General features: G+C 72.0%; 90 protein-coding genes (1 of these 90 only partly in view). 48 read left to right on the top strand and 42 right to left on the bottom strand.

The window, feature by feature from the left end; translation table 11 throughout:
- The first annotated feature begins 33 nt into the window (after positions 1-33).
- Positions 34-426: a DUF2267 domain-containing protein gene (locus ACN269_RS06300; RefSeq protein ID WP_421471501.1), complete on the top strand. Its 393-nt coding sequence runs from the start codon at positions 34-36 to the stop codon at positions 424-426.
- A gap of 69 nt (positions 427-495) precedes the next feature.
- Here the strand turns inward: ACN269_RS06300 and ACN269_RS06295 are convergent, their stop codons facing one another.
- The 5 genes from ACN269_RS06295 to ACN269_RS06275 are packed head-to-tail and all read right to left on the bottom strand — an operon-like array spanning position 496 to position 2,594.
- Positions 496-693, bottom strand: a complete 198-nt coding sequence (locus ACN269_RS06295; RefSeq protein WP_421471500.1) for a DUF4926 domain-containing protein — start codon at positions 691-693, stop codon at positions 496-498.
- A gap of 1 nt (position 694) precedes the next feature.
- Complete coding sequence (locus ACN269_RS06290; protein WP_421476212.1) at positions 695-1,105, bottom strand: DUF6883 domain-containing protein; 411 nt, start codon at positions 1,103-1,105, stop codon at positions 695-697.
- Entirely contained in the window at positions 1,041-1,856 is an 816-nt protein-coding gene (locus tag ACN269_RS06285; protein WP_421471499.1) for a WXG100 family type VII secretion target, read from the bottom strand. Before ACN269_RS06285 ends, ACN269_RS06290 begins: the two co-directional genes overlap by 65 nt.
- Positions 1,853-2,221, bottom strand: coding sequence for a type VII secretion target (locus ACN269_RS06280; RefSeq protein ID WP_421471498.1), 369 nt, complete (start codon positions 2,219-2,221; stop codon positions 1,853-1,855). The genes ACN269_RS06285 and ACN269_RS06280 overlap by 4 nt, the downstream gene beginning before the upstream one ends.
- Entirely contained in the window at positions 2,208-2,594 is a 387-nt protein-coding gene (locus ACN269_RS06275; RefSeq protein WP_421471497.1) for a YbaB/EbfC family DNA-binding protein, read from the bottom strand. The genes ACN269_RS06280 and ACN269_RS06275 overlap by 14 nt, the downstream gene beginning before the upstream one ends.
- A gap of 168 nt (positions 2,595-2,762) precedes the next feature.
- On the opposite strand from ACN269_RS06275, the gene nhaA reads away from it, so the two are divergent.
- From nhaA to ACN269_RS06250, 5 genes are all read left to right on the top strand, one after another.
- On the top strand, positions 2,763-4,697 hold the full coding sequence (gene nhaA, locus ACN269_RS06270) for a Na+/H+ antiporter NhaA (protein ID WP_421471496.1): 1,935 nt from the start codon (positions 2,763-2,765) through the stop codon (positions 4,695-4,697).
- A gap of 63 nt (positions 4,698-4,760) precedes the next feature.
- Positions 4,761-5,747 carry a LuxR C-terminal-related transcriptional regulator gene (locus tag ACN269_RS06265; protein WP_421471495.1) on the top strand — a complete coding sequence of 329 codons (987 nt, stop codon included), beginning with the start codon at positions 4,761-4,763 and terminating at the stop codon, positions 5,745-5,747.
- 111 nt (positions 5,748-5,858) lie between these two features.
- Positions 5,859-7,634 (top strand): alpha/beta hydrolase, encoded by a 1,776-nt coding sequence (locus tag ACN269_RS06260; RefSeq protein ID WP_421471494.1) that lies wholly within the window; start codon positions 5,859-5,861, stop codon positions 7,632-7,634.
- A 148-nt stretch (positions 7,635-7,782) separates the two neighbouring features.
- Positions 7,783-11,814, top strand: coding sequence for a discoidin domain-containing protein (locus ACN269_RS06255; RefSeq protein ID WP_421471493.1), 4,032 nt, complete (start codon positions 7,783-7,785; stop codon positions 11,812-11,814).
- Positions 11,815-11,875: 61 nt separating this feature from the next.
- Positions 11,876-13,666, top strand: a complete 1,791-nt coding sequence (locus ACN269_RS06250; protein ID WP_421471492.1) for a gamma-glutamyltransferase family protein — start codon at positions 11,876-11,878, stop codon at positions 13,664-13,666.
- Positions 13,667-13,676: 10 nt separating this feature from the next.
- Here ACN269_RS06250 and ACN269_RS06245 read toward each other — a convergent pair whose 3' ends face one another.
- Genes ACN269_RS06245 through ACN269_RS06230 form a run of 4 tightly spaced genes read right to left on the bottom strand, consistent with a single transcriptional unit; the run spans position 13,677 to position 16,898 of the window.
- Positions 13,677-14,303 carry a response regulator transcription factor gene (locus ACN269_RS06245; protein WP_421471491.1) on the bottom strand — a complete coding sequence of 209 codons (627 nt, stop codon included), beginning with the start codon at positions 14,301-14,303 and terminating at the stop codon, positions 13,677-13,679.
- Complete coding sequence (locus ACN269_RS06240; protein WP_421471490.1) at positions 14,300-15,523, bottom strand: sensor histidine kinase; 1,224 nt, start codon at positions 15,521-15,523, stop codon at positions 14,300-14,302. Before ACN269_RS06240 ends, ACN269_RS06245 begins: the two co-directional genes overlap by 4 nt.
- A gap of 5 nt (positions 15,524-15,528) precedes the next feature.
- Positions 15,529-15,978: an ABA4-like family protein gene (locus ACN269_RS06235; RefSeq protein ID WP_421471489.1), complete on the bottom strand. Its 450-nt coding sequence runs from the start codon at positions 15,976-15,978 to the stop codon at positions 15,529-15,531.
- The gene (locus ACN269_RS06230) at positions 15,975-16,898 is read right to left on the bottom strand and encodes a hypothetical protein (protein WP_421471488.1); all 924 of its coding nucleotides are present in this window, start codon (positions 16,896-16,898) and stop codon (positions 15,975-15,977) included. Before ACN269_RS06230 ends, ACN269_RS06235 begins: the two co-directional genes overlap by 4 nt.
- A gap of 163 nt (positions 16,899-17,061) precedes the next feature.
- On the opposite strand from ACN269_RS06230, the gene ACN269_RS06225 reads away from it, so the two are divergent.
- The gene (locus ACN269_RS06225) at positions 17,062-17,811 is read left to right on the top strand and encodes a glyoxalase (RefSeq protein ID WP_421471487.1); all 750 of its coding nucleotides are present in this window, start codon (positions 17,062-17,064) and stop codon (positions 17,809-17,811) included.
- Between the two features lie 15 nt (positions 17,812-17,826).
- Here ACN269_RS06225 and ACN269_RS06220 read toward each other — a convergent pair whose 3' ends face one another.
- Positions 17,827-19,074, bottom strand: coding sequence for an MFS transporter (locus tag ACN269_RS06220; RefSeq protein WP_421471486.1), 1,248 nt, complete (start codon positions 19,072-19,074; stop codon positions 17,827-17,829).
- Positions 19,075-19,156: 82 nt separating this feature from the next.
- Between ACN269_RS06220 and ACN269_RS06215 the strand changes: the two genes are divergently transcribed.
- Complete coding sequence (locus ACN269_RS06215) at positions 19,157-20,041, top strand: LysR family transcriptional regulator (RefSeq protein ID WP_421471485.1); 885 nt, start codon at positions 19,157-19,159, stop codon at positions 20,039-20,041.
- A gap of 38 nt (positions 20,042-20,079) precedes the next feature.
- Here ACN269_RS06215 and ACN269_RS06210 read toward each other — a convergent pair whose 3' ends face one another.
- The 4 genes from ACN269_RS06210 to ACN269_RS06195 all read right to left on the bottom strand — a co-directional run bounded on the left by ACN269_RS06210 (position 20,080) and on the right by ACN269_RS06195 (position 24,825).
- On the bottom strand, positions 20,080-21,609 hold the full coding sequence (locus ACN269_RS06210; RefSeq protein WP_421471484.1) for a TROVE domain-containing protein: 1,530 nt from the start codon (positions 21,607-21,609) through the stop codon (positions 20,080-20,082).
- A 688-nt stretch (positions 21,610-22,297) separates the two neighbouring features.
- Complete coding sequence (locus tag ACN269_RS06205; protein WP_421471483.1) at positions 22,298-23,020, bottom strand: permease-like cell division protein FtsX; 723 nt, start codon at positions 23,018-23,020, stop codon at positions 22,298-22,300.
- A 123-nt stretch (positions 23,021-23,143) separates the two neighbouring features.
- On the bottom strand, positions 23,144-23,557 hold the full coding sequence (locus ACN269_RS06200; RefSeq protein WP_421471482.1) for an NUDIX hydrolase: 414 nt from the start codon (positions 23,555-23,557) through the stop codon (positions 23,144-23,146).
- Positions 23,558-23,628: 71 nt separating this feature from the next.
- A complete protein-coding gene (locus ACN269_RS06195; protein ID WP_421471481.1) occupies positions 23,629-24,825 on the bottom strand; it encodes a low temperature requirement protein A in 1,197 nt (398 codons plus the stop codon).
- A gap of 59 nt (positions 24,826-24,884) precedes the next feature.
- Between ACN269_RS06195 and ACN269_RS06190 the strand changes: the two genes are divergently transcribed.
- The 4 genes from ACN269_RS06190 (at position 24,885) to nrfD (ending at position 31,207) form a co-directional block, all read left to right on the top strand.
- Entirely contained in the window at positions 24,885-25,676 is a 792-nt protein-coding gene (locus tag ACN269_RS06190; protein WP_421471480.1) for a PrsW family intramembrane metalloprotease, read from the top strand.
- A 147-nt stretch (positions 25,677-25,823) separates the two neighbouring features.
- Positions 25,824-29,099, top strand: a complete 3,276-nt coding sequence (gene fdh, locus ACN269_RS06185; RefSeq protein ID WP_421471479.1) for a formate dehydrogenase — start codon at positions 25,824-25,826, stop codon at positions 29,097-29,099.
- 3 nt (positions 29,100-29,102) lie between these two features.
- A complete protein-coding gene (locus ACN269_RS06180; protein ID WP_421471478.1) occupies positions 29,103-30,146 on the top strand; it encodes a 4Fe-4S dicluster domain-containing protein in 1,044 nt (347 codons plus the stop codon).
- On the top strand, positions 30,143-31,207 hold the full coding sequence (nrfD, locus tag ACN269_RS06175; RefSeq protein ID WP_421471477.1) for an NrfD/PsrC family molybdoenzyme membrane anchor subunit: 1,065 nt from the start codon (positions 30,143-30,145) through the stop codon (positions 31,205-31,207). The genes ACN269_RS06180 and nrfD overlap by 4 nt, the downstream gene beginning before the upstream one ends.
- Before the next feature lie 12 nt (positions 31,208-31,219).
- Here the strand turns inward: nrfD and ACN269_RS06170 are convergent, their stop codons facing one another.
- Together ACN269_RS06170 and ACN269_RS06165 are read right to left on the bottom strand one after the other, a co-directional pair.
- Positions 31,220-32,776 (bottom strand): OFA family MFS transporter, encoded by a 1,557-nt coding sequence (locus tag ACN269_RS06170; protein WP_421471476.1) that lies wholly within the window; start codon positions 32,774-32,776, stop codon positions 31,220-31,222.
- A 180-nt stretch (positions 32,777-32,956) separates the two neighbouring features.
- Complete coding sequence (locus ACN269_RS06165) at positions 32,957-33,511, bottom strand: winged helix-turn-helix domain-containing protein (RefSeq protein ID WP_421471475.1); 555 nt, start codon at positions 33,509-33,511, stop codon at positions 32,957-32,959.
- A 330-nt stretch (positions 33,512-33,841) separates the two neighbouring features.
- Between ACN269_RS06165 and ACN269_RS06160 the strand changes: the two genes are divergently transcribed.
- Positions 33,842-38,206, top strand: a complete 4,365-nt coding sequence (locus ACN269_RS06160; RefSeq protein ID WP_421471474.1) for a S8 family serine peptidase — start codon at positions 33,842-33,844, stop codon at positions 38,204-38,206.
- 69 nt (positions 38,207-38,275) lie between these two features.
- On the opposite strand, the gene ACN269_RS06155 is transcribed toward ACN269_RS06160, so the two are convergent.
- Entirely contained in the window at positions 38,276-38,779 is a 504-nt protein-coding gene (locus ACN269_RS06155) for a winged helix-turn-helix domain-containing protein (protein ID WP_421471473.1), read from the bottom strand.
- A gap of 287 nt (positions 38,780-39,066) precedes the next feature.
- On the opposite strand from ACN269_RS06155, the gene ACN269_RS06150 reads away from it, so the two are divergent.
- From ACN269_RS06150 to ACN269_RS06135, 4 genes are read left to right on the top strand one after another with little or no spacing between them, the layout of a single operon-like run.
- The gene (locus tag ACN269_RS06150; protein WP_421471472.1) at positions 39,067-40,071 is read left to right on the top strand and encodes a phosphatase PAP2 family protein; all 1,005 of its coding nucleotides are present in this window, start codon (positions 39,067-39,069) and stop codon (positions 40,069-40,071) included.
- A 16-nt stretch (positions 40,072-40,087) separates the two neighbouring features.
- Positions 40,088-40,783, top strand: coding sequence for a response regulator (locus ACN269_RS06145; protein WP_421471471.1), 696 nt, complete (start codon positions 40,088-40,090; stop codon positions 40,781-40,783).
- The gene (locus tag ACN269_RS06140; RefSeq protein ID WP_421471470.1) at positions 40,780-42,237 is read left to right on the top strand and encodes an ATP-binding protein; all 1,458 of its coding nucleotides are present in this window, start codon (positions 40,780-40,782) and stop codon (positions 42,235-42,237) included. Before ACN269_RS06145 ends, ACN269_RS06140 begins: the two co-directional genes overlap by 4 nt.
- Complete coding sequence (locus tag ACN269_RS06135) at positions 42,234-42,725, top strand: hypothetical protein (protein WP_421471469.1); 492 nt, start codon at positions 42,234-42,236, stop codon at positions 42,723-42,725. Before ACN269_RS06140 ends, ACN269_RS06135 begins: the two co-directional genes overlap by 4 nt.
- A 15-nt stretch (positions 42,726-42,740) precedes the next feature.
- Here ACN269_RS06135 and ACN269_RS06130 read toward each other — a convergent pair whose 3' ends face one another.
- The 4 genes from ACN269_RS06130 to ACN269_RS06115 all read right to left on the bottom strand — a co-directional run bounded on the left by ACN269_RS06130 (position 42,741) and on the right by ACN269_RS06115 (position 48,394).
- Positions 42,741-43,748: a D-alanine--D-alanine ligase family protein gene (locus ACN269_RS06130; RefSeq protein ID WP_421471468.1), complete on the bottom strand. Its 1,008-nt coding sequence runs from the start codon at positions 43,746-43,748 to the stop codon at positions 42,741-42,743.
- Complete coding sequence (alr, locus tag ACN269_RS06125) at positions 43,745-44,884, bottom strand: alanine racemase (protein WP_421471467.1); 1,140 nt, start codon at positions 44,882-44,884, stop codon at positions 43,745-43,747. The genes ACN269_RS06130 and alr overlap by 4 nt, the downstream gene beginning before the upstream one ends.
- Positions 44,881-46,014, bottom strand: coding sequence for an acyltransferase family protein (locus tag ACN269_RS06120; RefSeq protein ID WP_421471466.1), 1,134 nt, complete (start codon positions 46,012-46,014; stop codon positions 44,881-44,883). The genes alr and ACN269_RS06120 overlap by 4 nt, the downstream gene beginning before the upstream one ends.
- A gap of 118 nt (positions 46,015-46,132) precedes the next feature.
- Positions 46,133-48,394, bottom strand: coding sequence for a catalase (locus tag ACN269_RS06115; protein ID WP_421471465.1), 2,262 nt, complete (start codon positions 48,392-48,394; stop codon positions 46,133-46,135).
- Between the two features lie 171 nt (positions 48,395-48,565).
- On the opposite strand from ACN269_RS06115, the gene ACN269_RS06110 reads away from it, so the two are divergent.
- The 9 genes from ACN269_RS06110 (at position 48,566) to ACN269_RS06070 (ending at position 58,731) form a co-directional block, all read left to right on the top strand.
- Positions 48,566-49,456 (top strand): alpha/beta hydrolase family protein, encoded by an 891-nt coding sequence (locus tag ACN269_RS06110; RefSeq protein WP_421471464.1) that lies wholly within the window; start codon positions 48,566-48,568, stop codon positions 49,454-49,456.
- Between the two features lie 135 nt (positions 49,457-49,591).
- Complete coding sequence (locus tag ACN269_RS06105; RefSeq protein WP_421471463.1) at positions 49,592-50,377, top strand: ABC transporter ATP-binding protein; 786 nt, start codon at positions 49,592-49,594, stop codon at positions 50,375-50,377.
- The gene (locus ACN269_RS06100; protein ID WP_421471462.1) at positions 50,374-51,096 is read left to right on the top strand and encodes an ABC transporter ATP-binding protein; all 723 of its coding nucleotides are present in this window, start codon (positions 50,374-50,376) and stop codon (positions 51,094-51,096) included. Before ACN269_RS06105 ends, ACN269_RS06100 begins: the two co-directional genes overlap by 4 nt.
- A gap of 32 nt (positions 51,097-51,128) precedes the next feature.
- A complete protein-coding gene (locus ACN269_RS06095) occupies positions 51,129-52,007 on the top strand; it encodes a branched-chain amino acid ABC transporter permease (RefSeq protein ID WP_421471461.1) in 879 nt (292 codons plus the stop codon).
- On the top strand, positions 52,004-53,116 hold the full coding sequence (locus tag ACN269_RS06090; protein ID WP_421471460.1) for a branched-chain amino acid ABC transporter permease: 1,113 nt from the start codon (positions 52,004-52,006) through the stop codon (positions 53,114-53,116). The genes ACN269_RS06095 and ACN269_RS06090 overlap by 4 nt, the downstream gene beginning before the upstream one ends.
- 84 nt (positions 53,117-53,200) lie before the next feature.
- A complete protein-coding gene (locus ACN269_RS06085) occupies positions 53,201-54,487 on the top strand; it encodes an ABC transporter substrate-binding protein (protein WP_421471459.1) in 1,287 nt (428 codons plus the stop codon).
- 250 nt (positions 54,488-54,737) lie between these two features.
- On the top strand, positions 54,738-55,349 hold the full coding sequence (locus ACN269_RS06080; RefSeq protein ID WP_421471458.1) for a TetR/AcrR family transcriptional regulator: 612 nt from the start codon (positions 54,738-54,740) through the stop codon (positions 55,347-55,349).
- A gap of 51 nt (positions 55,350-55,400) precedes the next feature.
- Complete coding sequence (locus ACN269_RS06075) at positions 55,401-58,187, top strand: AAA family ATPase (protein ID WP_421471457.1); 2,787 nt, start codon at positions 55,401-55,403, stop codon at positions 58,185-58,187.
- Positions 58,188-58,266: 79 nt separating this feature from the next.
- Positions 58,267-58,731, top strand: a complete 465-nt coding sequence (locus ACN269_RS06070) for a MaoC family dehydratase (protein WP_421471456.1) — start codon at positions 58,267-58,269, stop codon at positions 58,729-58,731.
- Between the two features lie 235 nt (positions 58,732-58,966).
- Here ACN269_RS06070 and ACN269_RS06065 read toward each other — a convergent pair whose 3' ends face one another.
- The 4 genes from ACN269_RS06065 to ACN269_RS06050 form a co-directional block, all read right to left on the bottom strand.
- On the bottom strand, positions 58,967-59,734 hold the full coding sequence (locus tag ACN269_RS06065) for a hypothetical protein (protein ID WP_421471455.1): 768 nt from the start codon (positions 59,732-59,734) through the stop codon (positions 58,967-58,969).
- Between the two features lie 121 nt (positions 59,735-59,855).
- Positions 59,856-61,043, bottom strand: coding sequence for a cellulose binding domain-containing protein (locus tag ACN269_RS06060; protein WP_421471454.1), 1,188 nt, complete (start codon positions 61,041-61,043; stop codon positions 59,856-59,858).
- 127 nt (positions 61,044-61,170) lie between these two features.
- Entirely contained in the window at positions 61,171-62,160 is a 990-nt protein-coding gene (locus ACN269_RS06055; RefSeq protein WP_421471453.1) for an acetylxylan esterase, read from the bottom strand.
- Positions 62,161-62,176: 16 nt separating this feature from the next.
- Positions 62,177-63,217: a LacI family DNA-binding transcriptional regulator gene (locus tag ACN269_RS06050; RefSeq protein ID WP_357134652.1), complete on the bottom strand. Its 1,041-nt coding sequence runs from the start codon at positions 63,215-63,217 to the stop codon at positions 62,177-62,179.
- Between the two features lie 246 nt (positions 63,218-63,463).
- On the opposite strand from ACN269_RS06050, the gene ACN269_RS06045 reads away from it, so the two are divergent.
- From ACN269_RS06045 to ACN269_RS06020, 6 genes are all read left to right on the top strand, one after another.
- Complete coding sequence (locus ACN269_RS06045) at positions 63,464-65,845, top strand: glycoside hydrolase family 3 N-terminal domain-containing protein (protein ID WP_421471452.1); 2,382 nt, start codon at positions 63,464-63,466, stop codon at positions 65,843-65,845.
- Positions 65,846-65,854: 9 nt separating this feature from the next.
- Entirely contained in the window at positions 65,855-66,847 is a 993-nt protein-coding gene (locus ACN269_RS06040) for an ABC transporter permease (protein ID WP_421471451.1), read from the top strand.
- Positions 66,844-67,782, top strand: a complete 939-nt coding sequence (locus ACN269_RS06035) for a carbohydrate ABC transporter permease (RefSeq protein WP_421471450.1) — start codon at positions 66,844-66,846, stop codon at positions 67,780-67,782. The genes ACN269_RS06040 and ACN269_RS06035 overlap by 4 nt, the downstream gene beginning before the upstream one ends.
- 45 nt (positions 67,783-67,827) lie before the next feature.
- Complete coding sequence (locus ACN269_RS06030) at positions 67,828-69,468, top strand: extracellular solute-binding protein (RefSeq protein ID WP_421471449.1); 1,641 nt, start codon at positions 67,828-67,830, stop codon at positions 69,466-69,468.
- Positions 69,469-69,563: 95 nt separating this feature from the next.
- Positions 69,564-70,253 (top strand): hypothetical protein, encoded by a 690-nt coding sequence (locus ACN269_RS06025; protein ID WP_421471448.1) that lies wholly within the window; start codon positions 69,564-69,566, stop codon positions 70,251-70,253.
- Positions 70,250-72,388 (top strand): alpha-glucuronidase, encoded by a 2,139-nt coding sequence (locus ACN269_RS06020; protein WP_421471447.1) that lies wholly within the window; start codon positions 70,250-70,252, stop codon positions 72,386-72,388. Before ACN269_RS06025 ends, ACN269_RS06020 begins: the two co-directional genes overlap by 4 nt.
- A 9-nt stretch (positions 72,389-72,397) precedes the next feature.
- Here ACN269_RS06020 and manD read toward each other — a convergent pair whose 3' ends face one another.
- On the bottom strand, positions 72,398-73,606 hold the full coding sequence (manD, locus tag ACN269_RS06015) for a D-mannonate dehydratase ManD (protein ID WP_421471446.1): 1,209 nt from the start codon (positions 73,604-73,606) through the stop codon (positions 72,398-72,400).
- A 308-nt stretch (positions 73,607-73,914) separates the two neighbouring features.
- On the opposite strand from manD, the gene ACN269_RS06010 reads away from it, so the two are divergent.
- Positions 73,915-75,285 carry a PHB depolymerase family esterase gene (locus ACN269_RS06010; protein ID WP_421471445.1) on the top strand — a complete coding sequence of 457 codons (1,371 nt, stop codon included), beginning with the start codon at positions 73,915-73,917 and terminating at the stop codon, positions 75,283-75,285.
- Between the two features lie 29 nt (positions 75,286-75,314).
- Positions 75,315-76,724: an endo-1,4-beta-xylanase gene (locus ACN269_RS06005; protein WP_421471444.1), complete on the top strand. Its 1,410-nt coding sequence runs from the start codon at positions 75,315-75,317 to the stop codon at positions 76,722-76,724.
- A gap of 172 nt (positions 76,725-76,896) precedes the next feature.
- Here ACN269_RS06005 and sthA read toward each other — a convergent pair whose 3' ends face one another.
- The 4 genes from sthA to ACN269_RS05985 form a co-directional block, all read right to left on the bottom strand.
- On the bottom strand, positions 76,897-78,300 hold the full coding sequence (gene sthA / locus ACN269_RS06000; protein WP_421471442.1) for a Si-specific NAD(P)(+) transhydrogenase: 1,404 nt from the start codon (positions 78,298-78,300) through the stop codon (positions 76,897-76,899).
- Positions 78,301-78,353: 53 nt separating this feature from the next.
- A complete protein-coding gene (locus ACN269_RS05995; RefSeq protein WP_421471441.1) occupies positions 78,354-79,376 on the bottom strand; it encodes a fibronectin type III domain-containing protein in 1,023 nt (340 codons plus the stop codon).
- Between the two features lie 89 nt (positions 79,377-79,465).
- A complete protein-coding gene (locus ACN269_RS05990) occupies positions 79,466-80,104 on the bottom strand; it encodes a response regulator (RefSeq protein ID WP_421471440.1) in 639 nt (212 codons plus the stop codon).
- Entirely contained in the window at positions 80,101-81,303 is a 1,203-nt protein-coding gene (locus ACN269_RS05985) for a sensor histidine kinase (RefSeq protein WP_421471439.1), read from the bottom strand. Before ACN269_RS05985 ends, ACN269_RS05990 begins: the two co-directional genes overlap by 4 nt.
- A gap of 148 nt (positions 81,304-81,451) precedes the next feature.
- On the opposite strand from ACN269_RS05985, the gene ACN269_RS05980 reads away from it, so the two are divergent.
- Positions 81,452-82,210 carry an ABC transporter ATP-binding protein gene (locus tag ACN269_RS05980; RefSeq protein WP_421471438.1) on the top strand — a complete coding sequence of 253 codons (759 nt, stop codon included), beginning with the start codon at positions 81,452-81,454 and terminating at the stop codon, positions 82,208-82,210.
- On the top strand, positions 82,207-84,741 hold the full coding sequence (locus tag ACN269_RS05975) for an FtsX-like permease family protein (RefSeq protein WP_421471437.1): 2,535 nt from the start codon (positions 82,207-82,209) through the stop codon (positions 84,739-84,741). The genes ACN269_RS05980 and ACN269_RS05975 overlap by 4 nt, the downstream gene beginning before the upstream one ends.
- A 68-nt stretch (positions 84,742-84,809) precedes the next feature.
- Here the strand turns inward: ACN269_RS05975 and ACN269_RS05970 are convergent, their stop codons facing one another.
- Positions 84,810-86,414 (bottom strand): ricin-type beta-trefoil lectin domain protein, encoded by a 1,605-nt coding sequence (locus ACN269_RS05970; protein WP_421471436.1) that lies wholly within the window; start codon positions 86,412-86,414, stop codon positions 84,810-84,812.
- Positions 86,415-86,526: 112 nt separating this feature from the next.
- Positions 86,527-87,360, bottom strand: coding sequence for a helix-turn-helix transcriptional regulator (locus tag ACN269_RS05965; RefSeq protein WP_421471435.1), 834 nt, complete (start codon positions 87,358-87,360; stop codon positions 86,527-86,529).
- A gap of 311 nt (positions 87,361-87,671) precedes the next feature.
- On the opposite strand from ACN269_RS05965, the gene ACN269_RS05960 reads away from it, so the two are divergent.
- Positions 87,672-89,270 carry a DHA2 family efflux MFS transporter permease subunit gene (locus tag ACN269_RS05960; RefSeq protein WP_421471434.1) on the top strand — a complete coding sequence of 533 codons (1,599 nt, stop codon included), beginning with the start codon at positions 87,672-87,674 and terminating at the stop codon, positions 89,268-89,270.
- 57 nt (positions 89,271-89,327) lie between these two features.
- Here the strand turns inward: ACN269_RS05960 and ACN269_RS05955 are convergent, their stop codons facing one another.
- The 3 genes from ACN269_RS05955 to ACN269_RS05945 form a co-directional block, all read right to left on the bottom strand.
- Positions 89,328-89,780: a DUF5709 domain-containing protein gene (locus ACN269_RS05955; RefSeq protein WP_421471433.1), complete on the bottom strand. Its 453-nt coding sequence runs from the start codon at positions 89,778-89,780 to the stop codon at positions 89,328-89,330.
- Between the two features lie 111 nt (positions 89,781-89,891).
- Positions 89,892-90,776, bottom strand: a complete 885-nt coding sequence (locus ACN269_RS05950) for an alpha/beta fold hydrolase (RefSeq protein ID WP_421471432.1) — start codon at positions 90,774-90,776, stop codon at positions 89,892-89,894.
- 113 nt (positions 90,777-90,889) lie between these two features.
- Positions 90,890-91,816, bottom strand: a complete 927-nt coding sequence (locus ACN269_RS05945; protein ID WP_421471431.1) for an RNA polymerase sigma factor — start codon at positions 91,814-91,816, stop codon at positions 90,890-90,892.
- Between the two features lie 131 nt (positions 91,817-91,947).
- Here ACN269_RS05945 and ACN269_RS05940 point away from each other — a divergent pair, with 131 nt between their 5' ends.
- On the top strand, positions 91,948-92,691 hold the full coding sequence (locus ACN269_RS05940) for a YqjF family protein (protein WP_421471430.1): 744 nt from the start codon (positions 91,948-91,950) through the stop codon (positions 92,689-92,691).
- A gap of 19 nt (positions 92,692-92,710) precedes the next feature.
- Here the strand turns inward: ACN269_RS05940 and ACN269_RS05935 are convergent, their stop codons facing one another.
- A complete protein-coding gene (locus ACN269_RS05935; protein WP_421471429.1) occupies positions 92,711-93,688 on the bottom strand; it encodes an aldo/keto reductase in 978 nt (325 codons plus the stop codon).
- A gap of 73 nt (positions 93,689-93,761) precedes the next feature.
- Here ACN269_RS05935 and ACN269_RS05930 point away from each other — a divergent pair, with 73 nt between their 5' ends.
- From ACN269_RS05930 to ACN269_RS05900, 7 genes are all read left to right on the top strand, one after another.
- Positions 93,762-94,670: a hypothetical protein gene (locus tag ACN269_RS05930; protein WP_421471428.1), complete on the top strand. Its 909-nt coding sequence runs from the start codon at positions 93,762-93,764 to the stop codon at positions 94,668-94,670.
- Between the two features lie 96 nt (positions 94,671-94,766).
- A complete protein-coding gene (locus ACN269_RS05925; RefSeq protein WP_421471427.1) occupies positions 94,767-96,137 on the top strand; it encodes a cellulase family glycosylhydrolase in 1,371 nt (456 codons plus the stop codon).
- 248 nt (positions 96,138-96,385) lie between these two features.
- A complete protein-coding gene (locus ACN269_RS05920) occupies positions 96,386-99,055 on the top strand; it encodes a glutamate--cysteine ligase (RefSeq protein WP_421471426.1) in 2,670 nt (889 codons plus the stop codon).
- 98 nt (positions 99,056-99,153) lie between these two features.
- Positions 99,154-100,932: an N-acetylglutaminylglutamine amidotransferase gene (locus ACN269_RS05915; protein ID WP_421471425.1), complete on the top strand. Its 1,779-nt coding sequence runs from the start codon at positions 99,154-99,156 to the stop codon at positions 100,930-100,932.
- Positions 100,933-102,768 carry a S9 family peptidase gene (locus tag ACN269_RS05910; RefSeq protein WP_421471424.1) on the top strand — a complete coding sequence of 612 codons (1,836 nt, stop codon included), beginning with the start codon at positions 100,933-100,935 and terminating at the stop codon, positions 102,766-102,768.
- Between the two features lie 17 nt (positions 102,769-102,785).
- On the top strand, positions 102,786-103,376 hold the full coding sequence (locus ACN269_RS05905; RefSeq protein WP_421471423.1) for a hypothetical protein: 591 nt from the start codon (positions 102,786-102,788) through the stop codon (positions 103,374-103,376).
- A gap of 73 nt (positions 103,377-103,449) precedes the next feature.
- Positions 103,450-104,004 carry a dihydrofolate reductase family protein gene (locus ACN269_RS05900; protein WP_421471422.1) on the top strand — a complete coding sequence of 185 codons (555 nt, stop codon included), beginning with the start codon at positions 103,450-103,452 and terminating at the stop codon, positions 104,002-104,004.
- A gap of 9 nt (positions 104,005-104,013) precedes the next feature.
- Here the strand turns inward: ACN269_RS05900 and ACN269_RS05895 are convergent, their stop codons facing one another.
- Positions 104,014-107,055, bottom strand: coding sequence for a BTAD domain-containing putative transcriptional regulator (locus ACN269_RS05895; protein ID WP_421471421.1), 3,042 nt, complete (start codon positions 107,053-107,055; stop codon positions 104,014-104,016).
- Between the two features lie 101 nt (positions 107,056-107,156).
- Here ACN269_RS05895 and ACN269_RS05890 point away from each other — a divergent pair, with 101 nt between their 5' ends.
- Together ACN269_RS05890 and ACN269_RS05885 are read left to right on the top strand one after the other, a co-directional pair.
- Positions 107,157-107,954 (top strand): alpha/beta fold hydrolase, encoded by a 798-nt coding sequence (locus ACN269_RS05890; protein ID WP_421471420.1) that lies wholly within the window; start codon positions 107,157-107,159, stop codon positions 107,952-107,954.
- Between the two features lie 76 nt (positions 107,955-108,030).
- Positions 108,031-108,702 carry a maleylpyruvate isomerase N-terminal domain-containing protein gene (locus ACN269_RS05885; protein ID WP_421471419.1) on the top strand — a complete coding sequence of 224 codons (672 nt, stop codon included), beginning with the start codon at positions 108,031-108,033 and terminating at the stop codon, positions 108,700-108,702.
- 104 nt (positions 108,703-108,806) lie between these two features.
- On the opposite strand, the gene ACN269_RS05880 is transcribed toward ACN269_RS05885, so the two are convergent.
- Positions 108,807-109,259, bottom strand: a complete 453-nt coding sequence (locus tag ACN269_RS05880; RefSeq protein ID WP_421471418.1) for a hypothetical protein — start codon at positions 109,257-109,259, stop codon at positions 108,807-108,809.
- Between the two features lie 156 nt (positions 109,260-109,415).
- Between ACN269_RS05880 and ACN269_RS05875 the strand changes: the two genes are divergently transcribed.
- Positions 109,416-111,269, top strand: coding sequence for an adenylyl cyclase (locus ACN269_RS05875; RefSeq protein ID WP_421471417.1), 1,854 nt, complete (start codon positions 109,416-109,418; stop codon positions 111,267-111,269).
- 98 nt (positions 111,270-111,367) lie between these two features.
- On the opposite strand, the gene ACN269_RS05870 is transcribed toward ACN269_RS05875, so the two are convergent.
- The 4 genes from ACN269_RS05870 to ACN269_RS05855 form a co-directional block, all read right to left on the bottom strand.
- A complete protein-coding gene (locus ACN269_RS05870) occupies positions 111,368-112,840 on the bottom strand; it encodes an acyltransferase family protein (protein ID WP_421471416.1) in 1,473 nt (490 codons plus the stop codon).
- A gap of 127 nt (positions 112,841-112,967) precedes the next feature.
- On the bottom strand, positions 112,968-114,128 hold the full coding sequence (wecB, locus tag ACN269_RS05865) for a non-hydrolyzing UDP-N-acetylglucosamine 2-epimerase (RefSeq protein WP_421471415.1): 1,161 nt from the start codon (positions 114,126-114,128) through the stop codon (positions 112,968-112,970).
- A gap of 6 nt (positions 114,129-114,134) precedes the next feature.
- The gene (locus tag ACN269_RS05860; RefSeq protein WP_421471414.1) at positions 114,135-114,998 is read right to left on the bottom strand and encodes a choice-of-anchor P family protein; all 864 of its coding nucleotides are present in this window, start codon (positions 114,996-114,998) and stop codon (positions 114,135-114,137) included.
- Between the two features lie 6 nt (positions 114,999-115,004).
- Positions 115,005-115,343, bottom strand: the 3' end of a protein-coding gene (locus ACN269_RS05855; protein WP_421471413.1) for a glycosyltransferase family 2 protein. It continues 1,200 nt past the right edge of the window; only the last 339 of its 1,539 coding nucleotides appear in the window; the start codon falls outside the window, past its right edge; it ends in the stop codon at positions 115,005-115,007.

Below are 115,343 nucleotides of genomic sequence, written 5' to 3'. Positions count from 1 at the left end.
CGACGCACCCCAACTGATCCAGAGGAGGAACTGGTGGACCACGCCGAATTTCTCGAAGCGGTGGGGAAGCGGGCGCGAATGCCGGCGGCGGAGGCGGCGACCGTCGTCGGGGCCACGCTGACGACCTTGGCGGAGGGGATCAGTGGCGGCGAGGCGCGGCACCTGGCCAGCCAGGTCCCCGAGGAGTTGCGGGGCTACCTGCACAAGGACGTGGACTTCGCCGAACGGATCGACCTCGTGGAGTTCCTCAACGAGGTAGGGGTCCGCGCGGGAACGGATGACGAGCGGACCGCAGAGGGCGCCCGCGCCGTCTTGACGACCCTGCGCGAGACGGTGGGCGCGGAAGACCTCGAGAAGCTGGAATCCGAGCTGCCGAAGGACTTCCGGCGGCTGCTCCGTCCGGTGGACCGCAGCGTCGGGGCCTGAACCGAACCACTTCCTGGCCCGATCCGCGTACGGTGCGCGGGCAGAGTTTCGATTCGCCAGGCTGATCGTCTACTCGCCTCGGTGAACCAGTTGGTCGGCTCGGAGCGTGACCATGGCGACGGTACGGCCGTCGGCATCGGCGAACTCGACTTCGTACGCAGCCGGGGGACCGCCGAAGATGTGAACGACTGTTCCCACTGACCCGGCAGGCAGTTCTTCCTCCGGAATGGGCTCTCGGAGCTCAACCACGTCGTACAGCTCCAACATGTCATCCTTCCTTTGGCGGGAACGAGATGGTCACCATCCGAGGTGCAGATGCCCCGTTCTCCAGTATCCAGGCCGTGCGAACGGTGATCGTGCCATCCGGCCCGGTCAGAGGAAGGTCCACCGACCACCGCTGGCCGAAATCGTCCGCCTTGCCGGGCAGCGGCTTGCTGGCGAGTATGCCTTCGCGGATCTGCTGAATGATCACGTCGGCGTCGTCCGGACCGAGGCCGGTGGCCGAGTTGATGACGCGATACTTGTTCTTGCCGACCGGGTGCTCCGGGTTCATGGCGTAGGCGGTGATCTTCCGTGAGTCGATCTCGGCCTTACTGAAGTCCGGTCGGCTGGGGTCACCCGGTAACTTTGTCGGCCCGGGACTGTCGGGCCTCTGCGAGCCGGGCGACTGCCTGTGCAGCCGCCCCAGCGCCCGCTTGAGCTTGTCGATGAGGTCGCCGAGTCGGCGTACCTCCGGGATCAGCCGTCGCAGGCTGGCCAGCAGTGCGCGAAGCAACCGTGCGATCCGCGCCCCCCCACGACGCGACCAGCGTCGTGACCTGCTCCACGACCAGCGGCGTCGCCAGTCCGCCGGTGATGACGAGTTCGCCCGCGTACGTGATGAGGCGGGACACGCAGGTGGCGATGGCGTCGCGGACCAGGAGCCGGACGGCCGCCACCAGGCCGGCGGCGCCTTCGGTGACGGCGGCCATGGTGTCGGCGCCCTGGGCGAGGCCGGTGATGGCCTGGTGTTGTTCGGCGGCCCAGGCGCGGTAGGCGGGGCCGGCGCTGCCGCCCCAGCCGGCGACGTCGTCGCGGGCGGCGCGGGTCAGCTCGGCTGCCTCTTCGCGGAGCGAGGTGGCGACGTTGCGCCAGGTCTGGGCGTGTGCGGTGATCTGCGCCGGGTCGCCGGCGAGCCAGTCGAGCGCCTCGCTGAGCGGCTTGACGTGTTCGATGAGCCAGGCGATCCCGTATTGCAGCAGGGCGCCGACCGGGTCGGAGACGAAGGCGAGGGCGTCGAGGCCGGCACTGACCACGCCGAGGCTGCCGTCGATCCAGCTGCCGCTGCGGACGCCCTGGGCGATGAGTTCGATGTCCTCGCAGATCCACACGCCCGCCCAGGCGCTGGGCGGGGTGTCCGCTGCGGCGGCGACGAGCGGGTTGGACGTCACGGACGCTCATGCACCCCGTCGAGCGGGTGCTGCCGCACCCCGTCGAGCGGGCGCTGCCGCACCCCGTCGAGGAGGCGCGTGGCGTGGGCGTCGGAGTGTCGGTAGCGGTCGGCGCTGGTCCGCACCTTTGCGGCGGTGTCCCGCACCGAGCCCGCGGCGGCGTCGATGCCGTCGACAAGGGTCCGCTGGAGGCCGTCGAGCAACATCGGCATCATCGCGCAGAGCTGACCGTACGCGTCGGTGCCCAACCGGACGTGCTGACCCGCCTGTTGGGCGGTGTCGAGGCTGCCGGCGCAGCGGTCGAGGCGTGCGGCGTGGGCGGTCAGGTCGTCCGGGTCGACCTGGATGCCGTCACCGCCCGGCACCGCTCGACCCCTGCTCGTGGCTCAGCCGGCTGGTGTAGGAGTCGATGATGGCTCGGGCGCTGGCGTCGTCGCCGAGAGAGTCGGCGACCTGCCGCAGCAGGTCGGCGCGGGCGGCCTTCGTGGTGTGCACGATCTGCTGGGCGGTGCGTGCCGCGGGTTGCTGCCGGGTGCGCTCGTCGAGCCACAGGTCGATCAGCAGGCCGGCCGAGTCGACGGTGACCCGGACCGTCCGGTCGGGGGTGTGGGCGGTGCCGGTCAGCTCCTGCACCCGCCCCGACAGCGCCTTGGCCCGTTCCGCCCGTTCGGCGAGCGACGACTCCCACTCGTCGAGCCGGCGCCCCGCCGCGTCGAGCGCGGCGTCGTCCGCCCACATGCCGACCCTCCCCAGGGGACCACCGCCGGCCGCCGCCAGCGAGATCATCGATACGTTACCAACCGGTGGCGTTCCGTGCATGCCCTGTCCGCCGGGCCGGCCAGGAGAGACGTTCGCCTCGTGCCAAATCCGCGCCGGGAGATGGTCCGGCCGAGGAAGATGGCCTCCGTGACGAGCAACAATCCGCTCCGGGGCTGGTCCGCCCGTACGGCCTGGCAGGGGCGGGTCAACGCCCCGCTGCGCGCGTTCCTGCGCACCGAGACGGGCGGCGCGCGGGTGGTGCTCCTCGCCGCCGTGGTCGCGCTGGTCTGGGCCAACCTGCACCCGTCGTCGTACGAGTCGGTGTGGCGGACCACCCTGTCGGTCCAGCTCGGCGACTGGCCCGTCTCGCACGATGTGCGCACCTGGGTCAACAGCGGCCTCATGACGTTCTTCTTCCTGGTCGCCGGGCTGGAGCTGCGCCGCGAGTTCGACATCGGTGAGCTGCGTGAGCGGCGGCGGCTGGCGTTGCCGATGCTGGCCGGGTTCGGCGGCATGCTGCTGCCGATCGGGATCTACCTGGCGATCAACGCCGGGCGGTCCACGGCGGTGGGCTGGGGTGCGGTGATGGCCACGGACACGGCTCTCGCGCTCGGGGCGCTGGCCGTCTTCGGTCCGCGTTTCTCGGACCGGCTGCGGGCCTTCCTGCTGACGGTCGCGGTCGTCGACGACCTGGTTGCGATCGCGGTGCTGGCGATCGCCTACCCGGCGCATTTCTCGCCGACCGCACTGCTCGTCGCGGCCGTGATTTTCGCCGTCGTGGTGCTCGTCCGGGCGTGGGGTCTTCGACACGGCTGGTTCTACGCGCTGCTCGGCGTGGCGGCCTGGGTCGCGGTGTCCGAGTCCGGCGTCGACCCGGTGGTGGTGGGCCTGCTGATGGGGTTGCTGACCTACGCGTACGACCCGGGCCGCAGCGACCTGCAATGGGCGAGCGACCAGTTCCGCCTCTTCCGGGAGCAGCCCACCCCGCAGCTCGCCCGGATGGCACAGGCCGGGCTCACCGCCGCGCTGTCCCCGAACGAACGACTACAGAGCCTCTACCACCCGTGGGCGAGCTACGTGATCGTGCCGCTGTTCGCGCTGGCGAACGCCGGGATCGTCATCGACGGCGAGCTGCTCAGTCGGGCCGTGACGTCGCCGGTCACGCTCGGCGTGGTGGCGGCGTACGTCGTCGGTAAGCCGGTCGGCATCGTGCTCACCTCGTGGCTGGTGACCCGGCTCAGCGGTGAACGGTTCCGGCCGCCGGTCGGCTGGATCGCCGTCGTCGGGGTCGGCACGGTCTCCGGTATCGGGTTCACCGTCGCGCTCCTGATCGCCAGCCACGCCCTGCACGGCCCGGCGCTGGACGAGGCGAAGCTCGGCATCCTCGTCGCGACGGTCGGCGCGTCCGTCCTCACCTGGCTGCTGTTCCGCATCGTCGCGCGGCTGTCGCCGACCCGGCGTGCGCGCGCGCTGCTCGGCATGGCCATGGGGATCGTCGACCTGAAACTTCCGGTGGATCCGGAGCGCGACCACCTGCGCGGCTCGCTCGACGCGCCGGTGACGGTGGTGGAGTACGGCGACTTCGAGTGCCCCTACTGTGGGCAGGCCGAGCCGGTGGTCCGGGAACTGCTGGCCGACTTCGCCAACGTCCGGTACGTCTGGCGGCACCTGCCCCTCACCGACGTCCACCCGCACGCGCAGCTCGCCGCCGAGGCCGCTGAGGCGGCGGGCGAACAGGGCGCGTTCTGGCAGATGCACGACCTGCTGTTGGCGCACCAGGACGCGCTCAACCCCACCGACCTGCTGCGCTACGCCGAGCAGCTCGGTCTGGACCTCGAGGTGTTCCGGGAGCACATGGTCAAGCGGATGGGCGTCGACCGGATCGCCGAGGACGTGGAGTCGGCGGACCTCAGCGGCGTCACCGGCACACCGACCTTCTTCGTCAACGGCCAGCGCCACCACGGGGCGTACGACATCGCCGCGCTCAAGGCGGCGGTGAAGACGGCGTTCACGAGCGCGCGGCTGCAACCCGAGTACCACCGTCGCGAGTCCGGCCAGGGCGGGGACGCGCCTTCGAACTGATCACTATCCATGCGCTCCGACCTGCGTGAATCGTCGACGTCGACGCGCTCTACGATCGCCGGCATGCGGATCGGTCCCCCCGCCGTGACGCCCGCCCTCGACGTGGAATCGCTCCCGCTCACGGCGGACGCCGTGGACGTCTACCAGGATCTTCTGCGGGTCGCGCCGGTGGCGCAGCGGGAGTTCCTGTCCACCGCGTCGCCACGGGCGACCCGTGCGCTCGCCGGCCTGCTGAGCAGCGGTGCCGTGCACCGCGACGCCGCCGGTGTGCTGCACGTCCGGCCACCGCGTACCGCCCTGGAGAACTGGGCCGCGCTGCGGGAGATGGAGGCCGCCCGGGCGCGTGCCGCCGCCGAGACGCTCTCCGGGCTCTACACCGCCGTGCACGGTGCCGGCGCGGCGTTCGTCGAGGTCGTCGAGGGCAAGGACGCCGTCCGCGAGCTGTTCCGCCAGTTGCAGGCGGGCGCCCGCGCCGAGGTGCGCGGTCTGGAACGCGGGCCGTACCTGCGCGACACCACCCGCGTTCCGGAGGAGGTGCAGTACGACGCGCTGCGGCGCGGGCGGCGCTACCGCTGCGTGTACGAGGGCGAGTTGCTGCACGACGAGGCGATGCTGGGCGCGGTGCGGGCCGCCGTCGCCGCCGGTGAGCAGGCGCGCGTCTTTCCCGAGCTGCCCCTGAAGATGATGCTCGCCGACGCCGAGCATGGTCTGGTGGTCCTGCCCCGGGCCAGCGGTGACGAGGCCGACGCGCTGCTGGTGCACCGTTCCCGGTTGTTGGAGGGGTTGTCCGAGCTGTTCGAGGTGTTCTGGCGGCTCGGTGCGCCGATCCACGCCACCGCCGACACCGCCGAGCCGGACGCCGAGCCGACGGTGGCCACGCAGCGGCTGCTCGCGTTGCTCACCGCGGGCCTGACCGACGAGGCGATCGCCCGTGACCTGGGCGTCAGCAACCGTACGGTGCACCGGCGGGTCAGCCGCCTCCAGGAGTTGCTGGGCGCGCGCAGCCGGTTCCAACTCGGCGTGCAGGCCACCCGGCGCGGCTGGTTGTAACTGGCCGGATCCTGCCATGGCGGGTCTTCGTCACGGCGGGACGGCTGCGGCGAAACACTCCTGGGCCAGGGTGAAGCCGTTCGATCAACCGCTGTACGAGAGGACGGGACGATGCCCCATCCCACGACCGGGTCGCGCCACCCACGCCGCGTGCGCCGGCCGGCCGCCCTGCTCGCCGTGACGCTGGTCGCGGCCGCCCTGACTGCCGGCACCCCGGCCAGTGCGGCCACGGCCGCCGAGCCGGACACCGCCGCCCTGGCCGCGCCGCTGGCCACCCAGCGGCTCACCTGGGAGCCGTGCGGGCTGGCCGAGGTCAGCCCCGAGGACGAGGCGAAGCTCGGCCTGTCCTGCGCGACGGTCACCGTGCCGCGCGACTGGCACAACCCGCGCGACGGCAAGACGATCCAGGTCCGGATCAGTCGCACCGCCGCGTCCGGCAGCGACCGCGCGGGCATCCTGCTGGTCAACCCGGGTGGCCCCGGCGGCAGTGGTCTGTCGCTCGCGCCGTACGTGGCGCGGTCCGCGCCCGCCCTCGCCGAGCGGTACGACGTGATCGGCTTCGACCCGCGCGGGGTGGGGCAGAGCACCCCGCTGCTCTGCACGGTGACGTACCGCGACACCGACAACACCAACGACCTGATCACCCAGGCCAACGTGCGCGGGTGCCGCAGCACCGAGCTGACGAAGTACATCACCACCGAGCAGACCACGTACGACATGGACTTCATCCGGGTGCTGTTGGGCGAGCGCAGGCTCAACTACCTCGGCTACTCGTACGGCACGTGGCTGGGCACCTGGTACGCGGCGACGTTCGGCAGCCGGACCGGCCGGATGGTGCTCGACTCGGTGGCGGCGGTCGGCTCGCCGACGCTGCAGGAGACCTGGGACCTGCAACCGTTCACCCGGGACCGGGCGTTCCAGGAGCAGTTGTTGCCGTACATGGCCCGACACGACGACCTGTACGGCCGGGGCAGCGACCCGATGAAGATCCGGGAGATGTTCGAGCGGGCCGGCGGCACCCGGGTCGGCATGGGACCGTTCATGTTCGGCTGGTTCATCCTCGGCGCGCTCTACGACACGCAGAACTACCCGACGGCCGCGGCGGCGGTGAACACGGTCATCCAGTACTACGAGGAGTGGAACGGCTGGACGCCTGAGCAGATCCTCAGCGCCGCGACCGCGAAGCTGCTCGCCGCGCCGGGCATCACGGCCGACGACCGGGCGTACATCGAGCAGTCCCGGGTCGCCGCCCAGGCGGCGCTGAAGACCCAGCGCGACCGGTCCCTGCTGGCCCAGGGCACGGACGAGTACACGTACGACATCGACTACGTCTTCGAGGTGATCCGCTGCCAGGATGGGCAGTGGAACGACAGCGTGGCGCACTGGAACGCGTTCAGCCGCCGCCTCACCCGGGACGCGCCGCTGGTCGCCCCCTACCTGCAGAACCCGCCGGCCTGCGCGTACTGGCCGACCAGCAACCGGATGCCGAAGTTCGACCGCAAGACGTTCCCGAAGGTGCTGATGCTCCAGGACGAACTCGACGTGGCGACCGCGTACGAGGGTGCGCTGGCGGCGTCGAAGAAGCTCCCGGGCGCGTCGATGATCAGCGTCGACAACGAGGGCAGCCACGGTGTCTTCCCGTACTACACCCCGTGCGTGGACGACCCGGTCTACGCCTACCTGCTGGACGGCCGGCTGCCCGCCGAGACGTACACGGGCTGCCAGGCGGTGCCGCTGCCGGGCGAGAGCGCGGTGTTCGAGGTGGGCGGCAAGCTCACCGGTAAGGGCACGGTGAAGACCCGTCTGATCACCGACGACATGCGGGCCGCGAACCGCATGCTCAAGCGGATGCTGCGCACCGAGCCGGGACCGTCGTACCCGGAGTGACGCCGCACGGGGAGCGGGCGGCGACCCGCCGCCCGCTCCCGAGTGGATAGGACGCGGCCTCTTGACTACCGGGCGACATCGGGCCACCATCTGACAACGTTGTCAACCACCCCCGAGCACCTGACAACGTTGCCACCCTGGAGGCGCAATGTCCGAGCCATCGACCGTATCGCGGCGTACCTTCCTCTCCGCCGGAGCGACGCTGCTGGCGTCGGTCGGGGTGACCGCCGTCCTGCCGGACGCGGTGGCCGACGCCGCGCCGCCGGCCGGCGTCCCGTCGACCAGCACCGACCTGGCCAGGTACCGCCCGGTGGCGGTCTCCTCGACCGACTACGCGCCGACGCCCGCCTCGTTCGCCGTGGACGGCCTGCCCCAGGTCGGCGTCCGGGGCAGCGGGTGGCGGGCCGCGAACGGTGATCCCCAGTGGATCTCGGTGGACCTCCAGGCGCAGTGCCGCGTCGAGGCCGTCACCCTGGTCTTCGAGGCGACCCTCGCCGACGGCCCGTTCGACGGCAACTACACCGACACCGACGGCGACGAGATCCTCTCCAGCGCCGCGACGGCGTACCGCATCGAGGTCTCCACCGACGGCCGCGACTGGCGGTCCGTGTACGAGACCACCGACGGCCAGGGCGGCGTGCAGGCGATCAAGCTCCCGCAACCGGTCACCGCGCGCTGGGTCCGGATGACGGTCACCGGGCGGTCGAACAGCAACCCGGTCGGGCTGAACGGCTTGCAGGTCTACGGCGTCGCCCTGTCACCCCGCCCCAAGGCCAAGGGCTGGACGAGCTGGGCGGGGGGCAACACGGGTCGTGCCCCCGAGCTGACCGTGGCCCCGGACGGCACGGTGGCGCTGGAATCCGGCTGGTCGCTGACCATGGACGACTTCGCGGGCACCACCGACGGCGCCGAGCTGTCCCGCGCGGGCGTCGATGTCAGCTCCTGGCTGCCGGCCACCGTGCCCGGCACCGTGCTGGGCACCCTGGTCGAGCAGGGCCACCTGCCGGACCCGGTCGCCGGCTTCAACAATCTGCGCATCCCCGAGGCGTTGTCGCGGCACACCTGGTGGTACCGGCGGGCGCTGCGGCTGCCGCGTGGCCTGGACACCTCCGCCGGCCGCCGGATCTGGCTGGAGTTCGACGGCATCAACCACGAGGCCACCGTCTGGGTGAACGGCGTCCAGGTCGGCAGCGTCAAGCACCCGTTCGCGCGGGCCGCCTTCGACATCACCGACGCTCTCGCGGGTCACCGCGACCACGTCCTGGCCGTGCGGGTCACCCCGATGCCGCACGTCGGCACCCCCGGCGACAAGGGACCCGACGGCCGTACCTTCCTCCAGTCGGCCCACCACTACCTCGACGCGCCGACCTACCTGGCGGTGTCCGGCTGGGACTGGATGCCCGCCGTCCGGGACCGCGTCACCGGCCTGTGGGACCACGTCCGGCTGCGCAGCACCGGCGCCGTGGTCGTCGGTGACCCGCACGTCGAGACCACCCTGCCGCAACTGCCCGACACCGGCACGGCCGAGGTCACCATCCGGGTGCCCGTGCGCAACGCCACGGCCACCGCGACCACCGTCACCGTCCGCGCGGAGTTCGACAGGGTACGCGTCGAGTCCACCGTGACCGTCCCCGCCCACGCCTCCACGACGGTCACCTTCGCGCCGGAGCGCTTCGGGGCGTTGCGCCTCGCCAAGCCGCGCCTCTGGTGGCCCAACGGCTACGGCGAGCCGCACCTGTACGACCTGACGCTCACCGCCACCGTCAAGCGCGTGGTCAGCGACCGGCGTGAGCTGCGCTTCGGCATCCGCCAGTTCGGCTACGACTGGCACCAGCCCGTCGTGATCTCGCCGCCCGGCCAGCCGCCGCTGGACTTCGTCGACGGGGCCGCCACGCAGACCGTCACGTTCGACCGGCAGCACGCCCGGCACGTGCGTATCCAGGCGGGCCAGCGGGCCACCGGATGGGGCATCTCGATGTACGCCCTGTCGGTGGCCGACGGCTCGGGTCCGGACCTCGCGCTGGGCCGCGACGCGACCGCCTCGTCGTCGGAGAACGACACCAACGTGCCCGCCCGGGCGGTGGACGGTGACGTGTCGACCCGCTGGGCCTCGCAGGCCGAGGACGACCAGTGGATCCAGGTCGACCTCGGCGCGGCCGTCGACTTCGACCGGGTCACCATCGTCTGGGAGCAGGCGTACGCCCTGGACTACCGGGTCCAGGTCTCCGCCGACGGCAAGGAGTGGACGGACGTCACGTCGGTCAGCAACGACACGCCGCTGGGCAGCCGCGCCACCCAGGTCGAGACGTTCCCCAGCCGGACCGCCCGCCACCTGCGCGTCCAGACCGGCGCGCGGGCGACGTCCTGGGGCGTGTCCATGTGGACGCTGTCGGTGCAGCGCCAGGCCGAGCCGGACGTCGACCTGGCCCTGGGCCGGACGGCCACCGCGTCGTCGTCCGACGGCGACTCCACCGGGCCGGGCCGGGCCGTCGACGGCAACCCGCGTACCCGGTGGTCCTCGGCGTTCGAGGACAACCAGTGGATCGCCGTCGACCTGGGCGCCCCGGTCGCCTTCGACCAGGTGACGATCGTCTGGGAGCAGGCGTACGCCCGCGACTTCGTTCTCCAGGTCTCCGACGACGGCAAGGAATGGACCGACGTCAAGGCGGTCAGCAACAAGATCACCGAGCTGAAGATCAGCGTCAACGGGGTGCCGGTGTTCGCCCGGGGCGGCAACTGGGGCTGGGACGAGTTGCTGCGCCGGGTGCTGCCGGACCGGCTGGCCGACACGGTCGAGATGCACCGCGACATGAACTTCACGATGATCCGCAACTGGCTGGGCAGCAGCAACCGCGAGGAGCTGTACCGGGCCTGCGACGAGCAGGGCATCCTGGTGTGGAACGACTTCTGGCAGGCCGGCGGCTTCCTGCCCAACCCGCCCGGCTACGTCGACATCGCCGCCGACACGATCCGGCGGTTCCGCCACCACCCGAGCATCGTCGTCTGGTGCGGCGCGAACGAGGGCGACCCGCCGCCGATCGTCGACGCCGGCCTCAAGCAGGCCGTCGCCACCGAGCATCCGGAGATCCTCTACATCCCCAACTCCGCCAGCGGCATCGTGAGCGGACGCGGGCCGTACGGCTGGGTCGACCCGACCACCTACACCGACGCGACGATCTACGAGGCCGACTCGTTCGGCTTCCACACCGAGATCGGCATGCCCGTGGTGTCGGTGGCCGAGAGCATGCGCAACCTGGTCGGCGACGCCCCGGAGTGGCCGATCGGCGAGGTGTGGAACTACCACGACTGGTCGACCATCGGTAACCAGCGCGTCGGCACGTACCAGGAGGCGATCGACGCGCGGCTCGGCGCGTCCGGCTCGCTCGACGAGTTCGCCGCCCGCGCGCAGTTCGTCAACTACGAGAGCCACCGGGCCATGTTCGAGGCGTGGAACGCCAACCTGTGGCGGGACGCCACCGGCCTGCTGCTCTGGATGTCGCACCCGGCGTGGCACAGCACGGTCTGGCAGACGTACGACTACGACCTCGACGTCAACGGCGCGTACTACGGGGCCCGCAAGGGGTGCGAGCCGGTGCACGTCCAGGCCGACCCGGGCACCTGGCAGACGCGGGTGGTCAACCACACGGCGGCGGCGCTCACCGGCGTGACGGTCACCGCCCGCCGGTACGACCTCAACGGCCGGTCGCTGGGCGCCGCCCAACGTCAGCGGGTCGACGTGGCGCGCTCGGCCACCACGCCCGTGTTCACCGTCGCCGCGCCGGACGGCGGTGGCCTGCACCTGGTCCGGTTGGAGTTGCGCGACGGCCGGGACCGGCTGCTCGCCGAGAACACCTACTGGCGCTACGACCGGCCCGAGCAGATGCGGGCGCTCACCACCCTGGCCGGCGCCCGCCTGTCGACGTCTACGAGCGGCGTACGCGTCGTGGACGGCCGGAACACCGTCACCACGACGGTCCGCAACCAGGGCCGTACGGTCGCCGCCATGGTCCGGCTCGCCGTCCGCGACGAGCACGGGAAGCGGATCCTGCCGGCCCGCTACGACGACAACTACCTCTGGCTGCTGCCCGGGGAGACGCGTGCGGTGCGGATCTCCTGGCCGGCCCGGCCGGGCCTGCCCCGCAAGGCCACCGTGACCGCCGAGGCGTACAACGCGGCCTAGCATTGCCCGCTGGGAGGCGGCCGCCGAGGGCCGCCTCCCAGGCCCCCAGTGAGGTGTTGTCATGTCGTTCACCACCCGACCGACCCTGCAGGGCACCTTCGGCATGGTGTCCTCGACGCACTGGCTCGCCAGCCAGTCGGCGATGGGCGTGCTCGAACGCGGCGGCAACGCCTTCGACGCCGCGGTGGCCGCCGGATTCGTCCTGCACGTCGTGGAACCCCACCTGAACGGCCCGGGGGGTGAGGTGCCGGCGATCGTGGCGACCGCCCGGGACCCGCGCCCGATGGTGTTGTGCGGGCAGGGCCCCGCACCGGCCGGCGCGACGATCGCCCACTTCCGGTCCCTGGGCCTGGACCTCGTTCCGGGCGCCGGCCCGCTCGCGGCGGCCGTGCCCGGCGCGGTGGACGCGTGGCTCCTGCTGCTGCGCGACCACGGCACCCGCACCCTCGCCGAGGTGCTGGAACCGGCGATCGGCTACGCCGCCGCCGGCCACCCCCTGGTGGGCGCGGTCGGTGCGACGGTGACGGCCGTGCGGTCGCTGTTCGAGCAGCACTGGCCCACGTCCGCCCAGCTCTGGCTGCGCGGCGGCCGGCCGCCGGTCGCGGGGGAGCGGTTCACCAATCCGGCGTACGCGCGCACGCTGCGCCGACTCGTCGAGGCGGGGCAGGCGGCCGGCGGCGACCGGGAGGCGCAGATCGAGGCGGCCCGCCGCGCCTGGGGTACGGGCTTCGTGGCCGAGGCGATCGACGCGTTCAGCCGTCGGCCGTTCCGCGACTCCAGCGGCCGGGCACACGCCGGACTGGTCACCGGCGACGACCTGGCGGCGTACTCGGCGACCTGGGAAGCGCCCACCACTATCGACTGGCAAGGCTGGACGGTGGCCAAGACCGGGTTCTGGGGCCAGGGTCCGGTGCTGCTCCAGACCCTCGCCGTGCTCGACGCGCTCGACGACGACGGGGCGTACGACACGGCGCGCGCCGCCGGCATCCACGCCCAGGCCGAGGCGCTGACGCTCGCGTTCGCCGACCGGGAGGCGTGGTACGGCGACAGCGCCGACGTGCCCACCACGGCACTGCTCGACCCGGCGTACGTGCGGGAGCGGGCGGCCCTGATCGGCGACCGCGCGTCGCGGGAGCTGCGCCCGGGGAGTCCCGGGGGTGCGCAGCCGCGCCTCCCGGACCACGTCCGGTCCCGGGTGACCCACCGGGTCGACGTGCCGGACCCGACAACGGGCGAGCCGACGGTACGGTCCGACGGGGTGACCCGGGGCGACACCTGCCACGTCGACGTCGTCGACAGGTGGGGCAACATGATCTCCGCGACGCCGAGCGGTGGCTGGTTGCAGAGTTCGCCCACCATCTCCGAGCTGGGGTTCCCGCTGGGCAGCCGGTTGCAGATGTGCTGGTTGCAGGAGGGACTGCCCGCGTCGCTCGTCCCGGGCCGCCGGCCCCGCACCACGCTCAGCCCGACCATGGTGCTGCGCGACGGGCAGCCCGTCCTGGCCTGCGGCACGCCCGGCGGCGACCAGCAGGACCAGTGGCAGCTCCCGTTCCTGCTGCGGCACCTCGTCGGCGGCCAGCACCTCCAGCAGGCCATCGACGCGCCCGCCTGGCACAGCCTCGGCGTGCCGTCGTCGTTCTATCCCCGCGAGTCCGAACCCGGCGTGCTGCTGGTGGAGGACCGGCTCGACGCCGCCGTGGTGACGGCCCTGCGGGCGTACGGGCACGAGGTGCGGCTCGCCGACGCGTGGAGCCTCGGTCGGCTGTGCGCCGTAAGCCGCGACCCGGCCACCGGAGTGCTCGCCGCCGGGGCGAACCCGCGGGGCATGCAGGGCTACGCCTGCGGCCGGTAGCGGCCGCCGGTCAGCCGCCGCGCGCGAACAGCGCGAGGCGTACCCGGTTCGGGCTGTCGGTCTTGGTCATCAGGCTGGTGATGTGGGTCTTGACGGTGGTCACGCCGATGTGCAGCCGCTCGGCGATCTCGGTGTTGGACAGGCCCTCGGCGACCAGGGTGAGCACGTCCTGCTCGCGGGCGGTCAGCCCGTCGAGCTGCCGGGGCGGCGTGACGCGGGTGTGCACCGCGCGCTGGACGAGCCGGCGCAGCACCTCCGGGCTGAACGGGCTGTCGCCCACGGCGGCCCGCCGGATGCCGTCCAGCAGTTCGACCGGGGGCGCGTCCTTGAGCAGGAAGCCGCACGCGCCGGCGCTCAGGGCGGGGTAGAGGTGGTCGTCGTCGCCGAACGTGGTCAGCACCAGCACCCGGGTGGCCGGACGGTCGGCGAGGATGCGACCGGTGGCGGTGATCCCGTCGACGCCGGGCATGCGCAGGTCCATGACGACGACGTCGGGGACGAGCCGCGCCGCGAGGGTGACCGCCTCGCGGCCGTTGTCGGCCTCGCCGACGACCTCGATGTCGGTCTGGGCGTCACACAGCATGCGCAGGCCCGCGCGGATGAGGTGCTGGTCGTCGACGAGCAGGACCCGGATCACGCCGACCCTCCGGTGCTCGCCGGGGCCGCGCGGGGCGCGGGCAGGGTGTTCGGCAGGACCGTCCGCACCCGCCAGCCCGTGCCGGCGGGGCCCGCCTCCAGGTGTCCGCCGAGGACCTCGACGCGTTCGGTCATCCCGGTGACGCCGTGGCCACCGCCGGCCGGCACCGGCGTCGACGCGCGGTCGCCGTCGACACCACCCCCGTCGTCGGTGACCTCCCAGTGCACGGCCCCGTCGCGGACCGCCACGACCAGGTGTGCCCGCGCGGACGTCCCCGCGTGACGTGCCACGTTGGTCAGCGCCTCCTGGGTGAGCCGCAGCACCGCCAATCCCCGTACCGCGTCGAGCGTGCCGATCGCCGCGTCGACGTCGGCCTCCACGCTGATGCCGGCCTGGCGGGCCCGGTCGACGGCCGCGCCGAGCGCCGACGGGAGCGCCGCGGGCTCGATCGCGGTCAGCGAGGCGTCACCGCGTACCCCGTCGGGGTCGCGCAGCACCGCGACCAGCCGGCGCAGCTCCGACAGGGCCGCGCTGCCCGTGCCGTGCACGTCGTCGAACACCTCGCCCACCCGGGGGTCGAGGTCGGTCAGGACGTGCCGGGCCACCCCGACCCGCAGCACCATCGACGCCACGTGGTGGGCGACGACGTCGTGCAGTTCGCGGGCGATGGCCGCGCGCTCGTCGGCGCGCGCCGCGCGGCCCTCCGACTCGCGGCGTCGCTGCTCGGCCAGCGCCCGCTCCAACGCCTGCCGGCCCAACTCCCGGTTGGCCCGGATGACCAGGCCGAGCAGCACCGGGACGCCGACCTCCAGGCCCAGACCGACGACACCGGAGGCGACCTGGCGCAGCGGGTCACCGATGCTGTCGGTCAGGTCGACCACGGCCAGCAGCCCGGCCGCCAGCCAGATCGTGCGGGCGCGACCCGCGAGCATGGTGACCTCGAGCAGGGCCCAGCTCGCGCCCACCTGGTTGATGGTGATGTCGTCGACGAGGCAGATCGCGACCGCCAGCAACGCCGACTGCGCCACCAGGTTGACGACCGGCCGGCGGTACGCCACGAGCGCCACGCCGAACGCGGCCACCGCGAGGGTCCACTGTGTCGACGTCGGCGTGGGCGCGGAGTGGGGCACGAAGAGCAGGTAGCCCAACCCGCTGAGGTCGAGCAGCACCATCCGCACGCGCGCGTCCCGCGCGTCGAACAGCCGCCCCCACCACGCCACGGCCGTCAGCCTAGGTGCTCGGTGTCGACGGCTGCGACGACCGGCCGCCAACGGGACCGGATGCCCAGGTAGGCGGCCAGGCCGAGCGGCCCGAGCAGGATGGTCAGCAGCAGCACCGGAGCCATGACCAGCGCCGGCACCCCCCGTTCCCGGCTGTCCAACCACGCCCAGCGCCCGACGAACAGGTCGAACGCGATCATGTGCGCCCAGCCGGCCGCCGCGCCGTCGGGCGTGCCGAGCAGCTCGCGTACCCCGTCGAGGGTGGGCGACGCGACGGCGGGCAGCACCGTGCCGAACGCCGGCACCACCAGCAGCGCGTAGATCACCACGACCGGCAGCACGATCAGCGGCGATCCGACGATGCGGGCCGTCCACGACCAGCGCGGCAGCAGGATCATCAGCGCCCAGAATGGCGCGGCCAGCGCGAACGTCAGCGGGAACAGCACACCGGTCATGCCGCGAGCGCCAGCTCCGGGCGGCGGCGCGCGAGCACCAGGGCGGTGGCGGTCGCCGTCGCGATCGCCAGAGCCGCGACGACGGCCAGGGTGCGGGCGTCCGGGCGCAGCAGCGGCTGCCCGCGCAGGGCCTGCCAGGTCAACACCATCGTGAGTACGCCGTACGCGGTGCCCGCGACGACCAGCAGCCGGACGCGGGTCCGCGCGTCGAGCCGGGACGCGTACCGGGTCAGCAGGATCGCCAGGATCGGCAGGGCCTGCAGGGCGTGCAGCCCCACGAAGTGCCCGATCCGCAGGTCACCGCCGGTGGTGCTCCAACCGACCACGGGCAGCCCCGGCCCGCCGTCGGCCACGCCCACGCTGTGCGCCCCGGAGACACCCTCGATCGCCGGGTCCGGCGTCCCACGCACCATCGGCACGGCCGCGAGCATACCCAGCAGGGACAGGCCGAGCCCCCACCCGACGGCGGTCGCGGCGACCCGGTCGGGGATCCGCCGGATCAGCAGGACGACCCCGAGGACGAGGTGCGCGGCGAACAGCACCATGATCGCCGCGCCCATCACGGCGAAGAGGGCGGCGTTCAACGGGGTGGTGTCGTTGAAGTGGCTCGTCGTACCCCGGATCACCTGCGCGACGATCACCACCATCTCCACCAGCGACAGCGCGACGATGGTCGCCGCCGCCCACTCCGCGACCCGGCTGCGGCGCGGCAGCAGCGACAGCATCCACGCGAGCGTCGCGCCGTACAGGACGAAGGAGACCGCGAACTTGAACGGCTTGAGCCAGATCGGCGCCCCGGTGAGGACGCGGGGGTCGGCGACGATGCCGACGGCGGCGACGACGGTGAGCACCGCCATCGCGGCGACGAGGAGCATGAGCGGGCGGTTCCACTGTGTCGCCCGACGCAGAATGGTAGTCATGCCTGTAGATGCTCGTGGCCGCCGCGGCCGTACGCGTCCGACCTCGGGCCCCGGTCGCGGCCCCCGGTCGGAGCCCGCCTCCTCCCTGGGTAGGAGGTGGGATCGGGCGCGAACCGACGCCGATGCTGGCACAATGGCCGGCCTGCCGACCGGGGGAGTGACCGTGACGACCAGCGAGGACCGTGTCCAGCCGAACGAGACGACCGTGCCGCTGCTGCCCTGCCCGGCGCCGGAGGAGACCCTGGCGTTCTGGCGTGCCCTCGGCTTCGAGGTGACCTACGAGCAACTGCGACCGTACGTGTACCTGGCGTTCCGGTTCAGCGGGTTCGAGCTGCACTACGGTCCGGCGCCCAAGGACCTCGACCCGACGCGGGAGAAGTCCGGCGGCGCGCTGGTGATGGTCGACGCGGTCGCGCCGTACCACGCGGCGTTCGCCGAGGCGATGCGCCGCGCGTACGGCAAGGTGCTCGTCAAGGGCCTGCCCCGGATGACCCGCTTCCGGGCGGGGGCGTCGCGGTTCAGCGTCGTCGACCCGTCGGGCAACACCATCATCTTCATCCGCCGCGACGAGCCGAAGGACCTGGAGTACGGCGGGTCGAAGGAGCTTGAGGGCCTGGCCCGGGTGTTGGACAACGCGCGGATCCTGCGCGAGTTCAAGACCGACGACCGGGCCGCCTACCGGGCGCTGGACTCGGGGATGCGCCGCCGGGCCGAGGACGCCCCGGTGGTCGAGCAGGCGATGGCGCTCGCCGCGCTCGTCGAGTTGTCGGTGGCGTTGGGCAAGACCGACCGGGTGCCCGAGTGGGGTGCCCGGCTGCGCGCGTTGACCTTGACGGAGTCGGAGCGTACCCAGGTGGCGGCCTATGTCGCGGACCCGGCGCTGCTGGAGCCGTTCTGGCCCGACGCGGGGTGACCGCGTCCGGCCCGGTCAGCGGTTGGCGCTGCGGCGACGGAACAGGAGCGTCACGCCGCCGAGCAGGACGAGCAGCAGGCCGGTGAACCAGTTCATCGCGGTGATCGTGCTGACCGTGCGGGTGGCGATCCCGATGCCGAGAGCCGGCAGGCTCATCCCGAGGTAGGCGATGAGGAACAGCCCGGCCAGGGCCGCACCGCGCCGAGCCGGCACGGCCATCGCCGCGACCGTGCCGACGGCGGCCTTGAACAGCACGCCCGCGCCGACTCCCGCGACCACGCCACCGAGCAGGAACGCGGTCAGGCTCGCGGTGTGCATCCCGACCAGCACGACGGGCACGCCGACGGCCTGCGCCAGCAGTCCGAGTCGTACCTTCGCCGGAGCGGGCAGCCGGGTGGTGAGGCTCTGCGCGACGGCCGCGCCGCCGAACACGGCGAACACGACCGCGCCGGCCAGCGCCCGCGACGGCAGGTGCAGGGCACCGGCGACGAAGCCCGGGGCCACGGAGGTGAACAGGCCGAACACGGCGAACGAGGCGAAGCCGGCGGCGGTCGCCGCCACGTACCCGGCGGGGTCGCCGTGGTCGGCGCTGATCCGCTGCGGCCGGTAGGCGGGCCGGACCGGCCGCTCCGGCACGGTCTCCGGGGTCGCCGCGACCGCCACGAGGCTGACCGCCAGCAGCACGGCGAACACCAGGTACGGGGTGCGCAGCGGCGCGTGGACGTACTGGGCGAGGACGCCCGCGACCAGCGCGCCCACGCCGAGGCCGCCGATGTTCGCGGCGGTGGAGACCACCTCGAAGCGTTGCCGGGACGCGTCGGGGCGGTGCGCCGCGTGCAACTCCTGCAGGTACGCGGTGGCGGTAGCGGTGATCATGCCGATGCCCAGCCCGCTCACCAGGCGGGCGACCAGCAGCACCGGCAGGGACGCGTCGCCCAGGAACAGCGCGGCGGCGACCAGTTCCAGGGCCAGCGCCGGGATGAGGATCTTCTTGCGGCCGACCCAGTCCGACACGTGCCCGACGAGCAGCAGGCTGATCACCACACCCACCGCGTACGCCGCGAACACGATCGTGACCGTGAACGTGGAGAAGCCGTCCCGCGCCATGTAGAGCGGGTAGAGCGGGGACGGCACGGTGCAGAACGCCATCGCGGTGAGGAACGCCAGGGCGACCGCCCAGAAGCCACGGCCATGACGGGACGATCCTTCGGTACGCCCGGCCGGGGCGACGGGCTGGCGGGAGGGCAGGGTCGTTGACGACATGAGCCCACTGTCACCCCAGCCGATCATCACGTCCAACGAAAGTTGACGCTAGTCACCATCGCTGCGAGTGATACTTGGCGGCGTGGAACTGCGTCAACTCGAGTACTTCGTCGCGGTGGCCGAGGAGCAGAACTTCACCCGCGCCGCCGCCCGCCTGCACGTCGTCCAGTCCGCCGTCTCGGCGGCCGTGAAGACGCTGGAACGCGAACTGGGCGCACCGTTGCTGGACCGCAACTCCAAACGCGTACTCCTGACCGACGCCGGTGTCGCGCTGCTGCCCCGCGCCCGCATCGCCCTCGACGCGGCCCGCGACGCCCGCGACGCGGTCGCCGAGGTGCACGGCGGCCTGCGGGGCACCCTGCGCATCGGCACGATGACCTCGACCCGGCTCCTGCACCTGCCGGCCCTGCTCGGCGAGTTCCACCGTCGGCATCCCGGGGTGCTGCTGCACACCAGCGTCGCGCCGTCCGGTTCCCAGGGGCTCATCGACGCGCTCACCGAGCGCCGGCTCGACCTCGCGTTCGTCTCGCTGCCCGGCACGCCACCGGCGCAGATCCACCTCACCGAGCTGGCCCGGTCGGTGATCGACCTTGTCGTGCCGGACGGTCACCCGCTCGCCGCCCGCGAAGCGGTGTCGCTGCGCGACCTCGCCGGCCTCGACTTCATCGACTCCCCGATCGGCTACGGCAACCGCGCCGTCACCGACCGGGCGTTCGCCACCGCCGGCCTGTCCCGGCGCGTCACCATCGAGATCCCCGACATCGCCACCGGCGCCGACCACGTCCGGCACGGGCTCGGTATCGCGCTGCTGCCCCGCTTCGTCGTCGCCGACGCTCCCGGCGTCCACACCCTGACCGTCACCGACGCCGACCTGGACTGGACCGCGTCGCTGGCCACGCCCGCGGACCGCCCGGTCGGCGCCGCCGCCCGCGCCCTCATCGCTCTGACCGGCGAGTTCCTGCCCTGATCCGTGCTGCGGGGCGGATGCGCCCCGCAGCACGCGGATCAGAAGGGCCACCGCTCGGCGGACCCGGCCTCGATCAGCGGGATCATCGCGAACGCGGCGTCGGACAGCCCGCCGAAGGTGTGCCGCGTGGTCGCCGTCGACGTGTGCCCGACCCGGTATCCGGCCAGGTTCCAGGTGTACACGGGCACCTCCGCCGGCACTGCCGCGACGACGTCCGCCGATCCGTGCCAGTGGGCCTGCTCGTCGGTGAGGATGATCAGCCGGTCGTGTGTGCCGAAGTGCTCCCGGACGGCCTTCTCGGTGTCGGTTCCCCGGCCGAGGAAGTAGCCGCCCTCCTTGAACCGCCGCACCGCCGCGAGGACCGACTCACCCGCCACCGCGGGGAACACCCGGCTGTCGTCGGAGAACGACACCACGGTGGCCGCCTGCGCGCGGGCGGCCAGCGCGAGCCCGAACACCGTGGCGGCGTCCCAGCAGCGCAGCGTGCCGTCCTTGCTGAACGTGCTCTGCATCGAGCCGGACGTGTCGATGAGGATCAGCGTCCGTCCGTCCAGCGCGGGAACGTTCGCCAGGGCGTGCTGCAAGGCCTTCTCCAGCGGGTACGCCCACCGCAGGCTCGGCGTCGCGTTGTACGCCGACAGGAAGCGCATCGGCAGGACCCGCGAACCCGCCACCCGCGCCGGGTCGGCGAGCGTGGCCGCCACCGTCTCCGCGACGGCGTCGCTGACCCCGGCCTGGTCGAAGTTGCGCAGGTTACGCAGCAGCGCCAGGTAGCCCATGGTCGGGATGACGGACTCCCACGCGGCCGCGTCCATCGCGCTCTGCCGCCAACCGGCCAGGGCCTCCCACGTCATGCCGGCCGCGTCCAGCACGGCCGGGTCGAGGACCTGCCCGCGCTGCTCGACCGGCATCGCCATGAGCGCCTCCCGCGCGCTGAGCATCCGCAGGGACTCCGGGATCGGGTTGTCCCGCTGGTGCCGGCGATCCAGCGCGTGCCGGAAGAGGTCACCCTGGCGCTCATCCCTGGCGACGGGGTGGGTCAGGTCGAGGACGTCACCGAAGCGCACCTGGCGGCCGACGGTGTCGTACTTGAGCAGGCTCCGCTCGGTGTAGAGCCGGACCGCCGCGTCGGCGATGCCCCGCTTCACCGGCTTGGGCAGTGCCCGGCCGTGCCGAGCCAGCCAGTACGCGAGCGCCTCACCCGGCTCGTCGGCCCGCTGCAACGCCGCATCGACGACCGCGCGTGAACCCGGGATACCCGCCGCCACCTGCGCTCGGGCACCTTCGAGGGCCGCCACCACGGATGCCGAGCGCATCATCGCGCCGGTCCGGAGCCACCCCACGAACCGGCCGAACCAGTCGGGATCAGCGACGGCCACGGTGGCGACCAGGTCCCGGAAACGGGCGTCCCGGTCGGTCGAGCCCTCGTAGAAGGTGGCCTCGCCGACCATGTTCGAGACACCGAGCAGGAACAGTTCGAGGCGCGGCTCGCGGACGAAACCGGGCGCGCCCTCGGCGGTCACCGACCGCTGCCGGCTCGTACGCAGCTTGAGGTTGAACTTGGCCATGACGTCCCCCACGTCGGTCGGCCGAGAAGGCGCCACCACACGCACACCCGAGATCGAAGTCGGCGACGGAACAGTCCGCCGTTCTGTCCGTTGAACTACCCACCCGAAGGCGTCGGGGGATTCGAACCCCCATCTGCGGATCCCGAAGTAACCGTTGCCTGCGCACCGGGTGTGCGTGTGGTCGCGCTTCCCGAGATCGAGGTCGGCGACGGAGGGTCCTTCACCGGGGCCGGAGCCCCTCCAGATGTAGCCGTCGCCTACGCACCGGGATGTGCGGTCAGAACCGTAGCGGCGGAGGTGGCGGGCGGGCAATGGAGTTTGTGATCTCGTGATCAGCGCCCTCCGTACGCGCCGCACGCCCGAGATCGAAAGTGGACACGGCGTTTTGCGGGCTCGAACCGCAGGCCCTTGCCGGACCATCACCAGAAGTAGCCGTATCCGTCGCACCGGGCGTGCGGCGAGCGCACCTCCCGAGATCGAAGCGACGACGGCGACCGGCCCTCGCGGGCCAAGGTGACCTGGGCCGCTGGTCGACGCCACCCGAAGTGGCGGTAGGATTCGAACCTACGTCTCCCCGTTTGAAGCGGAAGTAGCCGTTGCCTGCGCACCGGGAAGTGCCCCACGACGGTAGGCCCGCGTCGCCGCGCCGGCAAACTCATTTCGCAGCCAGGTCGAGGGAGCCACGTGGCTACAGCATCGCCAGCGGCACGAGCTGCACGGTGTCGACGCCGTCGAGTTCCCTCAGCTCGGTCACTCCCGCGCCCTTCTTGTCCAAGGGCATCTCGAACCGCCAGGACTCGTGTCCCATCTGCGGATCGAGCTGCGTGGTCAGGTCGCCCTTGCCCTGGCAGCGCTCACGCAGACGTTCGTACGCGGCGGCCCGGTCCTCGAAGTGGACCGACCGTGCGGTCGGCAGCGCCCGTACCGCCTGCTCCACGGCGGTCCGCTGCCCATCGGTCGTGGACGGCTTCAGCCGGACGACGATCCCGATCCGCGACGGCAGGGGCTCGACGTCCGCGACCTTGAGGACGACATCCGTGACGCCCGCGACGTCGGCCATCACCAGCTCGACCGCCTCGGCGATCGGCGCGTCGGTGACCGTGGCGTGGAACAGTTCCGGCACGTACTCCGGTTTGATCTTCGCCAACAGGTCGGGGCTGTCCTTCAACGCCTCCTTCTCGCGCGCGTACGCCTGCTCGCGGTTCTCGAAGGTCACCTGTTCGACGCTGGGCATCGACCTCAGCCGCTGTTCCACGGTGGTCTTCCGGTCCGCCGTGATGTCCTGATGCAGAAAGACGGTCAGGGTGACCTTCGTGAACTCCGCGGGCTTCGGGGGCTTCGGGGGCTTCGCGGTGCAGGCGGATACGCCGAGCAGGAGGACCAGTGCCAGGGGTGGTGCGAGGCGACGCATGGGCGGAGATCGTAACGATCATTTGCCAGCGCCGCTGTCCGGGATCGGTGAGAGCGTTCATTGTGCTGCGGCGTGAGCGCTGTGCACATTCTGAGCACCGGGGGTGCCTGACCGGAACGTGGATCAGGCGTCCCCGAGGTGCATCGACAGCACCGCCGCGGTGGAGGCCGCCAGCTTCCGGTCGAACACCTCGTCGCGCGGGACGAACACCATGGCCTGCCCCTCGCCGAGCACGACGTCCTCCTGCCGCGCGGTGGTGGCGCCAAGGAACACGTGCACCGTGACCGTGTGCGGGAAGTCGGCCTCGTACGGACGTGGACCGCTCCACAGCGGGTGCAGCTCACCGGCTGTCAGACCGGTCTCCTCCAGCAGTTCGCGGTGGGCGGCCTGCTCGGGCGACTCGCCGGGCTCAAGGTGGCCGCCGGGAAGGCTCCACTGGTTCGGCGAGACGGGCGCGTGCTCGTCACGATGCTGCATGAGCACAGCCCCGGACGGATCGACGAGCAGGACGAGGGCGACGTCGTAGGTGGCCACCACCGGACCGTCTCACCTTTCCCGGCCCCTGTCACGCCGGTCACCCGCTTCGGCTGCCCGTAAACGGGCCGCTGTCAGGCCGGCGGTGTGGCCCGTTCCGGAGGGCCGCGTCGCCCGCGCACCGTGTCCTCGGCGGCGAGCGCCGCGAGGACGAGCGTCGTGAACGCCAGCGGGACCTCCGGCGGCAGCTGGACCACCACGGGAGACAGGGCGGCCAGGACGAGGATGGCGATCAACCGGGGTACGGTCACCCGGCCGAAGATCACGTATTCGAAGCCGACCCGGCCCAGCAGGAACAGAGCGGGACCGCCGATGATGGCGGCGATCCAGGGCGGTGGCGTGTGCCCGGCTGGACGGTCCATGGCCAGCGTGAAGCCGACCGCGGCGAGGATGGTCCCGGCGACCATGGTCATGTGGGCGTACGCCGACCACTGGCTGAGCCGGTGGGGGTCGCGGGCGGCGCTGATGGCCGGCCCGAGCTGGCTCCCCGCCTGGTAGACGTAGAGCCGCCACATGAGTGCGGCGCTGGTGAAGGCCAGGACGAGCGCGATCGTGCGCCGGGGCGTGAACCCGTACGAGTTGACGTTGGTGAAGGTCATGCCCATGGCCAGGACGATCTCCCCGAGGGCGATGATGAAGACCTGCCGGTAACGCTCGGCGATGTGGGTGGCGGTGATCTCCAGGGCCGGTCCCCGCTCGTGACCGAACTGGCGCGGGGTGGGCCAGCGTAGCGCCGCCGCGAAGTAGTCCACGGTCAGCGCCCCCAGCCACAGGATGCCGCGGGCCCAACCGTGGACGAATGCTCCGGGGATCCACAGCAGCGTCGAGATCAGGGACCAGAACCGGGCCCGCAGCACGTGGTTCAGTACGGGCGTGCTGCGGGCTGCCCGTACGATGAACAGGAAGCGCCCGAAATTGATGAGGGCGAAGGTGGCGGCGAAGAACGGGCCGTTTCCGTGGAACCCCTCGGGCACCTGGATGGCCATCAGGAAGACCCCGAACATGACCAGCACGACGTACCACTGGACCGACGCGTGCTGCGGGTCGAACTGGTCGGTCATCCACGCGGTCAGGATCCAGACCCACCACAGCGCCAGCAGCAGTACGAGCGCCTCGAACCCACCCTCCAAGGTGAGGTCGTCGGCCAGCAGGTGAGTGAGCTGGGTCAGGGCGAAGACGTACACCAGGTCGAAGAAGAGCTCGATGAACGCGGGCTGCTTCGGAGCCGCCCGATCGCGCAGCAGTGGCCGCGGCGGTGCGTTGCGAGTCATCGCACTCATCACAGCACCCAGGCTGGTCTTCGTAACCTGGATCCGCCACACTCCCCGGTATGCGTGATCGTTCTCGCCGGTGGGCGTGGCTCAACGTGCTCGGTGTCGGGCTGATCCTCTATCTCGCGGTGCTGCGGACCCTGGTCCGCACCCAGAACCCGAACTTCGTGCCGGCGTTGATCCTGCTCGGCGCGACCCTGGCACCCCTGACGTTCCTGACGTTCGCCCAGGCCCGTACCGGGCGGTGGCAGGTGCCGGCGTCGGTGCTGGTGACGTCGGCGTTCTTCGGCGGGGTGATCGGCACGGTGGTGGCCGGCACCCTGGAGTACGACACCCTGCGCGGCCTCGGCACGCTGCCCATGCTGTTCGTGGCACTGATCGAGGAGTCGGCCAAGCTGATCGTCCCGGTGGTGCTGTTGTTCACGGCTCTGGCCCAGCACCGTCGCCGGGTGCCGTCCGACGGTCTGGTCATCGGCGTGGCCGCCGGCATGGGCTTCGCCGCGCTGGAGACCATGGGGTACGCCTTCACCGCCCTGCTCAGCTCGAAGGGCAACATCGGCGCGGTGGAGCAGACCCTGTTCATCCGGGGCCTGACCGCGCCCGCCGGGCACACTGCCTGGACCGGGTTGACCGCCGGGGCGCTGTGGGCGCTGCTGGCCACTCCGAGCGTCCGCCGGCTGTTCGGGTTCCTCGGCACCTTCGTGGGTGTCGTCGTGCTGCACACCCTCTGGGACACCTTCACCGGTTCGTTCGTCTTCGTGGTCGTGGCGCTCGTCAGCATCGGCTGGCTCGTCTGGGAGCTGCGCCGCTACCGGACCTTCGGCGACCACCTGGCGCTGGAGCATCCGTAGCCGACGACCCCGCCCACCATGCCTCCCTCGGCCGCCGCGACCCGGCCGGGGGAGGCATCGCTCTGCTGATCCCGCTGCGGCGGGCCGGACCGCTCATTTACTGTCGGAGTGTTCACGCTTTGTGACTTTCGTCGGGAAGGTGCAGCGATGGGGGTGCGCCGCTGGATCGGGAGCTGGCCGCTCTATCGCCAGCTCGCGGGCACCGACCCGCTCGGTCGGGGTGCCGCCGCCAAGTCGGCCCGATCCCTGTCGTTGACCGCCCGTACCGAGACGGCCGATTCTGTGGCGCGGTCGGTGTGTCCGTACTGCGCGGTGGGGTGTGGTCAGCGGGTGTTCGTGGCCGATGGTCAGGTCACGCAGATCGAGGGTGATCCGGACAGTCCGATCTCGCGGGGCCGCCTGTGTCCCAAGGGGTCCGCGAGCAAGAGCCTGGTGACGAGTCCGCTGCGTCAGACGACGGTCCGCTACCGCCGGCCGTACGGCACCGAGTGGGAGGACCTGGACCTCGACACGGCGCTGAACATGATCGCGGACCGGGTCCTGGCGGCCCGGGACGAAACCTGGGAGGACCGCGACGACGAAGGGCGGCCGCTGAACCGGACGTTGGGGATCTCCAGTCTGGGTGGGGCGACGCTGGACAACGAGGAGAACTACCTCATCAAGAAGTTGTTCACGGCGATGGGGGCGTTGCAGATCGAGAACCAGGCGCGTATTTGACACTCCGCCACCGTCCCCGGTCTGGGGGCCAGCTTCGGTCGTGGCGGCGCCACCCAGTACCAGCAGGACCTGTCGAACTCCGACGTGATCATCATCCAGGGTTCGAACATGGCCGAGGCGCACCCGGTGGGCTTCCAGTGGGTGATGGAGGCCAAGCGTCGGGGCGCGAAGGTGTTCCACGTCGATCCGCGCTTCACGCGCACGAGCGCGCTGGCGGACGCGTACCTGCCGATCCGGGCGGGCACGGACATCGCGCTGCTGGGTGGGGTGATCCGCTACATCCTCGACAACGAGCTGGACTTCCGCGAGTACGTCCTCGCCTACACCAACGCCGCCACCATCGTCGGCGAGGATTTCCGGGACTGCGAGGACATGCACGGGCTCTTCTCCGGCTTCGTCGAGGAGAACGCCAGCTACGACCAGAGCAGCTGGCAGTACGAGGGCGCCCCGGAGAACATCTCCACCCGCGACACCGAGACGCAGCGGGAGACGGCGGCCGGGCTGGAGCACGAGTCGCACGGCGCGCCGGTGGGCGGGCAGACGCAGCGGGACGAGACGTTGCAACATCCGCGCTGCGTCTACCAGATCCTGAAGCGGCACTACGCCCGCTACACCCCCGAGATGGTCGAGCGGGTCTGCGGCATCCCGCAGGAGAAGTTCCTGGAGTTGGCGCGGGCGTGGACCGAGAACTCGGGCCGGGAGCGCACCGGGATGCTCGTCTACTCGGTGGGGTGGACGCAGCACAGCGTCGGGGTGCAGTACATCCGGGCCGGGGCGATCATCCAGTTGCTGTTGGGCAACATGGGCCGCCCGGGTGGCGGGGTGATGGCGTTGCGCGGGCACGCCAGCATCCAGGGCTCGACCGACATCCCGACCCTGTTCAACCTGCTGCCGGGCTACCTGCCCATGCCCCACCACGCCGACCACCCGACCCTCGACGAGTGGATCAACAGCATTGCCCATCCCGAGCAGAAGGGCTTCTGGGGCAACGCGCGCGCCTACGGGGTGAACCTGCTCAAGGCGTACTGGGGTGATGCGGCCACCGCCGACAACGACTTCTGCTACGGCTACCTGCCCCGGATGACCGGCGACCACGGCACGTACCAGCAGGTCCTGGACATGATCGACGGGAAGGTCAAGGGGTACTTCCTGCTCGGCCAGAACCCGGCGATCGGTTCGGCGCACGGCCGGGCGCAGCGCCTCGGGATGGCGAACCTCGACTGGCTCGTCGTGCGGGACCTGTTCATGATCGAGAGCGCGACCTTCTGGCAGAACGGTCCGGAGATCGAGACGGGCGAGATAGTGCCCGCGGAGTGCCGGACCGAGGTGTTCTTCCTCCCGGCCGCGTCGCACGTGGAGAAGGAGGGCACCTTCACCCAGACCCAGCGGCTGTTGCAGTGGCGGGAGAAAGCCGTCGAGCCACCGGGCGACGCCCGCTCCGAGCTGTGGTTCTTCTACCACCTCGGTCGCATCATCCGGGAACGCCTCGCGCGCTCGACCCGCCCCCGCGACCGGGCGCTGCTCGACCTCACCTGGGACTACCCCACGCACGGTCCGCACGCGGAGCCGAGCGCCGAGGCGGTGCTGCGCGAGATCAACGGGTACGACGTGACGACCGGCCGACCGTTGGCGAGCTACACGGAGATGACCGACGACGGCTCCACGGCGGGTGGCTGCTGGATCTACACGGGCGTGTACGCCGACGGCGTCAACCAGGCCGCCCGCCGAAAGCCCGGCGCGGAACAGTCCCTGGTGGCGCCCGAATGGGGTTGGGCCTGGCCGTCCAACCGGCGCATCCTCTACAACCGCGCCTCCGCCGACCCGGACGGCCGGCCGTGGAGCGAGCGCAAGAAGTACGTCTGGTGGGACGCGGAGAAGGCCGAGTGGACCGGCCACGACGTGCCGGACTTCGAGAAGACCAAACCGCCGTCGTACCGGCCCGCACCGAACACCTCGGGCGTCCCGGGCATCGCGGGCGACGACCCGTTCATCCTGCAGGGCGACGGCAAGGGCTGGCTCTACGCGCCCAGCGGCATCCTGGACGGGCCGCTGCCCACCCACTACGAGCCCGTCGAGTCGCCGGTGCGTAACCCGCTCTATCGCCAGCAGGCCAACCCGACCCGCAAGGTCTACACCCATCCGATCAACAACCTCAACCCGAGCCCACCGGAGCAGCACAGCGACGTCTTCCCGTACGTCTTCACGGTCAGCCGGCTCACCGAGCACCACACCGCCGGTGGCATGAGTCGGACCGTGCCGCACCTCGCCGAGCTGCAACCGGAGATGTTCGTGGAGGTGTCGCCCGAACTGGCCGTGGACCGGGGACTGACCCACCTGGGCTGGGCGCACCTGGTCACCACCCGCGCGGCCATCGAGGCACGGGTCCTGGTGACCGACCGCGTGACGCCCCTGCGGGTGGACGGTCGGATCCTGCACCAGGTGTGGCTGCCGTACCACTTCGGTTTCGAAGGGCTGGTCACCGGCGATTCGGCGAACGACCTGTTCGGCATCACCCTCGACCCCAACGTCCTCATCCAGGAGAGCAAGGTCGGCACCTGCGACCTGCGGCCCGGTCGGCGTCCGCGAGGTCAGGACCTGCTGGACCTCGTCGTCGACTACCGGCGGCGGTCGGGCGACCTGAGCCACCGTTACCCACCGCTGGTCACGACGGACGTCGCCGACAGCAGCAGCGACCAGGAGGACTGAGCGATGCCGCACGCCAACGCCCTGTACGGGCCGCTGGATCCGGCGCCGGACGCGGGGTACGTGGACGCGCCGCAGCGGATGGGGTTCTTCACCGATACGAGTGTGTGTATCGGGTGTAAGGCGTGTGAGGTGGCGTGCAAGGAGTGGAACGGCGTTCCGGAGGGTGGTTTTGATCTGTTGGGGATGTCGTACGACAACACGGGGGCGTTGACGGCGAACTCGTGGCGGCACGTGGCGTTCGTCGAGCAGCCGCGCCCGGTCGGTGCGACCACCCCGGCGTTCGCCGGCTATCCGGACGGGCCGGCGGTCAGCCCGGCGACGGCTGCCGTCGGGGCGCGGACCGACGCCGACACCCGCACGGACCCGGGCCTGCCACCTGGCTCGCCGGGCGCGGCCACCCGCATGTCGGGCGGCCCGGAGTTCCTGGGTATGCCGGGTGCCCGGCCGCCGGGGCGGGACACCGGGGTGGAGGGTCGCAGTGATTTCCGTTGGTTGATGATGTCGGATGTGTGTAAGCACTGCACGCATGCGGCTTGTTTGGATGTGTGTCCGACGGGGTCGTTGTTCCGGACGGAGTTCGGGACGGTGGTGGTGCAGGAGGACATCTGTAACGGGTGTGGGTACTGCATTTCGGCGTGTCCGTACGGGGTGATCGATCAGCGTCGGGGTGATGGTCGGGCGTGGAAGTGCACGCTGTGCTACGACCGGTTGGGTGCGGGGATGACTCCGGCGTGTGCGCAGGCGTGTCCGACCGAGTCGATCCAGTACGGGCCGCTTGACGAGTTGCGGGAGCGGGCCGCTCAGCGGGTGGCGACTCTGCACGGGCGGGGTGTGCCGCAGGCCCGGTTGTACGGGCACGACCCAAACGATGGTGTGGGTGGTGACGGGGCGTTCTTCCTGCTGTTGGACGAGCCGGAGGTGTACGGGCTGCCGCCGGACCCGGTGGTGACCACCCGGGACCTGCCGGCCATGTGGAAACACGCCGGCATCGCCGCATTGACGATGGCCGCCGCCACCGTGGTCGCGTTTCTCGGCAGGCGGCCATGACCGACGCGACGCCACCGGTGGGCGGGCGGTTCCGCGCGTACCAGGCCCACCTCGACCGGCCCGACGGGCGGCGCGGGCGCGGGCACGGCGGCGAGCAGTTGACCGTGCCGCCGGCCGACTTCAGCTCCTACTACGGCCGGCCGATCCTCAAGGCACCGGTGTGGAAGCGCGACATCGCCGGCTACCTGTTCACCGGTGGCCTGGCCGCCGGAGGCGCCCTGATCGGCGCGGGCGCCCAACTGACCGGACGCCCCGAGCTGCGCCGGGTGGGCCGCTGGACGGCTCTCGGGGGCATCGTCGCCAGCGCGTACCTGCTGGTGCACGACCTCGGTCGGCCGGGGCGGTTCCACCACATGCTCCGGGTCGCCAAGCCGACCTCGCCCATGTCGATGGGCACCTGGATCCTCACCGCGTTCGGCCCGGCCGCCGGGGTGGCCGCGATCGCCGAACTCGCGCCGCGGCTGCCGCAGCACGGGGTGTTGGGCCTCGCCCGTCGGCTGGCGCCCGGCGTCGGTGACGTCGCCGGTCTCGCCGCGGCGGCCACCGCCCCGGCGCTGGCCACGTACACCGGGGTCCTGCTCGCGGACACCGCCGTACCGGCCTGGCACGACGCGTACCCCGATCTGCCGTTCGTCTTCGGCGGCAGCGCGCTCGTCGCGGCCGCCGGGGTGGGTCTCATCGCGGCGCCCGCCGCGCAGACCGCCCCGCTGCGGCGGCTCGCCGTCGCCGGTGCGGCCATCAAGCTGGTCGGCGGTCACCGGATGGAGCGGCTGCCGGTCACCGGCGAGCCCTACCGCAGCGGGCACAGCGGGCGTCTGGTCCGGGCGGGCAACGTGTTGATCAGCGTCGGCGCGGTCGCCGCGCTGCTCTCCCGACGCAGCCGGCTCCTGTCGATGCTCTCCGGCGCGGCCCTGGTGGCCTCGTCGGTGGCCACCCGATTCGGGATCTTCGAGGCCGGCTCGGTGTCGGCGCGCGATCCGAAGTACACGGTCGTACCCCAGCGGGAACGCCTCGCCGACGGCGGCCCGGCGGCGGACGGCGCGGACCGGCCCGCGCGGTGAGCGCCGGCCGCCTCAGCCCGTGAACAGCTTCGCGGCCGTGCTGAGGGTCTCGACGATGCCGTAGCCGAGCAGCACCGCGACGAGCAGCCACGACAGCCAGAGCCGCCCGGTCTGGTCGCCGACGTGTTCGGGCACTGGTGGCCTGCTCTGCGGGCCGAGGGCGACCGGCTCGGTGACGCTGGCCTTCGCCACCGGCGAGGTCGACCCCCGGTCCGGCTCGTGGAACCGGTCGGGAACGGCGCGGACCAGGAGGTTGGCGATGAAGCCGATGGCGAGCACGCCGACCATGGTGAACAGCGCGGGCCGGTACGCCGACGCGGTGAGGGTTCCGGGCTTGCCCTGGGTGTCGAGGATCCGGTTGACGATCAGCGGGCCGGCGACGCCCGCCGCCGACCAGGCGGTCAGGAGTCGCCCGTGGATCGCGCCGACCTGGAAGGTCCCGAAGAGATCCCGCAGGTACGCGGGCATGGTGGCGAAGCCGCCACCGTAGAACGAGATGATCAGCGCGGCGATCAGCACGAAGAGCGCCGTCGCCGCGTGCCCGGCCACCGCGAGCAGCGCGTAGAGCACCATGCCGACACCGAGGTAGACCAGGTAGATCGGCTTGCGGCCGATCAGGTCGGACGTCGTCGACCAGACGAACCGGCCGGCCATGTTGAACAGCGACAGCACCCCCACGAAGCCGGCCGCCGCCGACACCGACACGGCGGTGGACCCGTTGTCCCGGAAGAAGTCCTGGATCATCGGGCTGGCCTGCTCCAGGATGCCGATGCCCGCCGTGACGTTGCAGAACAGCACGATCCACAACAGCCAGAACGAGCGGGTGCGTACGGCGTTGGCCGCGGAGACGCTCGCTCTCGTCACCAGCGGCCGGGTCGCGACCCGATCGGGGTCGAACCCGGCGGGCCGCCAGTCGGGCGGCGGCACCCGCACGTTGAACGGACCGAACATCATGATCACGAAGTAGCCGATGCCGAACGTGACGAACAGGCCCACGAGGGCGGACCCCGACGCCACCGCCGCCGGGTTGGCCGGGTTGTAGTCGGCGTCGTAGAGCGACAGCAGTTGGCGCGCGAGCGGACCGGCGACCAGAGCGCCACCGCCGAATCCCATGATCGCCAGGCCGGTGGCGAGTCCCGGCCGGTCCGGAAACCACTTGATCAGCGTGGAGACGGGCGAGATGTAGCCGATGCCCAGCCCGATACCACCGATGACGCCGTAGCCGAGGTAGAGCAGCCAGAGCTGCTGGGTCGCGATGCCGAGCGCGCCGACCAGGAAGCCGGTGGCCCAGAAGCACGCGGAGACGAACATCGCCCGCCGAGGGCCGTTGCGCTCGACCCACCGGCCCCCCACCGCCGCCGACGAGCCCAGCATGACGATGGCGATGCTGAAGATCGCCCCGATCGCCGTCTGACTCGTGTCGAAGTGGGCGATGAGCGAGTTCTTGTAGACGCTCGTCGCGTAGACCTGACCGATGCACACGTGGACGGCCAACGCCGCGGTCGGGATGAGCCAGCGGCTGTATCCCGGGGGAGCGACGGTGTGTCGGGGGTCGAATACCGACAGCATGGGCTCCGCACCTCCTGCGGCCGAGTGGGCAGGCGGCGGGCGCGTCCGGCGTTCGCCGTTGATCGGCTGTGGTTTCACGTTACGTGCTGGCCGGGCGCCGCTCTCGGATACCGGAAAACGCGCCGATCCCGGATCGGGGCGGCCGGGCCCTGCTGAAAACCTGCCCACGTCAGGCAGCAGTCAGGCGCGGGCGATCCGTGGGTCCTGCCGGTCGGTGAGCCGCAGCCCGACACCACGGACCACCTCGATCGTGGCGGCGGTGCCGAGGTCCCGCAACTTGGGGCGCAGTCGCTTCACCAGGGACTGGACATCGGCCCTGCGCGCGCGCCCCTCGTCGTGCCAGACCGACCGGTGCAGCTCGGCGTAGCTCCACACCCGGACCGGCTCGGTGGTCAGGCAGATCAGCAGGTCGTGCTCCAACCGGGTCAGGTCGACCTCGCGTCCCCCGTACCGGGCGGTGGCGCGACCCGAGTCGACGACCAGGGCGGGGTCGGGCTCGTGGGTGGGCCTACGGACCGGTGCCGGCTCGCCCGGCGGCCCGGGCCGCTGTTGCGGCGCCCCGATCAGCCGGCGCAGCTCGTCGAGGTCGGCCACCAGCAGCAGCGGCGCGACGCCGTCGAGGCGCTCCGCGAGCCGGATGCGCTCACGCGGTGACGGCGTCACCGCGATCAGCAGCGGGAACTCCTCGTCGGCCGGGTCGCCCCCGGCCAACGCCGCGTCGTCGGTCTCGGCCACCGCACCGCCTGGAATTGATGGGCATCCCTGCCCATTCATCGTCATCGTCCTGACAGTGTTTGGCAAGCGCGTCGCCAGCAGGGCAACCGGTAGCGACAAGATGCTCACAGCAAGTTCTTGATCGTCCTTTCCTCTCGATCATAGTGTCCACTCGGGCAACCGGCGTGACCCGCGCGGTGCATGGGGGAGGCATGAGGGGTCCGTTCGCTCGGTTCCGTCGAGTGGATCTCGCGCACTTCTCGCATGGCCCACGTACACCCCTGGGTCGTTCTGAGAAAGGCGGCACCGATGTTCAGACGTCCACAATGGAGACGCGCGGCCAGATCGGCGGTGAGCGCCGGCGCAGCGCTGGTCCTCACCGTCACGTGCCTGGCCAGCTTCGGCTCCGGGGCGCAGGCCGCGCCCGGCTCGACGGGCACCGCCGTCGGGGACAAGATCCGGCCGGAACTCGCCAAGCAGTTCGAGGCCAAGAGCGCAGGGGACTTCTGGATTCGGTTCAAGGACCGGGCGGACCTGAGCAAGGCCAGCTCCATCAAGGACTGGACCAAGCGGGGTGCGGCCGTGGCGCAGGCACTGCGCGAGAGCGCCGCCGCGAGCCAGGGCAAGATCCGCGCCGAACTCGACAGCTCGGGTACGAAGTACCAGAGCTTCTGGGCCACCAACGCCATCAAGGTGAACAGCGGCTCCCTGGCGATGGCCCAGCAGTTCGCCGCCCACGGCGAGGTCGAGGGCCTCTACGCCCCGGTCGCCTACGAGCTGCCGAAGCTGACCAAGGGGACCGACGAGAAGACCGTCAACGCGGTCGAGTGGGGCATCGCCAACATCAACGCCGACGACGTCTGGTCCCAGTACGGCGTCACCGGCGAGGGCGTCACCATCGCGAGCATCGACAGCGGCGTGCAGTACGACCACCCGGCCCTGGTGAACTCCTACCGCGGCAACAACGGTGACGGCACGTTCGACCACGACTACAACTGGTTCGACGCCGCCGGGACGTGCGACGGCGCGCCCTGCGACGACGACGGCCACGGTACGCACACCATGGGCACCATGGCCGGCTCCGCCGGCGCGAACCAGATCGGTGTCGCGCCCGGCGTCAAGTGGATCGCGGCGAACGGCTGCTGCCCGACCGACGAGGCGCTCATCGAATCCGGCCAGTGGATGCTCGAGCCGACCGACTCGAACGGCCAGAACCCGGACGCCAGCAAGCGTCCCAACATCATCAACAACTCGTGGGGCACGCGGGTGCCGTCCAACGAGCCGTTCATGGAGGACGTGACCCTGGCCTGGGCCGCCTCGGGCATCTTCGGGGTGTTCTCCAACGGCAACAGCGGGCCGGCATGCCAGACCAGCGGCTCGCCGGGAAGCCTGGCCAGCAACTACTCGGCGGGCGCGTACGACGTCAACAACAACATCGCCAGCTTCTCGGCGCGCGGCGTCGGGCAGAACGGCGAGATCAAGCCGAACATCTCCGCGCCCGGCGTGAACGTCCGGTCGAGCGTTCCCGGCAGCGGGTACGGCACCGCCAGCGGCACGTCGATGGCCGCACCGCACCTGGTGGGCGCGATCGCCCTGCTGTACTCGGCGGCACCGTCGCTCGTGGGCGACGTCGACGCGACCCGCGCGCTGCTCAACGGCACCGCGATCGACAAGGCCGACGACCAGTGCGGTGGCACCGCCGCCGACAACAACGTCTGGGGTGAGGGCCGACTGGACGCCCTCGCGCTGCTCAACGCCGCCCCCACCGGCGACGTCGGCACCCTGGCCGGCACGGTCACCGACGCGGCCACCGGCGCCCCGATCGCCGGCGCGACCCTGACGCTCACCGGCCCGACCTCGCGTGAGATCACCACCGGCGCCGACGGCACCTACTCGACCCTCGTGCCGATCGGTGACTACCAGGTCGTCGTGTCCGCGTTCGGGTACGGCAGCGCCACGAAGACGGCGACGGTCACCAACCGTACGACCACGACGCTCGACGTCGCCCTGACGGCGGTGCCGCGCGTCAACGTCACCGGCTCGGTCACCGACGGCTCCGGCCACGGCTGGCCGCTGTACGCCAAGGTGACCGTCAGCGGTCCGGCGGGCGTGTACGACTACACGACCCCGTCGAACGGCCGCTACAGCATCACGCTGCCGGCCGGGCAGACGTACACCCTGACGTACGACGTGCAGTACCCGGGCTACCAGAAGGTGACCAAGGAGGTCGTTGTCGGCACCCGCAACGTGACGGCCAACGTCGCGGTGCCGGTGGACACCACCAAGTGCACGACGGCCCCCGGCTACACGTTCGGCTCCGACGGCGTCTACGAGACCTTCGACGCGACGACCACCCCGGCCGGTTGGTCGGTGGTGGACAACGTCGGCGGCGGCCAGGTGTGGAAGTTCACCGACGACGGTGACCGGGGCAACCTGACCGGTGGCACCGGCAACTTCGCGATGATCGACAGTGACGACTACGGCGCGGGCAAGACGCAGGACAGCTCCCTGGTCAGTCCGGTCGTCGACCTGACCGCGGTGAGTGCCCCGATCATCCGGTTCAACCAGGACTTCAACCAGCTCAACGACGACACCGCCGATGTCGACCTGAGCATCGACGGGGGCGCGACCTGGACGAACGTCCTGCGGCAGGAGACCGACGTCCGGGGACCGAAGCTCACCGAGATCCCGATCCCGCAGGCGGCCGGCAAGTCGCAGGTCCAGGTGCGGTTCCACTACTACGACGCCAAGTACGACTGGTGGTGGGAGGTCGACAACGTCCTGATCGGCAGCCAGCTCACCTGCGTACCGCTCGACGGCGGCCTGGTCGTGGGCAACGTCCGCGACAAGAACGACAACAGCTACCTCAACGGCGCCACCGTCACCAGCAAGGACCGGCCCGCCGAGAAGGCGGTCACCGTGGCGACCCCGGACGACCCGGGGCTGCCGGACGGGTTCTACTGGATCTACTCGACGCTGACCGGTACCCACACGTTCACCGCGACGGCCGGCAGCTACGTCAGCCAGAGCAAGCAGGTCGACGTCGAGCCGGACTGGGCGACGACCGCGAACTTCGTCCTCGCGGCCGGCCGCCTGTCGGTGACGCCCGCCGCGCTGAGCGCCACACTCCAGATGCCCAGCGGCAAGGCGACCAGGACGTTCACCGTGACCAACACCGGCGGCGCACCGGTCGAGGTCGCCTTCGGTGAGCGGGATGACGGCTTCGAGCTGCTGCGGGCCGACGGCTCGCGGGTGACCCGGCAGCAGACGCTCGGCGCGGTCGGCGCGGCCGAGCAACGGTTGACGGTCCCGACGTCGGTCGCCGCCAGGTCGTCCGGCAAGGCGGCGACGGCGACGCCCGCGGCGGCCGGTCCGCAGGCCGCGCCGTGGACGGACATCGCCGACTACCCGGGCAACATCATGGACAACCGGGTGGTCACCCTGGACGGCAAGGTGTACTCGGTCGGTGGTGGCGACGGAACCGCCTCCACCGCGAAGACCTACGCCTACGACCCGACCGCGCAGACCTGGACGGCGGCCGCCGACCTTCCCGGCGCCCGCAACGCGTTGACCGTCGGCGTGGTCGGCGGGAAGATCGTCGCAACGGGCGGTTGGGGCGACGCCGGTCCGGACGCCGCCACCTGGTCGTACGACCCGGCGACCAACACCTGGACCGAACTGGCCGACAACCCCGCGCCGCGCGCGGCGGCCGGGCAGGCGGTCGTCGACGGCAAGCTCTACGCCGTGGGCGGTTGCACGACGGCGGCCTGCGTGCCGATGTCGAACACCGTGGTCCGCTACGACCCCGGCGGCGACACCTGGGAGACAGTGGCCAACTACCCGAAGTCGGTGGCCTTCGCCTCCTGCGGCGGGATCGACGGCGTCCTCTACTGCACCGGTGGCAACGACGGCACCGCGGCGCAGAAGGCCAGCTACGCCTACGACCCGGGCGCCAACACCTGGACCGCGATCGCGGACGCGCCGACCGACAACTGGGCCAGCTCGTACGCGGTGGCCAGCGGCAAGCTCCTGGTCGTGGGTGGTTCACAGGGCGGCGCCATCACCAACGCCGGCTTCGCCTTCGACCCGGCCACCAGCTCGTGGTCGAACCTGCCGAACGCCAACACCGCCCGGTACCGGGGTGGCGCGGCGTGCGGTTTCTACAAGATCGGTGGTTCGTCCGGCAGCTTCGACGCGGCGCCGGACAGCGAGGCGCTGCCGGGCTTCGAGGGGTGCGCCGAGGCGGCGACCGACGTCAGCTGGATGACGATCGACAAGACCACGGCCACCCTCGCGCCGGGGGAGAAGGTCACGGTCACCGTCGGGTTGACCGCGAACGTGGACCAGCCGGGCACCTACTCGGCCGCGGTCACGATCCGGGAGAACACGCCGTACTCGGTGCCGCCGGTGGCGGTGACCATGACCGTGACGCCCCCGAAGACCTGGGGCAAGCTGATGGGCACGGTGACCGGGACGAGCTGCGCGGGCGCGACCGCGCCGGTCGCCGGTGCGGTGGTGCAGGTCGACTCGTGGGCGATGTCGTTCACCTTCACGACCGACGCCGCCGGTAACTACGCCTACTGGATGGACCGCCGGAACAACCCGCTCACGTTGATCGTCGCCAAGGACGGCTGGAAGCCCCAGACCCGTCAGACGAAGATCAACACCACCACTCCCACGGTGGAGAACTTCGGGTTGGCGCCGATCCGATGCTGACACCCGAGAGGTAGCACAGTGATCCGGCCCGCCTGGTCCTCGACCAGGCGGGCCGGCCGCTGCCGGCGCTCAGATCGGTGCGAGCCGGAAGCCGACGCCGCGGACCGCGTGGATCGTCGCGGCGGCGCCGAGTCGGGCGAGCTTGCGGCGTACCCGACGCACGACCGAGTGCATGTCGGACCCGCGGCCCAGGTGCCGGTTGCCCCAGACCTCGAGGTGCAGCCGCTCGTACGTCCAGACCTGCCCGGGAGCGTCGACGAGGCAGAGCAGCACGTCGTGTTCCAGCCGGGTCAGGTCGATCTCCTGGTCGCGCCAGCGCAGCACGCGGCGGTCGGAGTCGACGCTCAGGTCGGGCGGCGGCTGCGGGCGCTGCGCCACCTCTGCCCGTGCGGGTGGTGCCGGGGGAGCGACGACGGGGGGCAGTTCGCCCACGCCGAGGAACTCCCGTGCCTGCTCGACGTTGGAGACGATCAGAAAGGCGTCGCTCCCGCCGACCAGGCGTGCCAACTGCCGGCGCTCGGCCGGTGACGACGCGATGCCGATGACGAGTGGAGCGACCGAAACCCCGTGCATTGCCCAACCCCTTCCGGTTCCCCACGAACACTCCGGATGGTTTTCGCACCGCCGAGAATCATCGATCTTCGTCTTGATCTTAATGACGGCTCGTCTCGGCCAGGTAAAACATAGTCGCATGTAAGCATGTGAATGAAGGTTCACGTCCGGACGTCGTGGACGTGGGCCGGGTCGCCGGGTGTTCGCGGGGGAGGATCGCCCGGGTTTTTCCGGTACGAGCGTGGGTTGTGACAGAACCAAGACAATCCACGGACAGCGCCCGGATCTCGCGGGCCGAGCATGGTCGCATGTCCCACGGATCGTCGTACTCCATCGGTCGCTCGTCGGTGCCGCCGCATCCGACGCTGTCGCCTGGCCCGGCACGCCCGCTGGCCTCCGGCCGGCCCGCCGCGCCGCCGGCTCTCCGGCTGCTCGCGGCGGGCGTCTGCTGCCTCGTCGCGCTGGGTCTGGTCGGCGTGGTCTTCGTGTGGACCGAGCCCGGTCAGTGGGTCGACGGGCTGCTCCTGCCGCGCGCCGAGCGGGGTGGGGGCTACCAGCAGCCGGGTGGCCTGTTCGGTCCGGCCACGGTCGTCCTGCGGCACTTCGGTCAGCCGGCGCTGCTGGCCGTCCTGCTCACCGCCGTGCTGGCGGTGGGCCTGCTCGGCCGTCGGCTGCTGCCCGGCGTCGTGGGCGTCGGCATGGTGCTCGCGGCCGTGCTGGCGGCCGGCGCGGCGAAGTCGGCGCTGCCCCGCCCGGACCTCGCGGTGCCCGATTCGACCACCCACAACAGCTTCCCCAGCGGTCACGTCGCGGTGGCGACGGCCCTGGCGTTGGCCTTCCTGCTGGCGGCGCCGGGGGCAGCCCGACGATGGCTGGTGGTGCCAGGCGCGACGGGCGTCTCGGTGATCGGCGCGGCCACCATGATCGCGGGCTGGCACCGGTTCAGCGACGTGCTCGGGGGTGTCCTGCTGAGCATGGCGCTGTTCTGCCTGGCGGCGGCGGCGTTGGCGGTCCGGTCCGGCGGCGACGCGCCCCGCCCGTCCGGCGGGCCGTCCTCCGGTCGGGTCCGGCGCGCTCTCGTGGAGGCCGCGGTGGGACTCGCGGTACTGGTGTGGGCGGTTCGAGTGCTGGTTCCCGGTCTGGCCGCCGAACTGCGGTGGGGACCGTTCCTGGCCGTCCTGCTGGCGACCGCGTCGACGCTGCTGGCGGTGGGTGTGGCGGCGTTCCTGATCCGGTCGGTGGAGTTCGCCAAACCGGTGTCCACCGGTCGGGAGCGGGCCGCAGGCATCGACAAATACAAAATATATTCGTAATGGGATACTTGACGGCATGCCCCAGGTCCTGCTGATCGAAGATCACCAGACGGTCCGTGACGGACTGCAGTTGGCGCTCACCCGGCAGGGCCACACCGTGGTCGCCGTGGGGACCGGCGAACAGGGTCTGGAGCAGTTGCGGACGAGCGCCTCGGACGTGGTGGTCCTCGACATCATGCTGCCCGGTATGGACGGGTTCGAGGTGTGCCGTCGCATCCGGCAGCAGGGCGACCTGCCCATCATCATGCTCACCGCGCGCAACGACGACATGGACGTGGTGGCGGGCCTGGAAGCGGGCGCCGACGACTACGTGGTCAAGCCGGTGCAGGCCCGGGTGCTCGAGGCGCGTATCCGCGCGGTGCTGCGACGCACCGGCGGCGACTCCCGACGCCCCGGCGCCGACCGGCCCGGCCTGCACCGGCACGGCGCCCTGAGCATCGACCGTGCCGCGCTGGTGGTCAGCAAGGACGGCGTGCCGGTCGGCCTGGCCCCGACCGAGCTGCGTCTGCTGCTCGAACTCTCGCACACGCCAGGCCAGGTGCTCAGCCGCCAGCAGCTGCTGGAGGCCGTCTGGGAGCACGGCTACCTCGGCGACTCGCGGTTGGTGGACGCCTGTGTCCAGCGGCTCCGCGCCAAGATCGAAGACGAGCCCTCGACGCCGGTCTACATCCAGACGGTACGCGGCTTCGGATACCGGTTCGGACCGCTGTGATCCCCTGGCACCGGGCCCGCGCCATGGCGTTGGGCCTGCGCACCCGGCTGCTCCTGGCGTTCGCCCTGCTGGGCGTCACCACCACGGCGGTGGTGGCCAGCGGCAGCTACTTCCAGGCCCGGACCGTCATCCTCCAGCAGGCGCAGGACGCGGCGGTGGCCTCGCTCACCGACCAGCTCTCGAAGGTGTACCCGGTGCTGAGCCTGCCGCCCAGTCAGCAGGAGCTGGACCTGTTGGCGGGGCAGCTCTCCGACCGGGACAGCAGAACCATGGTCCACTACCGGGAGCGGTGGTCATCCGGCACCGAACAGCTCACCCCGGAGCTGCGGCAGGAGGTGGCGGCCGGTCGGATCGCCTGGCAACGCGTCGAACGGGACGGTTATCCGGTGCTGCTGATCGGCACGCAGCTCCGGATCGACCGGCCCGACCGCACGTCCGTGGCGTCCGGAGTGGAGGTCTACTCGGTGCGTAGCCTCGCCCCCGAGCAGCAGAGCATCGACCGGCTCGCCACGCTCGCCTGGGTGACCGGCGGGCTCTCCCTCATCCTCGCGGTGCTGCTGGCCCTGCTGGCCGCGCAGGGGGTGCTGCGGCCGGTCCGCGAGCTGGGTCGCGCGGCACGCCGGCTCGGTGAGGGGGACCTGTCCACCCGACTGACCGTCCGTGGCGTCGACGAGCTGGCCGACGTCACGCGCACCTTCAACGACACCGCCGCGACCATCGAACGTCAGGTCGGTGAGCTGCGGCGGATGGAGGCCGACGCGCGGCGCTTCGTGGCCGACGTGTCCCACGAACTCCGTACGCCGCTGGCCGCCATGACGGCGGTCACCGACGTGCTGGACGAGGAGGCGGACCGGCTACCGGGTGACGCCGGCCGGGCCGCCCGGCTGGTCAGCCAGGAGACGCAGAGCCTCACCCAGCTCGTCAACGACCTCATCGAGGTCAGCAGGTTCGACTCCGGCACCGCCCGGCTCGCCCTCGACGACGTCGACGTCGCCGCGGCGGTCACCGCGACGCTGCGGCTGCGGGGGTGGACCGACCGGGTACGGGCGGACCTGCCGGCCGGTGTCGTCGCCCGGCTCGATCCCCGGCGGCTCGACGTCATCGTCGCCAACCTGGTCGGCAACGCCTTCCGGCACGGCACCGAGCCGGTGTCCGTCCGTCTCGCCACCGAACCCGACTGGTTCACCATCGAGGTCACCGACGAGGGACCGGGGTTGGATCCGGAGGTGCTGCCGCACGTGTTCGACCGCTTCTACAAGGCGGACACCGCCCGTTCCCGCTCCGAGGGCAGTGGCCTCGGACTCGCGATCGCGTGGGAGAACGCGCGCCTGCACCGCCATGCCGGGCAGCCCGGGAGCCTGGTGGCGAGCAACCGCCCGCACGGCGGGGCGGTGTTCACGCTCCGGCTGCCCCGCAGCGCGTCCGACCCGGCTGACGCCGGAGGCGTACGGTGAGCCGCCGTCGCGGAGCGTGGGCCGCGGTCGCGGCCGGGCTCCTGGTCGCGGTGCTCACGGCCGGCTGCGGAGTCCGGCCCACCGACGTCATCACCGGCCGCTCGGCGGTGAGCGGCCCGTCCGCGGGCGTGGGCATCTACCTGATCGCGGACGGCGAGCTGGCGCTGGCGATCCGGCCGCTGAAGAACGCCCCTGCACCGTTGGCCGAGACACTCGTGCTGCTCGCCGCCGGCCCCGACGACAGCGAGCGCGACGCGGGGCTCACCAGCGAGGTGCCGTCGGACATCGGTCCGGCAGCCGTGACACCGAGCGCCGACCAGCCCGGCGTCACGGTGCGGATGAAGGGTGCCGTGCTGCCGCTCTCCACTCTCGCGGTCAACCAGATCGTCTGCACCGTGGCGCTCGCGGGTCAGCAGGACAGCTACGCCCCGGTCACCCTGGTCGGCCCGGACGGCACCCGGCCGCCCTGGTCCTGCCCGCTCAACTGACCGGGGCGACGCCGCTCACACCAGGTCGACCGCCCGTTCCGGCCCGGCCAGGACCCGGCCCCGTTCGGCGAGCGCGCCGGAGACCAGGATGTCGAGCAGGGCGGGAAACTCGACGCCGGCCCGTTGCCAGATCTGCGGATACTGCGAGAGGGCGGTGAAGCCGGGGAAGGTGTTGACCTCGTTCACGATGGGCTCGGCGCCCTCGTGGGGGAGGAAGAAGTCGACCCGCAGCAGCCCTCGGCAGTCGAGGGCATCGAAGGCGCGGATGGCCCGGTCCTGGAGCACCTCGGTGGTGGCCGGGTCGAGCCGGGCCGGGATCTGGAAGACCGCCCCGCCGTCGTACTTCGCGTCGTAGTCGAAGAAACCCGCGCCGCTGACCCGGATCTCCAGCGGAGGACCGGCCTGCACCCGGCCGTCGGGGTGCTGCAGGACGGCGACGTCGATCTCCCGACCGTGCGCCCCCTGTTCGACGAGCACCTTCGGGTCGACCTCCCGCGCCTGCGCGAGCGCGGCGGGCAGCGCCGACCACTCGGTCACCCGGACCACGCCCAGGCTGGACCCGGCCCGCGCCGGCTTCACGAAGACCGGCAGGCTCAGCCGCTGCTGGTCGGCCGGCGACAGGGTCTCCCCGGCCCGCAGGGTCACACCCGGGCTGACCCGCAGGCCCTCCGCGGCGAGCAGCCGCTTGGTGACGCCCTTGTCCATGCCCGCCGCGCTGGCGAACACCCCGTTGCCGACGTACGGCACGCCGAGCCACTCCAGCAGCGACGCGACGGTGCCGTCCTCGCCGTACGGGCCGTGCAGGGCGGGGAACACCACGTCCTGGGCGCGCAGCACCCGCAACGCCTGCGGCAGACCCATCGGCCTACCGTCCACGTGCCAGCCGCCGTCGGTGTCGATGAGCACCTCGGTCACCTGGTACCGGTCCCGGTCGAGACCGGCGAGGATGGCGGCCCCCGAGCGCCGCGACACCTCGTGTTCGCCGCTCCGCCCGCCGTACAGCACTGCCAGTCGCGTCATCATGCGACGTTCGCCCTTTCGTGGAGATGGACGCGGCCCACCCGCGCCCCGATACCGGTCAAGATCTCGTGTGGGTTGGTGCCGGCCCAGCGCGCCCACTCGGTGACGGTCGGCGCGTCGTCGTCGCGTCCCGTGCCGATCACGACGACCGGGTCGCCGATCCGCACCGCCTGGTCGCCCACGTCGACCACGCACTGGTCCATGGCGATCCGCCCGACCACCGGGCAGCGCCGGCCGCCGAGCCAGACCTCGGCCCGGCCCTCGGTCGCGCGGGGCAGCCCGTCGGCGTAGCCGAGCGGCAGCAGCGCCAGCGTCGTCGCGGCGGCGGTCACGTGCTCCGGCCCGTACGAGACGCCGGTGCCGGCCGGCACCCGCTTCACGTTCACCACGGTCGTGCGCAGCGTCAGGGCGGCGTGCAGCCCGAACGCCCCGGGACCGACCGCGCCGAGCGGGTCGACGCCGTAGAGGGCCAACCCGATCCGGCAGAGGTCGAAGCGGGTCCGGGGCGCGGACAGCGCGGCCGCCGAGTTGGCCAGGTGGACGAGGTCGGGGTCGAGGCCGGCGGTCCGGGCGACGCGCAGCGCCTCGGCGAACGTCCGCACCTGACCGGCCAGCGCGGGCGCGCCCGGTACGTCCGCGTCGGCGAGGTGGGACCACACGCCGCGTACCCGGACCGTGCCCTCGACCTCGTACTTGCGGGCCCAGGCCACCAGGTCGGGCCAGTCGTCCCGGCCGGCGCCGTTGCGGGTGAGACCCGTGTCGGCCTTGAGCTGCGCCGTCGCGGGCACGCCGACCCGCAGGGCCGCGTCGGCGAGCGCGTGCAGGTGGGTGATCGTCGAGACGCCCACGTCGACGCCCGCGAGGATCAACTCGGCGAAGTCGTCGTCCGGGCGGTGCAGCCAACTCAACGTGGGCGCGGTGATGCCCGCGGCGCGCAGGGCCAGGGCCTCGGCCGCCGAGGTCACCCCCAACCAGGTGGCGCCCGCGCGCAGCGCGGCCCGCGCGACCGGCGTCGCGCCGTGCCCGAACCCGTCGGCCTTGACCACCGCCATCAGCTCCGTGCCGGTGACGGCGGCGAGCGTCCGTACGTTGTCGGCGATCGCCCCGAGGTCGACCACCGCCTCGGCCAACGCGCTCATCCGGCGACCGCCTCGCGACGCGTCCCGGGGAACGCGAACAGCCACCGGGCGCGCGCCGCCAGCAGTGCGCGGTGCACGGCCAGGCTCAGCCCGCCGACGAGCGCGGTCAGCAGGATCGGGTAGCCCAGCACGATCAGGCCCTGCGCGCCCGCGTCCAGCTCGGAGACCGGGGCGGCCAGCAGGTGGTGCAGCAGCGCCAGCAGCGGCATGTGGATGACGTAGATGGGCAGCGTGACGCGCCCGAGCGCGGCCAGTCGGTCGCCGAGAGCGGGCCACTGGGCCAGCTGGGCGGCGGCGGTGACGCCGAAGGCCACCGCGACGACGGAGACCGCCGGCCAGACGCCGAACCACCGCTGCGCGCCGGCCGCCGCCATCCCGGCGAGCGCGAGGGCGTACGCCCCGCCGGTCAGCGCCAGTCGACGCCGGGTGGCGGTGGCGGCCCACCGCTGGATGTGGGGCCGCAGGTACAGGCCGGCCAGGAAGAAGAGCAGGTTCTGGTAGAGGCCGCCCCGGTTGCCCGGCGTGGCCAGCAGGCCGGCGGCGGCGACCGCGGACAACACCGCGGCGGGTACGACGACCAGCAACCGTGGCAGCCGTCGGGTCGCCTTGGCGAGCACGAAGTAGAGCACCAGGGCGTAGAGGTACCAGAGGTTGGAGGGCGTGACGGTCAGCTGTGCCAGCAGACCGAGGGCGGACGTGGCCCGGTCGGTCGGGAACTCCGGCGTCACGGCCAGGACCGCCGTGTGGATGAGCAGCCAGAGGGCGTACAGGTAGAGGAATCCCGCGATGCGGCTCCGGGCGACGGCACGCCAGGGCCGCTGCACGGCGTTGGCCGCGAAGAGGCCGCTGATGGTGAAGAAGAGCGGCATGCGCAGCGGCAGCAACTGCTCGCCCAGCGTGCCCCACAGGCCCGGCACGGGTACGCCCACGTGCCAGTCGATCCGCAGGTAGTCCTTGACGACGACGTGCCAGCCGACGACGAGGACGATGCACACGCCCTTCGCGGCGTCGGCCCACCGCACGCGCTGCGGTCCGCCGGTGTCGGCCTGCCGTCGGTGACGGAACCGGACACGCGCGTCGGGGTCGTACCCGTCCGGTCGTGGTTCGGTGCGAGACAGCTCTTGGATCACCCAGCAGAAGGTGCCAGCGGGATATCCGCGCCTGATCCTCGAATTGTCATGATCCGGTAATGGACCGACGAGGGCTGCCCTCCCGCGCAAGGGAGGACAGCCCTCGTCGGTTGTCCGGTCAGCCGACCGAGGCGGGGAACCTCTCCCAGACCCGGTGCGCGGCCATCAGGCGCTGCACCCCGGTCAGTGCCTCGGCGCCGGAGCCGGCGGCCACGATGCCCGGGGTGCCGGCCACTCCGGCCTGCTCCAGCACGGTGACACCGGCGCCCCACGCGCCGATCGCCTTGGCGTGCCGCCAGCACTCCTCGACGAGGAGCAGCACGCGGGGGTCGACGGTCGCCGCGTCCGGCCGACCCGCCTTGGCGTCGCGGGCGGGCAGCGCGTCGGGCGCGGGCACCGGCGCCCCGGCCAGCAGGAGCGCGTCGAACTCGACCGACCGGCCGGTGGCGAAGGTCCGCTGGACCGTCAGGTCGCCCACCGTGCCACCGTGTGGGGCGATCAGCAGCGGCACCATGCCGGCGTCGAAGACGGCCCGCCGGACCTCGTCGACGTCGTCCAGGTCACCGTCGGGGTCGACGACGATCCCGACGGTGCGGCCGTCGGCCGGCCACTCCCCGCCGACCTGCGACAGGGCCGGGCTCGGTGTGACGTCGACGGGCGGCACGGTGGGTTGCGGCGCGGGCAGCCCCAGGCCGGTGGCGACCTGTTCGCACAGCACCGGGTCGATGTTGGCGAGGCACTGGAGCTGGCGTTCCTTGATCGCCTGGTGGTAGCACTTGCCCAGCTCGAAGGTGTACGCCCGGATGATGTGCTCCCGCTCCACCGGCGACATGCTCAGCCAGAACAGTCGTACCTGGCTGTAGTGGTCGTCGAAGGACGCGGGGTTGGCGCGGACCTTGGGCGCCTGCGCCACCGTCACCGGCACGTCGACGAAGGCGTGTTCGGCGTCGCCGGCCTCGAAGGGGTTGCCGCCGTCGAGGGAGTTCGGCCGGTACGGCGCCACCCCGGCGTGCACGGCGTGCTGGTGGAAGCCGTCGCGCAGCATGTCGTTGACCGCCGCGTGCGGACGGTTGATCGGGATCTGCGTGAAGTTCGGCCCGCCGAGGCGGGTGAGCTGCGTGTCGACGTACGAGAAGAGCCGCCCCTGCAGCAGCGGATCGTTCGTGACGTCGATGCCGGGCGGCAGGTGGCCGAGGTGGAAGGCGACCTGCTCGGTCTCGGCGAAGAAGTTCGTCGGCGTCCGGTTGAGCACCAGCCGGCCGATCGGTTGCACCTCCGCCAACTCCTCCGGGACGATCTTCGTGGCGTCCAGCAGGTCGATGCCGGCGAAGGTCTCCTCGGGGGTGTCGGGGAAGACCTGGATGCCGAGTTCCCACTCGGGGAAGGCGCCCGCCTCGATGGCGTCGTAGAGGTCCCGGCGGTGGAAGTCGGGGTCCATGCCGCCGAGCATCTGCGCCTCCTCCCAGGTCAGCGAGTGCACGCCGAGCTTGGGCTTCCAGTGGAACTTGGCCAGCACCGTCTCGCCGGCCTCGTTGACCAGGCGGAAGGTGTGCACACCGAAGCCCTCCATGGTCCGGTACGAGCGCGGGATGCCCCGGTCGGACATGTTCCAGATGGTGTGGTGCTGTGCCTCGGTGTGCAGCGAGACGAAGTCCCAGAAGGTGTCGTGCGCGCTCTGCGCCTGCGGGATCTCCCGGTCCGGGTGCGGCTTCGCCGCGTGGATGATGTCGGGGAACTTGATGGCGTCCTGGATGAAGAAGACCGGCATGTTGTTGCCGACCAGGTCGAAGGTGCCCTCGTCGGTGTAGAACTTGGTGGCGAAGCCCCGGGTGTCCCGGACGGTGTCGGCCGAGCCGCGCGAGCCGAGGACGGTGGAGAACCGGACGAAGACCTCCGTCTCCCGACCCTTCTTCAGGAAGCCGGCCCGGGTGACCGCCTCGGCGGTGCCGTAGGCGGTGAACACCCCGTGCGCGCCCGCACCCCGCGCGTGCACCACGCGCTCGGGGATGCGCTCGTGGTCGAAGTGCGTGATCTTCTCGCGCAGGTGGTGGTCCTGGAGCAGGACCGGTCCCCGGGGGCCGGCCTTGAGCGAGTGGTCGGTGTCGCGCAGCCGGGCCCCGTTCGCCGTCGTCAGGTACGCGCCCTGCTGGCCGTTCGCGGTCGTCGGCGCACCGGTCTCGACGCCGGTGGGCGTACGCGTCTGCGGCGCGCCCTGTTCCGGCTTGGGTGGCAGCGGGTCGTGGGGGGAGGTCGGCTCCTCGACGGTGGGCGGTGCGCTGCCGGGCGCGCCCGGCACGTCCGACGTGAGGGCATCGGCGATCTTCTCGGAGGCGGTCTTCACGACGTTCTTGACCGCCTCGGCGGGCTTGCTGGAATCCACTGGGCGAACCTCTCGCTGGAGCGTTTGAGCAGGCCCCTGCACCCCTACCCCCGGCCTGAGGACCGAAACGCACGATAAATCCGGGACTGGTGATTTCACCGATGCGCCGACCGTCCCGGGCGGCGAACACTGACGAATGTCGATATCCCTCGACCCTAGGGAGTGCCCGACGTGTCGTCACCAACCACCACCCGTCCCCGTTCCCGGGCCGCCCGGCTCGCGCTGGCCGCCACCCTGCTCGTCACCGGCGTCCTCGTCGGGCCGACGGGTGCCGCCCAGGCGGCCGGCCCGTACGAGCGGGGCCCGGCCCCGACAACCGCGATCCTGGAAGCCAGCCGCGGTCCCTTCGCCACCGCCTCGCAGAGCGTGTCCGCGCTGAGCGTCACCGGCTTCGGCGGCGGGGTCATCTATTACCCGACCAGCACCAGCGAGGGCACCTTCGGCGCCGTCGCCATCTCGCCCGGCTACACCGCCGCGTGGTCCAGCATCAGCTGGCTCGGCCCGCGGATCGCCTCGCACGGCTTCGTGGTGATCGGCATCGAGACCAACACCCGGCTGGACCAGCCGGACAGCCGGGGCCGGCAGTTGCTCGCCGCGCTGGACTACCTCACCCAGCGCAGCTCGGTGCGGAGCCGGATCGACAGCAGCCGGCTCGCCGTGGCCGGTCACTCGATGGGCGGCGGAGGAAGCCTGGAGGCGGCCTCGTCCCGACCGTCGTTGCAGGCCGCGGTGCCGCTCGCGCCCTGGAACCTGGACAAGAGCTGGTCCGAGCTGCGGGTGCCGACGCTGATCATCGGCGGCGAGAGCGACACCGTCGCGCCGGTCGCCACGCACTCGGTCCCGTTCTACAACAGCATTCCGTCCTCGGCGGAGAAGGCCTACCTGGAGCTGAACGGGGCGAGCCACTTCTTCCCGCAGACGGTCAACACCCCGACGGCGCGGCAGATGGTGGCCTGGCTCAAGCGGTTCGTCGACGACGACACCCGCTACGAGCAGTTCCTCTGCCCGGGGCCCAGCGGGTCGCAGATCCAGGAGTACCGCAACACCTGCCCGAGCGCCTGACCGCGCGCGTGAAGGGACGGCCGCCCCACGGCGGCCGTCCCGGCCGTTCGGGCGTATCGAGGGGTCTTGACGCGATCACCGAGAAACGTACACTGCGAGTGTAAATAACACCCGCCACGGCAGAGGGATGGGTGCATGGAGCGCGGCCTCGAACTGCACGACATCGGCGTCCGTTTCGGCGGCCTCACCGCCCTCGACCACGTCTCGCTCCGGGTGCCACCCCAGCGGGTGGTCGGCGTGATCGGGCCCAACGGCGCCGGCAAGACCACCCTGTTCAACGTGGTCTGCGGATTCGTCACACCACAGACGGGTTCGCTCACTCTCGACGGTCGGCCGCTGCGACCCCAACCCCACCGGCTGACCCGGCTCGGCATCGCCCGGACCCTGCAGGGGACCGGGCTCTTCGCGGGCCTGAGCGTGGTGGAGAACGTGATGACCGGCGCGTCCCACACCGCCCGTGCAGGTTTCGCGGCGGCGCTGCTCGGGTTGCCCCGCAGCGACCGCGACGAGCGCCGGCTACGCCGGCACGCCCTGGACGTCCTCGACGATCTGGGCATCGCCGAGCACGCCGAGGCCGCGCCGGGCACGCTGCCCTTCGCCGTACGCCAGCGGGTCGCCCTGGCCCGTGCGCTCGCCGCGCGACCCCGGCTCCTGCTGCTCGACGAACCCGCCGGTGGTCTCGGCGCCGACGACATCGTCGAGCTGGCGGACCTGATCCGGCGGCTGCCCCGACGCGACGCCGACCCGTGCGCGGTGCTGCTCGTCGAGCACCACATGGACCTGGTGATGGACGTCTGCGACGAGATCGTCGTCCTCGACTTCGGCCGGGTCATCGCCACCGGGACGCCGGACGAGATCCGCGACGACGCGGCGGTCACGGAGGCCTATCTGGGCGCCCTCGTCGAGGAGCCCGCGCCATGAGCGCGCCGGACCTGCTCGTGGTCCGCGGGCTGGTGGCCGGGTACGGGGCCGCGCCGGTGCTGCGGGCCGTCGACCTGACCGTGCCGGCCGGCACCATCGCCGCCGTCGTCGGCGCCAACGGCGCCGGCAAGACGACGCTGCTGCGGACGCTCTCCGGCATGATCCGGCCGGCCGCCGGCCAGGTCGTCCTCGCCGGGGAGGATCTGCGGGGTACGCCCGTGGAGCAGCTCGTGCGGCGTGGCCTGGCGCACGTCCCGGAGGGTCGGGGCGTGATCGGCGAGCTGACCGTCGACGAGAACCTGCGGCTCGGCGGGCTGTGGCGGCGGGACCGGGCGGACGCCGGCCGCGCCCTCGACGAGGTCTACGAGCTGTTCGAACCCCTCGCGCGGCGTCGTCGCCACCTCGGCCACCAGCTCTCCGGAGGCGAACGGCAGATGCTCGCGCTCGGTCGGGCGCTGGTCGGCCGGCCGCGCCTGCTGCTGCTGGACGAGCCGTCGCTGGGGCTGGCGCCCCGGGTGGTCGCCCAGATCATGGCCCTGCTGCGCCAGTTGCGGGACCGGACCGGCCTGACCGTGCTGCTGGTCGAGCAGAACGTGCGCAGCGCCCTCGCCGTCGCCGACCAGGGCGTCGTGATGTCCCTCGGCCAGGTGGTGATCGCCGCCCCGGCGGCGTCGCTGCGGGACGACGTCGACCTGCGCCACGCGTACCTCGGTTTCTGACCAGCACCGGACGTCCCTCGGAGGGAGAACAATTGGACCGCTTCGTCTTCCTCACCGTCGACGGCCTGTCCCGGGGCGCGGTGTACGCCGCGTTCGCGCTCGCGCTGGTGCTCATCTGGCGGGCGGCCCGGGTCGTCAACTTCGCCCAGGGGGCGATGGCCGTCGCCGCCGCGTACGTCGCGTACTCGGTCTCCGCCGCGACGGGCGCGTACTGGCTCGGCTTCGTCGTCGCGATCGTCGCCGGCCTGCTGCTCGGCGCGCTGGTGGACCGGGTCGTGATGCGGCACGTGGACCACGCGTCGCCACTCAACCCGGTCATCGTGGCGCTCGGCCTGGTGCTGCTGATCCAGGCGGTGCTGGGCATGGTGTACGGCAACGAGTTCCGCCCGGCCGAGGTTCCGTTCAGCCGGTCCGCCCTGACCGTCGGCGGGATCGCCGTGCTGTCGCCGTACGACCTGTTCGTGTTCGCCACGATCGCCGTGGTGGTCAGTGGGCTGGGCTGGATGTTCGCCCGTACCTCGATCGGGTTGCGGATGCGCGCGGCGGCGTTCGCGCCGGACGTCTCCCGTCTGCTCGGGGTGAACGTCGGCGGCATGTTGACGCTCGGCTGGGCGTTGGCGTCGGGCGTGGGGGCGCTCGCCGCCATGCTGGTCATCCCCACCGAGCTGGGCCTGCACCCGCACGCCATGGACCTGGTGTTCGTCTCGGCGTTCACCGCGGCGGTGGTGGGTGGGTTGGACAGTCCACCGGGGGCGGTCGTCGGCGGCCTCGCGGTGGGGCTGCTGCTCTCCTACGTGAGCGGGTACGCCGGCAGCGACCTCACCCCGCTGGCGGTGCTCCTGCTGCTGTTGGCGGTGCTGCTGGTGCGGCCCGGCGGGCTGTTCGCCCCGGTCGTGGCGAGGCGGGTGTGAGCGCGATCCGGGCGGTCCTGCCGCCGAAACAGCGGCCGGTCGACGCCGACGAGCGCCGGCCCGAGCCGCGACGGGGTTCCACGCTGCTGCGGCACCTGGCCGTGGCGCTCGCCCTGGGGGCGTTGCTCGTGGCGGTCAGCTACGCCGTCGAGCCGTTCCGCAACTTCCAGCTCGCCACGATCGCGGCGTACCTCTGTGCCACCGCCGGGTTGACCGTCCTCACCGGACTCAACGGGCAGCTCTCGCTGGGGCACGGGGCGTTGATGGCGACCGGGGCGTACACGGTGGCGCTGTGCCAGAACGCGTTCCTCGACCGCGGGTGGACCGGCGGCTGGCTGTTGGCGCTGTCGCTGGTCGCGGCGGTGCTGGGCACGGTCGTGGTCGGCGCGGTGGTCGGTGTGGCGGCGGCCCGGCTGCGCGGCCCGTACCTGGCCGGGGTGACGCTCGCCGTGGCCGTCGTCGTGCCGGCGCTGGCCGTCACCTTCGACGGCGTCCTCAACGGCGAGCAGGGACTGTCGGTGCCGGTGGAGCCGCCGCCGCTGGCGCTGGGCCCCTACTTCCCGTACGAGCGGTGGCAGCTCTGGGTTTCCGGCGCAGCCACCCTGCTGGCGCTGCTGCTGCTGGCGAACCTGGTCCGCAGCCGGTACGGGCGGACCTTCCGGGCCGTCCGCGACGACGAGGTGGCGGCCCGGCTCGCGGGCATCCACGTGGCCCGTACCCAGGTTCTCGCGTTCGTGGTCAGCGCCGCCACCGCCGGGCTCGGCGGTGGACTGCTCGCGGTGCTGGCGCAGAGCGTGTCGCCCGGGGCGTTCTCGCTGACCCTGTCGCTCTTCCTGCTGATGGCCGTGGTCATCGGCGGTCTCGGCCGCCTCGCCGGCGCGCTCTGGGGGGCCGTGCTGCTGGTCGCCCTGCCCGACCTCACCCATTCCGTGACCGAGCTGCTCACCCTCTCGCCGGCGGTGGCGCAGCGGCTGGAGGGCAATCTCCCGCTGGCGATCTTCGGCGTCACGTTGATCGTCGTGATGATCGCCGCGCCCGGCGGTGTGCAGGGCCTGCTGGCCCGCCTCGGCCGGGCGCTGCTGGCCCGCTGGCCGGCGCGACGTTCCTGAGCTGTTTCCCGGCCCGGCCTCCGCCGGGCGCACCACCCACCACACCGCTCCACCCAACCGGACCGAGAAAGGTCGGTGTCTCCCATGCACCCTACGGCGCGACGCGGTCTCGCGATCGCCAGCACCATTGCCCTGCTCATCGCCGCCGCCGGCTGTGGCGGCGACGACGGTCCCGCCTCCGGCGGGAGGTCGGTGCCGGGGGTCACCGACACCGAGATCGTCGTCGGCACCCACATGCCGCTCACCGGGCCGGCCTCGGCTGGCTACTCCAAGATCGCGCCGGCCACGAAGGCGTACTTCGACTACGTCAACGCCAACGGCGGCGTGCACGGCCGGAAGATCACCTACAAGGTCATGGACGACGGCTACAACCCGGCGAACACCCAGCAGGTGGTACGCCAGCTCGTGTTGCAGGACAAGGTCTTCGCCATCCTCAACGGCCTCGGCACGCCGACGCACAGCGGTGTGCTCGACTTCCTCAAGAGCAACCGGGTCCCGGACCTCTTCGTCGCCTCCGGCAGCCGAAGCTGGGACCAGCCCGACACCTATCCCGGCACGTTCGGCTTCAACCCGGACTACACGGTCGAGGGCAAGATCCTCGCCAACTACGCGAAGTCGAGTCTGGCCGGCCAGAAGGTCTGCTTCCTCGGTCAGGACGACGACTTCGGCCGCGACAGCCTGGCCGGCGTGGAGAAGGTCCTCGGTGCCGGGGCGGTGGCGGTCAAGCAGACGTACGTCACCAGCAACACCAACGTCGCACCGCAGATCGGCGCGTTCAAGGCGGGCGGCTGTCAGGTCGTCATCCTGGCCACCGTGCCCGGCTTCACCGCGCTGTCCATCGGCACCGCCGCGCGGCTGGGCTTCAAGCCACAGTGGTTGGTGTCCAACGTCGGTGCCGACCAGCCGACCCTGGCCAAGCAGCTCGGCGCCGCCGCGCCGCTGCTGGAGGGCATGGTCGGCACCAACTACCTGCCGATGCAGAACGACACCGCCAACCCGTGGATCCAGCTCTTCACGAAGATCAACAAGTCGCACAACGGGGACGCGCCGTTCGACGGCAACACCGTCTACGGCATGTCGGTCGGTTACCTGTTCGTGCAGGTGCTGCTCGCCGCCGGCAAGGACGTCACCCGCGAGAAGGTCGTCGACGCGGTCGAGAAGGGTGGCTTCCAGGGCCCCGGCCTCGCGCCGCTGCGCTTCGCCGCCGACGACCACTCCGGCTACGGCGGGCAGCGGTTGAGCCGGGTGAGCGGGGGAGTCCAGAGCTACTTCGGGCCCACGTACGAGACCGACGAGCGGGACGGGCCGGTCAAGGAGTACACCGCCGCGCCGGTCGCGCCGCCCGCGAACGGGGTGCCGACCGCCTCCTGACCCGCGCCATCTGGTCGTACGGCCCGGGGGTGACCACGTCCGGGTCGTACGACCATGCGCGGGTGTGCGCGGCGGTCGCCGTTGCCGGGCGTTGACCGATACCGAACAGCTCTCATACTATTTGCACCGTGAATGCAATCCGGCCGGCCCGGATGACGCCGCCCCCGCGTACCCGCAGTCTCCCGATGATCGCCTGTCTAGACTCGTCGCAGAGCCGGACGACACCGTGGCGGTGAAGGGGCGGGGGCGGATGAACAGGGTCGAGGCGCCGGCGCGGGTCGACGGACGGACGGCCCGCGCCGAGCGCACCCGGGCGGCCATCGTCGAGGCGCACCTGGCGCTCATCACCGAAGGTGACCTGCGGCCCACCGGCGAGCGCATCGCCGAACGGGCCGGCATCTCGCTGCGGACGCTCTGGACCAACTTCAAGGACATGGAGACGCTCTTCGAGGCCAGCGGCGCGGAGGTGTTGCGGCAGCAGGACGCGGCCTACCGGCCGATCTCGACCACATTGCCGCTGGCCAAGCGGGTCGACGCGTACTGCCGGCAGCGAGCGCGACTGCTCCAGCTCATCGCGCCGTCGGCACGGGCCGCGCAGATGCGCGAGCCGGTCTCCGAGCAGCTGCGCCGCAACCGCCGCAAGCACGTCGACCGGGTTCGCGACGAGGTCGAGCAGCTGTTCGCCGCCGAGTTGGCGCGCGCCGGGCGCGATCGCGGCCAGGTGCTCAACGCGGTGGTGGCGGCGAGCATGTGGCCGGCCTGGTCGATGCTGCGCTACGGCCTCGGTCTGGGCGTGGACGCGTCCCGCGCGGTGATGGCCCGGACGGTGGGCGCGCTGTTGGCCGACGTCGCGGCCGACTGATCCCGGCCTGTCCTCTTTCCATCCGCTTATGGATGAGTGACACTGTGACGCATGGTTACTGCATCACGAGTGCAAATAACTGTGCTGCGCGGCCGGGACGACCAGTGCACGGCCGTTCGGAGCCTGCTGGACGGCGTCACCGACGGCGGCGGCGCGCTGCTGCTGCACGGCGAGCCGGGGTCGGGTCGGACCGCGTTGGTCTCCTACGCCCACCGGTACGCGAAGGACTGTGCCGTCCTGGCCGCGACCGGGCTGCCCGAAGAGGCGATGCTGCCGTACGCCGGCCTGCAACGGCTGCTCGACCCGGTGCGCGACCGCGCGGCCGCCCTGCCCGAGGAGCGCCGCCGCCTGCTGTACGAGGTCATGGACGGGGAGGGCTGCCCGCCCGAGCGCCGGCTGGCCCTGTCGGTGGCCGTCCTCGGGCTGCTCGCCGCGACCGCCCGGGAGCGCCCGCTGCTCGCCACGATGGACGACGTGGACCGGGGTGACCCGCAGACCACACAGGTGCTCGCGGTCGTCGCCCGCCGGCTGCGGCAGCTGCCGGTCGTCGTCCTGCTCACCGCGGACGCCACCGCCACCGTCGACGGTCTGGTGACCCACCGGCTGCCCCCGCTGGGCGAGCGGGACAGCATCGCCGTCCTCACCGACCGACTGTCCGAGCGGCCCGCCGTTCCGGCCGCCGCCGCGCTCGCCGAGGTCGGCGGTGGCAACCCGCAGGCGCTTGTGGACCTCGCCGACGTGCTCACCCCGGCGCAGTGGCGCGGGGAGGAACCGCTCCCGGCCGCGCCGCCCGCCGACGGCGCGCTGGGGCGCTCCTACCGGGCCCGCCTCGACCGGCTGCCGCCGGACACCCGCCGACTGCTGCTGCTCGCCGCGCTCGACGACTCGGACGACACGGCGACCCTGGTCCGCGCGGCCGACGCCGCCGGCCTGGCCATCGAGGCGCTCGCCCCGGCCGAGGCCGCCGGACTGGTCCGCGTCGAGTCGGGCGGCGTCACGTTCGCGCAGCCCCTGGCCCGCGCGATGGTGGCGGCCGCCGCCCCGCTCGCGCACCGGCGGGCCGCGCACCGGCTGCTCGCGGGCGTACTCGATCCGCTCGGCCAGCGACTACGCCGGGCGATGCACCTCGCCGACGCGACCGCGGGCGCCGATCCGGTCCTCGCCGCCGAGTTGGAGCGGGCGGCGGCCGGTGGACGCAGCGGCTGGGCAATGGCGTCGGCGGCGCTGTGCCGGGCCGCCGCGCTCAGCGACCACCCCACGGACGCCGCCGCCCGCCTGCTCGCGGCCGCCCGCTACGCCTGGGCCGGAGGTCAACCCGGTCAGGCCCGCCTGCTGCTCGACCGTCTCCGCGCGACCTGCGCGGACCCGCTCGTCGAGGGCCAGGCCGGGCTGTTGCGCGGCGAGATCGACCTGCGCTGCGGGGACGCCACCGGCGCGGCGGCCACCCTGCTGTCCGCCGCGCGGACGGTGGCCGCCGTCGACCGCGCTCGGGCCATCCAGGGGCTGGCACGCGCCGGTGAGGCCGTCTGCTTCGCCGGTGACCAGTACCGGTACGCCGAGGTCGGCCGGCGTGCCGACGCGCTCCGCCAGCGGGACGATCCGCCGGCCGTGGAGCTGACCGGATGCCTCGTCACCGGGGTGGCGGCCACGCTGCGGGGCGATCACGAGCGGGCCGGCCCCGCGCTGCGGCGGGCCGTCGTGCTGGGTGGCCGCCTCGCCGGGCCGGAGCTGACCCCGACCGCGCTCGCCTGCGCGGCGGCGGCCGGGCTGGTGGTGGCCGTGGACGGGGCCGCGCACCGCCTCGCCGAGCGGGCCGTCGGGTTGGCGCGCGAGCGTGGCGAGCTGTCCATGCTCTCCCGCGCGTTGGAACTGCGGGCGGTCGCCGAGTACTGGCTGGGGCGGCACGAGGCGGCGGCCGAGACCTCCCGCGAAGGGCTGCGGGTGGCGCGGGCCACCGGGCAGTCCAACTGCGCCGACGTCCACCTGGGGATGCTCGCCGTGCTGGCCGCCGTCCGCGCCGACCGGGAGAGCAGCCTGCGGCGGATCCGGGAGATCGGTACGACGCCGATGCCGGGTAGCCGACCGCACGCGCTCGCCGGTTGGGCGCTGGCCGTGCTGGACCTCGTCGACGGTCGGCACGCCGAGGCAGCGACCCGACTCGCGTCGCTGGCCCGGCTCGGCACCGGTCGGGGCCAGGTGCTGGTCCAGGTGATGGCCACCCCGTACCTGGTGGAGGCCGCCGCGCACCTGCCGCACCGTCCGGCGGCGACCGCCGCGCTGGCGGCCTTCGACAGGTGGGCGAGCAGCACCGCGAGCCCGCTGCGTCGGGCGCTGTCGGCCCGGTGCCACGCGCTGCTGGCGTCCCGGGGTGGCGTCGAGGCCGAGCGGGAGTTCCGGACGGCGCTGCGGTTGCACCCGACGGAGGCCGGCGCGTTCGAACGGGCCCGCACCGAGCTGCTCTTCGGCCAGGAGTTGCGGCGCAGCCGACGACCACGGGACGCCCGCGAGCACCTGCACCGGGCGCGGGAGGCGTTCACCCTGCTCGGGGTCGGTCGCTGGGCCGAGGTGGCCACGGCCGAGCTGCGCGCCGCCGGGGAGTCGGTCGGGCCGCCGGATCTGCCGGCCGCACGGCTGCTGACCGGTCAGCAGCTCCGGATCGCCCGGCTGGTGGCCGAGGGTGCCACCAACCGGGAGGTCGCCGCCCGGATGTTCCTGTCCACCCGTACGGTCGACCATCACCTGCGTAACGTCTTCCACCGACTGGGCATCCGTTCCCGCACCGAGCTGGCCCGCGCGTTCGCCACCGAACAGCACGCCGGACTCGCCGTCGAACGGTGAGCGCCGTCCCGCTCTGGACGGCGTTAACTATCACCGCTAGTTTATGCGTCAGGCACCCTTCAGCACTAAGGACACCCGCATGCGCGTCTTCACCTCCGTCGACGAGCTGACCGCCGCCATCGGCGAGACCCTCGGCCCCGGCCCCTGGCAGCCCATCGACCAGGCCCGCGTGAACCTGTTCGCCGACGCGACCGACGACCACCAGTGGATCCACGTCGACCCGGAACGCGCGGCGGCAGGTCCCTTCGGCGCCCCGATCGCGCACGGCTTCCTCACCCTGTCTCTGGTGCCGGCCCTGGCCGGCCAGCTCTACCGCGTCGAGGGCGTCGCCATGGGGGTCAACTACGGGCTGAACCGGGTGCGCTTCCCCGCGCCACTGCGGGTCGGCGCCGCCGTACGGGCCAGCGCGGTCATCGCCGAGGTGTCGCCGGTCAGCGGTGGGGTGCAGCTGGTCACGGAGGTGACGGTCAACAGCGACGGCGGCGACAAGCCGGTCTGTGTCGCCGAGACGGTCAGCCGCCTCTACCGCGCGGCGAGCCGCTGAGGTCGGCCGGTGGTCGCCGGTCACGGCGCACAGCGCGACCGGCCGTGACCCTCGGTCACCTCGGTGAGGGGGGATGCGTTCGTGAACGTGATGCCGCAGAGTCATCTTGATGCCTCTGCGGCATCACGCCCACCAGCACATCGCCCCGGCGTCCAGCCACCACGGATGGTCAGCGCCCTGGGCATGCCGGCCGACTGCCACCGCTTCGTGCACGAGCGAGAGTGTCCCCGGACCCTCACAGTCGGGCAATGGCCTGCCATGCCGCGGTGAGTACGGCCGCGTCCGCAGGATCGACCAGGTCGGGCGCACCGAGAGCCATGGCCGCATCCAGCAACGCGGAGGCCGCCGTCGTCCACGGGTCCAGAAGCACCTCTTCGTCCTCGTCGTCCTCGGCATCGATCGTGAACGCCGCCGAGCCGGCACGCTGCCGGGCACTGTCGACCACACGCGTCCACAAGACGGTGAAGCCGCATCTGATCGGCGAACTGACCGGACCGGCTCCGGGCGTCGCCAGTACATTGCTGTGATCGCTGCTGCCGTACTGCGCGCCATTGGGCTGCTCGCTCAACCAGCGTTGCCACGCGCGGCTGTACGCGTGATCGGCGCTCGGATGCCGTGCCGCTGCCAACTCGTACGCGACGGGCTCGGTGAGCAGGCGGGCGCACTCCAGGACCTCGGCCACCGCGTCGCCGTTCGGGCCGAACAGGATCCCGGGACGCAGTTCGGCCAGGACGTCTACGGCGAACACCCGGGTGTAGCTCGCATCGGCCTTCACTCCCGCGGCAGCCCGTGCCAGGGCGATTCGTTCCTCGTCGCTGCTGGGCGGAACGCTTCTGACGCGAAACAGCCGACCCGGCCATCGCGGCACGATAACGGCGTCAAGATGGTGAGCGAGCGCGATCCATGGCGGATCCCAGGAGGGCGTCTCGACTCGTTCGCCAGCCCTCGCACCTGTCAGAGGGCCGGGCCGGTCGTCGCTGACGTACACGAAACCCTCGACCACGCACGGCAGGATAGCGCGCACGTCGCACAGGGCGGGTTTCCGTCGGTGGGTGGCACGCGTACCGCCGGGGGCGGCGAGAAGAGGTTCTCGCCGCCCCCGCGTTCGGTGCTCGGGACGTGGGTCAGGCGACCGTGCAGGCGGTGCCGTTGAGCGTGAAGGCGGTCGGCTTGCCGGCGTTGCCGGTGTGGGTGGCCTGGAAGCCGATGTCGACCGAGGTGTTCGGGGCGATGGTGCCGTTGTAGGAGACGTTGCGGGCGGTGACCGCGCCGCTCGTCGGCGAGTAGTCCGCGTTCCAGCCGCCGGTGATGGTCTGGCCGCCGGGCAGCGTGAACCCCAGGGCCCAGCCGTTTATCGCGCTGCTGCTCGTGTTGGTGACCGAGACGGCCGCGGTGAGCCCGTTGTTCCAGGCGTTGACCGTGTACGTGACCCGGCAGCCCGCCGCGGGCGGCGGAGTCGTCGGGGGCGGCGTGGTCGGCGGGGGAGTGGTCGGCGGCGGGGTCGTCGGCGGGGGCGTGGTGGGCGGCGGGGTGGTGGTCGGCGGCGTGTCCCCGCCGATGCTGCCGGGCACCGCGCGCAGGGCGTCGTACCAGGCGACGGCCATTTTGCGGTAGCCGGTGGCGTTGGGGTGCACACCGTCGGCCAGGTCGCTGAGCGTCAGCGCGCGGTACATGTCGACCAGGTGGACGCGCTTGCCGGCCGCGGCCCGGGTCTGCACGATTCCCGGGATCGCCGCGTTGTAGCCCCGTACCACGTTGTCCGCGCCGGACTTGGGGATGATCGTGGCCACGAACACGTCCGCGTTCGGTGCGGTGTTGGTGATCCGGTCGACCAGGGTGGCCAGCCGGCCCGGCGCTCCGGAGGTGTCGCCGTACATGTCGTTCGTGCCGATGTGCAGCAGCACGGTGCGCGGGTTGGTGGCGCGCAGCCAGTTCACGATGTTGGCGTCGATCTGAGCGATGGTCCAGCCGGAGTGACCCTCGTGGTCGTGGTCACCGAGGCTGGACGGGCCGTTGAACATCGAGCCGACGAAGTCGATCCGGTAGCCGCCGGACGTGAACCGCTGCCAGAGTTCGATCCGGTAGCCGCCCGCGACGTTGAAGCCGTCGGTGATCGAGTCGCCGAGGGGCATGACGCGTACGCCGCCGTTGGATTCGGCGCTCGCGGGCGCGGTCGCCACCGGTACGGCGGCGGTCATGGCCGCGACGGCGGCCAGCGCCGCCCACCACAGCCGGGCCCGGCGGGGCCTCGGGCGCGTCGCGGACTCGGGGGGTGTCGGGGGTACGGGTTTGCCAAGGGTCACAGGGCTCATGGGGTTTCCTCGGTGGTGGTGACGGCCAGGAACCCGGACGTCGGGATGTGCCCTGCACCCCGCCCGGACGCACCATAGCTTGTTATCGCTAACACCGGCAATGCATCGACCGTCGGCCATGGGTTGTTCAGCTGGCGAGCGCCGCGGCGAGCCAGCGCAGTTGCCGCCGGACGTGCAGCGCCTCGCCGCCCTCGTGACCGTTGAACGGGTACACGTGCATCTCGCGGCGCGGGGCGTTCGGGCTGCCGGTCGCCGCGCCGTACTGGTTGTAGGCCGCGAAGCCGGTGCTCGGTGGGCAGACGGTGTCGCGCAGACCGATGCCGAAGTGCGCCGGCGCGGTGGCCCGCCGGGCGAAGGTCACCCCGTCGACGTAGGACAGTGTGCGTCGGACCGCCGGCTCGGCCTCCCGGTGCACCGCCAGGTACCGAGCGATCTCGCCGTACGGCGAGGCGTCGCTGAGCGCGATGGCGTGCTGGACGTCGCAGAGGAACGGCGCGGTGATCAGCACCGCCGCGAGGTCGTCGACCAGGCCGGCGACGGCCAGGGCCACGCCCCCGCCCTGGCTGTTGCCGAGCAGGGAAACCCGTCCCGCGTCGACGCCGGGCAGGGCGCGTACCGCCTCGACGGCCCGGACGGCGTCCGTGATCAGACGGCGGTAGTGGTAGTCGTGCGGGTCGAGGATGCCCCAGGTCGCCGGCCAGGGCCCGCCGGGCGCACCGTGCCGGTCGGCGGTGTCGCCGACGGCGTACAGCCCGGACTGGCCCCGGTTGTCCATCAACAGGTGCGCGTACCCGGCCGCCGGCCAGACCAGCCGCTCGTGCGGCAGGCCACGGCCGCGCCCGTAGCCGGCGTACTCCACCACGGCGGGCAGCGGTCCGGAGACGCCCGCCGGACGGGTGAACCAGGCCCGCACCTCGTCGCCGTCGAAGCCCGCGAACGTGACGTCCCAGGTGTCGAACACGCGCAGGTCGGTGGGCTCGGGACGGACGTCGACGAGTGCCGGCCGGGCGGCGGCCACGGCGAGGGTGTCATCCCAGAACCGGTCGAAGTCCTCCGGCTCGGCGACGGTGGGGGAGTATCGCTCGAGCTCGTCGAGGCGCACAGCGGCGTCGGGCACGGGTCCTCGCAAGGGGTCAGCGCGGCGGGGCGGGGGGTGCGGTGCTCTCCCGGACGACCAGCTCGGTCACCAGGTCGATCCGGCTGGTCGCCGGCTCGGTGCCGGCGGACAGGTCGAGCAGCATCTGGGTGGCGATGCCGGCCATGTCGCGCAACGGCTGGTTGATCGTCGTCAGGGGTGGGTCCGTCCAGGTGGCGAGCGGCAGGTTGTCGTACCCGATCACCGAAAGGTCCTCGGGGACGCGCAGGCCGCACCGGCGTGCGGCCCGGAGCACCCCCATCGCCTGGATGTCCGACCCGGCGAAGATCGCGGTGGGTCGGTCCGGTCGTTGCAGCAGTTGGAGGCCGTGGGTGTGCCCGGTGCCGGCGGAGAAGCTGCCGAAGCGGACCAGCTCGCGGTCGAGGGTCAACCCGGCCTCGTCGTGGGCGGACTGGAAGCCGGCGGCCCGGGCCCGGCTGCACAGCATGTCGGGTGGCCCGGAGATGACCGCGATCCGCTGGTGCCCCAGCTCGATCAGGTGCCGGGCGGCGAGCAGGCCGCCGTTGAAGTTGTTCGAGCCGACCGTCGGCACCGAGGCCGAGGTCGCGCTGTCGGTGTCGATCACGACGAACGGTACGCCCTGACGCCGCAGGAGCTGCTGTTGCGCGTCGCTGAGGTGACAGAGGACGAACAGTACGCCCAGCGGACGCTGACCGAGCAGGGTGTCGAGCCATCGTGACGCCGGACGGTGCGCGCCGCCGAGCTGGGACACGGCGAGACTGATGCCGGCGACGCTCGTCACCGCCTCGACCCCGCGCATGACCTCCATCGCCCAACCGGTGTCGAACTCGTGGAAGACGAGGTCGATCCGACGGGTGGCGGACGAGGAGCGCCGACTGCGGCGCTGGTACTGGTGGCGGTCGAGGCTCGCCTCGACCCGGGCTCTGGTGCCGGGGGAGACGTCCTCGCGTCCATTGAGGACCTTGGAGACCGTCGCGACCGACACGCCCACGTCGTGGGCGATCGTCGCGATGGTGGTGGTGGAGCCGGGTGGGCCGAGTGGGTGGTGCTCTGTCATCGCAGCCTCATACCGCATCCGAAAGTTTCGACGACACTAACACGATCAGTCGGCGATTCCCGTCGATGCAGCTAGGCGTCCTGGTAGGCGTCCCACGACGCATCGAAACTCTTGACACGTTCAGGCGGCGGACTTAGGTTGCCGAAAAGGTTGCTCTGGTTTCCGGAAAGTTTCGGATGTGGAACCGCGCGCCATGAACCGGTCCCACGACGGCGCGGTTCGTGGCCGGAGCTAAGGGGTCTCGGCATGAGAAGTCAGCAGCCCGCCGACGGCGAATCGGCGTCGCGCGACGCCGCACCGTGGCGCGACACTCGGCGGTCGCCGGCCGAGCGCGCCGAGGCGCTGCTCGCGCTGATGTCCGTCGAGGAGAAGATCGCCCAGCTCTTCGGGGTCTGGGTCGGCGCCGACGCGTCCGGCGAGGGCGTCGCGCCGCACCAGTCCGACATGGTCGCCAACACCCCGTCGTGGGACACGATCATCCGGTACGGGCTGGGTCAGCTCACCCGCCCGTTCGGCACCGCACCGGTCGACCCGGTGCTCGGCGCCCGCTCGTTGGCCGCCTCCCAGGAGCAGATCGTGGCCGCCAGCCGGTTCGGTATCCCGGCGCAGGTGCACGAGGAGTGCCTGACCGGGTTCGCGGCCTTCCGGGCCACCGTCTACCCGACCCCGCTGGGCTGGGGCGCCTCGTTCCACCCCGAGCTGGTCGAGGAGATGGCCGGGCGGATCGGCGCGTCGATGCGGGCCGCCGGTGTGCACCAGGGCCTCGCGCCCGTCCTCGACGTCACCCGCGACTACCGCTGGGGCCGGACCGAGGAGACGATGGGGGAGGACCCGTACCTGGTGGGCACGACCGGCGCGGCGTACGTGCGGGGCCTGGAGAACGCCGGCATCGTGGCCACCCTCAAGCACTTCGCCGGCTACTCCGCCTCCCGGGGCGGACGCAACCTCGCGCCGGTGTCGATGGGCCGCCGTGAGCTGGCCGACCACATCCTGCCGCCGTTCGAGATGGCCCTGCGCCTCGGCGGGGCGCGGTCGGTGATGAACTCCTACGCCGAGATCGACGGCACGCCCGCCGCCGCCGACGAGCACCTGCTGACCGGGCTGCTGCGCGACGAGTGGGGCTTCACCGGCATCGTGGTCGCCGACTACTTCGCCGTACGGTTCCTGGAGACCCTGCACGGTGTCGCCGGGGACGCCGTCGAGGCCGCCCGCCTCGCCCTGCGCGCCGGCATCGACGTGGAACTGCCCACCGTGGACGCCTTCGGCGACGCCCTCGTGCAGGCGGTGCACGACGGTGCGGTCGACGTGGCGCTGATCGACCGGGCGGCGCGTCGGGTGCTGGTCCAGAAGATCGAGATCGGCCTGCTCGACGAGGACTGGCGGGCCCTGCCCGACGACGTCGCGGCCCTGCGCCTCGACGACGAGGCCAGCCGGGACATCGCCGTACGCCTGGCCCGGGAGTCCGTCGTGCTGCTGCGCAACACCGGCGTGCTGCCGCTACCCGTCGCGACCCGGGTCGCCCTGGTGGGTCCGCTCGCCGACGACCCGATGGCCATGCTCGGCTGCTACACCTTCCCCAACCACGTGGGCGTCAACCATCCCGACCACGGCCTCGGCGTGGACATCCCCACGCTCCGCGACGAGCTGGCCCGCCGCGTCCCGCTGCTGGTCCACGAGCCGGGCAGCGCCGTCACTGGCGAGGACGCGTCCGGTATCCCAGCCGCGGTCGCCGCCGCGACCAACGCGGACGTGTGCGTGCTCGCCGTCGGGGACCGGGCGGGAATGTTCGGCCGGGGCACCTCCGGCGAGGGCTGCGACGCCGCCGACCTGCGGCTGCCGGGCGTGCAGGCGGACCTGGTCCGGGCCGTTCTCGCCACCGGCACCCCGGTGGTGCTGGTGCTGCTGACCGGCCGTCCGTACGCGCTCGGCCCGGAGTTCGACGCGGCGGCGGCGGTGGTGCAGGCGTTCTTCCCCGGCCAACTCGGCGGGCAGGCGCTCGCGGAGGTGCTCACCGGCGCGGTGAACCCGTCCGGGCGGCTGCCGGTCAGCGTTCCCCGCCACGCCGGCGGGCTCCCGGGCACCTACCTGTCGCCGCCGCTCGGGCGGCGCAACAAGGTGTCCTCGATCGACCCGACCCCGGCGTACCCGTTCGGCCACGGCCTGAGCTACACCACCTTCGAATGGTCCGACGCGACAGTCGTGGGCGCGGCGCACGACGACCCGACCCCCTGGCCGGTGGACGGCGAGATCCAGGTGCGGATCACCGTCGGGAACACCGGCGACCGGGCCGGCACCGAGGTGGTGCAGCTCTACCTGCACGACCCGGTGGCGCAGACCACCCGTCCGGTGCACCGGCTGGTCGGCTTCGCCCGGGTGCCGCTGGAGCCCGGAGCGCGGGCGCACGTCACGTTCGGCGTACCGGCCGACGTCACGTCGTTCACCGGTCGGTCCGGCCGGCGGGTGGTCGAGCCCGGCGCGGTGGAACTGCGGTTCGGGCGCTCCAGCGCAGAGATCGAGGACGCCCTGGCGCTGCGGCTCACCGGTGCCGAGCGCGAGGTCGGGCACCAGCGGGACCTACTCACGTCGGTGCGGATCGAGCCGCTGGTGGCCGTTCCGCACTCCGCATAGGAGGCGAGGATGACATCCGAGACGTTACGGCCCCCGCCGCCGGCGCCACCCGACGCCGTGGCGGAGGCCACCGTCCCCGCCCCACGCCCGCCCGGTCGGCGTCGCACCTGGCGTCAGGCGCTGCGCCGGGACTGGCAGCTCTACTCGCTGGCCGTCCTACCGCTGCTGTTCTTCGTGGTCTTCCGGTACCTCCCGATGATCGGGAACATCATCGCGTTCCGCCGGTTCAAGCCGGGCGGGAGCATCTTCGGTGAGTACTGGGTCGGGCTGCGGTACTTCCGGATGTTCCTTACCGACCCGACGTTCTGGGACGTCTTCACCAACACGCTGGTGCTCGGCACGCTGACCCTGGTGTTCTGCTTCCCGCTGCCGATCATCCTCGCGCTGCTGCTCAACGAGGTACGCGCCCGGCGGCTGCGGCGGTTCGTGCAGTCCGTGTCCTACCTGCCGCACTTCCTGTCGATCGTGATCGTCGCGGCGATGGTCATGCAGCTGACCTCCGTCGACGGCACCGTCAACCAGATCGTGCAGGCCACCGGCGGCGAGGCGGTGCCGTTCCTGCAACGCGCCGAGTGGTTCCGGACGATCTACGTGTCGTCGGAGGTCTGGCAGACGGTCGGCTGGGGCACCATCCTCTACCTCGCGGCGCTCACCACCGTCGACGACGACCTGTACGAGGCGGCCCGGATCGACGGGGCCAACCGGTGGCGGCAGACCTGGCACGTCACGCTGCCGGGCATCCGACCCACCATGGTCACGTTGCTGATCCTCAACATCGGCACCTTCATGGCGGTCGGGTTCGAGAAGATCCTGCTGCTCTACAACCCGCTGACCTACCCGACCGCCGACGTGCTCTCGACGTACCTGTTCCGGATGGGCTTCGGGTCCAGCAACTTCAGCTACGCCGCCGCCATCGGGCTGTTCGAGGCGGTCATCGGGCTGACGCTGGTCCTGACGGCGAACCTGATCGCCCGACGCACGGTGGGGACGAGCCTGTGGTGACCGTCGACGCCACCGACACCGCCCCCGCCAGCGACCTGCCCGCCCGCGCCCGGCCCCGCGGTATCCGGCCCACCCGGGGCTACCGTGTGTTCCAGGCCGCCAACGCGGTCGTGCTCACCATCGTGGTGGTGGCGACCCTCTACCCGTTCGTCAACGTGGTGGCCCGCTCGCTCAGCGACGAGGGGTACATCATCGCCGGCCAGGTCAACGTCGTGCCGCGCGGGTTCAACCTGGACACCTACCGGCTCGTGCTGCACGACTCGTTGTTCTGGACGAACTACCGCAACACCGTCTTCTACACGGTCGTCGCCACGACCATCTCGATCGTGCTGACCACCTGCTACGCCTATGTGCTGTCCAAGAAACACCTGCGGGGTCGTACGGCGTTGATCGGCATCGCGGTCTTCACCATGTTCTTCACCGGCGGCCTGATCCCCAACTACGTGCTCGTCACCAGTCTGGGCATGAAGAACACCGTCTGGGCCATCGCGGTGCCCAACGCGATAAACGTGTTCAACCTGCTGGTGATGAAGGCGTTCTTCGAGTCGCTCCCGACCGACCTGGAGGAGGCCGCCGCCGTCGACGGGCTCAACACGTACGGCATCCTGCTGCGCATCGTGTTGCCCCTGTCGAAGGCGATCGTCGCCACGATGGTGCTGTTCTACGCCGTGGCCTTCTGGAACTCCTGGTTCGCCGCGTTCCTCTACATGGACCGGCAGGAGCTGTGGCCGGTGACCGTCTATCTGCGCAACCTGATCGCCGGGGCCACCGGCGCGGAGAACGTCGGCGCGATCGCCGAGGCCGACGAGGTGCAGGCCGAGGCGACGCTCAAGTCCGTGACGATCGTGCTGACCACCCTGCCGATCCTCCTGGTCTACCCGTTCGTCCAGCGGTACTTCGTCCGCGGCGTGATGCTCGGCGCCGTGAAGGGCTAGCCAGCCCGTCCACCCTTTCCCTCCACCGAACCCGAAAGGACCGCCATGCTCCACCGATCGTGGCGCCGCGTCGCGACAGCGGTAGCCGTGCTGCTCACGGCGACCAGCATCGCCGCCTGCAGTGATGATCCGTCCGACGCCAAGGACCTGTCGGAGAACAAAGCCGGTGCGATGTCCGACTACGCCATCGGCAAGCAGTTCAAGGCGAGCGAGCCGGTTTCCTTCTCGATCCTGTACAACAACCACCCGAACTATCCGCTGCGCGAGGACTGGCTCTTCTGGTCGGAGCTGAAGTCGCGGACCAACGTCACCCTCACCCCGGTCGCCGTGCCGCTGAGCGACTACGAGCAGAAGCGCAGCCTGCTGATCGGCGCCGGTGACGCCCCGATGATCATCCCGAAGACGTATCCGGCGCAGGAGGACGCGTACGTCTCGTCGGGGGCGATCCTGCCGGTCAGTGACTACCTGGACCTCATGCCGAACCTGCAGGACAAGATCTCGAAGTGGAACCTGAAGCCCGAGATCGACACGCGGCGTCAGGAGGACGGCAAGTTCTACCTGCTGCCCGGCCTGCACGAGAAGCCCTGGCACGACTACTCGCTGGCCATCCGTACCGACATCCTCGACGAGTTGAAGCTGAGCCCCCCGAAGACCTGGGACGAGCTGTACACGGTGCTCAAGGCGATGAAGGCCAAGTACCCGGACGTCTACCCGTTCTCGGACCGGTGGAGCAAGCCCAACCCCGCCGGTAACCTGCTCAACCTCCTGGCCGTGTCGTACGGCCTCCAGGGCGCGGGCTGGAACTTCCAGCACACGAGCTGGGACGCCGACACCAAGAAGTTCGTCTACACCGGCGCGAGCGACAAGTACAAGCAGATGCTCCAGTACCTCAACAAGCTGGTGACGGAGAAGCTGCTCGACCCGGAGAGCTTCACCCAGACCGACGACCAGGCCCGGCAGAAGCTCGCCAACAGCAAGTCCTTCGTGATCAGCGCCAACGCGCAGGCCGTGGTGAACGACTACCGCCCGGACCTGGCCAAGACCAACCCCAAGGCCAAGATCACCAAGATCCCGCTGCCGATCGGGCCGGCCGGTGAGATCAACCCGGCCAGCCGGATGGAGAACGGCGTGATGATCTCCTCGAAGGCCCGCGACAGCAAGAACTTCGTGGCGATGATGCAGTTCATCGACTGGCTCTGGTACTCCGACGCCGGCCAGGAGTTCGCCAAGTGGGGCGTCGAGGGCACGACCTTCGTCCGGGACGCCGCCGGCATGCCCAAGCTGGCGCCCGACGTCAACGTCATCGGGCTCAACCCGAAGGCCCCCAAGCACCTCCAGAAGGACTTCGGCTTCTACAACGGCGTCTTCGCGTACGGCGGCAAGCCGGAGCTGGTACAGGGGTTCTTCGCCCCTGAGGAGCAGGAGTTCCAGAAGGTCATGAACGCCCGGACGCCGGTCGCGGTGCCCCCGCCGCACCCGTTGACCGACGAGGAGCGGGAGCAGGCGTCCCTGTGGGAGACGCCGCTGAAGGACGCCGTCTACCAGGCGACCCTGCAGTTCGCGCTGGGTCAGCGGGACCTCGCCCAGTGGGACGCCTACCTGGCCGAGCTGAAGGGCAAGAACATGGACGCCTACCTGGACATGGTCAACAAGGCGTACGAGCGGTACCAGAAGGACCACCGCTGAGGTGTCGGCCGGTCCGGTGACGCGTACCGGACCGGCCGACCGCGGCGGCTCGCGCTACCGGCGCGGGCCGCCGGCCGACCGGGAGGAGGACGACGATGAACGACACGACCCACGCCGGACGGCAGCTCGGCGACGGACCCCTGTCCCGGTTCGCGTCCCGCGTCTACATCCTGCTCGTGGTCGAGGTGCTGCTCCTCGCCACCACACTGCCCGCCCTGCTCGCGCTGCTGCTGCTCGACCGTGACCCCAGCAACCTGCCGTTGGTCGCGCTGCTGCTCACGCCGGTCGGGCCGGCGCTCTCCGCCGCCCTGTACGCCCTGCGTCACCAGCGGCCCGACCTGACCGACCTGCGACCCGCCGCGCTCTTCTGGCGGGGCTACCGGAGCAACGTGGGGGGCGCGCTACGGGTCTGGACGCCCGCGCTGGCGTGGTTGACGGTGCTCGCGCTGAACCTCGCCTACCGTGACGCGATCGGCCTGCCCAGCTGGTGGGTGATCCCGCTGATCGCGGTTGCGGTCGGAGTGACCCTCTGCGCGCTCAACGCGCTGGTGATCACGTCGCTGTTCGAGTTCCGCACCCGGGACGTCCTGCGCCTGGCCGTGCACTTCCTCGTGCGTACCCCCGGGGTCACCGTCGGCAACACCCTGCTGCTCGCCGCGGCGGTCGGGACCACCGCGGTCTTCTCCGAGGCGGTGCTGGCGCTGCTCGCCTCGGTCGTCGCCCTGGGGGTCCTGCGCGTCGCCGACCCGATGGTCCACCTGATCCGGAAGGAGTTCACCGCGTGAGCGCGTACGACTCGATGGACCTGGAGGAGCCGGTGTTCGTGGCGGAGCCGCACGACGTCGAGGATCCACGGGTGCACCCCGCCTGGCTGCCACCGGAGGCGTTCCGGGCCCTCGGCGCGCGGCGCGTCCTCGTGCACGGCGACGGGCTGCTCGTCGACACCGTCCTCGACGAGGTGACGCGCGCCTGCACGCGTTACGGCGGGCGGGTGTGGCATTCACCCTCCTGGGACGTCGACGTCGACCTGGTGCTCACCCTGCGCGGCGCGGCTGAGCTGCCGAGCCTGGCGGTCCAGGCGGCCCGCGCGGCGGGGGAGGCGGCGCTCGCCGAGCTCGGCGACGGTGAGCCCTTCGGCGACGAGGGGTTCCTGCTGGCCCGCAGCGGCGAGACGACGGTGGTGCTGGCCGACGCGCCCGCAGGCCTGCTGTACGGGCTGTTCCACGTCGTACGGCTCTGCGCGGCGGCCTTCGACCCGGCCCGCCCACCCGAGCTGCACCGGCCCGCGCTGCGCCGACGCATGCTCAACCACTGGGACAACGTGGCCGTGCACCCGGTGATGGGCCAGGTCGAACGGGGGTACGCGGGCGGCTCGATCTTCTGGGCCAGCGGCCGTCCGCGCGGGGACCTGACCCGGATCCGGGAGTACGGGCGGCTGCTGGCGGCCAGCGGAATCAACGCCATCTCGGTGAACAACGTCAACGTGGGCCGGGCCGAGGCGCTGCTGCTCACCGACCGCCTCGGCGACGTGGCCCAGATCGCGGACGCGCTGCGCCCGTACGGCATCCGGGTGCACCTGTCGGTCACCTTCGCCGCGCCGATGGTCCTCGGCGGACTGTCCACCGCCGATCCGCGCGACGAGGAGGTACGCGCCTGGTGGGCGGCCACCACCCGACGCGTGTACGAGCGCATCGACGACTTCGGCGGCTACCTGGTGAAGGCCGACTCCGAGGGGCAGCCCGGCCCGTTCAGCTACGGGCGGGACCACGCCGACGGGGCGAACCTGCTCGCCGAGGCCCTCGCCCCGTACGGGGGAGTGGTGCACTGGCGGGCGTTCGTCTACAACCACCACCAGGACTGGCGGGACCGGTCCACCGACCGCGCCCGGGCCGCGTACGACCACTTCACCCCGCTCGACGGTCGGTTCCGTACCAACGTGGTGTTGCAGGTGAAGTTCGGTCCGGTGGACTTCCAGACGCGTGAGCCGGTCTCGCCGGTGCTCGCCGCGATGCCGGCCACCCGGGTCGCGGTGGAGGTGCAGGTCACCCAGGAGTACACCGGCCAGCAGCGGCACGTCTGCCACCTGGGCCCGTGCTGGGGTGAGGTGCTGAGCTTCGCGCCGTGGGGCCCCGGTGGGCGCACCATCGCCGACGTGGTCACCGGCGAGGCCGGCATGGGCGGTGGCCTGGTCGCCGTCGCCAACACCGGCGACGATCCCTTCTGGACCGGGCATCCGCTGGCGCAGGCCAACCTCTACACGGTCGGCCGGCTCGCCTGGAATCCGCGGCTCGACCCGGCGACGATCCTCGACGAGTGGATGACGTTGACGTTCCCACCGTCGGCGACCGCCGAACCGGAGCTGGTCCGGCGGACGCTGCACGAGATCATGGACGACTCGTGGCGCACCTACGAGCGGTACACCGCCCCGCTGGGCGTCGGCTTCATGGTCCACCCCGGCGACCACTACGGCCCCGACGTGGACGGGTACGAGTACTCGCGGTGGGGCACCTACCACTTCGCCGACCGCGACGGCGTGGGCGTGGACCGCAGTCGCGCCTCGGGCACCGGCTTCGCCGGCCAGTACCCGCCGTACTGGGCCGACGTGTACGAGTCGCCGCAGACCTGCCCGGACGAGCTGCTGCTGTTCTTCCACCACGTGCCGTACGACCACGTCCTGCACAGTGGGTCGACCGTCATCCAGCACATCTACGACACCCACTTCGCGGGCGTCGAGGAGGTGGCGGTGATGCGACGCCGGTGGCAGACCCTGAACGGGATGATCGACCCGACCGTGTACGAGCGGGTGGCCGCGCGCCTCGACGAGCAACTGCGCAGCGCCACCGAGTGGCGGGATCAGATCAACACGTACTTCTTCCGCAAGTCCGGGGTGCCCGACGCGCGAGGGCGACTTATCTACTGACCGGGCGGCTCACCAGGGGTGCACGGTCCCGTCCTCCAGCCGGTTGACCGGCAGGTACGCGGGCGCGTACGGGTAGCGGGCCGCCGCCTTCTCGTCGATGTCGACGCCCAACCCGGGCGTCTCGGCGGGGTGCAGGTAGCCGTCGGCGAAGTGGTAGCCGTGCGGGAAGACCTCGTCGGTCTCGGCGGTGTGCCGCATGTACTCCTGCAGGCCGAAGTTGGGGATCGAGATGTCGAGCTGCAACGCGGCGGCCATGCAGACGGGCGACAGGTCGGTGGCCCCGTGCGAGCCGCTGCGGACGTGGTGCAGCGCCGCCAGGTCGAAGATGCGGCGCAGGTGGGTGATCCCGCCCGCGTGCACCACGGTGGCCCGGATGTAGTCGATGAGCTGTTCGCGGATGAGCTGGGCGGCGTCGACGACGCTGTTGAACACCTCACCCACGGCGATCGGCGTGGTGGTGTGTTGCCGGATCAGCCGGAATCCCTCCTGGAGGTCGGCGGGGACCGGATCCTCCATCCAGGTCAGCGCGTACGGCTCCAGGCTGCGGCCGAGCCGGGCCGCCTCGATCGGGGTGAGCCGGTGGTGCACGTCGTGCAGCAGCCGCAGGGTGGGACCGAATTCGTCGCGCACCCGCGCGAACACACCCGGCACGTGCGACAGGTAGCGCTGCGTCGACCAGGTCGCCTCGCTGGGCAGCGCGGCGTCGGCCGGCTCGTAGAAGAGTTTGTCGGCGCTGACTCCGTACGTCTTGGGCAGGCCCGGCACGCCGCACTGCACCCGCACGGCCCGGTAGCCGAGGTCGACGTACCGGGCGACCTCGACCAGCACCTCCTCCACGGTTTCCCCGTTGGCGTGGCCGTACACGGTGACGCCCTCGCGGGACCGGCCGCCGAGCAGTTGGTAGACCGGCAGGCCCGCCACCTTGCCTTTGATGTCCCACAGGGCGGTGTCCACCGCGGCGATCGCGCTCATGGTGACCGGACCGCGCCGCCAGTACGCCCCCTGGTACAGGTACTGCCAGGTGTCCTCGATCCGGGCCGGGTCCCGGCCGATCAGCAGCGGCGCCACATGGTCGCGCAGGTACGACGCGACGGCCAGCTCCCGGCCGTTGAGGGTGGCGTCCCCGACTCCGGTGACCCCCTCGTCGGTGACGATCTTGAGGGTGACGAAGTTGCGGCCTGGACAGGTCACGATGACCCGGGCGTCGACGATCTTCACTCGATCTCCTTGGGGCCCGCGGGAGTCGGGTGGGGACGCTCGCAGGGGGTGGGCGCGAGGGCGGTCTTGCTATCGGGAACGTGCCGATAATATCCCGCCATCGGCCGGTGTCGAATGCTCCCCGCGAGTGCCATGAGCGTGCAGGTGACCGCGCGATCCCTTGCGCCGAAAGGTTTCCGAGAACCTTGACAATCGAGTGGGCTCGATTGAAGCTGACATCGGTCACGCGAGCCGCGGTCACGGTCGGGCGAAGGGCAGTCCTCGACTAACCCCCTTCCATGCGCCATTTCCCCGAGGAATCGCGAACCATGACACTGAAGACAAGGCTGCTCGGCGTCCTCACCGCGGTCGCGACGGTCGCCGCCGCCGCGCTGGCGTTCGCCACGCCCGCGTCGGCCGCGACGCTCACGCAGGTGACCGGCTTCGGCAACAACCCCACGAACCTCCAGATGCACCTGTACGTCCCGGACCGGGTGGCCTCCCGGCCTCCGATCCTGCTCGCCCTGCACTACTGCACCGGCACCGGCCCCGCCTTCTACTCCGGTACGCAGTACGCCTCCCTCGCCGACCGGTACGGCTTCATCGTCATCTACCCGTCGGCGACCCGCAGCAGCAAGTGCTGGGACGTGGCCTCGCCGCAGGCGTTGCGCCGGGGCGGGGGCAGCGACCCGGTCGGGCTCATCTCGATGATCGACTACGTCAAGCAGCGGTACTCCGCCGACCCGGACCGCGTCTTCGCCACCGGCACCTCGTCGGGCGCGATGATGACGAACGTCATGCTCGGTGACTACCCGGACGTGTTCGCGGCGGGTGCGTCCTTCGCCGGGGTGCCGTTCGCCTGTTTCGCCACCGGGGGCAGCTCGGAGTGGAACAGCCAGTGCGCGAACGGGCAGTCCATCAAGACCGCCCAGCAGTGGGGCGACCTGGTTCGCGGGGCGTACCCGGGCTACAACGGCCGACGACCGCGGATGCAGATCTGGCACGGCACGAACGACGACACCCTGCGCTACCCGAACTTCGGTGAGCAGGTCAAGCAGTGGACCAACGTGCACGGTCTGAGCCAGACCCCGACGTACACCGACTCCCCGCAGTCGGGCTACACCCGCACCCGGTACGGCAGCAGCGGCCCGATGGCCCCGGTCGAGGCGATCAGCATGCAGGGCGTCACGCACAACATCCCGGTCGACGCCGCCCAGGTGATCCGCTTCTTCGGCCTCGACGGCACCGCCCCGCCGACCACGCCTCCGCCGACCACGCCGCCGCCGACGACGCCGCCCCCGACGACCCCGCCGCCCACGACGCCGCCGCCGACCACGCCGCCGCCCACCACGCCGCCGCCGACGACGCCGCCGCCCAGCGGGGGCGCCTGCGGGGTCACCTACACGGTCAACGCCTGGAACAACGGGCTCACCGCGAGCGTACGGATCACCAACACCGGCGCCACGGCGGTGAACGGCTGGGCGCTGACCTTCACGCTGCCCGGCGGCCAGACCATCACCGGCGGTTGGAACGCCAGCTACTCGCCGACCAGCGGCGCGGTGACGGCGCGCAATGTCGCCTACAACGGCACCATCGCCCCGAACACCTCGGTCGAGATCGGCTTCCAGGCCACCCACTCCGGTGACTCCGGCAAGCCCAATGCCTTCGCCCTCAACGGTGCCGCCTGCTCGGTCGCCTGACCCCCCTTCCTGCAAAAGGAGCTGCACGAATGCGAAATACGAGATGGAGGGCGGCGTCCAGAGCCGCCGTCGCGTTGGCTGGGGCGGGCGCGCTCGCCGCCGGGATGACGCTGGTCCTGACGGCGCCCGCCGCCGCCGGGACCACGCTCGGCGCGTCCGCCGCCGAGAAGGGCCGCTACTTCGGTACGGCGGTGGCCGGTTTCAAGCTCTCGGACAGCACGTACACCACGATCTTGAACCGTGAGTTCAACATGGTGACGGCCGAGAACGAGATGAAGATCGACGCCACCGAGCCGCAGCAGAACCGGTTCAGCTACGGCTCGGCCGAGCAGATCGTCAACCACGCCCGCAGCCGCGGCATGCAGGTACGCGGGCACACACTGGCCTGGCACGCCCAGCAGCCCAGTTGGATGCAGGGCATGAGCGGTAGCGCCCTGCGGCAGGCGATCCTGAACCACGTGACGCAGGTGGCCACGCACTTCCGGGGGCAGATCTACTCCTGGGACGTGGTGAACGAGGCGTTCGCCGACGGCAACTCCGGTGGTCGGCGCGACTCGAACCTCCAGCGCACCGGCAACGACTGGATCGAGGCCGCGTTCCGCGCCGCGCGGGCGGCGGACCCGGGCGCGAAGCTCTGCTACAACGACTACAACATCGACAACTGGACGTGGGCCAAGACGCAGGGCGTCTACAACATGGTCCGCGACTTCAAGTCCCGTGGCGTGCCGATCGACTGCGTCGGCTTCCAGTCGCACTTCAACAGCGACTCCCCGTACGTCAGCAACTACCGCACCACGCTGTCGAGCTTCGCGGCGCTCGGCGTGGACGTGCAGATCACCGAGCTGGACATCGAGGGCGCCCCGGCGAACACGTACCGCAGCGTGGTCGAGGACTGCCTCGCGGTGGCCCGCTGCAACGGCATCACCGTGTGGGGCATCCGGGACAGCGACTCGTGGCGGTCCTACCAGTCGCCACTGCTGTTCAACAACAGCGGGCAGAAGAAGCCCGCGTACGACGCCGTGCTCGCGGCGCTGAACAGCGGCGCCAACCCGACCACCCCACCGCCCACCACGCCGCCGCCGACGACTCCGCCGCCGACCACGCCTCCGCCCACCACCCCGCCACCCACGACGCCGCCACCGGGACAGGGCGACTGCTCCGCCTCCGTGACGGTGAACCAGTGGAACGGCGGCTTCGTGGCGAACGTGCGGGTGACCGCCGGCTCCTCGGCCCTCAACGGGTGGACCGTGACGATCGACCTGCCGTCCGGCGCGACCGTCACCAACGCCTGGAGCGCCGAGCGCAGCGGTAACAGCGGCACGACGAACTTCAGGAACGTGTCCTACAACGGCCAGGTCGGCGCGGGGCAGTCCACCGAGTTCGGCTTCCAGGGCACCGGCACCGCCGGCACCCTCAGCCCCACCTGCGCAGCAGCCTAACCCCAAACTCCACCCCCCGGTCCCACCCCCGCCCCAAGCGCGTTGATCATGAAGATATTGCCACGACACGCTGACGCAGGCGGCAATAACTTCATGATCAACCGGGGTGGGGGTGGGGGTGGGGGTGGGGGACCGGGGGCCGGGTGGGGGCCGGGTGGGGGCCGGGTGGGGGTTAGCCGTCTATGCGGGTGATGTTGCGGATCTTGTTGGAGGCGTCCAGGGCGGCGACCTTGTAGGCCTCGGCCAGGGTGGGGTAGTTGAACACCGCGTCGATCAGATAGTCGATGGTGCCGCCGCAGCCCATCACCGCCTGCCCGATGTGGACGATCTCGGTGGCGGCCGTGCCGAACACGTGCACCCCGAGCAGGCGGCCGTCCTCGGGAGAGACGAGGAGCTTCAACATCCCGTACGAGTCGCCGACGATCTGGCCCCGGGCCAGCTCCCGGTAGCGCGCGACGCCCACCTCGAACGGCGTCGACGCCTCGGTCAGCTCGGCCTCGGTCTGACCGACGAAACTGATCTCCGGGATGGTGTAGATGCCGATGGGTTGCAGGCCGTGCATCTCCCGGATCGGTTCGCCGCAGGCGTGCTGGGCGGCCAGTCGACCCTGCTCCATCGAGGTGGACGCCAACGCCGGGAAGCCGATCACGTCACCCACCGCGTAGATGTGCTCGACCGACGTCCGGTAGTGGGCGTCGACGGCGATCCGGCCGCGTCGGTCAGCCGTCAGCCCGGCCGCCTCCAACGCCAGGTCGTCGGTCTGACCCTGCCGCCCCGCCGAGTACATGACGGTGTCCGCGACGATCTTCTTACCGCTCTTGAGGATGCACAGCGCCGCCGTCTGGTGTTTCTCCACCGCGGCGACCTCCTCGCCGAAGCGGAACGCCACCGACAGGTCGCGCAGGTGGTACTTGAGCGACTCGACGATCTCCTCGTCGCAGAAGTCGAGCATCCGCTCGCGGCGCTCGACGACGGTCACCTTGGTGCCCAGAGCGGCGAACATCGACGCGTACTCCATGCCGATCACGCCGGCGCCGACCACGACCATGCTGCGGGGTACGGCCTGGAGGTTGATGACGCCGTCGGAGTCCACGATGGTCCGCTCGTCGAAGTCGACGCTGTCCGGGCGGGCCGGGCGGGTGCCGGCCGCGATGACGGCCTTGTCGAAGGTCACCTTCGACTCCCGCCCGGAGCCCGCGTCGACCCAGATGGAGTGCGCGTCCGCGAAGCGGCCGGTGCCGGTGATCATCGCGATCCGGTTGCGGGCGAGCTGGTTGCGGATGACGTCGGTCTGCCGGGTGATGACGTGCTGGGTCCGGGCGGCCAGGTCGCTGACCGTGATCTCCTCCTTGACCCGGTAGCTGCTGCCGTACAGGTCGCGCTGGCTCAGGCCGGTCAGGTAGAGCACGGCCTCGCGTAGCGTCTTGGACGGGACGGTGCCGGTGTTGATGCACACCCCACCGAGCATGTCGCGGCGGTCCACGATGGCAACCCGCCGGCCGAGCTTGGCGGCGGCGATCGCGGCCTTCTGACCGCTGGGTCCGGAGCCCAGCACCAACAGGTCGTAGTCATACACGATCGTTAGCGTCGCAAGATGTCGCCGTCGACACCAGACCCCGGACGCGAGCGTTACTCGTCTGCCGCCACGCAGACGCCGCCGTTGAGCGTGACCTCCTCCGGCAGTTGGGTGCCGGTGGCCACGATGCCCAGCGACACCGTGCCGCCGGGTCTGATCACCGCGTTGTGGCTGGTGTTGCGGACCCGCAGATAACTGTTGTTCGGCCGGTCGACGACCTGCGCGCCCCACAGGGCCCGCACCTCCTGACTGGCCCAGAACCGCCAGGTCATCGTCCAGCCGTTGACCGCCGTCGTACCGGTGTTCTCGACGGCGAGGTACGCCACGAAGCCGTCCGGCCACTGCCGGACGACGGTGCGGACCGCGCAGCTCGGCGGGGGCGGCAGGGTGGTCACGGTGACCGGCGGCGACAGCGCCGACCAGTTGCCCGCCTCGTCGCGGGCGCGCACCACGAAGGTGTACGTCGTGTTCGGCGTCAACCCGCTGACCTGGGTGCTGGTACGCCCTGGCGGGTGCTGGTAGACCTCGCTGACCCGGGTCAGCTGACCACCGGCGTCGACCCGGTACACCTCGTACCGGTCGAGCACGACGTTGTCGGTCGACGGGGTCCACCGCAGCCACAGCAGGGTCGCCGCGACGTCGTACGCGACCGGCTGGCCCGGCGCGCTCGGCGGCTGGGTGTCACCCGGTGGCATGGTCAACCGCAGCGTCGGGTTCGACACCGACCGGTTGCCCGCCGCGTCCAGCCCCGCGACGCTGAGGGTGTACGTCCGGGACGGGAGCAGGTCGGTGATGCGGATGGTGGTGGTGTCGGTCGAGTAGGCCCGGCCGGTGTCCTCGAACAGCGCCGAGACCGCGTAGTCGACCACTCCCACGTTGTCGGTCGAGGCGGTCCAGGTCAACTCGACCCAGGTGGTGTCGATGGCGGTGACCGTGATCGGGCCTGGGGCGGTGGGGCGCTCGGTGTCGTCCGCGGCGTAGGCCGGGCTCGGGCCCAGCATGGCGGCTGCGGCCACCAGCGCGGCGACGGCCACGGTGGCGGCCCGTGATCGGGGCCATGGTCGGATTGGGTGCACGATGAATCCCTCGCCTCCGGTTGTCCGCAGCGGGCCGGTGATTCACTGCGGTCGATTTTATGGCAGCGGGAGATCTTTGGTTGCCCCGGCTAGCTGACCAGGCGGCGTTCCCAGGCCCAGGCGGCGATCTCGACGCGGTTGCGGGCCGGGAGCTTCGCCTGCACGCTGGCCAGGTGTGTCTTGACCGTGCCGACGGCGATGAAGAGTTGGCCGGCGATCTCGGCGTTGGTCAGACCCCGGGCGACGAGCTTCACGACGTCGAGTTCCCGTGGGGACAGGCCCGCGTCATCGCGCGGCGCGCTGGGCGAGCTGAGGTGCTCCAGCAGCCGTACGGTGATGGACGGGCTGATCAGCGCGTCCCCGGAGACGGCGGCGCGTACCGCCTCGACGAGCAACGTTGGGCCGGAGTCCTTGAGCAGGAAGCCGCACGCGCCGTGGGACAGCGCGGTGTGCACGTACTCGTCGAGGTCGAAGGTCGTCACCACGACCACCCGCACCGGGTCCGCGACGCCCGGCCCGGCGAGCAGCCGTAGCGCCTCCAGGCCGTCGAGACGGGGCATCCGGATGTCCAGCAGCACCACGTCCGGACGTAGCCGACGGGTCATCTCGACGGCCGCGATCCCGTCGGCGGCCTCACCGACCACGGCCATGTCCGGCTGCGCCCCGATGATCATTCCGAAACCGGTGCGGACCATCGCCTGGTCGTCGGCGATCAGCACCCGGATCATCGGGCCACCGCCGTGCGCAGGGGAAACGCGGCGTCGAGCACCCAGCCGCCGGAGACGCCCGGTCCGGCGGTGACCGTGCCGCCGAGGGCGCGTACCCGCTCGGTGAGGCCGACCAGGCCGAAGCCGTGCCCCCGGGCCGGCGTCGTGCGCGGGCCCGCGCCGTCGTCGGCGACCCGGACCAGCAGCCAGTCCGGCGTGCGGCGCACGGAGACCGCCACCGACCGGGCGTCCGGCGCGTGTTGGCGGGCGTTGGTCAGCCCTTCCATCACCACCCGGTACGCCGAGGTGGAGACCTCCACCGGCAGCCCGTCGAGCGGACCGTCGACGTGCAGCCGGGCCGGCGCGTCGGTCGTGCCGTTGTGGCCCTCCAGCAGCGGCGCGAGATCGGCCACACCGGCCAGCGGGGCCAGCGGCGCGTCCGCTGGGGCGTCCGGATTGCGGAGTACGCCGACCATCCGGCGCATCGAGGCCATCGTCTCGGCGCCGGCCCGCTCGATCTGCTCCAGGGCGACGATCACCCGTTGCGGGTCCTGTTCGGCGACGAACCGGGCACCCTGCGCCTGCACCACGATGCCGGTCACGTGATGAGCGATGAAGTCGTGCAGGTCGCGGGCGAACTCGGCGCGCTGCTCGGCGCGTACCAGCGCGATGGCCCGCTCCCGGCCGGTGGCGACGACGCGCAGATAGATCCCGGCGGCGGCGGCGCCGACCGCGCCGAGCGCCTGGAGCAGCCCGAAGATCACTAAGACGAGTTCGACGCCGCTGCGCAGCGGCAGGGTGGCGGCGGCGAGCGCGGCGACCACCGCCGCCCAGGGGGCGAGCCGGGCAGCACCCCACCGGGTCACCACGAACACCACCGCGACCATCCCGGCGGACTCGGCCAGTCCCCAGGTGCCACCCAGCAGGTAACTCCCGCGCGTGCTGAGCAACAGGAAGAATGCGGTGACGCTGAGTGAGACGACACCGAGCACGAGCGCCGCGACCGGCAACGCCCGGGAGCCCTGCCGGTGCACGGGCAGCCAGACGAGCGCCGTCGTCGCCGCCAACCCCACCTGCAACAGGGCCCGCAGCGCGTCGAGCAGGCCCATCCCGCTGGCGAGGCCGTACCGGAAGTCGAAGGCACAGAGCAGGGCCAGCGCCGTCAGACCGGCGAGCTGACCGAGGCGTACTGCCCAGGTGGAGGAGATCGGCGCGTTCATCGTGACCCAGCGTAGCCAGGCGGAGGGCCGGTTCAGATCGGCCGAAAGACAGAGCCGTCGGCCGCGTTCCCCGACCGTGGACCGATGCGGCCGCCGCCCGGCGCGGGCGAGGCTTCCGGCGGTCACATCGCAACCACTGGAGGAACCCATGACAACCCACGCCCCACCGCAGACCGGGCAGGCGGCCGTCGCGGCCGTCGACCTCGTCAAGGTGTACGGCAGTGGCGACACCGCCGTCCGGGCCCTGGACAACGTCGCGGTCGCCTTCGGCCGGGCCGAGTTCACCGCGATCATGGGCTCGTCCGGCTCCGGCAAGTCGACGCTGATGCACTGCCTCGCGGGCCTGGACACGCCCACGTCCGGGCGGGTCCTGCTCGGCGGCACGGAGCTGTCCGGTCGGTCCGACCGTACGCTGACCCGGGCGCGCCGTGACAGGATCGGCTTCGTGTTCCAGTCGTTCAACCTGCTGCCGCAGCTCACCGCCGCGCAGAACATCACGTTGCCGCTGGACCTCGCCGGCCGGGACGCCGACCGTGACCTGTTCGCGCACCTCGTCGACGTGCTGGGTCTCGGCCAGCGCCTCGGGCACCGGCCCAGCGAGCTCTCGGGCGGTCAGCAGCAGCGGGTGGCGCTGGCCCGGGCCCTGGTGTCGCGGCCCGAGGTCGTCTTCGCCGACGAGCCGACGGGCAACCTCGACTCGCGCTCCGGCGCGGAGGTGCTCGCCATCCTGCGCGACTCGGTACGCGACCTGGGCCAGACCGTCGTCATGGTCACCCACGACCCGATCGCCGCCGCGTACGCCGACCGGGTGGTGCTGCTCGCCGACGGTCGGATCGCCGGTGAGGTCCACGAGCCGGACCAGGGCTCGGTCACCGACGCGCTGCGCGCCCTGGCGGTGGCGGCATGAGGGCGACCGTGCTGCGTACCCAGGTGATCGCCGCGGCCCGACGGCCGGGCCGGCTGATCCTCACCGGCCTGGCGATCCTCGTCGCGTCGTTCGTCGTCTTCGGCGTCGTGCTGGCCCAGGACATCACCGAGCGGACCGCCCGGGACACCCTCAGCGGCACACCGGTGGCCACCGACCTGGTGATCGGTGATCCCGAGCAGGCGCCGCCCGCCCTGGCGCAGGTGCGGGACGTCCGCGCCGTGCCCGGCGTCGCCGAGGCGGTGGGTCGGGTGACCATCGGTGTCTCGGTCGGCGGGGGATACGTCAACCTCCAGGCGGACCCGGGCCGGGGCCCGCTCGCCACGGTCCGTCTGGTGCAGGGCAGCTATCCCGACCAGCCCGGCGAGATCGCGGTGAGCCCGCGTACCGTCGAGCGGCTGGGGCTGACGGTCGGCACGGTGACCACCGGCACGGGCGGCGATCGCACCGCCGAATCGCCGCTCACCGTCACGGGAGTGGTCGACACCCCCGTCGACGACGGCACCAACGCGTACGCGCCGGACGACCTGGTGGCCGCGTGGGGTCACCTGAGCACCGTGGAGCGGATCGACCTGCGGGCGGCCCCGGGCGCGACGCAGGCCGTCCGCCAGCGCCTGACCGCGGCGGTCCCCGCCGGCCAGCCGATCCGCTCCGGCGCCGAGGTACGCGACGGCGAGGCCGACGCGGCGGCCGAGCAGGTTGGCAGGCTGTTCGCGCTCGTCGGCATGTTCGTCGGGATCGCGGTGGCCGCCGCGGCCCTGGTGGTCACCTCGACGTTCCGCATCGTCTTCGCCCAGCGGATGCAGCACCTCGCGCTGCTGCGGGCGGTCGGCGCGGGCCGGGGCGCGTTGGTGGGCGCGCTCACCGCCGAGGGGGCCCTGACCGGGTTGGTCGCCGGGGTCGTCGGGGTGGCCGGGGCTCTGGTCGTCGGGCAGGTGCTGCCGCCGGTCCTGCGCGCCTTCGGCACGGTGGTGTCGTCGCCGGGGCTGCCGCTGACGGCGGCGGTCGCGGTGGTGGTCGGCGCGGTCGTCCTCACCGTGCTGGCGGTCCTCGCCCCGGCGTTCTCCGCCGCCCGGGTCTCGCCGCTGGAGGCGTTGCGCGCGGCCAGCGTCACCGCCGGTCGGCGTGGCATCGGGGCCGCGCGCCTGGTGTCCGGGGTGCTGCTGGTCCTCGGTGCGCTGCTGGCCGGCGTCGTGGCGGTGCGCCGCATGCCGACGCCGGACGCGGAGTCCTACGATCCGACGCTCGGTCTGCTCCTGCTGGTCGCCTCGGGGGCGTTGGCCTTCTTCGCCCTGGTGGCCCTCGGGCCGCTGCTGGTGCGTCCGGTGCTGGCGGTCGTGGGGTGGCCACTGCGCCAGCTCGGAGCGCTCGGCCGGTTGGCGGTCGGCGGGATCGGTGGAATGCCACGTCGTGCCGCCGCCGTCTCCGTGGTGGTGGCGCTCGGCGTGACGCTGATCTCCGGGGTGCTCATCGGTGGCGCGTCCATGCGGGTGGTCGCCGACCGGGACATGGCCCTCTCCGCGCCGGCCGACTTCGAGGTGGCCTCCGCCGAGGGTACGGCCCTGCCGGTCGCCGTCCTGGCCCGGGCGCGGGCGGCCAGCGCCGCGCTGACCCGGGTCGTGCCGTACCGGATGGTCCACGACGTCGGGCTGTCGCGGGGCGGCGAGCGCCTCGGCGACGCCGAGGGCGGGTACTCGACGACCGACCTGGACCTGTCGGCGTTGCCGACCCTCGCCGACCTGCCCGTGGCGCAGGGCAGCCTCGCCGACCGGGGACCCGGCCGGATCGTGCTCGGCCAGTCGGTCGCCCGTGTCACCGGGCTGCGGGCCGGCGACACGGTCACCCTCGGGCGTGCCGCGTCGACGGTCGACGTGCGGGTGGCGGCCGTCCTGCCCGACCGTGGCCCCCTGTACGCGGGCATCCTCGTCGACCGGGCCGACCTGGACCGGGTCGGTGGGCCGACGGCGTACAGCGGTCTGCTGGCCGACGCCGCCCGCGCGGGTGAGGACGGCCGCACCGCCGGCGTGCGGGCGCTGCGGCAGGCGGTCGGGACCACCGCCGGGCTGTACATCGGCGTACTCGCCGATGATCGGGACCGCAACGACGCGGTGCTGACCGCGCTGGTCTGGATCACCGCCGGCCTGGTCAGTCTCACCGTGCTGATCGCCGTGGTCGGGGTGGGGTCGACGACCGCCCTGTCGGTGGTGGAGCGGGTACGCGAGTCCGGGCTGCTGCGCGCCGTCGGTCTGTCCCGGGCCGGGCTACGCACGATGCTGACCGTCGAGTCCGGCCTCTACGGGGTGATCGGGGCGACCTTCGGTCTGCTGCTCGGCGTCCCCTACGCCTGGTTGGCGGTGCGGGCGCTGGGGCTCAACGCGCCGCTGACGCTGCCGGTGCTGCCCCTGTTCGGGCTCTTCCTGGCGCTGGTCGCGCTGACCGCGCTGGCCGGGGTGCTGCCGGCGCGGCGGGCCGCACGGGTGAGCCCGGTGGTGGCGCTGGGCGTCGAGGGATAGGTACGCGGGGGCGGGCCGGCGTCGAGGGCCTCGTTGAAACAGGCTCTCGACGCCGGCCCGCCGCGCGGTCAGTTGGGGTTGCTGGCGTGGGTCAGCGTCTCCCAGGCGACGAAGAGGTTGTTGCTGCCGGCGGGGCGCTGTTGCAGCGTGAGGGTCTGCGTGTTGGTCATGACGTTGCCCAGCCGGTTGCTCATCGCGTTGAAACCGACCTCGGTGATCGGGCCGAGGCCCCGGGTGAGGGTGCCGCCGCAGAGCCAGGAGGGTGCCGCCTCACCGAGTTGGTAGCGCGAGTGGAAGCCGAGGGCCTGCCGCAGCCGCTCACCGACCTGCGGGTACAGGTCGCGCTGCTGGATCCGGGAGGTCTCCGCGACGTGTGAGATGGCGGAGATGCCGTACCCGGTGTGGACGAAGTCCCGGCAGGTCTCCTGCGCGAGGCCGGCGACGAAGGTGGACTGGCCCTGCCAGTACCCGATGATCTCGCCGCTGGTGTCCAGGCCGCTGCCGGGCACGGTGTAGGGGAGCGCGCCGTCGCTGGGCAGGTAGATGAAGGCGCGGGCGCGGTTGAGGAAGCGGGTCACCGCCGCGTCGTAGGCCGTCCGGTCGTCCAGGTGGACGGCGATCCCGATGGCGGCCTCCATCATGGTCAGCTCCCAGTTGCCGTTGCTGTTCGAGCCGTTGCGGACCACCGGCAGGTAGACGGTGCGCAGCATGGTGGCGAACCGGTTGGCGTTGGGCCAGCTGCTGTACGTGTACTTGATGATCTCGGCGGCCCGGGGCCAGGTCGAGGCCGCCCAGCCGGTCTGCAGCGGTGCGTTGCTGCCGGTGTGGGAGGTGATCGTCGCCGACCAGGCGTCCATGATCTGGATCGCCTTCTGCGCGTACCGGGCGTCGCCGGTGATGTACCAGGCGAGCGCGTCGGTGTACGCGGCGATCGCGTCCTCGCGCTCCTCGGTGCAGCCGTTGTTGGGGTTGGAGTAGGAGCCGCACTCGACGACCGCGCGCGGCGCCGGGGTGCGGGACAGTGCGGCGTACCGGCTGGACATCATCTGGTTGTAGGCCGCCGCCCAGGGCTGTGCGCCCGCCTGGACCCGCCCGCGTACGAAGTCGAGCTGAGCCCTGCTGACCAGCACTCCAGGGTGGGTGAAGCCGCTCGACGGCGGTGGGGTGGTGCCGCCGGTGGGCAGCGTCCAGAGCTGGTTGGCGGTGCCGGTGCAACTCCAGATCTGGAGCGGCGTGCCGTCGGCGGAGCTGGTGCCGGTCGCGTCGAGGCACTTGCCCGAGGCCGGGTTGACCACCTGCCCCGCGCTGGACGACCACTGCTGCGCCCCGGTGCCGTTGCAGTCGTAGATCTGCACCCGGGCACCGTTGGCGGTGCTGGCGGCGGCGACGTCGAGGCACTTGCCCAGGGCTCTGACCGTGCCGTCGTCGGCCACGGTCCACTGCTGTGCGGTGGAGCCGTTGCAGGCGTAGAGCTGCACCGGGGTGGAGTTGGCCGGGTTCGCGGCGGCCACGTCCACGCACTTGCCGCCGTACCCGGTGATGGCGCCCGTGGCGGCGGCGGACGCGGGGGAGACGCCGACGACAAGGCCGGTCGGTACGGCGAGCAGGGCCGCGGCGAACGCGGCGGCCAACCTGGTGCGGCGGGGCGTGTGCCCGACCGTTCGTCGCGCCATGGCGAGGTCCTTCCGGGGCGGCGGAAACAACTGTAAAGTGTGTTAATCATTACAGTTGCAGGCATCGATATCAATGTCTTCGCCGCAAATGTCGCCGCACCGGCCCCGACGCTCACACGAGCTGACCTCCGGTTACGGCCAGTAGCCGCAACCTGTCGTCGCTCTCGGAGCCGGGCACGGCCGTGAGGACCAGCAGAGTCTGGGACCGGTCCGGGTCCACCAGCGTCTGGCAGTGCAGCTCCAGCGCCCCGACCTCCGGGTGGAGGAAGCGCTTCGGCGGGCAGGTGCCGCCCGACACCGGATGCTCCCGCCACAACTGCGCGAACTCCCCGCTCGCGGCCAACAGGTCGTCGACGATCGCTGCGGCGCGCGAGCCGCCCCCATCACGGGTGTACGCATCGTGCAGGTGCGCCACGAACAGTCGGCTCAGCAGCGGGTGATCCTGCGCCGGATGCCGATCCCGCGCCGCGGGGTCGGTGAACCAGCGGTGGTGCGCGCTGCGCGCCAGCCCGGTGTGCCGGGTCTCGTCCCCGAGCAGGGCGACGGCCGGCGCGGTCTGCGCCAGGGTCTCGCCGAGGTGGTTCACCACCTGCGCCGGGGTGTCGTGCAGCCGGTCGAGGATGCGCATCATCCCGGGATTGACGTGGTCGGCGCGTACCGCGCGGTGGGGAACGGCGTGCCCGGCGAGCTGGAACAGGTGGTCCCGTTCGGCCAGGGACAGCCGCAGGCCGCGGGCCAGGGCGGCGAGTATCTGCTCGGAGGGGTGCGGTCCGCGCCGCTGCTCCAACCGGGTGTAGTAGTCGGTGGACATCCCGCTCAACGCGGCGACTTCCTCGCGGCGCAGCCCACCGGTGCGTCGGCGCGGGCCGCGCGGCAACCCCACGTCCTCGGGGCGCAGCGCCTCGCGTCGGGTGCGCAGGAAGCTGGCGAGGTGGGCGCGGTTCACGGTGACTCCGATCGGGGTGGGCGCCGGCGGGTGGACCGGCACGCTGGGTGCAACAGACGGGCCGGCGCAGGATGTTCCGCGCGGACGCTGGCTGGTCGGCGGCGCGGGCCACTCCGCCGACCGGCCGTAATCCGACGGCTGATCGGTTTACGCCACGCGACCGTCACGAAATCCGGCGGCGGAGTGTCACAGTCCCCGGATAGTCTGCCTCCGCGCGTCGTCGCCCCGGCACGTCGCGTCCCGCGCCTGGTCGGCGCGGCTCCGCCGCCACCGCCCACCATCCGCCGGACCAACCGACCTCAGGAGAGTTAGTGACACAGCAATCCGTCGCGACATCGGACAAGCTCGACGCCGCGGTGCTCAAGGTGGCGGGTGTCGTCGTCCTTGGCGCGATCATGTCGATCCTCGACGTGACGGTGGTCAGCGTCGCCTTGCCCAAGTTCCAGAGCGAGTTCGACGCCTCCTACGCCCGCGTGGCCTGGACGATGACGGGCTACACGCTGGCCCTGGCCACGGTGATCCCGCTCAGCGGGTGGGCGGCCGACCGGTTCGGCACGAAGCGCCTCTACATGGTGGCGCTCGCCCTGTTCACGATCGGGTCGGGGCTCTGCGCCACCGCCGACACGATCGGCCAGCTGATCGGCTTCCGCGTCCTGCAGGGCCTGGGCGGCGGCATGCTCATGCCGCTCGGTATGACGATCATGACGCGGGCGGCCGGGCCGCACCGGATCGGCCGGCTGATGGCCGTCCTCGGCATCCCGATGCTCCTCGGCCCGATCGGTGGGCCGATCCTCGGTGGCTGGCTGATCGACACGGCGAGCTGGCACTGGATCTTCCTGATCAATCTGCCGATCGGTGTCATCGCCCTGATCTACGCACAGTTCGCCCTTCCAAAGGACGCCCCCGAGCCGTCGCAGTCCTTCGACTTCCTCGGCATGCTGATGCTCTCCCCGGGTCTCGCGCTCTTCCTCTACGGCGTCTCGTCGCTGCCGGAGGCGGGCAGCTTCAGCGCGACCAAGGTGTGGGCCCCGATGCTGGTCGGCGGCGCGCTGGTGGTGACGTTCGTGCTCTACTCCTTCAAGCCCCGGCATCCGCTGCTGGACCTGCGGCTGTTCCGCAACCGCAACCTGACCATCGCCGCGGCCACGCTGTTCGTGTTCATCATCGCGTTTATGGGCGCCGGGCTGCTGTTCCCGAGCTACTTCCTGCAGGTGCGCGGCGAGTCCACGCTCACCGCCGGCCTGCTGATGGCCCCGCAGGGCATCGGCGCGATGATCACCATGCCGATCGCCGGCACGCTCGCCGACCGGGTGCCCATCGGCCGTACCGTCCCGTTCGCGCTGGCCCTGATCGTCGTCGGGTTCTTCGGCTTCACCCAGGTCGACCCGCAGACGTCGTACCTGCTGCTCGGTGGGTCGCTGTTCGTGATGGGCCTGGGCATGGGCGGCACGATGATGCCGGTCATGACGTCCGCGCTGCGGACGTTGCAGGCGCAGGAGGTCGCGCGCGGCTCGACGCTCGTCAACATCCTGCAGCAGATCGGCGGCTCGGTCGGCGCCGCCGTGATGTCGGTGATCCTCACCAACGAGCTGAACGGCTCCCGGACGATCCCCGGCCTGGTCGACCAGCAGACCGGCAAGCCGGTCACCGAGGCCGGGCTGGCCATCGCCTCCCAGCAACAACCGGAGGCGCTCACGCAGGTGCCGGTGGACCCCTCGACCCTCGCGTCGATCGTCGAGCGTGGTCTCGACTTCGCCGCGAAGTCCTTCGCCCACACGTTCTGGGTGGGGTTCGCGCTCGTGCTGGCCACGTTCATCCCGGCCGCCCTGCTGCCGCGTCGGCGTACGCCCGCGCAGCCGCTCGGCGACGAGCAGACCGAGCTGCCGAAGACGCCGGTCGTCATCCACTGACCGCCGCGCCCGCCGCGCTCGACACCCGTTTCGGTGTCGAGCGCGGCGGTCTATCGGTCAGCGCAGCGGACCGTCGCCCGGCCCGTCCGGGTCGTCGACCACGTGCACCGCGGCCTCCTCGGCGCTCGCGCCACCCGCGTCGATCCCGGCGTCCCACGCCACCGAGTCGGCCTCGTCGTCCTCGCGGACGCCCTCGTCGTACTCGACGAGGCGACCCGCGCGCGCCTCGGCCTCGTACCCCCGGCGGGTCAGCTCGTCCTCGTCGTCGCCACCCTCGGCGTACGGGTCGACGTCCGGCTCCTCCTGGGCGAGGTGTTGCTCCAGCGACTCACCCGCCCGCTCCTCGGCCGGGGTGGTGCCGAACCGGTTCGCCGCCGTCCAGTGGTCCGCGGCGACGATGCCGGTGTCGAGGGGGTCGCCGACCCGGTCGTCGTCGAGGGTGTCGGAGGCGTCCAGCACCCCGTCGTCCTCGACCACGTTCCACTCGTCGACGGAATCCGTCTGGCTCACGGCGGTCTCTCCTTCGTCACGGCGCAGCGAAGTGCCAAGCCTATGACCGTGCAACACCGGCGGCCCCCGAGGCCTGCCCGCTGTGACGAACAGGCCTCGAAGGCGGCGGGATCAACGGCTCAGCAGCTCCACGACGGCCTCGGTGAACTCCTTCGGCTGCTCGATGTGCCCGAAATGACCGCTCTGCTCCAGCAGCACCAGCCGCGAGTCCGTCAGCCCCGCGTGCAGTTCCTCGGCGTAACGGGGGCCGCAGATGAAGTCGTGCGCCCCCACGATCACCACGGCCGGCACGGCGATCTCACCGAGCCGGTCGCGTACGTCGAAGGGCTCCGGGTCCTGCGCGCCGGCCGGCGTCGCCCAGGCCCGCAGACCTGCCTGCAACGGGGCGAACTCGGCCTGCCGGGCCCAGAAGTCCGCGAAGTAGACCGGTAGCGCGCCGCTGAGGCCGGCGCTCAGTGTCTCGTCGTCGGTGGCGGAGAGGGCCCGTTGGAGAGCGGCCGGGATCTCCGCCGCCTCCGGCCGGTCCGGGTGCCGCTGCGGGTAGGCAGCGAGGTTGGTCATCGCCTCGCCCCAGAATTCGGCGCCGGTGACCGGTGAGGTGTCGTACAGGATGAGCCCGGCGACCCGGTCCGGGTGTTCCAGGGCGTACCGCTGGACGACGAAACCGCCGTACGAGTGCCCGAGCAGGTACACCCGGGGTTCGCCGAGCTGCGTGACGACCGCGTCCAGGAAACGGACATACGTCGCCATCCGGTAGTCGTCGGCAGTGTCGAGTCGTCCCGACGCACCGGTGCCGACCGGCTCGACGTACACCATCGTGTAGTGCTCTTCGAGGCTCGGCGCCCGCAGGTAGGAAAACTCGATGCCGGGCCCGCCCGAGTGCGCCACGCACACCGGGCCGCTGCCGGCGACGTGGTAGACCTGCCGCACTCCGTCGACGGTGAACGAGTGGGCGCCGGGCGCGAGCGCGCCGGTGTCGTGGTGGGTGGAACCCATGAGCTGTCTCCCGATCCGTGACCCGTGCGGCGGGTGCCGCGACGGCAACTGGTGGCTGGACACGGACCAGATGCCTGGGGTGCCGGGAAAGTTCGCTCGGCGGAGAGTTTCTTTCAGAGTCGCGCCGGAACCGGGTGGAACAGGGTGAGCTGACGCACCCGTCCCGCGCGCAGCATCTGCACCCACAGCGCCGCCGGTGGGCAGTGCTCCGGGTCGTCCGGCGGGCTGATCAGGTCGGTCTCCCAGATCAGCACGTCGCCGCTGGCCACGACGTTGCGCAGCCGCTGCCGTACTCCGGCTTGCAGGTCGCTCGTCATACCGCGGATCGCGAAGTCGCGGCCACCGCGTGGACCGCCCGGCACGACCATCTGCGCGTCCGGCCACCAGGTGTCGTGGATCACCTGGTCGAAGTCCCCCCGCATCGCCGTGGCGATCATGTCGACGCCCTCGCGCCACCGCGCGTCAGCGGCCGCGCCGACGTCGGCGTGGGACGAGGTCGCCGCTGTCCGTAGACCCCCGGCGAGGGCCCGCCGGGCGTGGCTGAGGCGGCTGCGAACGGTGCCGACCGGCACCCCGCACACGGCGGCGATCTGCTCGTACGAGGAGGCGTCGCTGAAGTAGCGCAGCAGGGTGACGAGGCGGTCGGGCTCGGACAACTCCCCGATGGCGTGCCACACCCAGTCGCGCAGCGCCCCGGAGTCCAGGGCCTCCTCGGGGGTGGGGCTGTTGGTGGCGGGCTGGGCGAACCACTCCGGCTCGGCGACCGGGACGGGGCGCGGCGCGCGTAGCGTCATCCGGGCGTTGTTGCGGACGATCGTGCGCAGCCACGGCCCGACGGCTGCCGGGTCGCGGACCTCGCCGACGCGCCGCAGTGCCGTCACCATCGCGTCCTGCACGGCGTCCTCGGCGTCCGGTCCGAAGCCGAGCAGGCTCACCGCGACCGCCCGCATGCCCGCCTCGTGGCGGCTCAGCAGCACGCCGAGCGCCCCCGCGTCGCCGGTCTGCGCGAGCGCCACCAGGTCGACGTCACCCACCGTCATGCCCAGTTCCTCCCCGAAACGCCATTTCTGACTATTTCTCCTCATTCAAGCGTACGGCGGCGGACGGACCACCCCGCGCGGTCCGAGCCGGCCGTGGGGTCGGTCCGCGCGACTGCGTCAGGATGAGGGGCGTGGACATCGAACCGGTCGACGACGCGCCCCGCCGGACGTTCGTCCGGACGAGCCTGCGCCAGCGCTGGGAGGACCTCACCTTCCTGCACTGGGCGGTCGATCCGGAACTCGTCGCGCCGCTGCTGCCCGCCGGCACGCGTCCGGACACGCTGGACGGCGTGAGCTTCGTCGGCCTGATCGGCTTCCGGATGGTCGGGCTGGGGTTCGGTCGCGGACCGGGGGTGCCGTACTTCGGCACCTTCGCCGAGACGAACGTCCGGCTCTACTCGGTCGACCACACCGGACGGCGGGCCGTCGTGTTCCGGTCGCTCGACGCGTCCCGACTGGTGCCGGTGCTCGTCGCGCGGGCGACGCTGCGCCTGCCGTACCTCTGGTCGTCGATGCGGTTGGACCGCGACGGTGACCGACTCACCTACCGGTGCCGGCGACGCTGGCCCGGGCCGGCGGGTACGACGAGCACGATGGAGGTGCGGACGGGGGAGCGGATCGTCGACCCCACGCCCGTCGAACACTTCCTCACCGCCCGCTGGGGGCTGCACACCCGGGCGTACGGTCGCACGCTGCACCTGCCGAACTGGCATCCCCGCTGGCCGCTGCACCGGGCCGAACTCCTGCACCTGGACGACGAGCTGGTCGCCGCCGCCGGGCTGCCGACACCGGTCGGACCGCCGGTCAGCGTGCTCTACTCGCCCGGCGTCGGGGTGCGGTTCGGCACGCCCGTGACGGTCCGGCGGCCCGGCTGAGCGCCGGGCCGCCGGATGCTCAGTAGCGGCCGCCCTCGGGGGCGGGCAGGGCGTCCAGGTCGGCCAGTTCCTCCGCGCCGAGCCGCACGTCGCCGGCCGCGCAGTTGTCCACCAGGTACTTCGGTGTCTTGGTGCCGGGAATCGGAATGACCCGGTCGCCCTGGGCGACGACCCAGGCGAGCGCCACCTGCGCGGGGCTGACGCCGGCCCGGTCGGCGATCTCCCGGACCCGGCCGACGATGGCGAGGTTGGCGCGCAACGCGTCCTGCTGGAAGCGCGGCAGGCCGCGGCGGAAGTCGTCAGCCGGCAGGTCGTCGAAGGAGGCGAACCGTCCGGTGAGGAAACCACGACCCAGCGGGGAGAACGGCAGGAAGGCGATGCCCTGCGCGTCGCAGTACGGCAGCACCTCGGTCAGCGGGTCCCGGGTCCACAGTGACAGCTCGGACTGCACCGACGCCACCGGATGCACGGCCTGAGCCCGCACGATCTGGGCCACCGTCACCTCGGACAGGCCGATCTGTCGCGCCTTGCCCGCCGCGACGAGCTCCGCCATCGCGCCCCAGGACTCCTCGATGGGCACCTCCGGGTCGACGCGGTGCAGTTGGTAGAGGTCGACGTGGTCCGTACCGAGGCGGCGCAGACTGTCGTCGATCGCCGTCCGGATGTGCTCCGGCCGGCCGTTGTTGCCGAGCTTCGGTGAGTTGCCCGGCCCGCCCTCCCGGGACGTGGCGACCAGCCCGACCTTGGTCGCCAGCACGGCCCGCTCCCGGTGGCCGCCGGCCAGCGCCCGCCCGACCAGCTCCTCGTTGGTGTACGGCCCGTACACATCGGACGTGTCGATCAGCGTGGCGCCCAGATCCAGCGCCTGCCGGATCACGGAGATCGAGGTGTCGTCGTCGCGAGGGCCGGTGATGTCGTATCCGTGGCTCATGCCCATGCACCCGAGACCGATGACGCCGACCTCGGGCCCCGCACTGCCCAGCGTGGTGGTTCGCATGACCCCACGTTACGACCGTCGCCCGCCACCCGCTGTGCTGCATCGTGACCATCGGCCCGTCCTAGAATCGACGGTGCTCACTGCTTTTGTCGGTGTGGGCTGGGGGCTGGCAGGAAGGGCGGTGGGCGGTATGGGACCGGACGAGCGGCGACGGTTGTTCGAGCTGGCGCGGGAGCGCTCGACGCGACAGCGGACGTGGGCGGAGGCCGACCAGCTGTGGGGCCGGGTGGTCGAGGCGTACCGGGAGGCCGTGCGGGAGCCGGGCCGGGCGGCGCGGGAGGACCAGCAGCAGTTGGCCCGGGCGCTGTGGCGGCACAGCATGCTGATGTCCGCGCGGGGCCTTGCCGCCGACGCGATGGCGCCCGGCGGTGAGGCGGTCGTCGTCTTCGAGCGGGTGTACGACGCCGTGGCGGCCGAGGGCGGCAGCGTGGCCGCCGCGCCCCGGGACGACGCGCTGGCCGAACTGATCACCGCGCTGGTGGATCTGGCCGAGGTCTCGTTCGCCGCCGGTCAGCCCGCCACCCGACGGGACCTGTTGGAGCGTGCCGTGACGGTGGGCCTGACCTCCGCCGGGGAGCCTCCGTCCGCCGGGCCGCGGACCCGGGAGGCGATGGGGACGGCCTACCACAACCAGGCGGTGGCGCTGCTGCACCGGCACCTCACCCGGCCGTCGCCGACCGAGGGCGCCAAGGAGGCGGCGTTGGCGGCGTCGCGGGCCTGTGAGCTGCGACAGGGTCTGCTGGACATGGCGCGTCCGCTGTCGTTCTGGGAGATGGCCAACACCTACGGGGTGTACGCCCAGTGCCTGGTCCTGATCGGTGACCTGGACCGGGCGGCCATCGTGCTGAACATGGGCAACCGGTTCGTCGAGACGCTGGGCCCGGCCGCCGCGGAGCCGGCCCAGAAGTTGCGGATCGCGGCCGAGATGCTGGCCCGGGAGAAGGGTACGACTGGTTCGCGTCGCTGGGGCTGGCGGCGCTGACCCGTCCGGCTTGCATGGAATCGTCATCGATCGATACCGTGCGTGAAGGCGCCGCCCCGCCGCAGACCATCACCGTCGATCCGAAGCGGGTTCCGCATGCGCACACTGAGACTTGTCACATCGCTGGCCGTCGCCGGTCTGCTCGCCGGCGCGGTGGCGACGATCGCCACGCCGGCCAGCGCGGCGACAGCCGCGTTCTCCGTGACCAACAGCTGGGGCAGTGGCTATCAGGGCCAGGTCACGGTCACCAACGACACCTCCACGCCGATCAGCGGGTGGCGGGTCGAGTTCGACCTGCCGGCCGGGTCGCGCATCGCCCAGTCGTGGAACGCCCAGCAGACGACCGCCGGCAGCCACTACACGTTCAGCAACGTGTCGTGGAACGGCGCGCTCGGTGCCGGCGCGTCGACCTCGTTCGGTTTCCTCGTCGAGGGCTCCGGCACGCCGGTGAACTGCACGGTCAACGGCGCCAGCGTGTCCTGCTCCGGCGGCACGACGCCGACGACTCCGCCGCCCACCACCCCGCCGCCGACCACGCCGCCGCCCACGACCCCGCCACCGAGCACCGGTACGCCGGTCGAGAGGTACGGGCAGCTCCGGGTCTGCGGCACGACGATGTGCGACAGGTCCGGCGCCCGGGTGCAGCTGCGCGGCGTCAGCAGCATGTGGCTCAACTGGGAAACCGCTCCCTACGCCGAGAACCTGTCCGCGCTGCGGTGGATGCGGGACAACTGGAACCTCCAGGTGATCCGCGCGGCGATGGGCGTCGAGCCGGCCGGGGCGTACCTGAGCGACCCGAACAAGGCGCGGGCGCAGGTGGAGACCATCATCAACAACGCCGTCAGCGCCGGGGTCTACGTGATCGTGGACTGGCACGCCCACGAGGCGCAGAACAACCGGTCCCAGGCGGTGGCGTTCTTCGGTGACCTGGCCCGCCGCTACGGTCACCTGCCCAACGTCATCTGGGAGACCTGGAACGAGCCGTTGCAGTTCAGCTGGACCGGGGTCGTCAAGCCGTACCACCAGGCGGTCGTCTCCGCGATCCGCGCCGCCGACCCGGACAACATCGTGGTGCTCGGCACGCCGACCTGGTCGCAGGACGTGGACGCCGCGGCGGCCAGCCCGCTCTCCGGCGCCAACCTCATGTACACACTGCACTTCTACTCCTGCACGCACGGCGCGTCGCTGCGCGCCAAGGGCGACGCGGCGATCCGGGCCGGCCTGGCGCTCTTCGTCACCGAGTGGGGCGCCGGCAACGCCGACGGTGGCCTCGACGGCCGGGCCTGCCTGCCGGAGGCGCAGTCGTGGATCGACTGGATGCGGGCGAACGGCATTTCCTGGACCGCCTGGAAGCTCGACGTCGGCACCGACACCACCAACCTGCTCAGCCCCGGCGCCCCGGTGACCGGCGGATGGAACAACTACCTGCACGGCCACGCGCCGTTCGTGGTCAGCAACATGCGCTGACCCGGTAGCGCGCTCGATCAACTCCAGATCGCCGATGTCGGGGTATCCGAGCCAGTGGGATGCCCCGACATCGGCGATCCCGTGTCGATCACGGCTCAGGTGTCCGAAGATGATCACGGGGCGTCGGTCACTCGGTGACCACGAGGCGGAACGGCGCGTCACCTTAACGCGCCGGAAACACCCTCGGTACCAAGCCTGGGAACGCTCGTCGGACAGTCGAGACCACCGACACGCGAACCGGGGTGACCATGGTCGACAACACCACGAACGCGGCGACGTTCGACGGGCCGGTGGGCCGGTCCGGCAACGGACGGGCCGTGCCCGCGTCCCGTCCGGCTCCGGCCCGGCCGGCGTACGACGACGACCCGGCGGACCTCGCCACCATCGGTGTCGAGGAGGAGTTCCACGTCGTCGACCTGCACACGCGGGAGCTGGTGCCCCGGGCCGGGGAACTGCTCGACCGGCTGCCGGCCGCCTCGTTCACCGCCGAACTGCACCGCAGCGTGGTGGAGACCAACACCGCGGTCTGCCGCACCCTGGACGAGATCCGGGGCGAGCTGACCCGGCTGCGTCAGTCGGCGGTCCAGGTCGCCGACCGGGCCGGGCTGGGCATCGTGGCGGCCGGTACGGTGCCGCTGCGCGCCGACGGCGACCCGAGCGTCACACCCACCTCGCGGTACCGGCGGATGGTCGACGAGTACCAGTTGCTCGCCCGGGAACAGTTGATCTGCGGGGCGCAGGTGCACGTGGGCGTCTCCGACCGGGACCTGGCGGTCGCGGTCACTCGCCGCGTCCAGCCGTGGCTGCCGGTGCTGCTCGCCCTCTCCACCAGCTCGCCCTACTGGATGGGCCAGGACAGCGGCTACGCCAGCGTCCGCTCGCTGGTCTGGCAGCGCTGGCCCACGGCCGGCGACCCGGGCGAGGTGACCAGCGCGGCCGACCACGAGGCCCTGGTCGCCGAGCTGATCTCGTCCGAGACCATCACCGACCCCGCCATGATCTACTTCGACGTCCGGCCGTCGGCGCACGTGCCCACCGTCGAGCTGCGCATCACCGACGCCAACGCCGACGTCGAGACGATCGTCCTGCTCACCGGCCTGTTCCGGGCGCTCGTGCGGCGGGAGGTCGCCGCCCTGCGCGCCGGTGTCGAACGCACCGCCGTCCGGCCGCCGGTGCTGCGCGCCGCCGTGTGGCGGGCCGCCCGCTCCGGCCTCGAAGGTGACCTGCTCGACCTGCCCCGCTCGGCGCGGCCGGTGCCGGCCGCCGAGGCGGTCCGCCGCCTCGTGGCCGACCTGCGCCCCCAGTTGGAGGCGACCGGCGACTGGGAGCAGGTCCGCGAGCTGACCCGGTACACCCTCGACCGGGGCAGTTCCGCCGCCCGACAGCGGCGGGCGTACGAGCGACGGGGGCGGCTGGCCGACGTGGTCGACCTGCTGCTCGACGAGACCCGGGGCCGGGTGCGCGCTCCCCTGCCCGGGGCGACGCCCCCGCCCGCGCTGCCCACGTACGCCGACGCCGGGGACGAGGTCTTCGGTCCGGCCGGGCCGACACCCGCGTACCGTCCGCTGCTCACCGCCCTGCGCGCCCTCGGGTCCGTCGGCCTGCGGCACCGCGAGCACGACCGGGACGAGGAACAACGCGCCCGGGGCGTGACCTTCAGCGTGGCCGGCGAGGCCAGCACCCGCCTCTTCCCGGTGGACCTGGTGCCCCGGGTGGTACCCGCCGACGACTGGCGGACGCTGCGCGCCGGCCTCGTGCAGCGCGCCCGCGCGCTCGACGCGTTCCTGCGCGACGTCTACGCCGACCGGGCCGTGGTCGCCGACGGTGTCGTACCGGCCTGGGTGGTGGAGTCCTCGCCGGGGCTGCGCCCGACCGGCGCGCTCATGGGCCGACACGGCACGCGGGCCCAGGTGTCCGGAACCGATCTCGTCCGCGACCCCGACGGCGGCTGGTACGTGCTGGAGGACAACCTGCGGGTGCCCTCCGGGATCGGCTACGCCGTGCAGAACCGGCGGCTCACCCAGGCGGTGCTGCCCGAGCTGCCGGTGCCCGACGACCTGCTGCCGGCCGACGAGACTCCGGCGATGCTGCGCCGGGCGCTGGTCGCCGCCGCGCCGGCCGCCGCCGACGATCCCGCCGTGGTGGTGCTCAGCAGCGGCCCGGGCGACCCGGCCTGGTTCGAGCACCGGCTGCTCGCCGACGAGATGGGTGTGCCGCTGACCGAGAGCGGTGACCTGCTGGTCCAGGACGGCCGCGTGCACATGGTGTCGGAGGGACACCGCAGCCCGGTGGACGTGATCTACCTGCGGATGGACGAGGAGGCCCTGCTGCACGCCCCGGGCGCGGACGGCGTGCCGCTGGGCTGGCCGCTGCTTGCGGCGGTGCACGCCGGGCGGCTCACGCTGGCCAACGCGCTCGGCAACGGCGTCGGGGACGACAAGGCGCTGTACGCGTACGTGCCCCGGCTGATCGAGTACTACCTCGGGGAGAAGGCGCTGCTCGGCGACGTGCCGACGTACCTGTGCGGGGTGCCCGAGCAGCGCGCCGAGGTGCTGGGCCGGCTCGGCGAGCTGGTGCTCAAGCCGGTCGACGGGTACGGCGGCGACCGTGTGGTGATCGGCCCGCGCGCCGACGCGGAGGAGTTGGACGCCGTCCGGGAGCAGATCCTCGCCGCCCCGCACCGGTGGATCGCCCAGGAGATGGTCACGCTCACCACCCACCCGGTCTTCGACGGTACGGCTCTCGCGCCTCGCCACGTTGACCTGCGGGCCTTCGTGTTCCTCGGCGAGACTGCGGAGGTGGCGCCGGTGGCCCTGACCCGGGTCGCGCCGGCCGGCAGCATGATCGTCAACTCGTCGCGGGGAGGTGGGTCGAAGGACACCTGGCTGCTCGGCGGAGCCGCAGAGCCCTCGGTGTAACCCACGCTTGATGCGGATGTCATCGGGACGCAACCGGGTCCACCAAGCCTGGACCGGTCAGCGGCCCGAGCGGACCGAGCCGATGAGAGGTGTGTGCCATGTGCGGTATCGGAGGCGAGTTCCGCCTCGACGGGGCGTCACCGGACCTGGCGGCCCTGGAGCGGATGCTCCCCGTCCTGTCCTCCCGCGGTCCGGACGGTGAGGGGCGGTGGCAGCACGGTCCGGTGGCGCTGGTGCACCGCCGGCTGCGCATCATCGACCTGTCCGACACCGGCGCCCAGCCGATGGTCGACGCCGAACTGGGCCTCGCCCTGGTCTTCAACGGCTGCATCTACAACTACCGGGAGCTGCGCGACGAGCTGACCGCCGCCGGCTACTCCTTCCGCTCCACGTCGGACACGGAGGTGATCCTCAAGGCGTACCACCGGTGGGGAACGGACTGCGTCCAGCGGCTGTTCGGGATGTTCGCGTTCGCCCTGGTCGAGCTGGCCACGCACACCCTCGTGCTGGCCCGCGACCGGCTCGGCATCAAACCCCTCTACCTGGCCGAGACGCCGGGCCGCATCCGCTTCGCGTCGACGCTGCCGGCGCTGCTCGCCGCCGGCGACGTGGACACCGACCTGGACCCGGTGGCGCTGCACCACTACATGACCTTCCACTCGGTGGTGCCGCCGCCGCGCACCATCCTGGCCGGCGTCCGCAAACTCCCGCCCGCCACCGTGCGGGTGGTCACCGCCGACGGCCGCAGCACCGACACCGTGTACTGGCGGCCCGAGTTCACCCGCGCCGCCGCGCCGGCCATGTCCGCCGAGGAGTGGCAGGAACGGATCATGGGGGCGCTGCGCACCGCCGTACGACGGCGGATGGTCGCCGACGTGCCGGTCGGCGTGCTGCTCTCCGGGGGCCTCGACTCCAGCCTGATCGTCGCCCTGCTCGCCGAACAGGGCCAGACCGGGCTGGCCACCTTCAGCATCGGCTTCGAGGCGGCGGCGGGGGAGACCGGCGACGAGTTCCACTACTCCGACCTGATCGCCCGCCACTTCGACACCGACCACCAGCAGATCCGCATCGACGCCGCCCGCTTCACCCCGGCCGTGCACGACGCCATCGCGGCGATGAGCGAGCCGATGGTCAGCCACGACTGCGTGGCGTTCCACCTGCTCTCCGAGGAGGTCTCGAAGCGCATCACCGTGGTCCAGTCGGGCCAGGGCGCGGACGAGATCTTCGCCGGCTACGACTGGTATCCGCCGATGGCCAACGTCGCCCGCGCGGACGCCGTCGAGGCGTACGCCCGGGTGTTCTTCGATCGTCGGCACGACGCCCTCGCCGGCCACCTCGCGCCCGAGTGGATGCTCGACCACGACGCGAGCCGGGAGTTCGTCACCGCCCACTTCGGCGCGCCGGGCGCGGACACCGCGCTCGACGCGGCGTTGCGCCAGGACAGCCTGGTGATGCTCGTCGACGACCCGGTCAAGCGGGTCGACAACATGACGATGGCGTGGGGGTTGGAGGCCCGCGTGCCGTTCCTCGACCACGAGGTGGTCGAGCTGGCCGCCGCCTGCCCACCGGCGCTCAAGCTGGCCCTGGGCGGCAAGGGCGTGCTCAAGGCTGCGAGCCGGGGCATCGTCCCCGACGAGGTCATCGACCGGCCCAAGGGATATTTCCCGGTGCCGGCGATCCGGCACCTCTCCGGCCCGCTGCTGGACGACGTCCGGGACGCGCTGACCGCCCGCCCGGCCCGCGAGCGCGGCCTGTTCCGCAAGGACTACCTGGAGGAGTTGCTGGACATGCCGAACGCCCAGCGGACCACGTTGGGTTCCAACGCGCTCTGGCAGCTCGGGCTGCTGGAGCTCTGGTTGCAGCGGATCGGGGTTTAGATGAGCGTACGGACCGAGGTGCCGCGCCGGACCCGCCCCGCGCGGAACCGGCCGGCGATGACCCTGCCGCCCGGCGAGGACTTCGCGCCCGCGCCGTCACCGGACGGCCGGCGGGTGGCGTACGTCTCGGACCGGTCCGGCACCCCGACCGTCTGGGTCCGGGACGTGGACGCCGTCGAGGCCGTCGCGCTGCCCGGCGGCGACGAGCCGGTCCTGTCGGTGCGCTGGTCCGCGGACGGGCAGTGGCTGGCCTGCGTCGTCGCGCCCGGCGGCGCCCCCCGCACCGAGCTGTGGGTGCTGCGCCCGGACGGTACGGAACGCCGCCAGGTCGCCGGCTTCGGCCGGCACAGCGCGAGCCTGTCCCGGTGGCTGCCCGGCGGTGCGCTGATGGCGGTCACCGAGAGCGCCGAGCGGGCCGTCGCCGTGGTCATCGACGCCGAGACCGGGCACCGGCGGGTGCTCGCCGAGGACGACCTGCTCACCCTCCTGGACGTCACCGACGACGGCGGCTACGCCCTGCTGCGGCGTGGCCCCCGTAACGCCCGCTGGCTGGAACTGCTCGACGTGGGCACCGGCGACCGGGTACGCCTGCTGCCGGACACCGGCCGGGGCAGCACCGACCAGGGCTGGTTCGGCCCCGACGGGACGAGCGTGCTGGCGCGTACCGACGCGTTCTCGGAGCTGGCGGCGCTGGTGCGCGTCGACCTCGCGCGACCGACGCTGGCCCCGACGCGCGTCGCGGCGCGACCGGACGCGGAGCTGGAGCACGTCGCGCTCGACACCCGGCGGGAGCGGGCCGCGCTGCTGTGGAACACCTACGGTGGGCGCAGCGAACTGAGCCTGTGCGATCTCGCCAGCGGCGTCCAACGGTCCGTGACCGCCCCCGGCGAGGTGCTCGACGACGCCGTCTTCGCCGCCGACGGTGACCTGCTCTGCCTCACCGCGCAGGGGCCGGTGCAGCCCCGGGAGGTGTGGCTGGTCGACCCGGCGACCGGTATCCCGTGCCCACTGCGGCCGGACACCGATGCCGAACGCACGGGTGGCGCGGGTGTCGCGCCGCAGTTGGTCGACCTGCGTGCCCACGACGGGTTGCCGCTGTCCGGTTGGCTCTACCGCCCGGCCGGCCCCGGCCCCTGGCCGACGGCGATCAGCCTGCACGGCGGTCCCGAGGCGCAGGAGCGGCCCGGCTACAACCCGCTGTTCCAGGCCCTCGTGGCGCAGGGCGTCGCGGTGTTCGCGCCGAACGTGCGCGGCTCGTCCGGCTTCGGCCGCTCCTTCGTCACCGCCGACAACCTCGCCGGTCGGTACGGGGCCATCGCCGACGTGGCGGCGTGCGCCGAGCACCTCGTCGACAGCGGCATTGCGATCCCGGGCCACCTCGGCTGCCTGGGTCGCTCCTACGGCGGCTATCTGGTCCTCGCGGTGCTGGTGAACTTCCCCGGCCTGTTCGCCGCCGGGGTGGCCGAGTGCGGCATCTCCGACTTCCGCACCTTCTACGCCGGCACCGAGCCGTGGATCGCCGCCGCCGCGGTCAGCAAGTACGGCGATCCGGTGCGCGACGCGGAGCTGCTGCGGGACCTGTCGCCGATGACCCGGATCGACCAGCTCGACGTGCCGGTGCTGCTCATCCACGGCGCGAACGACACCAACGTGCCGGCCGGGGAGTCGGCGCAGGTGGCGCAGGCGCTCGCCGCCCGGGACGTGCCGCACGGGCACCTGGTGCTCGCCGGTGAGGGGCACGACTTCCTGGCCCGCGACAACGCCGAGGCGGCGCGTACGGCCACCACCTCCTGGCTGACCCGGCACCTCGCCACGACGGTGTTCGTCCTCGGCTGAGGCGTTATCCTGCGCCGGTGGACGTCACGGCGCAGGGTCAGCGGCTGGCCGCCGACCTGGGCCGGTCCCTCGCCGAGCTGAGCTTCGTCGACCTGGACACGGACGAGGTCACCGCGCGGGTGATCGACGCGGTGGTGCGCTGGGCGCGGGCGCGGGGCTGGCGGGTCTACCGGCGGGCACCGAGCGTGCTGCCGTTGCCGCCGCCGATGCAGCAGCGGCACTCGGTCCTCGACGTGGCGTGCGCCCGCCCGGACGGGCCGCCGGTGGTGGTGGAGGTCGACCACACCGACCGGGCCCGTACGGTGCAGAAGCTGACCGCGGAGGCGGACGCCGGGCGGATCCCGATCTGGGTGCGCTGGGGCGTCGGCCGGTTCACCGTCCCGCCACCACCGGTGGCGATGGTGACCGTCGAGGTCACCCGACGTCCCGGACCGGCCGGGCGGGGACGCCTGCACAGCCGCGGCGGCGACCGGCCCGCGCCGGCACACTCGGCCGGCGGCGGCACGGCGGCCCCGCAGGCGCTGCCGATCCCGCTGGTAGAGCCGCTGTCGGGCCCACTGTCGGGCCCACCGACGGGCCCGCTTTCGGACCCGCGCAAGGGCACCTGAAGCGAATCGTAAGCGGGGCCCGGCAGTGTCCTGGGTGTCACCGGAGAACACGACCGACACCCAGGAGATACCGATGCGCAAGCTCGTCAACTCGACCTACATCACCCTCGACGGCGTCATCGAGAACCCGATGTGGACCGCGCCGTACTTCGACGAGGAGGCCATCGGCCTCGCCGGCGAGCTGACCGACGCCGCCGACGCGATGCTGATGGGCCGCGCCACCTACGACGGCATGTCCGTCGCCTGGCCGCAGCAGGACGAGAGCGACCCGACCACCGGCGCGGCCTACTTCAACAACGTCAAGAAGTACGTCGCCTCGACCACCCTCACCGACCCCACCTGGAACAACACGGAGGTGCTCCAGGGCGACCTGGTCGAGGCGGTCCGCACGCTCAAGGCCCAGGACGGCAGGAACATCATCCAGTACGGCTTCGGCTCGGTCACCGCCCAGCTCGTCGACGCGGGCCTGGTGGACGAGGTCCGCTTCTGGATCCACCCGGTGCTCCAGGGCGCCCCCAGCGTGACGAGCCCGCTGAACGGCTTCACGGCGTCGTTCGACCTGGTCGACACCCGGGTGCACAAGAGCGGCGTGATCGTCGCGACGTACCGGCCGAAGAGCGCCGCCTGACCGTCCCGCTCAAAGCTGAGCCCGGGCCTCGCCCGGGCTCAGCTTCGTGCCCTCGTCGACGAGCGCGTCGAAGCGGTCCGGGCCGAGGGCGGCCTGGACCCGGCGGGTCACCCGGTCGACCTCGTCACGTTCGGCCGGCGCGCACGGCGCCCGGCTGGCCAGTCGGGCGGCCGCCGCCGCGCCGAGCAGCCGGGCCGCGACCTCCGGCACGCGTACCGCCGATGCCATCCCCTCCAGCGCGAAGATCGCGTCCCGGGGCGCGGCCATCGCCTCGGCGGCCTCGAACGCCTCGACGTGCAGGGCCAGCGCGCCGTCCGGGTCGTCACCCTGCTCGATCGCGTGCCCCAGCTCGACCAGGACCGGCGGCAGGTACAGCGCGGGCTGTGCCTCGGCGCGACCCCGCTCGGCGAGGTTGCCGAGGTGGGCGACGGCCAAATCGAGCTTGCCGTCGCGGCGGGCGGCCAACCCGAGGCTCAGCTCGGCGAAGACCAGCGCGCCCGGGGCGTCCTGCTGCACCGCCAGCTGGTAGGCGCGTTCGGCCAGCTCCCGGGCCTGCGGATAGTCCCGGGTCTGCACCGCCAGCCAGGCCAGCCAGGACAGTTCGGTGCACACCTGCGGCCACAGCCGTAACTCCTGCGCCCAGCGCAGCCCTTCGGCGTGCAGCGCGGCGGCGCGTTCGTGGTCGCCGCGCATCTCGGCGAGCCCGCCCATCCACTCGGTGGCCTGGAGCCGGCCCCACCGGTCGCCGATCTCGGCGAAGAGCGCCGCGCTGCGGGTCGCCGTCCGCTCCAGGGTCGCCTGGTCACCCGCCACGTGCGCGATCTTGGCCTGCGAGGCGAGCACGGCCGCCTCGGTCCACGTGTCGGCGTCTGCCGGCATCAGCTCCATGGCCAGTGCCAGGTCACTCTGCTCGATCAGCGCGTTCGCCGCGAACCACGCGCCCCGGCCGTGCGGGTCACCGGCGATGGCCGCCCGGACGTCCGTCGGCGCGACCGCCGCACCCCGCAGCAGCGCGAAGCCGACCCGCCAGGGGGCAGCGGTCCGCTCCTGCTCCGGGTCGCCGGTGACGGCCAGGGCTCGGCTCGCCTCGGTGAATCTGCCGCGCAGATACCAGTACCAGCTCAGCGCCACCGCCAGCCGCAACCCGCCGCCGTGGGCCAGCGCCGCGCGCAGGTTCGCCGTCTCGGCGTCCAGCAGCGCCAGCCACCGCCGCTGGGCGGGCCCGCGCAACTCCGGGTCGGCGCGCTCGGCCAGCTCGGTGTAGTAGCCGGCGTGCCGCGCCCGGACCTCGTCGGCGTCCTCCAGGCGGTCCAGGCAGAACGCGGCGACCGATTCGAGCAGCCGGTAGCGCGGCCCTTCCGGCGAGTCGTCCAACACCACAAGCGACCGGTCCACCAGCCGGGCGAGGGCGTCCAGGTCGGTACGGCAGACCTGCTCGGCGGCCTCCGGTGTGCCGCCGTCGCGGAACACCGCGAGCCGCGCGAGCACCCGCCGGTCGGCCTCGTCGAGCAGGTCCCAACTCCAGCCGATCACCGCGGTCAGCGTCCGCTGGCGTGGCGGCACGTCGCGTTGCGCGGTGCTGAGCAGCCGGAACCGGTCGTCGAGTCGCTCCACCACGCCCTGCACGCCCAGGGCGCGGACCCGGGTGGCGGCCAGCTCCAGCGCCAGCGGCAGACCGTCCAGGCGACGGCAGATCTGGGCCACCGCTGGCGCGGTACGTTCGTCGAGGCGGAACCCGCGCTGCTGGGCGGCGGCGCGGGCGGCGAACAACCGGGCCGCCGCCGAGCGCCGGACCGCGTCCGGGTCGCCGTCCGACGACGGCAACGACAGCGGGGGTACGTCCCAGAGCAGTTCGCCGGTCAGGCCGAGCGGCTCCCGGCTGGTGGCGAGCACGTGCACCCCCGGCGCGTCGCGCAGCAGCCGGGCGACCAGCGCCGCGACCGGCTCGACGACGTGTTCGCAGTTGTCCAGCACCAGCAGCAGGTGCCGTTGGCGCAGCGCCGCGACGAGCCGGTCGCTGGGGGACAGGCTGACGCCGGTGGCCTCGCGCACGTCCAGCGCGCCGAGCACCTGCTCGGCGACGCCCGGGTCGCCGGCCCGCAGCGGCGCCAACTCGACCAGCAGGACGCCGTCCGGCGGGGACTGCGTACGGGCGGCCTCGGTGGCCAGCCGGGTCTTGCCGACGCCGCCCGGCCCGACCAGTGTGACCAGGCGCTGCCCGGGCAGCAGGGCCCGCAGCTCGGTCAACGCCTCGGCCCGGCCCACCAGCTCGTCGAGCTGCGCCGGCAGGCTGTTGCGGATGATCGCGGCCTTCGGCGGCGCGCTCAGCCCGGCGTCCTGTTCGAGGATGCGGCGGTGCAGGGCGACCAGTTCGGGGCCCGGGTCGAGGCCCAACTCGTCGGCGAGCCGGTCCCGCAGGTCCGTGTAGCTGTCCAGCGCCTCGGACTGGCGACCGGCCGCGTACAGCGCGCGCAGCTGCACCGCCCGCAGCCCCTCGTGCAGGGGATTGCGGGCCACCAACTCGGCCAGGTCGGCGGCGGCCAGGTCGTGCTCGCCCCGGGCCACCCGCGCCTCGGCCAGCCGCTCATGCACGGCGAGCCGCTGCTCGGCGAGGCGGGTCGCTTCGGCCCGGACGAACTCGGCGTCGGCCACGTCGGCGTACGCCTCGCCCCGCCACAGCGCCAGGGCCTCGGTCAGTCGGCCGACGTCGGTGTGCCGGGCCAGCTCGGCGAACCGGTCGGCGTCGACCGTCCCGGCCCGCAACAGGTAGCCGGGAGCGCGGGACTCGACCAGGTCGCGGGCGCCCGGTTCGGCGTCGTTGAGCGCCTTGCGCAGCTGCGACACCCGCACCTGGAGCGCCCCGCTGGGGTTGGCGGGGGAGTCGTCGCCCCACAGGTCGTCGATGAGCCGGTCGGCGGAGACGACCTGGTTGCGGTTGGTCAGCAGGTCGGCCAGCAGGGCGCGGACCTTGGTGCCGGGCACCACCACGGGCTCGCCGGCATCGGTGGTGACGGCGAGCGGCCCGAGCACCCCGAACTGCACGGCGGTCATCCTATGGCGTGGATCGACGTCCACGGTCTTCGGAACAGTTCCGAACGCGCCGGTAAGTCGACCTGAAGCGGACCGTAAGCGCGACGGCGGACCGTGTGGGCATGGACATCTACCACGAGATTCACGGCAACGGCGAGGGCCGGCCGCTGGTGCTCATCCACGGCGCGCTCTCCGGCATCGGCACCTCGTTCGGCACGATCCTGCCGCTCCTCGCCCGGTCGCGACGGGTGATCGCCGTGGAGTTGCAGGCGCACGGCCACACCCCGGACGTCGACCGCCCGCTGACCGTCGAGCACTTCGCCGCCGACGTGGTCGAGCTGCTCGACCGCCTCGGTGTCGGCCAGGCCGACGTGTACGGATGGAGCATGGGCGCGGCGGTGGCGCTGCGCCTCGGCACCGACCACGCCGACCGGGTGGGGCGGCTGGTGCTCGCGTCGGTGAGCTTCGACGACGCCGGCCTGCACCCCGGGCTGCTCGACGGCATCCAGGACCTGCGGCCGGAGCACCTGCACGGTTCGGAGTTCCACGACGAGTACCTGCGGACCGCCCCGGACCCGACGGGCTGGGCCAACCTGGTCACCAAGATGAAGGTGCTGGACGCGAACCTGCCCCGCTGGACGCCGGAGCAGATCGCGGCCCTGGCCGTACCCACCATGCTGGTGCTGGCCGACGCGGACATCGTCCAGCCCGAACACGCGGTACGGATGTTCCGGCTGCTCGGCGGCGCGGTGCCCGGCGACCTGACCGGCCTGCCCGCCTGCCGCCTGGCCATCCTCCCCGGCACCACCCACACCACGATCCCGCACCGCGCCGACTGGCTGGCCCCCATGATCGACGAGTTCCTCGACGACCCGGTGCCAGCCCCTCCCCGCGATCTTGCACTTTCTGTGGCGGCATAAGGCGTGAATGCCCCACAACGTCGACACAAAGTGCAAGATCGCGGGGAGGAGGGGTGGGTGGGGCAGGATGAGGGTTATGGCTAGTGATGTTCTGTCCGTGCTGACGGGCGAGATCGACGCGTTCACCGGTGCCCTGGCCGAGATGCCGGCGCCGGAGTGGGAGCGGCCGACGCGCTGCGACCCGTGGCGGGTACGCGACGTGGTGGGGCACGTCGTCGTCGTACTCTCGCGGGTGCCGGACATGGTGGCGGCGCCCGCTCCCGAGCGGGCCGGGACCACGGCGGCGCAGTACTACCGCGCCGACGGGCGGTTCAGCGACGACACGAACGACGAACGGGTACGGACGGCGCAGCGTCGCGCGGCCGACCCGGACCCGACGACCCTCGTGCGGGATCTCGCGGACACCGGGCGGACCGTCGTCGAGGTGTGCCGCGACGAGCCCGCGGACCGGGTGGTCCGGACCCGGCACGGCGACGCCATGCTGCTGTCCGACTTCCTGACCACCCGCCTCGTCGAGGTGGCCCTGCACGGCCTCGACGTCGCCGACGCGGTGCCCCGCGAGCCGTGGCTCACCCCGGCCGCCACCGAACACCTGCTGCGCCTGCTCTTCGGCCCACAGTGGCGGGTCGCGGTCGACGCCACCGGAGACCCGATCACCCTCCTCCGCAGGGCGACCGGACGCGCCCCCGCCACCGCCGACCGCCATGCCCTGCACCACCTCGGCCTGCGCCCCCTGACCCTGGGCTGACGCCTGGGTCTTCAGCCCCCAGGCAGCAACTTCGCGGATGTTGCTGCCTCCGACGCGCTGGAAGCAGCAACAACCCCGAAGTTGCGACGATCTTGGCCGCGGCACTAGGGGGTGGCGCGGCGGCGGACGCTGGCCAGCATTCGGCGTACGCCGAGCACGTGGCCGCCGGACCGGAGCAGCAGTTGCCGGTAGAGGCCGCCGGCCAGGCCGGGGAAGACCGCCCGCGTCTGCGCCCGCAGGCGGGTCCGTCCCGGCTCGACCGGATCGACGCGGAACGTCAGCGCGTACGTGGAGAACCGGTGGCTGCCCCGCAGCGTCAGCTCCCGGGCGGGGTGCGCGGTGGCCACGTGGAAACCGGGGAGGGTCGAGCCCTCGGCGAGGGGCCGTGGCCCGGACGCAACGGGGTCGGCGGCGCGTACGAGGCGGGCGTACGCGCTCACGGCGGGCCCGTCGAACGTCTCCTGCACCACGTGCAGGAGGTGCGGCCAGACGTCCTGCGGTTCGGCCGCGATCACGACGGCGTGTTCGTCCACCTCGGGCAACGAGTCGATCCGCATGGGCGCCTCCCCGCATTCCGGTCCATTCTCACCTCCACCGTGGACATCGTCGACCGGGCGATGGCGTACGGGGCGTCGAGGGGGTAGAAACGGGGTCAGAGAGCGCTCTCACCGTCGAGTGCGCCCATGGTCCGCCCAGTCGATAGGACGAACCACATGACGAGCCCGTCCCGACGTACCCTCACCCTTGCCCTGCTGGTGACCGCCGCCGTCACCGTGAGCGGCACCGCGGCCAGCGCCGGCCGCCCGACGCGCCGCGCACCCGATTTCGGGCCGAACGTGACCATCTTCGACCCGTCCATGCCGGTCGCCCAGATCCAGCAGACCCTCGACGCCGCACACGCCCGCCAGGTCGACAACGAGATGGGCACCGAGCGGCACGCGTACCTCTTCAAGCCCGGCAGCTACGGCACGGCCGAGCAGCCGTTGCAGGCCAAGGTCGGCTACTACACCGAGGTCGCCGGCCTCGGCGGATCGCCCACCGACGTCGCCGTCAACGGCAAGATCGAGGTCTACAACCGTTGCCTCGCCGACGGCGGCACCGGCAACTGCCTCGCGCTCGTCAACTTCTGGCGCACGCTGTCGAACCTCTCGCTCACCGTCGACGCCGCCGGCCAGGACGGTTGCCGCTCGACGGCGAACTTCTGGGCGGTGTCCCAGGCGGTCTCCATGCGCCGGCTCAACATCACCGGCGGCGGGCTGTCCCTGATGGACTACTGCACGGCCGGACCGCAGTACGCCAGCGGCGGCTTCATCGCCGACTCCCGGCTGCCGGCCACCACCAACGGCTCGCAGCAGCAGTGGCTGACCCGCAACAGCGAGGTCGCCGGGTGGTCCAACGCGGTGTGGAACCAGGTGTTCGCGGGCGTCGAGGGCGCACCGGACGACGCGACCTTCCCCGACCCGCCGTACACCACCCTCGACACGACCCCGGTGAGCCGGGAGAAGCCGTACCTGTTCGTGGACGGCAAGGGCCGCTACAACGTGCGGGTGCCGGCGGCGCAGCGCGACACCCGGGGTGTCTCGTGGGCCGACGGGATGACCCCCGGGCGAACCATCGGCATCGACGACTTCTTCGTCGCGAAGCCGTCCGATCCGGTCCGCGTGATCAACGCGCAGCTCGCCCGCGGCAAGCACCTGCTGCTCACCCCCGGCGTCTACGACATCGCCCGGAGCATCGAGATCCGGCGGGCCAACACGGTGGTGCTCGGCATCGGCCACGCCACCCTCACCGCCGTGAACGGCGCCGTCCCGCTGGACGTCGCCAACGTGCCGGGCGTCATCGTCGCGGGCGTCACGATCGACGCCGGCACGGTCGAGTCGCCGGTGCTGCTGCGGGTGGGCCGGCAGCACGGGCACGACGCGAGCAGCGCGGCCAACCCCACCACGCTGTCCGACGTGTACTTCCGGGTCGGCGGGCCGCACATCGGCCGGACGAACACCGCGCTGGAGGTCAACAGCGACAACGTGCTCATCGACCACACCTGGGTGTGGCGCGGCGACCACGGTGTGGAGGGCTTCACCGAGGGCGTCAACGGCGACACCGACCGCTGGCGCACCAACACCGGTCGGTACGGCGCGGTCATCAACGGTGACCACGTGACCGCCACCGGCCTGTTCGTCGAGCACTTCCAGCGCTACAACACCGTGTGGAACGGCGAGCACGGCACCACGGTCCTCTACCAGAACGAGCTGCCGTACGACCCGCCGACGCAGGCCGACTGGATGAACGGCCCGGTCGAGGGGTACGCCGGCTACAAGGTCGGCGACCGGGTACGGCACCACGACCTCTACGGCGGCGGGGTGTACGTGTTCAACCAGAACAACCCGGCGATCCACACCGAGAACGGCTTCGAGGTGCCCAACCGGCCGGGTGTGCGGCTGCACCACATCATGACCGTCAACCTGAGCGCCGGCACGATCGACCACGTCGTCAACGGTGTCGGCGACGCGGCCGACATGACTAAGGTCGGCGTGCCGGTCTACCTCGCGCAGTACCCGGCTTCGTAACGCTTCGGCGCGTACCAGAAGGGGGGCCGGCACCGTCGTGCGGTGCCGGCCCCCCGCGCCGGACGGAGCCGGCGCCACGGGCTCCGGGCCCGGCGGTGTCACTCAGGCGACGTCGTGGCGGCGGTCTGCGCGCGCTCCGGCGGCGGGGTCATGGCCGGGATGCCCGGTATCGTGCTCTCCGGCGCGCTCGCCGTCGTGGCCCGGTTCGGTGGGACCAGGAACGTCAGGTCCGGCGTACGAGAGCGCTTGGCGCGGCGCGGCGTAGCTCCCGCCTTCGGAATCGGTTGCGTCGAGCGGCTGTGCCGCGCACCGGCCTGGTGCCGGCCGCTCGACGGGCGGGTTTCGGCCCTCGCGACGCCCACCCGGGCGGCGGCGCGCTGCGGACGCTGACGGGCGGCCTGCTTGGCGACCCGGTGCCGGGCCCGTCCGCTGCCGGTCTTGAACCCGAGCGCGGGACGCTCCACCAGGTGCCAGGAGAGGGCGGCGCACAGGACGCTGCCGAGCAGGCTCAGCACGATGTAACCGACGATCCCGAACCGGGTGCCGCCGAGCAGGGCGATCATCTGCTGCACCGGGAATCCGTAGATGTAGATCCCGTACGTGTAGTCGTTCCGGCGGCTGACGTGGGACCACTTCCGGGGCAGCGCGACCGCCGCGAACAGCACCAGGTAGGCGAACGCCGGAAGACCGACCGCGAAGAATCCGCCCAGCCACAGCGAGCCGACAAGCGTGACGGCGGCCAGCGCGGCCAGCCGGGAGTTCATGGGGACCCGGTGTGCGTACAGGCGGGCGGCGGCTCCCAACAGGAACAGGAAGCCGAGCATCAACGTCCAGTCCGCGGCGAACGCCCCGATCAGCGGGAACGGCCCGACCGCGCCGTGCTGGGGCGGCCGCGAGCTCCAGTCGGGCGCCGCGAAGAAGTCCGCCAGGATCAGGGCGTAGGAACCGCCGGCCAGCACGAGCACCGCGCGAGGGGCGCGGTGCAGCACCGAGGTCACCATGAGGACGGCGACGACTGCGTAGAGCGCCAGGTCGTATCGGAGTGTCCACAGTGCTCCGTCGAAGGCACTCGGTCCACCGACGATCTGCCCGTACGGGGTGTCGGCCAGCAGCCCGGAGATGGGGAACTGCTCCATCGAGGCGAGGACGTTGGTCACGACGTAGTCGAACGGGCCCTCCGGGTGACCCCAGAACCCGTCGAGGTTGCCGTTCTCGTACAGCGCCGCCAGCGGGGCGAACACGAACGCGGTGACCAGCAGGCAGACCCACAACCCGGGGAGGACCCTCAGCGCCCGGGCGCGGAGGTACTGACGCAGTGTGGAGCGCAGGGCGCTGTCGGTGATGAGGAAGCCGGAGATCAGGAAGAAGCCGTACAGGCACATGGTGCCGAGGTCGCTCTGCCGGCCGAACGTCGCCGCGCCGATGTTCGCGCGACCGAAGCCCAGCGGCCCGGCGTGCGCGATGATCACGCCACAGGCCATCGCCAGGCGAAGCACGCCGAAGGCGTTGTGCTGGGCGGAGAACCTGCTTTGCAGAGTCGGGGACTGCTGCCCGTTGACCAACGCCTGCACCTGACGACTCCTTCGATCACTGATCAGTGAGAACCTCGGCTCGGAACGCTGCCGATCGATTCGTTAATTATCAGATGATGGAAGAGGTTTGTCCCAGAATTCTAACAATTGTCCGAATTCCGGTGTGTCAGGTGGCGGCACCGACCGTCCGGCGCACCTGCGCGACGCGCCGGGCCGACACGTCCAGGAGCCGCGCCATGGCGGCGACGCACCGTTCGGCGGCCCGTCCGTCGCCGAACGGCGATCCGACCGCCGCCGCGCGCGGTGTGGCGAGGTGCCGCAGGCCCGCCGACAACAGCAGCTCCGGATCGGTGCCGACCAGCTCGCCCCGACCCGCTGCCAGGGCCTCCGGGCGTTCGGTGGTGTCCCTGGTGACCAGCAGCGGCACGCCCAGGGTGGCCGCCTCCTCCTGGAGACCGCCGGAGTCGGTGACGACCAGGTCTGCCATCCGCAGCAGCCCGACCATCTGCGGGTAGGCCAGCGGCGGGGTGACGCGCGTGTTCGCGATGCCCGCCAGGCCCGCGCTGACCTCGGCGCTGAGCCGGGGATTCGGATGGGCGACCATGACCACCTGGACGTCGGGACGTTGCCGTGCCAGGCGGCGCAGCCCGTCTATCGTGGCCGCCACTCCCTGGCCCCAATTCTCCCGGCGGTGCGCGGTCGCCACCACCAGCTGGCGGGTCGGCTCGACCCAGGCCGGCGGTCGGGCCGCACCGCGCTCGATGAGGTCCTCCAGCGCGTCCACGACGGTGTTGCCGGTCACCGCGATGGCCTCGGCGGCGATGCCCTCGTCCAGGAGGTTCGCCCTGGCGGCCTCGGTGGGCGCGAGGTGCAGCGCGGCGATCCGGGCGAGCATCGCGCGGTTCGCCTCCTCCGGGAACGGCCGTTCCAGGTCGTTCGTCCGCAGGCCGGCTTCCAGGTGGACGATCGGGATGCGCCGCCAGAAGGCGGCCGTCCCGCCGGCCAGGGCGGTCGTGGTGTCTCCTTGCACCACGACCGCCGCTGGACGGTGGTGTGCGAGCAGGTCGTCGACCCCCGTGATGAGGGCCGCCGCCAACTCCGCGAGCGAGCCGGTGCGCCGTTGTGGACGCAGGCTCACCTCGGGGCGGAGGCCGAACGGGAGGAGTGCCTCGGCGACGCGTCCCGGTTGTTGGCCGGTGTCCGCCACCCGCACCGTGAACCTCGGATCATCGAGGAGACGGCGGATCAGAGGCGCGGTCTTCACCCCCTCCGGCCTGGTGCCGGCGAGGATCAGGACCTCTCGTGTCGTCGACCTGCTCGCACACATGGGGGGTCAGCTCCTGACGGCCGCGCGGCGACGCCGGTAGAGCGAGAACCCGCCGGTGGTGCCGGCCGCGAGCGCGCCGATACCGAGTGCGAGCGGAGCCCCGGCGAGCGGGATCACCGGGATGGGCGGTGCGACCGCGTTGGCCCCGCAGTTCGACGTGCCGATGGTCACGCCCGCCAGCGCCCCGCCGAGAGCCGTGAGGTTCAGCGCGGTGACGCTGAGCTGACCGACGCCCGAGCTGCTCTGGCTGTTCAGCGTGAGGTCGATCAGCCCCGGCACGCTCAGCCCCGTGTTCGGAGCGGGGTTGGCCGGCAGGTTGAGCAACGTCGTCTCGATGCCCAGCAGGGTGGAGGTGATGCGGGCGTTCACGAGGGTCGTCGTGCCGGTCGCGGACGGGCTGCTGGTGGCGGTGCAGGACGAGTAAATGGCATCGGCGACCAGGGCGATCGTGGCGAGACCGTTGGTACCGAGGTTCAGCGTCACCGCCGCGCCGGGCGTGACGAGGCACGACCCACCCACGCCGATGGTTACCGCACCACCCGGGCCGAGCACGCCGGCGCAGGCCGCCGAGGTGCCGTCGTTGAAGGCGCGGACGTTCTGCGCCAGGACCCCGGCGGTGATGACGGTCTGTCCGCCGAGGACGGCCAGCGGCGGGTTCTGGTTACCGGAGATCGACTCGGTGGTGCCGTCGTTGGTCGCCGACGCGGTGCCGGAGCTCGCGAGACCTCCACCGAGCAGGCTGATCTGCAGCGCGGAGGCCGAGGACTGGGAGGTGTCGGCGAACGCCGGGGAGGCCGCCAGGACGGCCATGGCGAGGCCACCGGCCAGCACCGCAGCGGTACGGGCGAGACCGGATCTGACTCGTGGCATAGATGTCTACTTTCTGACGTGGGCGGTTGTGGGGCGGTCTGTGGTGGGGGTGGTGAGGTGCGTGAGGTGGACCAGGTGCCGTGGCGGCCTGATCGAGCGAGGTCCGGCGACCCGGCTCGAACCACGCGCCGGATGCGCCCGCCGTGCCTGCGGCTGGGCCGGTACGGCCACGGCCACCCGACCGACGGCCCGGACCGGCGCCGGCTGCGGCTTGGGGTCGGCGGCCCGGGCGGTCTTCTGCCAGTCGGTGCGGGCGGTCACCATGCGGGCGAAGGCCAGCCAGACCGCGAGCGACTGGGCGTAGCTGTAGAGCCAGTGGCAGACGCCGAGCAGCAGAGCCTTGCC

The organism is Micromonospora sp. WMMD736, from assembly GCF_049179015.1.
Classification (GTDB): Bacteria; Actinomycetota; Actinomycetes; order Mycobacteriales; family Micromonosporaceae; genus Micromonospora.
This window is presented reverse-complemented; position numbering and strand designations above follow the sequence as displayed.

Bases quoted from the DNA above. Each gene is read 5' to 3' on its own strand.
- ACN269_RS06295 (WP_421471500.1), bottom strand. From the start codon at position 693: ATGTTGGAGCTGTACGACGTGGTTGAGCTCCGAGAGCCCATTCCGGAG.
- ACN269_RS06275 (WP_421471497.1), bottom strand. From the start codon at position 2,594: ATGTGGGCGGACGACGCCGCGCTCGACGCGGCGGGGCGCCGGCTCGAC.
- ACN269_RS06265 (WP_421471495.1), top strand. From the start codon at position 4,761: ATGCGGATCGGTCCCCCCGCCGTGACGCCCGCCCTCGACGTGGAATCG.
- ACN269_RS06260 (WP_421471494.1), top strand. From the start codon at position 5,859: ATGCCCCATCCCACGACCGGGTCGCGCCACCCACGCCGCGTGCGCCGG.
- ACN269_RS06255 (WP_421471493.1), top strand. From the start codon at position 7,783: ATGTCCGAGCCATCGACCGTATCGCGGCGTACCTTCCTCTCCGCCGGA.
- ACN269_RS06250 (WP_421471492.1), top strand. From the start codon at position 11,876: ATGTCGTTCACCACCCGACCGACCCTGCAGGGCACCTTCGGCATGGTG.
- ACN269_RS06235 (WP_421471489.1), bottom strand. From the start codon at position 15,978: ATGACCGGTGTGCTGTTCCCGCTGACGTTCGCGCTGGCCGCGCCATTC.
- ACN269_RS06230 (WP_421471488.1), bottom strand. From the start codon at position 16,898: ATGACTACCATTCTGCGTCGGGCGACACAGTGGAACCGCCCGCTCATG.
- ACN269_RS06220 (WP_421471486.1), bottom strand. From the start codon at position 19,074: ATGTCGTCAACGACCCTGCCCTCCCGCCAGCCCGTCGCCCCGGCCGGG.
- ACN269_RS06210 (WP_421471484.1), bottom strand. From the start codon at position 21,609: ATGGCCAAGTTCAACCTCAAGCTGCGTACGAGCCGGCAGCGGTCGGTG.
- ACN269_RS06205 (WP_421471483.1), bottom strand. From the start codon at position 23,020: ATGCGTCGCCTCGCACCACCCCTGGCACTGGTCCTCCTGCTCGGCGTA.
- ACN269_RS06195 (WP_421471481.1), bottom strand. From the start codon at position 24,825: ATGACTCGCAACGCACCGCCGCGGCCACTGCTGCGCGATCGGGCGGCT.
- ACN269_RS06190 (WP_421471480.1), top strand. From the start codon at position 24,885: ATGCGTGATCGTTCTCGCCGGTGGGCGTGGCTCAACGTGCTCGGTGTC.
- ACN269_RS06180 (WP_421471478.1), top strand. From the start codon at position 29,103: ATGCCGCACGCCAACGCCCTGTACGGGCCGCTGGATCCGGCGCCGGAC.
- nrfD (WP_421471477.1), top strand. From the start codon at position 30,143: ATGACCGACGCGACGCCACCGGTGGGCGGGCGGTTCCGCGCGTACCAG.
- ACN269_RS06170 (WP_421471476.1), bottom strand. From the start codon at position 32,776: ATGCTGTCGGTATTCGACCCCCGACACACCGTCGCTCCCCCGGGATAC.
- ACN269_RS06155 (WP_421471473.1), bottom strand. From the start codon at position 38,779: ATGCACGGGGTTTCGGTCGCTCCACTCGTCATCGGCATCGCGTCGTCA.
- ACN269_RS06150 (WP_421471472.1), top strand. From the start codon at position 39,067: ATGTCCCACGGATCGTCGTACTCCATCGGTCGCTCGTCGGTGCCGCCG.
- ACN269_RS06145 (WP_421471471.1), top strand. From the start codon at position 40,088: ATGCCCCAGGTCCTGCTGATCGAAGATCACCAGACGGTCCGTGACGGA.
- ACN269_RS06130 (WP_421471468.1), bottom strand. From the start codon at position 43,748: ATGATGACGCGACTGGCAGTGCTGTACGGCGGGCGGAGCGGCGAACAC.
- alr (WP_421471467.1), bottom strand. From the start codon at position 44,884: ATGAGCGCGTTGGCCGAGGCGGTGGTCGACCTCGGGGCGATCGCCGAC.
- ACN269_RS06105 (WP_421471463.1), top strand. From the start codon at position 49,592: ATGGAGCGCGGCCTCGAACTGCACGACATCGGCGTCCGTTTCGGCGGC.
- ACN269_RS06100 (WP_421471462.1), top strand. From the start codon at position 50,374: ATGAGCGCGCCGGACCTGCTCGTGGTCCGCGGGCTGGTGGCCGGGTAC.
- ACN269_RS06085 (WP_421471459.1), top strand. From the start codon at position 53,201: ATGCACCCTACGGCGCGACGCGGTCTCGCGATCGCCAGCACCATTGCC.
- ACN269_RS06080 (WP_421471458.1), top strand. From the start codon at position 54,738: ATGAACAGGGTCGAGGCGCCGGCGCGGGTCGACGGACGGACGGCCCGC.
- ACN269_RS06075 (WP_421471457.1), top strand. From the start codon at position 55,401: ATGGTTACTGCATCACGAGTGCAAATAACTGTGCTGCGCGGCCGGGAC.
- ACN269_RS06070 (WP_421471456.1), top strand. From the start codon at position 58,267: ATGCGCGTCTTCACCTCCGTCGACGAGCTGACCGCCGCCATCGGCGAG.
- ACN269_RS06060 (WP_421471454.1), bottom strand. From the start codon at position 61,043: ATGAGCCCTGTGACCCTTGGCAAACCCGTACCCCCGACACCCCCCGAG.
- ACN269_RS06050 (WP_357134652.1), bottom strand. From the start codon at position 63,217: ATGACAGAGCACCACCCACTCGGCCCACCCGGCTCCACCACCACCATC.
- ACN269_RS06045 (WP_421471452.1), top strand. From the start codon at position 63,464: ATGAGAAGTCAGCAGCCCGCCGACGGCGAATCGGCGTCGCGCGACGCC.
- ACN269_RS06040 (WP_421471451.1), top strand. From the start codon at position 65,855: ATGACATCCGAGACGTTACGGCCCCCGCCGCCGGCGCCACCCGACGCC.
- ACN269_RS06030 (WP_421471449.1), top strand. From the start codon at position 67,828: ATGCTCCACCGATCGTGGCGCCGCGTCGCGACAGCGGTAGCCGTGCTG.
- ACN269_RS06025 (WP_421471448.1), top strand. From the start codon at position 69,564: ATGAACGACACGACCCACGCCGGACGGCAGCTCGGCGACGGACCCCTG.
- ACN269_RS06010 (WP_421471445.1), top strand. From the start codon at position 73,915: ATGACACTGAAGACAAGGCTGCTCGGCGTCCTCACCGCGGTCGCGACG.
- ACN269_RS06005 (WP_421471444.1), top strand. From the start codon at position 75,315: ATGCGAAATACGAGATGGAGGGCGGCGTCCAGAGCCGCCGTCGCGTTG.
- ACN269_RS05990 (WP_421471440.1), bottom strand. From the start codon at position 80,104: ATGATCCGGGTGCTGATCGCCGACGACCAGGCGATGGTCCGCACCGGT.
- ACN269_RS05985 (WP_421471439.1), bottom strand. From the start codon at position 81,303: ATGAACGCGCCGATCTCCTCCACCTGGGCAGTACGCCTCGGTCAGCTC.
- ACN269_RS05980 (WP_421471438.1), top strand. From the start codon at position 81,452: ATGACAACCCACGCCCCACCGCAGACCGGGCAGGCGGCCGTCGCGGCC.
- ACN269_RS05975 (WP_421471437.1), top strand. From the start codon at position 82,207: ATGAGGGCGACCGTGCTGCGTACCCAGGTGATCGCCGCGGCCCGACGG.
- ACN269_RS05970 (WP_421471436.1), bottom strand. From the start codon at position 86,414: ATGGCGCGACGAACGGTCGGGCACACGCCCCGCCGCACCAGGTTGGCC.
- ACN269_RS05950 (WP_421471432.1), bottom strand. From the start codon at position 90,776: ATGGGTTCCACCCACCACGACACCGGCGCGCTCGCGCCCGGCGCCCAC.
- ACN269_RS05945 (WP_421471431.1), bottom strand. From the start codon at position 91,816: ATGACGGTGGGTGACGTCGACCTGGTGGCGCTCGCGCAGACCGGCGAC.
- ACN269_RS05935 (WP_421471429.1), bottom strand. From the start codon at position 93,688: ATGCGAACCACCACGCTGGGCAGTGCGGGGCCCGAGGTCGGCGTCATC.
- ACN269_RS05925 (WP_421471427.1), top strand. From the start codon at position 94,767: ATGCGCACACTGAGACTTGTCACATCGCTGGCCGTCGCCGGTCTGCTC.
- ACN269_RS05920 (WP_421471426.1), top strand. From the start codon at position 96,386: ATGGTCGACAACACCACGAACGCGGCGACGTTCGACGGGCCGGTGGGC.
- ACN269_RS05915 (WP_421471425.1), top strand. From the start codon at position 99,154: ATGTGCGGTATCGGAGGCGAGTTCCGCCTCGACGGGGCGTCACCGGAC.
- ACN269_RS05910 (WP_421471424.1), top strand. From the start codon at position 100,933: ATGAGCGTACGGACCGAGGTGCCGCGCCGGACCCGCCCCGCGCGGAAC.
- ACN269_RS05900 (WP_421471422.1), top strand. From the start codon at position 103,450: ATGCGCAAGCTCGTCAACTCGACCTACATCACCCTCGACGGCGTCATC.
- ACN269_RS05895 (WP_421471421.1), bottom strand. From the start codon at position 107,055: ATGACCGCCGTGCAGTTCGGGGTGCTCGGGCCGCTCGCCGTCACCACC.
- ACN269_RS05890 (WP_421471420.1), top strand. From the start codon at position 107,157: ATGGACATCTACCACGAGATTCACGGCAACGGCGAGGGCCGGCCGCTG.
- ACN269_RS05885 (WP_421471419.1), top strand. From the start codon at position 108,031: ATGGCTAGTGATGTTCTGTCCGTGCTGACGGGCGAGATCGACGCGTTC.
- ACN269_RS05880 (WP_421471418.1), bottom strand. From the start codon at position 109,259: ATGCGGATCGACTCGTTGCCCGAGGTGGACGAACACGCCGTCGTGATC.
- ACN269_RS05875 (WP_421471417.1), top strand. From the start codon at position 109,416: ATGACGAGCCCGTCCCGACGTACCCTCACCCTTGCCCTGCTGGTGACC.
- wecB (WP_421471415.1), bottom strand. From the start codon at position 114,128: ATGTGTGCGAGCAGGTCGACGACACGAGAGGTCCTGATCCTCGCCGGC.
- ACN269_RS05860 (WP_421471414.1), bottom strand. From the start codon at position 114,998: ATGCCACGAGTCAGATCCGGTCTCGCCCGTACCGCTGCGGTGCTGGCC.